The sequence below is a fragment of the Micromonospora aurantiaca ATCC 27029 genome, from assembly GCF_000145235.1.
In the GTDB taxonomy this organism is placed as follows: domain Bacteria; phylum Actinomycetota; class Actinomycetes; order Mycobacteriales; family Micromonosporaceae; genus Micromonospora; species Micromonospora aurantiaca.
Window position 1 is genome coordinate 6328494 of the sequence record NC_014391.1, and the last position, 111106, is coordinate 6439599.

112 protein-coding genes, 2 pseudogenes and 2 riboswitches (2 of these 116 only partly in view) are annotated in these 111106 nt (G+C 73.4%); of the genes and pseudogenes, 53 read left to right on the top strand and 61 right to left on the bottom strand.

The window, feature by feature from the left end; genetic code table 11:
* The 6 genes from MICAU_RS28230 to MICAU_RS28250 form a co-directional block, all read right to left on the bottom strand.
* Positions 1-441 carry the 5' end (the start) of an efflux RND transporter periplasmic adaptor subunit gene (locus MICAU_RS28230; RefSeq protein WP_013288762.1) on the bottom strand. It extends 957 nt beyond the left edge of the window, so 441 of the gene's 1398 nt are visible here — the first part of the coding sequence; the start codon lies at positions 439-441; the stop codon falls past the left edge of the window.
* A 28-nt stretch (positions 442-469) separates the two neighbouring features.
* Complete coding sequence (locus tag MICAU_RS28235; protein ID WP_013288763.1) at positions 470-2023, bottom strand: hypothetical protein; 1554 nt, start codon at positions 2021-2023, stop codon at positions 470-472.
* Positions 2024-2139: 116 nt separating this feature from the next.
* Positions 2140-2475 (bottom strand): YrdB family protein, encoded by a 336-nt coding sequence (locus tag MICAU_RS28240; RefSeq protein ID WP_013288764.1) that lies wholly within the window; start codon positions 2473-2475, stop codon positions 2140-2142.
* Complete coding sequence (locus MICAU_RS28245) at positions 2472-3041, bottom strand: TetR/AcrR family transcriptional regulator (protein WP_013288765.1); 570 nt, start codon at positions 3039-3041, stop codon at positions 2472-2474. Before MICAU_RS28245 ends, MICAU_RS28240 begins: the two co-directional genes overlap by 4 nt.
* Positions 3034-3282, bottom strand: coding sequence for an alpha/beta fold hydrolase (locus tag MICAU_RS33295; protein ID WP_244879685.1), 249 nt, complete (start codon positions 3280-3282; stop codon positions 3034-3036). The genes MICAU_RS28245 and MICAU_RS33295 overlap by 8 nt, the downstream gene beginning before the upstream one ends.
* Positions 3279-3827, bottom strand: coding sequence for an alpha/beta fold hydrolase (locus MICAU_RS28250; RefSeq protein WP_244879686.1), 549 nt, complete (start codon positions 3825-3827; stop codon positions 3279-3281). The genes MICAU_RS33295 and MICAU_RS28250 overlap by 4 nt, the downstream gene beginning before the upstream one ends.
* 77 nt (positions 3828-3904) lie before the next feature.
* On the opposite strand from MICAU_RS28250, the gene MICAU_RS28255 reads away from it, so the two are divergent.
* The gene (locus tag MICAU_RS28255; protein WP_013288766.1) at positions 3905-4309 is read left to right on the top strand and encodes a VOC family protein; all 405 of its coding nucleotides are present in this window, start codon (positions 3905-3907) and stop codon (positions 4307-4309) included.
* A gap of 1 nt (position 4310) precedes the next feature.
* Here the strand turns inward: MICAU_RS28255 and MICAU_RS28260 are convergent, their stop codons facing one another.
* Entirely contained in the window at positions 4311-5231 is a 921-nt protein-coding gene (locus MICAU_RS28260; RefSeq protein ID WP_013288767.1) for a proline dehydrogenase family protein, read from the bottom strand.
* A gap of 117 nt (positions 5232-5348) precedes the next feature.
* Here MICAU_RS28260 and MICAU_RS28265 point away from each other — a divergent pair, with 117 nt between their 5' ends.
* Genes MICAU_RS28265 through MICAU_RS28275 form a run of 3 tightly spaced genes read left to right on the top strand, consistent with a single transcriptional unit; the run spans position 5349 to position 7378 of the window.
* On the top strand, positions 5349-5624 hold the full coding sequence (locus MICAU_RS28265; protein WP_244879687.1) for a hypothetical protein: 276 nt from the start codon (positions 5349-5351) through the stop codon (positions 5622-5624).
* Position 5625: 1 nt separating this feature from the next.
* Positions 5626-6792 carry a glutathionylspermidine synthase family protein gene (locus MICAU_RS28270; protein WP_013288769.1) on the top strand — a complete coding sequence of 389 codons (1167 nt, stop codon included), beginning with the start codon at positions 5626-5628 and terminating at the stop codon, positions 6790-6792.
* A 19-nt stretch (positions 6793-6811) separates the two neighbouring features.
* Positions 6812-7378, top strand: a complete 567-nt coding sequence (locus MICAU_RS28275; RefSeq protein ID WP_013288770.1) for a CGNR zinc finger domain-containing protein — start codon at positions 6812-6814, stop codon at positions 7376-7378.
* Between the two features lie 55 nt (positions 7379-7433).
* Here the strand turns inward: MICAU_RS28275 and MICAU_RS28280 are convergent, their stop codons facing one another.
* Together MICAU_RS28280 and MICAU_RS28285 are read right to left on the bottom strand one after the other, a co-directional pair.
* A complete protein-coding gene (locus MICAU_RS28280) occupies positions 7434-8240 on the bottom strand; it encodes a sugar phosphate isomerase/epimerase family protein (protein WP_013288771.1) in 807 nt (268 codons plus the stop codon).
* A gap of 75 nt (positions 8241-8315) precedes the next feature.
* A complete protein-coding gene (locus MICAU_RS28285; RefSeq protein ID WP_013288772.1) occupies positions 8316-9260 on the bottom strand; it encodes a Ppx/GppA phosphatase family protein in 945 nt (314 codons plus the stop codon).
* A gap of 74 nt (positions 9261-9334) precedes the next feature.
* Here MICAU_RS28285 and MICAU_RS28290 point away from each other — a divergent pair, with 74 nt between their 5' ends.
* Positions 9335-10141 carry a DUF3109 family protein gene (locus MICAU_RS28290; protein ID WP_041799125.1) on the top strand — a complete coding sequence of 269 codons (807 nt, stop codon included), beginning with the start codon at positions 9335-9337 and terminating at the stop codon, positions 10139-10141.
* Between the two features lie 57 nt (positions 10142-10198).
* Here MICAU_RS28290 and MICAU_RS28295 read toward each other — a convergent pair whose 3' ends face one another.
* The 3 genes from MICAU_RS28295 to MICAU_RS28305 all read right to left on the bottom strand — a co-directional run bounded on the left by MICAU_RS28295 (position 10199) and on the right by MICAU_RS28305 (position 13808).
* Positions 10199-10771, bottom strand: coding sequence for a hypothetical protein (locus MICAU_RS28295; protein WP_013288774.1), 573 nt, complete (start codon positions 10769-10771; stop codon positions 10199-10201).
* A gap of 1039 nt (positions 10772-11810) precedes the next feature.
* Positions 11811-12494 carry a response regulator transcription factor gene (locus MICAU_RS28300; RefSeq protein ID WP_030272198.1) on the bottom strand — a complete coding sequence of 228 codons (684 nt, stop codon included), beginning with the start codon at positions 12492-12494 and terminating at the stop codon, positions 11811-11813.
* 21 nt (positions 12495-12515) lie between these two features.
* Positions 12516-13808, bottom strand: coding sequence for a sensor histidine kinase (locus tag MICAU_RS28305; protein ID WP_244879688.1), 1293 nt, complete (start codon positions 13806-13808; stop codon positions 12516-12518).
* 201 nt (positions 13809-14009) lie between these two features.
* Here MICAU_RS28305 and phoU point away from each other — a divergent pair, with 201 nt between their 5' ends.
* Entirely contained in the window at positions 14010-14654 is a 645-nt protein-coding gene (gene phoU / locus MICAU_RS28310) for a phosphate signaling complex protein PhoU (RefSeq protein ID WP_013288777.1), read from the top strand.
* Between the two features lie 98 nt (positions 14655-14752).
* On the opposite strand, the gene MICAU_RS28315 is transcribed toward phoU, so the two are convergent.
* Positions 14753-15520: a phosphoglyceromutase gene (locus MICAU_RS28315; protein WP_013288778.1), complete on the bottom strand. Its 768-nt coding sequence runs from the start codon at positions 15518-15520 to the stop codon at positions 14753-14755.
* Between the two features lie 151 nt (positions 15521-15671).
* On the opposite strand from MICAU_RS28315, the gene MICAU_RS28320 reads away from it, so the two are divergent.
* Both MICAU_RS28320 and MICAU_RS28325 read left to right on the top strand, forming a co-directional pair.
* A complete protein-coding gene (locus MICAU_RS28320; RefSeq protein ID WP_013288779.1) occupies positions 15672-16997 on the top strand; it encodes an MDR family MFS transporter in 1326 nt (441 codons plus the stop codon).
* An 80-nt stretch (positions 16998-17077) separates the two neighbouring features.
* Positions 17078-18328: an MFS transporter gene (locus tag MICAU_RS28325; protein WP_013288780.1), complete on the top strand. Its 1251-nt coding sequence runs from the start codon at positions 17078-17080 to the stop codon at positions 18326-18328.
* A gap of 390 nt (positions 18329-18718) precedes the next feature.
* On the opposite strand, the gene MICAU_RS33595 is transcribed toward MICAU_RS28325, so the two are convergent.
* The 3 genes from MICAU_RS33595 to mshA form a co-directional block, all read right to left on the bottom strand.
* On the bottom strand, positions 18719-19585 hold the full coding sequence (locus tag MICAU_RS33595; RefSeq protein WP_425311451.1) for a hypothetical protein: 867 nt from the start codon (positions 19583-19585) through the stop codon (positions 18719-18721).
* A 287-nt stretch (positions 19586-19872) separates the two neighbouring features.
* Positions 19873-20406: a type III secretion system chaperone family protein gene (locus MICAU_RS28335; RefSeq protein ID WP_013288782.1), complete on the bottom strand. Its 534-nt coding sequence runs from the start codon at positions 20404-20406 to the stop codon at positions 19873-19875.
* Positions 20407-20451: 45 nt separating this feature from the next.
* Complete coding sequence (gene mshA, locus MICAU_RS28340; protein ID WP_013288783.1) at positions 20452-21813, bottom strand: D-inositol-3-phosphate glycosyltransferase; 1362 nt, start codon at positions 21811-21813, stop codon at positions 20452-20454.
* A 171-nt stretch (positions 21814-21984) separates the two neighbouring features.
* On the opposite strand from mshA, the gene MICAU_RS28345 reads away from it, so the two are divergent.
* Together MICAU_RS28345 and MICAU_RS28350 are read left to right on the top strand one after the other, a co-directional pair.
* Positions 21985-22749, top strand: a complete 765-nt coding sequence (locus MICAU_RS28345) for an SDR family NAD(P)-dependent oxidoreductase (RefSeq protein ID WP_013288784.1) — start codon at positions 21985-21987, stop codon at positions 22747-22749.
* Between the two features lie 56 nt (positions 22750-22805).
* Positions 22806-23588 carry a hypothetical protein gene (locus tag MICAU_RS28350; RefSeq protein ID WP_013288785.1) on the top strand — a complete coding sequence of 261 codons (783 nt, stop codon included), beginning with the start codon at positions 22806-22808 and terminating at the stop codon, positions 23586-23588.
* A gap of 197 nt (positions 23589-23785) precedes the next feature.
* Here the strand turns inward: MICAU_RS28350 and MICAU_RS28355 are convergent, their stop codons facing one another.
* Positions 23786-24877 carry a UDP-N-acetylmuramate dehydrogenase gene (locus tag MICAU_RS28355; protein WP_013288786.1) on the bottom strand — a complete coding sequence of 364 codons (1092 nt, stop codon included), beginning with the start codon at positions 24875-24877 and terminating at the stop codon, positions 23786-23788.
* Positions 24878-24947: 70 nt separating this feature from the next.
* Here MICAU_RS28355 and MICAU_RS28360 point away from each other — a divergent pair, with 70 nt between their 5' ends.
* The 7 genes from MICAU_RS28360 (at position 24948) to MICAU_RS28390 (ending at position 32497) form a co-directional block, all read left to right on the top strand.
* A complete protein-coding gene (locus MICAU_RS28360; protein ID WP_013288787.1) occupies positions 24948-25703 on the top strand; it encodes a maleylpyruvate isomerase family mycothiol-dependent enzyme in 756 nt (251 codons plus the stop codon).
* 176 nt (positions 25704-25879) lie between these two features.
* Positions 25880-27187, top strand: coding sequence for an extracellular solute-binding protein (locus MICAU_RS28365; RefSeq protein WP_013288788.1), 1308 nt, complete (start codon positions 25880-25882; stop codon positions 27185-27187).
* 70 nt (positions 27188-27257) lie between these two features.
* On the top strand, positions 27258-28247 hold the full coding sequence (locus MICAU_RS28370; protein ID WP_013288789.1) for a carbohydrate ABC transporter permease: 990 nt from the start codon (positions 27258-27260) through the stop codon (positions 28245-28247).
* A complete protein-coding gene (locus MICAU_RS28375) occupies positions 28244-29077 on the top strand; it encodes a carbohydrate ABC transporter permease (RefSeq protein ID WP_013288790.1) in 834 nt (277 codons plus the stop codon). The genes MICAU_RS28370 and MICAU_RS28375 overlap by 4 nt, the downstream gene beginning before the upstream one ends.
* Positions 29074-30441 carry a GH1 family beta-glucosidase gene (locus tag MICAU_RS28380; RefSeq protein WP_013288791.1) on the top strand — a complete coding sequence of 456 codons (1368 nt, stop codon included), beginning with the start codon at positions 29074-29076 and terminating at the stop codon, positions 30439-30441. Before MICAU_RS28375 ends, MICAU_RS28380 begins: the two co-directional genes overlap by 4 nt.
* A gap of 19 nt (positions 30442-30460) precedes the next feature.
* The gene (locus MICAU_RS28385; RefSeq protein ID WP_013288792.1) at positions 30461-31468 is read left to right on the top strand and encodes a LacI family DNA-binding transcriptional regulator; all 1008 of its coding nucleotides are present in this window, start codon (positions 30461-30463) and stop codon (positions 31466-31468) included.
* A 123-nt stretch (positions 31469-31591) separates the two neighbouring features.
* Positions 31592-32497: a GNAT family N-acetyltransferase gene (locus MICAU_RS28390; RefSeq protein ID WP_013288793.1), complete on the top strand. Its 906-nt coding sequence runs from the start codon at positions 31592-31594 to the stop codon at positions 32495-32497.
* Here MICAU_RS28390 and MICAU_RS28395 read toward each other — a convergent pair.
* Positions 32490-33008, bottom strand: a complete 519-nt coding sequence (locus tag MICAU_RS28395) for an O-acetyl-ADP-ribose deacetylase (RefSeq protein WP_013288794.1) — start codon at positions 33006-33008, stop codon at positions 32490-32492. The two genes, MICAU_RS28390 and MICAU_RS28395, sit on opposite strands and share 8 nt — an antisense overlap.
* Before the next feature lies 1 nt (position 33009).
* Positions 33010-33801 (bottom strand): EI24 domain-containing protein, encoded by a 792-nt coding sequence (locus MICAU_RS28400; RefSeq protein WP_013288795.1) that lies wholly within the window; start codon positions 33799-33801, stop codon positions 33010-33012.
* A 40-nt stretch (positions 33802-33841) separates the two neighbouring features.
* Here MICAU_RS28400 and MICAU_RS28405 point away from each other — a divergent pair, with 40 nt between their 5' ends.
* Positions 33842-34834, top strand: coding sequence for a helix-turn-helix transcriptional regulator (locus MICAU_RS28405; RefSeq protein WP_013288796.1), 993 nt, complete (start codon positions 33842-33844; stop codon positions 34832-34834).
* On the opposite strand, the gene MICAU_RS28410 is transcribed toward MICAU_RS28405, so the two are convergent.
* Positions 34825-35739, bottom strand: a complete 915-nt coding sequence (locus tag MICAU_RS28410; RefSeq protein ID WP_013288797.1) for an SDR family oxidoreductase — start codon at positions 35737-35739, stop codon at positions 34825-34827. The two genes, MICAU_RS28405 and MICAU_RS28410, sit on opposite strands and share 10 nt — an antisense overlap.
* Before the next feature lie 76 nt (positions 35740-35815).
* On the opposite strand from MICAU_RS28410, the gene MICAU_RS28415 reads away from it, so the two are divergent.
* Positions 35816-36487 (top strand): nucleotidyltransferase domain-containing protein, encoded by a 672-nt coding sequence (locus tag MICAU_RS28415; protein WP_030272171.1) that lies wholly within the window; start codon positions 35816-35818, stop codon positions 36485-36487.
* 4 nt (positions 36488-36491) lie between these two features.
* Here the strand turns inward: MICAU_RS28415 and MICAU_RS28420 are convergent, their stop codons facing one another.
* Positions 36492-36941, bottom strand: a complete 450-nt coding sequence (locus tag MICAU_RS28420) for a VOC family protein (protein WP_013288799.1) — start codon at positions 36939-36941, stop codon at positions 36492-36494.
* 43 nt (positions 36942-36984) lie between these two features.
* On the opposite strand from MICAU_RS28420, the gene MICAU_RS28425 reads away from it, so the two are divergent.
* Positions 36985-37584 (top strand): CGNR zinc finger domain-containing protein, encoded by a 600-nt coding sequence (locus MICAU_RS28425; RefSeq protein ID WP_013288800.1) that lies wholly within the window; start codon positions 36985-36987, stop codon positions 37582-37584.
* 1 nt (position 37585) lies between these two features.
* Here the strand turns inward: MICAU_RS28425 and MICAU_RS28430 are convergent, their stop codons facing one another.
* The 5 genes from MICAU_RS28430 to MICAU_RS28450 form a co-directional block, all read right to left on the bottom strand.
* Positions 37586-38323, bottom strand: a complete 738-nt coding sequence (locus MICAU_RS28430) for an alanyl-tRNA editing protein (protein ID WP_013288801.1) — start codon at positions 38321-38323, stop codon at positions 37586-37588.
* Positions 38324-38334: 11 nt separating this feature from the next.
* Complete coding sequence (locus MICAU_RS28435; RefSeq protein WP_013288802.1) at positions 38335-39222, bottom strand: alpha/beta fold hydrolase; 888 nt, start codon at positions 39220-39222, stop codon at positions 38335-38337.
* Entirely contained in the window at positions 39219-39533 is a 315-nt protein-coding gene (locus MICAU_RS28440; protein ID WP_013288803.1) for a DUF2516 family protein, read from the bottom strand. Before MICAU_RS28440 ends, MICAU_RS28435 begins: the two co-directional genes overlap by 4 nt.
* Before the next feature lie 71 nt (positions 39534-39604).
* A complete protein-coding gene (locus MICAU_RS28445) occupies positions 39605-40384 on the bottom strand; it encodes a hypothetical protein (RefSeq protein ID WP_013288804.1) in 780 nt (259 codons plus the stop codon).
* Positions 40381-41031, bottom strand: a complete 651-nt coding sequence (locus MICAU_RS28450; protein WP_013288805.1) for a helix-turn-helix domain-containing protein — start codon at positions 41029-41031, stop codon at positions 40381-40383. The genes MICAU_RS28445 and MICAU_RS28450 overlap by 4 nt, the downstream gene beginning before the upstream one ends.
* Positions 41032-41144: 113 nt before the next feature.
* On the opposite strand from MICAU_RS28450, the gene MICAU_RS28455 reads away from it, so the two are divergent.
* Positions 41145-41942 carry an alpha/beta fold hydrolase gene (locus MICAU_RS28455; RefSeq protein WP_225319748.1) on the top strand — a complete coding sequence of 266 codons (798 nt, stop codon included), beginning with the start codon at positions 41145-41147 and terminating at the stop codon, positions 41940-41942.
* A gap of 121 nt (positions 41943-42063) precedes the next feature.
* Here the strand turns inward: MICAU_RS28455 and MICAU_RS28460 are convergent, their stop codons facing one another.
* The 4 genes from MICAU_RS28460 to MICAU_RS28475 form a co-directional block, all read right to left on the bottom strand.
* Complete coding sequence (locus tag MICAU_RS28460) at positions 42064-43023, bottom strand: asparaginase (RefSeq protein WP_013288807.1); 960 nt, start codon at positions 43021-43023, stop codon at positions 42064-42066.
* Positions 43024-43117: 94 nt separating this feature from the next.
* On the bottom strand, positions 43118-43960 hold the full coding sequence (locus MICAU_RS28465; protein WP_013288808.1) for a beta-keto acid cleavage family enzyme: 843 nt from the start codon (positions 43958-43960) through the stop codon (positions 43118-43120).
* A 112-nt stretch (positions 43961-44072) separates the two neighbouring features.
* Entirely contained in the window at positions 44073-45182 is a 1110-nt protein-coding gene (gene ygfZ / locus MICAU_RS28470; RefSeq protein WP_013288809.1) for a CAF17-like 4Fe-4S cluster assembly/insertion protein YgfZ, read from the bottom strand.
* Entirely contained in the window at positions 45179-45586 is a 408-nt protein-coding gene (locus tag MICAU_RS28475; protein ID WP_082171454.1) for a Fur family transcriptional regulator, read from the bottom strand. Before MICAU_RS28475 ends, ygfZ begins: the two co-directional genes overlap by 4 nt.
* A 92-nt stretch (positions 45587-45678) precedes the next feature.
* Here MICAU_RS28475 and MICAU_RS28480 point away from each other — a divergent pair, with 92 nt between their 5' ends.
* On the top strand, positions 45679-46536 hold the full coding sequence (locus MICAU_RS28480) for an aminotransferase class IV (RefSeq protein ID WP_041799126.1): 858 nt from the start codon (positions 45679-45681) through the stop codon (positions 46534-46536).
* Positions 46537-46609: 73 nt separating this feature from the next.
* Here MICAU_RS28480 and MICAU_RS28485 read toward each other — a convergent pair whose 3' ends face one another.
* On the bottom strand, positions 46610-47236 hold the full coding sequence (locus MICAU_RS28485; protein WP_049794848.1) for a heme-binding beta-barrel domain-containing protein: 627 nt from the start codon (positions 47234-47236) through the stop codon (positions 46610-46612).
* Positions 47202-47306, bottom strand: a complete 105-nt coding sequence (mtfM, locus tag MICAU_RS33505; protein ID WP_013288813.1) for a small membrane protein MtfM — start codon at positions 47304-47306, stop codon at positions 47202-47204. Before mtfM ends, MICAU_RS28485 begins: the two co-directional genes overlap by 35 nt.
* A gap of 23 nt (positions 47307-47329) precedes the next feature.
* On the opposite strand from mtfM, the gene MICAU_RS28495 reads away from it, so the two are divergent.
* The 3 genes from MICAU_RS28495 (at position 47330) to MICAU_RS28505 (ending at position 50230) form a co-directional block, all read left to right on the top strand.
* Entirely contained in the window at positions 47330-47692 is a 363-nt protein-coding gene (locus tag MICAU_RS28495) for a DsrE family protein (RefSeq protein WP_013288814.1), read from the top strand.
* Positions 47693-47765: 73 nt separating this feature from the next.
* Positions 47766-48155, top strand: coding sequence for an SCP2 sterol-binding domain-containing protein (locus tag MICAU_RS28500; protein ID WP_013288815.1), 390 nt, complete (start codon positions 47766-47768; stop codon positions 48153-48155).
* Positions 48152-50230, top strand: coding sequence for an amylo-alpha-1,6-glucosidase (locus tag MICAU_RS28505; RefSeq protein WP_013288816.1), 2079 nt, complete (start codon positions 48152-48154; stop codon positions 50228-50230). The genes MICAU_RS28500 and MICAU_RS28505 overlap by 4 nt, the downstream gene beginning before the upstream one ends.
* A gap of 2 nt (positions 50231-50232) precedes the next feature.
* On the opposite strand, the gene MICAU_RS28510 is transcribed toward MICAU_RS28505, so the two are convergent.
* From MICAU_RS28510 to MICAU_RS28535, 7 genes are all read right to left on the bottom strand, one after another.
* The gene (locus MICAU_RS28510; protein ID WP_013288817.1) at positions 50233-51084 is read right to left on the bottom strand and encodes a hypothetical protein; all 852 of its coding nucleotides are present in this window, start codon (positions 51082-51084) and stop codon (positions 50233-50235) included.
* A 54-nt stretch (positions 51085-51138) separates the two neighbouring features.
* Entirely contained in the window at positions 51139-52191 is a 1053-nt protein-coding gene (locus MICAU_RS28515; protein WP_013288818.1) for a hypothetical protein, read from the bottom strand.
* A gap of 129 nt (positions 52192-52320) precedes the next feature.
* Positions 52321-52659, bottom strand: a complete 339-nt coding sequence (locus tag MICAU_RS28520; protein ID WP_013288819.1) for a DUF1416 domain-containing protein — start codon at positions 52657-52659, stop codon at positions 52321-52323.
* Positions 52659-53507 carry a sulfurtransferase gene (locus MICAU_RS28525; protein WP_013288820.1) on the bottom strand — a complete coding sequence of 283 codons (849 nt, stop codon included), beginning with the start codon at positions 53505-53507 and terminating at the stop codon, positions 52659-52661. The genes MICAU_RS28520 and MICAU_RS28525 overlap by 1 nt, the downstream gene beginning before the upstream one ends.
* Before the next feature lie 206 nt (positions 53508-53713).
* Positions 53714-53791, bottom strand: a complete 78-nt coding sequence (locus MICAU_RS33600) for an Ms5788A family Cys-rich leader peptide (protein WP_311202345.1) — start codon at positions 53789-53791, stop codon at positions 53714-53716.
* A gap of 95 nt (positions 53792-53886) precedes the next feature.
* Positions 53887-54669: an LmeA family phospholipid-binding protein gene (locus MICAU_RS28530; protein WP_013288821.1), complete on the bottom strand. Its 783-nt coding sequence runs from the start codon at positions 54667-54669 to the stop codon at positions 53887-53889.
* A 79-nt stretch (positions 54670-54748) separates the two neighbouring features.
* Entirely contained in the window at positions 54749-55798 is a 1050-nt protein-coding gene (locus MICAU_RS28535; RefSeq protein ID WP_013288822.1) for a hypothetical protein, read from the bottom strand.
* Positions 55799-56043: 245 nt separating this feature from the next.
* On the opposite strand from MICAU_RS28535, the gene MICAU_RS28540 reads away from it, so the two are divergent.
* From MICAU_RS28540 to pstB, 7 genes are all read left to right on the top strand, one after another.
* Complete coding sequence (locus MICAU_RS28540) at positions 56044-56763, top strand: winged helix-turn-helix transcriptional regulator (RefSeq protein WP_176739763.1); 720 nt, start codon at positions 56044-56046, stop codon at positions 56761-56763.
* Between the two features lie 150 nt (positions 56764-56913).
* On the top strand, positions 56914-57768 hold the full coding sequence (locus MICAU_RS28545) for a polysaccharide deacetylase family protein (RefSeq protein WP_013288824.1): 855 nt from the start codon (positions 56914-56916) through the stop codon (positions 57766-57768).
* 67 nt (positions 57769-57835) lie between these two features.
* A complete protein-coding gene (gene mshD / locus MICAU_RS28550) occupies positions 57836-58774 on the top strand; it encodes a mycothiol synthase (RefSeq protein ID WP_013288825.1) in 939 nt (312 codons plus the stop codon).
* Positions 58775-59007: 233 nt separating this feature from the next.
* A complete protein-coding gene (gene pstS, locus MICAU_RS28555) occupies positions 59008-60111 on the top strand; it encodes a phosphate ABC transporter substrate-binding protein PstS (RefSeq protein ID WP_013288826.1) in 1104 nt (367 codons plus the stop codon).
* A 41-nt stretch (positions 60112-60152) separates the two neighbouring features.
* Positions 60153-61238, top strand: coding sequence for a phosphate ABC transporter permease subunit PstC (gene pstC / locus MICAU_RS28560; protein WP_013288827.1), 1086 nt, complete (start codon positions 60153-60155; stop codon positions 61236-61238).
* The gene (gene pstA, locus MICAU_RS28565; protein WP_013288828.1) at positions 61235-62323 is read left to right on the top strand and encodes a phosphate ABC transporter permease PstA; all 1089 of its coding nucleotides are present in this window, start codon (positions 61235-61237) and stop codon (positions 62321-62323) included. Before pstC ends, pstA begins: the two co-directional genes overlap by 4 nt.
* Before the next feature lie 20 nt (positions 62324-62343).
* The gene (gene pstB, locus MICAU_RS28570) at positions 62344-63120 is read left to right on the top strand and encodes a phosphate ABC transporter ATP-binding protein PstB (RefSeq protein WP_013288829.1); all 777 of its coding nucleotides are present in this window, start codon (positions 62344-62346) and stop codon (positions 63118-63120) included.
* 71 nt (positions 63121-63191) lie between these two features.
* Here the strand turns inward: pstB and MICAU_RS28575 are convergent, their stop codons facing one another.
* On the bottom strand, positions 63192-64019 hold the full coding sequence (locus tag MICAU_RS28575) for an NUDIX hydrolase (protein ID WP_013288830.1): 828 nt from the start codon (positions 64017-64019) through the stop codon (positions 63192-63194).
* Positions 64020-64475: 456 nt separating this feature from the next.
* Between MICAU_RS28575 and MICAU_RS28580 the strand changes: the two genes are divergently transcribed.
* Together MICAU_RS28580 and MICAU_RS28585 are read left to right on the top strand one after the other, a co-directional pair.
* The gene (locus MICAU_RS28580) at positions 64476-65063 is read left to right on the top strand and encodes a DinB family protein (protein WP_013288831.1); all 588 of its coding nucleotides are present in this window, start codon (positions 64476-64478) and stop codon (positions 65061-65063) included.
* A 61-nt stretch (positions 65064-65124) separates the two neighbouring features.
* The gene (locus MICAU_RS28585) at positions 65125-66093 is read left to right on the top strand and encodes a Gfo/Idh/MocA family protein (RefSeq protein WP_030272139.1); all 969 of its coding nucleotides are present in this window, start codon (positions 65125-65127) and stop codon (positions 66091-66093) included.
* A 43-nt stretch (positions 66094-66136) separates the two neighbouring features.
* Here the strand turns inward: MICAU_RS28585 and MICAU_RS28590 are convergent, their stop codons facing one another.
* The 3 genes from MICAU_RS28590 to MICAU_RS28600 all read right to left on the bottom strand — a co-directional run bounded on the left by MICAU_RS28590 (position 66137) and on the right by MICAU_RS28600 (position 68873).
* Positions 66137-67141, bottom strand: a complete 1005-nt coding sequence (locus tag MICAU_RS28590) for an inorganic phosphate transporter (RefSeq protein ID WP_013288833.1) — start codon at positions 67139-67141, stop codon at positions 66137-66139.
* Positions 67142-67145: 4 nt separating this feature from the next.
* Complete coding sequence (locus MICAU_RS28595; RefSeq protein ID WP_013288834.1) at positions 67146-67772, bottom strand: DUF47 domain-containing protein; 627 nt, start codon at positions 67770-67772, stop codon at positions 67146-67148.
* A gap of 150 nt (positions 67773-67922) precedes the next feature.
* Complete coding sequence (locus tag MICAU_RS28600) at positions 67923-68873, bottom strand: PPK2 family polyphosphate kinase (protein WP_013288835.1); 951 nt, start codon at positions 68871-68873, stop codon at positions 67923-67925.
* Positions 68874-69060: 187 nt separating this feature from the next.
* Here MICAU_RS28600 and sigJ point away from each other — a divergent pair, with 187 nt between their 5' ends.
* Positions 69061-70014, top strand: coding sequence for an RNA polymerase sigma factor SigJ (gene sigJ / locus MICAU_RS28605; protein ID WP_013288836.1), 954 nt, complete (start codon positions 69061-69063; stop codon positions 70012-70014).
* Between the two features lie 6 nt (positions 70015-70020).
* Here the strand turns inward: sigJ and MICAU_RS28610 are convergent, their stop codons facing one another.
* Positions 70021-70527, bottom strand: coding sequence for a DUF402 domain-containing protein (locus MICAU_RS28610; RefSeq protein ID WP_013288837.1), 507 nt, complete (start codon positions 70525-70527; stop codon positions 70021-70023).
* A 124-nt stretch (positions 70528-70651) separates the two neighbouring features.
* Here MICAU_RS28610 and MICAU_RS28615 point away from each other — a divergent pair, with 124 nt between their 5' ends.
* A complete protein-coding gene (locus MICAU_RS28615) occupies positions 70652-72793 on the top strand; it encodes an ATP-dependent DNA helicase (RefSeq protein ID WP_013288838.1) in 2142 nt (713 codons plus the stop codon).
* A gap of 52 nt (positions 72794-72845) precedes the next feature.
* On the opposite strand, the gene MICAU_RS28620 is transcribed toward MICAU_RS28615, so the two are convergent.
* Positions 72846-74129 (bottom strand): AI-2E family transporter, encoded by a 1284-nt coding sequence (locus MICAU_RS28620; protein ID WP_041799127.1) that lies wholly within the window; start codon positions 74127-74129, stop codon positions 72846-72848.
* 172 nt (positions 74130-74301) lie between these two features.
* On the opposite strand from MICAU_RS28620, the gene MICAU_RS28625 reads away from it, so the two are divergent.
* Positions 74302-74649 (top strand): GroES family chaperonin, encoded by a 348-nt coding sequence (locus MICAU_RS28625; RefSeq protein WP_013288840.1) that lies wholly within the window; start codon positions 74302-74304, stop codon positions 74647-74649.
* 118 nt (positions 74650-74767) lie between these two features.
* Complete coding sequence (locus MICAU_RS32795) at positions 74768-74926, top strand: hypothetical protein (RefSeq protein WP_162881441.1); 159 nt, start codon at positions 74768-74770, stop codon at positions 74924-74926.
* Positions 74927-74953: 27 nt separating this feature from the next.
* Here MICAU_RS32795 and MICAU_RS28630 read toward each other — a convergent pair whose 3' ends face one another.
* Positions 74954-76504 carry a PrsW family intramembrane metalloprotease gene (locus MICAU_RS28630; protein WP_030272133.1) on the bottom strand — a complete coding sequence of 517 codons (1551 nt, stop codon included), beginning with the start codon at positions 76502-76504 and terminating at the stop codon, positions 74954-74956.
* 23 nt (positions 76505-76527) lie between these two features.
* Positions 76528-76650, top strand: a riboswitch (SAM riboswitch).
* Between the two features lie 45 nt (positions 76651-76695).
* Here MICAU_RS28630 and MICAU_RS28635 point away from each other — a divergent pair.
* Entirely contained in the window at positions 76696-77958 is a 1263-nt protein-coding gene (locus tag MICAU_RS28635) for an aminotransferase class V-fold PLP-dependent enzyme (protein ID WP_013288843.1), read from the top strand.
* A gap of 144 nt (positions 77959-78102) precedes the next feature.
* On the opposite strand, the gene MICAU_RS28640 is transcribed toward MICAU_RS28635, so the two are convergent.
* The gene (locus MICAU_RS28640; RefSeq protein WP_013288844.1) at positions 78103-79356 is read right to left on the bottom strand and encodes an FUSC family protein; all 1254 of its coding nucleotides are present in this window, start codon (positions 79354-79356) and stop codon (positions 78103-78105) included.
* Between the two features lie 69 nt (positions 79357-79425).
* Between MICAU_RS28640 and MICAU_RS28645 the strand changes: the two genes are divergently transcribed.
* Entirely contained in the window at positions 79426-80061 is a 636-nt protein-coding gene (locus MICAU_RS28645; protein ID WP_013288845.1) for an HD domain-containing protein, read from the top strand.
* Here the strand turns inward: MICAU_RS28645 and MICAU_RS28650 are convergent.
* On the bottom strand, positions 79987-80319 hold the full coding sequence (locus MICAU_RS28650; RefSeq protein WP_013288846.1) for a DUF4031 domain-containing protein: 333 nt from the start codon (positions 80317-80319) through the stop codon (positions 79987-79989). The genes MICAU_RS28645 and MICAU_RS28650 overlap by 75 nt on opposite strands.
* A 33-nt stretch (positions 80320-80352) precedes the next feature.
* Between MICAU_RS28650 and MICAU_RS28655 the strand changes: the two genes are divergently transcribed.
* Positions 80353-81753 carry an FAD-binding oxidoreductase gene (locus tag MICAU_RS28655; RefSeq protein WP_013288847.1) on the top strand — a complete coding sequence of 467 codons (1401 nt, stop codon included), beginning with the start codon at positions 80353-80355 and terminating at the stop codon, positions 81751-81753.
* Here the strand turns inward: MICAU_RS28655 and MICAU_RS28660 are convergent.
* Both MICAU_RS28660 and MICAU_RS28665 read right to left on the bottom strand, forming a co-directional pair.
* Positions 81750-82253, bottom strand: coding sequence for a hypothetical protein (locus tag MICAU_RS28660; protein ID WP_013288848.1), 504 nt, complete (start codon positions 82251-82253; stop codon positions 81750-81752). The genes MICAU_RS28655 and MICAU_RS28660 overlap by 4 nt on opposite strands.
* A gap of 66 nt (positions 82254-82319) precedes the next feature.
* Complete coding sequence (locus MICAU_RS28665; protein ID WP_041799128.1) at positions 82320-84137, bottom strand: glycerol-3-phosphate dehydrogenase/oxidase; 1818 nt, start codon at positions 84135-84137, stop codon at positions 82320-82322.
* A 68-nt stretch (positions 84138-84205) separates the two neighbouring features.
* On the opposite strand from MICAU_RS28665, the gene MICAU_RS28670 reads away from it, so the two are divergent.
* From MICAU_RS28670 to MICAU_RS28680, 3 genes are all read left to right on the top strand, one after another.
* A complete protein-coding gene (locus MICAU_RS28670; RefSeq protein WP_013288850.1) occupies positions 84206-86617 on the top strand; it encodes a S8 family serine peptidase in 2412 nt (803 codons plus the stop codon).
* Positions 86618-86660: 43 nt separating this feature from the next.
* Positions 86661-87587 carry a GNAT family N-acetyltransferase gene (locus tag MICAU_RS28675; RefSeq protein WP_013288851.1) on the top strand — a complete coding sequence of 309 codons (927 nt, stop codon included), beginning with the start codon at positions 86661-86663 and terminating at the stop codon, positions 87585-87587.
* A gap of 70 nt (positions 87588-87657) precedes the next feature.
* A complete protein-coding gene (locus tag MICAU_RS28680) occupies positions 87658-87900 on the top strand; it encodes a hypothetical protein (RefSeq protein ID WP_013288852.1) in 243 nt (80 codons plus the stop codon).
* A gap of 71 nt (positions 87901-87971) precedes the next feature.
* On the opposite strand, the gene groL is transcribed toward MICAU_RS28680, so the two are convergent.
* From groL to MICAU_RS28695, 3 genes are all read right to left on the bottom strand, one after another.
* The gene (gene groL / locus MICAU_RS28685; protein WP_013288853.1) at positions 87972-89594 is read right to left on the bottom strand and encodes a chaperonin GroEL; all 1623 of its coding nucleotides are present in this window, start codon (positions 89592-89594) and stop codon (positions 87972-87974) included.
* A gap of 274 nt (positions 89595-89868) precedes the next feature.
* Positions 89869-91251, bottom strand: a complete 1383-nt coding sequence (locus MICAU_RS28690; RefSeq protein ID WP_013288854.1) for a hypothetical protein — start codon at positions 91249-91251, stop codon at positions 89869-89871.
* 110 nt (positions 91252-91361) lie between these two features.
* The gene (locus MICAU_RS28695; RefSeq protein WP_013288855.1) at positions 91362-91565 is read right to left on the bottom strand and encodes a cold-shock protein; all 204 of its coding nucleotides are present in this window, start codon (positions 91563-91565) and stop codon (positions 91362-91364) included.
* Positions 91566-91783: 218 nt separating this feature from the next.
* Between MICAU_RS28695 and MICAU_RS28700 the strand changes: the two genes are divergently transcribed.
* Entirely contained in the window at positions 91784-92299 is a 516-nt protein-coding gene (locus tag MICAU_RS28700; RefSeq protein WP_013288856.1) for a GNAT family N-acetyltransferase, read from the top strand.
* Between the two features lie 63 nt (positions 92300-92362).
* Here the strand turns inward: MICAU_RS28700 and paaN are convergent, their stop codons facing one another.
* The 3 genes from paaN to thrC form a co-directional block, all read right to left on the bottom strand.
* Complete coding sequence (gene paaN / locus MICAU_RS28705; RefSeq protein WP_174361745.1) at positions 92363-94036, bottom strand: phenylacetic acid degradation protein PaaN; 1674 nt, start codon at positions 94034-94036, stop codon at positions 92363-92365.
* A 52-nt stretch (positions 94037-94088) separates the two neighbouring features.
* Positions 94089-95108, bottom strand: a complete 1020-nt coding sequence (locus MICAU_RS28710; protein ID WP_013288858.1) for a GNAT family N-acetyltransferase — start codon at positions 95106-95108, stop codon at positions 94089-94091.
* A gap of 383 nt (positions 95109-95491) precedes the next feature.
* On the bottom strand, positions 95492-96781 hold the full coding sequence (gene thrC / locus MICAU_RS28715) for a threonine synthase (protein ID WP_013288859.1): 1290 nt from the start codon (positions 96779-96781) through the stop codon (positions 95492-95494).
* Positions 96782-96793: 12 nt separating this feature from the next.
* Positions 96794-96926, bottom strand: a riboswitch (SAM riboswitch).
* Between the two features lie 170 nt (positions 96927-97096).
* Between thrC and MICAU_RS28720 the strand changes: the two genes are divergently transcribed.
* Entirely contained in the window at positions 97097-97750 is a 654-nt protein-coding gene (locus MICAU_RS28720; protein WP_013288860.1) for a DUF4232 domain-containing protein, read from the top strand.
* A gap of 55 nt (positions 97751-97805) precedes the next feature.
* On the opposite strand, the gene MICAU_RS28725 is transcribed toward MICAU_RS28720, so the two are convergent.
* The 4 genes and pseudogenes from MICAU_RS28725 to MICAU_RS33720 all read right to left on the bottom strand — a co-directional run.
* Positions 97806-98252: a DoxX family protein gene (locus MICAU_RS28725; protein WP_013288861.1), complete on the bottom strand. Its 447-nt coding sequence runs from the start codon at positions 98250-98252 to the stop codon at positions 97806-97808.
* 152 nt (positions 98253-98404) lie between these two features.
* Positions 98405-99322, bottom strand: coding sequence for a DUF2705 family protein (locus MICAU_RS28730; RefSeq protein WP_013288862.1), 918 nt, complete (start codon positions 99320-99322; stop codon positions 98405-98407).
* A pseudogene (locus tag MICAU_RS28735) lies at positions 99322-101379 on the bottom strand (ATP-binding cassette domain-containing protein); the annotation flags it as partial. The pseudogene MICAU_RS28735 and the gene MICAU_RS28730, both read right to left, overlap by 1 nt.
* Positions 101380-101483: 104 nt before the next feature.
* A pseudogene (locus MICAU_RS33720) lies at positions 101484-102186 on the bottom strand (alpha/beta hydrolase); the annotation flags it as partial.
* 374 nt (positions 102187-102560) lie between these two features.
* Here MICAU_RS33720 and MICAU_RS28740 point away from each other — a divergent pair.
* Genes MICAU_RS28740 through MICAU_RS28770 form a run of 7 tightly spaced genes read left to right on the top strand, consistent with a single transcriptional unit; the run spans position 102561 to position 110886 of the window.
* Positions 102561-103739 (top strand): hypothetical protein, encoded by a 1179-nt coding sequence (locus tag MICAU_RS28740; protein WP_013288864.1) that lies wholly within the window; start codon positions 102561-102563, stop codon positions 103737-103739.
* On the top strand, positions 103726-106422 hold the full coding sequence (locus MICAU_RS28745; protein ID WP_013288865.1) for a sensor histidine kinase: 2697 nt from the start codon (positions 103726-103728) through the stop codon (positions 106420-106422). Before MICAU_RS28740 ends, MICAU_RS28745 begins: the two co-directional genes overlap by 14 nt.
* Positions 106419-106883, top strand: a complete 465-nt coding sequence (locus MICAU_RS28750) for a roadblock/LC7 domain-containing protein (RefSeq protein WP_013288866.1) — start codon at positions 106419-106421, stop codon at positions 106881-106883. Before MICAU_RS28745 ends, MICAU_RS28750 begins: the two co-directional genes overlap by 4 nt.
* Positions 106880-107329: a DUF742 domain-containing protein gene (locus MICAU_RS28755; RefSeq protein ID WP_013288867.1), complete on the top strand. Its 450-nt coding sequence runs from the start codon at positions 106880-106882 to the stop codon at positions 107327-107329. Before MICAU_RS28750 ends, MICAU_RS28755 begins: the two co-directional genes overlap by 4 nt.
* Positions 107307-108068 carry a GTP-binding protein gene (locus tag MICAU_RS28760; protein ID WP_013288868.1) on the top strand — a complete coding sequence of 254 codons (762 nt, stop codon included), beginning with the start codon at positions 107307-107309 and terminating at the stop codon, positions 108066-108068. Before MICAU_RS28755 ends, MICAU_RS28760 begins: the two co-directional genes overlap by 23 nt.
* 45 nt (positions 108069-108113) lie before the next feature.
* Complete coding sequence (locus MICAU_RS28765; protein ID WP_013288869.1) at positions 108114-108608, top strand: hypothetical protein; 495 nt, start codon at positions 108114-108116, stop codon at positions 108606-108608.
* Between the two features lie 37 nt (positions 108609-108645).
* Positions 108646-110886: an AAA family ATPase gene (locus tag MICAU_RS28770; RefSeq protein WP_013288870.1), complete on the top strand. Its 2241-nt coding sequence runs from the start codon at positions 108646-108648 to the stop codon at positions 110884-110886.
* A gap of 19 nt (positions 110887-110905) precedes the next feature.
* Here MICAU_RS28770 and MICAU_RS28775 read toward each other — a convergent pair whose 3' ends face one another.
* Positions 110906-111106, bottom strand: the end of a protein-coding gene (locus MICAU_RS28775; protein WP_013288871.1) for an SRPBCC family protein. Its footprint extends 831 nt past the window's final position; only the last 201 of its 1032 coding nucleotides appear in the window; the start codon falls outside the window, past its right edge; it ends in the stop codon at positions 110906-110908.

Here is a 111106-nt window from a genome sequence, read left to right on the forward strand (position 1 = left end):
GAACGCCTCGTCGGCAGCCCGGTCGGTGCCGCGCCGGCTGCCACCCAGGTCGCCGGTGCCGGTGCCCCGCCCGGCCCGCTTCGCCGCACGCAGCGCGTCCCGCGCCTTCGCCAGGCGGTCCCGGGCCGACGGCGAGTCGATCACCGCGAGCACCTGCCCCCGGGTCACCCGCTGCCCCGGCTGCACCTGCAGACGTGCGAGCGTGCCGTCGGCGGGTGCGGTGAGGGTGGCGGCGGCTCGCGCGGTGACTGTGGCCGGGGCGTCGATCACCTCGCTGACCGGCGCGCGGCCCACCTCGGCGACTGTGACCGCCGGGGCGTCGTCGCCGCAGGACGCGGCGGTCGTGCCGGTCAGCGCGACGACGGCGAGCACCGCTGTGACGAGACGGGGGCGGCGGGCCGCGGGCAGCCGCGGCGAGGGAGTGCGGGCCACCCGGCCCATGCTACGACCCGTCGACAGGCGTCGACGTTCAGCCGATGACGGCCCGCACGTAGGCCACGCAGTCGTCGTGCAGCATCGACCACGGGTCGCCGAACACCTCGTCGGCGGCCTGCTCCGGGGTCCGTCCCTGGTGCACCACGGCCCGGTAGAAGTCCAGCATCCGCTGCTCGCCGTACCTGTCGACCAGATGGCGTACGGCCAGGTAGCCGACGCCGTACGCGCCGCCGACCCGGTCGTCGCTCGCGTCGTCGGCGGGCGCCACCGCCTCCAGCCGCCCGGACCAGCCGCCGCGCAGCAGGTCCCGCACCTCGGTCAGGCCGTCGTAGCGGTGTACGGGCTGGCCGTCGGCACCGGCGTACTCGGCCAGCCCCTCCACCAGCCACCAGTCCGCGCGGTCGGCGTAGCCCCGGTCGGGCAGCGAGGCGGCGTGGGTCAGCTCGTGCCGGAGCAGGTCGTCGAGGCCGGCCGGGGTGACGATCTGGGCGTTGAGCACCACGTCGTGGCGTCCACCGCCGACGCCCACCGCGTAACCGGCTGTCCACTTCGGCCGCCCGCCTCCGTACCAGCGCTGCCACTCGCCCTTCCCGGCGTAGTAGACGAGGTACCGGTCCGGCGGCCGGCCGCCGATCGCGTACCGGTCCGCGGCCCGGGCGGCGGTCTCGGCCTGGGCGAGCAGGCCGGGCAACTTGCGCCGCTGGGCCGGCGTGGTGGCCACCACGACCCGCTTGCCGACCGTCACGGCCAGGTCGTTCATCTGCCACGGCCGTACACCGGCCAGGTCCGCCTCGGACGGTTCCAGCGCGGTCAGCCGGGGTTCCTCCCCGGCCAGCCGCCAGCGCGCACCCAGCTCCACAGTGCTCGGCTCACATTCCGGCACCACGAAGCAGTAGCCCACTGTCACCGTCTGCCGCCACTCCCCCGGCCGCCCCTCGACAGCCTCCGGCACACCGTCCGCAGCCGGCCGCCAGGCGGTGACCCGCAGCGCCCGCAGCGCCGCGTACCGGCGGCTCAGCGCCGGCCGGGCCGCCGGCTCGGCGACCGCGAGGAAGCCGGCCCGGTCCGCGCCGACGAGGGCGGCGGCCTGCCGGTCCAGCAGCGCGAGCATCCGCTCGCCGAGCCGCCGCTGCGCCGCCGTGCCCGGGTCGGCGTTCGCGGCCGACCGCCCGGCCGCATCAGGCGCCGACTCCCGCAGGAGCACGCCGGGCACGGCGCCCGCCACCAGGCCGAGCGCCAGCCCGAGCGCGGTCCAGAGCGGCCACCGCCGTCGTTGCCGCACCGTCCGCGTCGGGTCCGGCTGCGCCAGGGGTACGGGGTACGACGCCGGACCAGCGGCGGGGTGCGGCAATGACGCCGCATCCGGTGCCGGTGCCGGTGCCGGTGCCGGTGCGATGGTGTCGACGGCGGCGTCCACGCCGGCGGAGGTGGCGGCGTTTTCGACGCGGGCGTCGTCAGCGCGCGTGTCGTCAGCGCTGGCGGCGGCGCTGACGTTGGCGGCGCCTGCGTCGGCGGCGGCGTCGGCGGTGGGGCGAGGCTCGTCGCCGTCCGTCGTCCGGCCGGGAGGCTGCTCGTCGCCGTCGGTCACCGGCGAAGGGTACGACCAATCGGGCGTTCCGGGAAAGAGTCCCGCCGCTGTTCCGCCCCGCCGAGAGATCTTGGTACGAAAGCGCCCTGATGGGGGCCGTTTCGTACCAAGATCTCTCAGATCGGGGTGCCGGTCAGCGTCAAGGCCGTCTTGTCGGCTGCCCAGAGGGCCACCAGGGCGACCGCCGGCACCGTGTGGCCGGCCAGGGTCAGCAGGACGCCGCCGGTCAGGAAGCAGGCGGCCTGGACGGCGAGCTTGGCCGGGTCGGGCAGCGTAACGGCTGCACGCGGCGAGCAGAACAGACCCCACACCACGGCGATCACCAGCGGCGTGCCGAGCCCGGCCAGCAGGCGTACCGGCCAGCCGGTGCCGAGCGTGAAGCCCCAGTATCCGGCCGAGCCCAGAAGGGCCAGTTCCAGCAGGAAGATCACGCCGAGCAGCAGGGCCTTCATCGGTTCTCCCAGGAGAGGTAGGCGCGGTCCAGGCCGGCGATCATCTCGTCGAAGGAACGGTCGGTGTCGCGGGGCAGCCCGAATCCGCCCGCCGCCTCCAGGGCGACGAAGCCGTGCACGGCGGCCCGGAACATCCGGATGGCGTCGGTGGCGGCGTCGCCGTCGAGGCCGTACCCGAGCAGGATGGCGCGGACCGCGCCGACCGCGCGCTGCCCGGCGGCGAGGTGTTCGGGGTCGGCCGGGTCGGGCGCCCGCTGGGCGGCCGGGTAGCGGCCGGGGTGCTGCCGCGCGTACTCCCGGTAGGCGGCGGCGACGGCGCGCAACGCGTCGCCGCCGGAGCGACCCGCGGCGGCGGCCGTGAGCACGTCGGCGATCTCGGCGGTGGCGAGCACCGCGAGCTTCTGGTGCAGCGCGTCCGCGCCCCGGACGTGCTTGTAGAGGCTCGGCAGCGCGACGCCGAGCCGGGCGGCGAGCGCGGCCAGGGTCAGCTTCTCGTAGCCGACCTCGTCGGCGAGCGCGGCGGCCTCCCGCACGACAGTCGCCGGGGTCAGACCGGCCCTAGGCACGTGCGGTCACCGCCAGGAACTCGACCAGGTCGGCGGCGGTGGCGTCGGGCTGGTCGGCGTGCGGGTAGTGCCCGGACTCGGCGACCATCCGGGCCTCGGCCACGGCGAACAGCCGGCGCGCGGCCCGCGCCTCAGCGCCCGGGTCGGGGAAGTCCGGGTCCTTCGTACCCATCAGAACCAGCACCGGCCGGCGTACCTCGGGCGCGCGGGCGGTCCAGTGCGGGTCGGCCGGTGCGATCACGCCGCGCACCGCGGCCATCCGGCCGCGCAGCTTGGCGACCAGCTCCTTGCGGTACGCGGCGTCGTCGGCCGGCCGCCCGCAGGGGAACAGCGTGCGGTGGAACAGCCCGAACAGCCGCGGCTGCGCAGCACTGCCGCCTGCGCCACACGCATCAGCGGGTTCGGCTTCGGCGTGCCGACGAACGGGCTGACCTGCACGATGCCGCTCACCAGGTCCGGTGCCTCGGCGGCGGCGAAGACCACGGCGGCGGCGCTGGAGGAGCTGCCGACCAGGGTGGCGGGCTCGCCGCCGAGCGCCCGCACCACGGCGAGCAGGTCGCCGCCGACCTGCTCGGGGGCGTACGTGGGCCAGTGCGCGCTGGAGTCGCCGTGCCCGCGTACGTCGACCGAGGCGACCCGGTAACCGGCCGCGACCAGCCGGGGCGTCAGGTGGCGGAAGGCCGCCCGGTTCTCCCCCATGCCGTGCGAGAGGACCACGAGCGGTCCCGACCCGTGCACCTCGTACGCGATCGTGCCGCCGTCCCGCGCCACTTGGCTAACCGTCATAGCCGTAAAGCTAATAGCATTAGCCAACCACCGTCAAGCTTGACCTCAACCCGGGATGAGGTCGCACGATCCCGGGCATGCCGATCACCGCCGACACCCACGTACGCCTCGCCCGCCCGAGCCGCGACCTCGCCGCCGCCGAACGGTTCTGGACGCAGGGGCTGGGCCTGGACGTGCTCTACCGGAGCGAGGGCGGCCACGCGGACGAGCACGACCTGGTGATGCTCGGCCTGCCCGGGGCCGGCTGGCACCTGGAGCTGGTCGGTGGCGCGACGCTCGCGGTCGAGCCGCGTCCCACCGGGGAGGACCTGTTAGTGCTCTATCTCGACGGCCCGGCCGACGACGAGCTGGTCCCGAGACTGGAACGGGCCGGCGGGACCAGGGTCTCCGCCGGCCCGTACTGGGACAGGTGGGGTGTCACGTTCGCCGACCCGGACGGCTACCGCCTCGTGCTGTGCACCCGGGCCTGGTCGAACGACTGACTCACTTCTTCGACAGCACCGCGCGGCCGAAGAACGCCAGGTTGGCCGGGCGCTCCGCGAGCCGGCGCATCAGGTAGCCGTACCACTGGTCGCCGTAGGGGACGTACGTCCGCACCGTGTAGCCCTCGCCGACCAGGCGCTGCTGCTCCTCCGGGCGGATGCCGTAGAGCATCTGGAACTCGAACCGGCCCGGGTCGCGGTCGAACCAGCGCGCCCGGTCCTCGCCGATCGCGATCAGGCGCGGGTCGTGCGTGGCCAGCATCGGGTAGCCGTCGCCGGACATCAGCACGTTCATGCAGCGCACGTACGACTTGTCCACCTCGCGGGCGGACTGGTACGCCACCGACTCCGGCTCCTTGTACGCGCCCTTGCACAGCCGCACCCGCGACCCGGCCGAGGCCAGCTCCCGGCAGTCCGACTCGGTCCGCCGCAGGTACGCCTGGAGCACCGCGCCCGTCCCCGGGTGGTCCTTGCGGAGCTTCGCCAGGATGTCCAGCGTCGAGTCGGTGGTGGTGTGGTCCTCCATGTCGAGCGTGACAGTGGTGCCCGCCGCGTCGGCCGCCGCGCAGATCGCCCGCGCGTTGTCGTACGCGAGCTGCTCGTCGAACATCTGGCCCAGCGCGGACAGCTTCACGCTGACCTCGGCGGCCGGGGTGAGCCCGGCGGCGGCGAGGCGGCTCAGCAGCGTGAGGTACTCGTCCCGGGTGGCGTTCGCCTGTTCCGGGGTGGTGGTGTCCTCGCCCAGGTAGTCGAGGGTGACCGCTTGGCCGTCGGCGACCAGCTCGCGGGTTGCGCGCAGCGCGTCGTCGGTGGCGGCGCCGGCGACGAACCGGCGGACGACGTCCCGGGTGAACGGGGCCGTCGCGACGAGCCGCTCCACCTGGGTAGACCGGGAGGCGGCGAGGATGACGGAACGGAGCATGAGCCGAGCGTAACGCTCACCACCGGGCCCTCGCCGGGTGCGTCCGAGGCCCGTTCCCTCCCGCCCTCCGACCGGCCCGGGCACCCCCGGCTGGCGGGGATCGGCTACAACGTTCACGTGGATCGACGACACCCCCGGCGCCGGCTCCGCTCGGCCTCCGTGCAGCTCGGCGCGCTGACCGCGCTGGCCCTCGCGCTCTCCGGCTGCAACAACGGTTACGACGACGACGATGACGACTGCGCGCTCGGGCCGGCCGGCGGAGGCGGCGACACCGTCGCCGTCGCCCTGCTCGTGCCCGCGCCGGCCACCGCCGCGCGCGGCGAAGCCGCCCCGACCGCCGCGCTGCCCGAGCGCGGCGGCTTCGGCACCCACCTCGCCTCCTGCGGCGGCTGACGTGCGCCGCGAGGCGAGCACGCCGCGCCCCGGCTGGGACGAGACCATCCGGGCCCAGGGCCTGGTGTACGTGGACACCGAGCTGCCCGACGGCGAGATCATGTCGTACTGGGACGAGACTGCGGCGTACTCCTTCACGCTCGACGAGGTGCTCCGGCTGGAGGAGGCCACGGAGGAGCTGCACCGGATGTCGGTGGCCGCCGCCGAGCACGTGGTGGCCCGCCGCCGGTACGCCGAGTTCGGCATCCCCGAGTGGGCCGCCGAGGCGGTCGCCCGCTCGCTGCGGGAGTCCCCGCCGACGCTCTACGGCCGGTTCGACCTCTGGTACGACGGCAGCGGACCGCCGAAGATGCTGGAGTACAACGCCGACACCCCGACCGCGCTGGTCGAGGCGAGCATCGTGCAGTGGTACTGGCTGGAGCACACCCGCCCGGACGCGGACCAGTGGAACAGCCTGCACGAACGGCTGGTCGGCGCGTGGGCCAAGATCGGCGCCGGCCTGCACGAGCCGAGGGCACACGTGCTCTGGTCCTCCGAGGAGGAGTCGGGCGAGGACCAGATCACCGCCGGTTACCTGGCCGAGACGGCCCGCCAGGCCGGGCTGGACGTGACGCTCATGCCGATCCAGCGGGTCGGCTGGGACGGGCGACGTTTCGTCGACGCCGACGACCGGCCGATCACCACCTGCTTCAAGCTCTACCCCTGGGAGTGGATGCTGGCCGAGCCGTACGGGCGGCCCGCGCTCGACCCGGGCACGCCCACCACCTGGATCGAGCCGGCCTGGAAGCTGCTGCTGTCGAACAAGGCGCTGCTGGCGGTGCTCTGGGAGATGTACCCGGGGCACGACTACCTGCTGCCCGCGTACCTGGACTCGCCGCGCGGCATGACCGAGTACGTGGCCAAGCCGCTGCTCGGTCGGGAGGGCGGCTCGGTACGCATCGTGACCGGCGACACGGAGATCACCAACCCGGGGATCTACGGCGACGAGGGCTTCTGCTTCCAGGAGTTCCGCGCGTTGCCCGAGTTCGAGGGCAACCGGACGGTGCTCGGGAGCTGGATCGTGGACGGCGAGTCGGCGGGCGCCGGGGTCCGTGAGAGCGAGAGCCTCATCACTGACGGTTACGCGCGGTTCCTGCCCCACTACATCGACGCACCGCGTGTGCTCTGAGTCGTCTACCGTTGGTGTCGTGAACTTCGACGCGTACGCCCGGACCGGGGTCGAGCTCGTCAACGCCCGGCTGGACGACCTGGACGGCCTGCGGGCCGTCTTCTCGGACGAGCAGGGCTGGATGCGCGACGAGGTCGCGGAACGGGACCTGGCGATCTTCCGGCGGGCGCAGAAGCGCCTCCGGGACGTCTTCGAGTACGGCACCTCGGGCCGGGACGCCGACGCGGTCTCCGAACTGAACGCGATGCTGGAGGCGTTCCCGGTGCAGCCGCGCATCTCCGGGCACGACTCCTCCGACTGGCACATGCACGTGACCAGCCGGGGCGCGTCGGTCTCCTCCGAATACCTGGCCGGCGCAGTCTGGGGCCTGTCGGTGTGGCTCTGCGAGTACGGCAGCGCCCGCTTCGGGGTCTGCGCCGACGACCGCTGCGGCAACGTCTACCTGGACACCTCGTCCAACTGCTGCCGGCGGTTCTGCTCCGAGCGCTGCGCCACCCGCTCCCACGTGGCAGCGCACCGGGCCCGCAAGCGGGCCGCGGTCGGCGAGCAGGCCGTCCCGGCGCAGCCGCTGTCCCCGGTGAGCTGACCTCCGGCGCTCCGGCCGCCCTTGCTCGAACGGCGGCCGGGGCGGCGCGTGCCGGTCAGACGTCGACCGGCGACGGCGCGGTCAGGTTGGCCCGGGCGAACTCCAGCGACTCCCGCAGGTCCGCCTCGCGGACCGCGCGGCTCTTCGCGCCCCGGGTGGTCACCTCCACCGCCACCGAGCCGGTGAACCCCCGCCCGGCCAGCGAGCGGAGCATCTCCGCGCAGGGCTGACCGCCGCGACCGGGCACCAGGTGCTCGTCGCGCCCCTCGCCGGTGCCGTCGCCCAGGTGCACGTGCGCCAGCCCGGAACCCATCCGGTCGGCCATCGCCATCGCGTCGGTGTGCGAGGCCGCGCAGTGCGACAGGTCCAGCGTGTAGGAGGCGTACCCGATCTCGGTCGGATCCCAGCCCGGCGCGTACGGGACGAACTGCCGCCCGGCCATCCGCACCGGATACATGTTCTCCACCCCGAAGTGCAGGCCGCCGAACTGCCCGGCGATCGTGTCGAGCCCGTCGGCGAAGGTGCGCGCGTAGTCACGCTGCCAGGTGAACGGCGGATGCACCACGACAGTGGGCGCCTCCAGCGTCTCGGCCAGCTCGGCGGCCTTGCGCAGCCGCTCCCACGGGTCGGGGCTCCACACCCGCTGGGTGACGAGAAGGCACGGGGCGTGGACCGACAGCACCGGGACGCCGTAGTGCTCGGCGAGGCCGCGCAGCGCGCCCGCGTCCTGGCTGACCGGGTCGGTCCAGACCATCACCTCGATGCCGTCGTAGCCGAGCTCGGCGGCGAGCTGGAACGCCGCCGCGGTCCGTTCGGGAAAGACCGAGGACGTGGACAGGAGCACCGGAACGCGGTAAGTCACACCTCCGAGGGTAGCTCCAACCGCCAGCGAGCATCGGGACGAGCAACCGCAAAGCAACCCAGAGCGCTCGTACTGTCACATCGGCGCGAGCTGATCCAGCCGGCGCAGGATGACGCCCTCCCGCAGCGCCCACGGGCAGATGTCCACGCAGTCCACGTCGAGGCGCCGCATCACCGCCTCCGCCACCACCGCGCCCGCGAGGAGCTGGTGGGCCCGCTGCGCGCTCACCCCCTCCAGCTCGGGCAACTGGGCCGGCGGGATGTGCCTGATGAACCCCAGCACCTGCCGCAGGCCGGTACGGGTCAGGCTGCGGCGCGCCCACAGACCCGCACCCGAAGGCGCGGCGCCGGCCAGCCGGGCCAGCGTGCGGAACGTCTTCGAGGTGGCCACCGGACGCTCCCAGCCCACCGCTGTCAACTGCTCCACCACCGGGTCGAGCTGCGCGTTCACGTACGCCCGCAGTTCCTCCACGGCCTCGGCCGACGGCGGCGCCGTGCCGGCCGGATCGACGGCGAGCCGCTCCCGGCTGAGCCGTCCCGCGCCGAGCGGCAGCGAGATCGCCACGTCCGGGTGCTCGTCGATGCCGGCGGCCAGTTCCAGCGAGCCGCCGCCGATGTCCATCGCCAGCAGCCGCCCTGCGGACCAGCCGAACCACCGCCGCACCGCCAGGAACGTCATCCGCGCCTCGTCCGCGCCGGAGAGCACCTCCAGGCGTACGCCCGTCTCGTCGCGGACGCGCGCCAGCACGTCGGCGGCGTTCGTGGCGTCGCGGACCGCACTCGTCGCGAACGCCAGCAGATCCTCGGCGCCCAGCCCGTCAGCCGCCGCCCGGGCCATGCCGACCGCCTTGACCAGGCCGTCCGCGCCGCCGCCGGTGAGCGCGCCGTCCGGCCCGATCTGCTCGGCCAGCCGCAGCACCACCTTCTCCGAGTGCGCCGGCCAGGGATGCGCGCCGTGGTGGGCGTCGACCACCAGCAGGTGCACCGTGTTGGAACCGACGTCGAGGACACCCAGTCGCATGGGGAAGACCCTAGGGCCAACACGTTTCGTCGGCTCGGCGGCCGGGCGGGGTCACCGCGCGTACGCTGGTCCGAGTGACAGGGCAGATCGAGCTTCACGTGCTGGTGGACGACCCCGAGGACCCGCGCAGCCGCGAGGTCGGGCTGGACTTCCCACGGGAGTGGATCGAGTTCGTCGACCCGGCCGACGCGAAGCACGTCGTCCGCGCCGACCTGACCTGGTTGCTGTCCCGCTGGACGTGCATCTTCGGTCAGGGCTGCCACGGCATCATCGCCGGGCGCGCCGCCGACGGGTGCTGCTCGCACGGCGCGTTCTTCACCGACTCCGACGACGAGAAGCGGGTCCGGGCAGCGGTGAAGCGGCTGACGCCGGAGACGTGGCAGCACTTCCGGCGCGGGTTCAAGAACTGGACCGAGAACGACACCGTCGACGGCAAGACGCCGGCCCGGCGTACCGCCACCCGCGACGTCGACGCCCCCTGCGTGTTCCTCAACGACGCCGACTTCCCCGGTGGGGGCGGCTGCGCGCTGCACGCCCAGGCGCTGCGCGACGGCGTGCACCCGCTGGAGTACAAGCCGGACGTCTGCTGGCAGTTGCCGGTACGCCGCGACCAGGAGTGGCACAAGCGGCCGGACAACACCAAGGTGCTGATCTCCACGCTGGCCGAGTTCGACAGGCGCGGCTGGGGCGCCGGCGGGCACGACCTCGACTGGTGGTGCACGTCCTCCACCGACGCGCACGTCGGCGCCGAGCCGATGTACGTCTCGTACGGGCCGGAGCTGACCGCGCTGATCGGCGCGCCCGCGTACGCGAAGCTGGCCGAACTCTGCGCCGCCCGGCAGCGCCAGGGTCAGATCGCCCCGCACCCCGCAAGCGACTGAAGGCCGGCACCCCGTTGGTTCGGGGTGCCGGCCTTCAGCTTGGTCTCACTTGTTCTCTTAGCTGTTCCAGTGCTGGGCGACGAGGTCGGCGGCCTGCTGCTCCCACTGGGCGTAGTGGTCCGGGTAGGCCGACACCTGGACGGTCTGGGCGGCCTTGGTCAGCGGCATGTCCTGCCAGCCGTCGACCTGCTTCAGACCCTTCAGGAACGCCGTCGTGGAGTACTCCGGGTCGGTGATCTGCTCCACCGTGCCCCAACCACTGGACGGGCGCTGCTGGAACAGGCCCTGCGAGTCATGATCGTTACGGTCACCGAGGTGGCCGAGGTTCTCCAGCTTCGACTCCTGCAACGCCGTCGCGATCGACACGACAGCGGCACGCTCGTCCATGCCAGCCTTCTTGGTGGCGGCGATGATCGCCTTGACGTTGGCGGTCTGCTCGTCGTTCAGGTCGATACGCGACTGATTGCCCTGCACACCGTGCGGGATCAGCTTGTCACCCTGCACCGTCACCGCAACCGGCTTGGTGTGGGTGGTGTCCGCCGCGTGCGCAGCCACCGGGCCGGCGAACACGCCACCGGTGAAAGCCAGACCAGCAACACCCAGAATGCTCTTACGCAGAATCGTGTTCATGGGGGGCTCCATTCGGGGGATCGACGCCCACACCGACAGGGGGGCCGGCGCGGGTGCGAGCACCGTCAGGCGCTCAAGAAAGTCTTCGGGGGATCCGGGGCAGGGGGGGCCTCGTCGCGGCGCCGGAACACTGTTCAACGACCCGCCACCCGCCACCATTCCCGGGGGGCGCCACACGCCACCAGAAAGCGGCGGGGGTTCACGTCGTCGGAACCGTGTTCAACGACCAGCCGGCCAGGATGATTCCCCGCGGCTCACGTCGCCGGAACCGTACTCAACGACCAGCGGCCCCGGGGTGATTCCCAAGGCCTTGCAGATACCACCCCACTCGCGGGGCGAGCCTCGCTCGGTCGTTCACCCGGCTACAACGCCACCCACCCGCCCGCGATTCCACCCCCAGAGTGCCACCCACCACCCCCGAACCGGACACCCCCGCCCACACCGGCACGACACTCCCGCGCCCCGCACCTCGCCGCACCCCCCGGACCCTCCCACCAGCACCACCTGCACCCCCAGCACCACTCCACCGGGAGTCGGGATCAGGCGCCGAGCCCAGCGCGATGATCGCCCGGTGGGGGCACCCCGCACGGCAGCCGCCACCCTGCCGCCCGACACGACGCGAGGTTCACGCGCTCGGCCCCACCGTCGATCATGAGGTTAGCGGCGACAAAACGGACACCGACCGCCGCCAAGTTCATGATCGACGCGACCCCGAGACCGGCTCGGGGGCGGGGGTGAAGCGCCGCGCGGCTCGCCTGCGCGATCTTGCAGTTCGAGCCCTTCAGGTGTCCCATTCACGCGGTTTGCCGGGTACCTAAGTGCAAGATCGGCGGGTGGGGCCGGGGGGCTTGGGCAGGTCCTGCCCGGGGGTCGGCGGGAGCTGATCACCGTCCCGCGCCGACCCGGCGATCTTGGAGTTGTGGTGCCTCGCGAAGCGCGCCAAAGCGGGCATGTCGTGGCGCCACAACTCCAAGATCGGCGAGGGTGGGGCGGCGGGATAGGGCGACCCGGGGGGGGGGGGGGGGGGGGGGAAGGGGGATCAGGGCTCGAACTTGTAGCCCAGGCCCCGGACCGTGACGATGTAGCGCGGGGCGGACGGCTCCGGCTCGATCTTGGAGCGCAGCCGCTTCACGTGCACGTCCAGCGTCTTGGTGTCGCCCACGTAGTCGGCGCCCCAGACCCGGTCGATCAACTGCCCCCGGGTGAGCACCCGCCCGGCGTTGCGCAGCAGCAGCTCCAGCAGCTCGAACTCCTTGAGCGGGAGCTGCACGCCGGCGCCGCCGACGGTCACCACGTGCCGTTCGATGTCCATCCGGACCGGGCCGGCGGCGAGCGTCGGCGCGCCCGTCTCGTTCGACTCGGCGCTCTGCCGGCGCAGCACCGCCCGGATGCGGGCGACCAGTTCGCGCGGCGAGTACGGCTTGGTCACGTAGTCGTCGGCGCCGATCTCCAGGCCGACCACCTTGTCGATCTCGCTGTCCCGCGCGGTGACCATGATGATCGGCACGTGCGAGCGCTGGCGGAGCTGCCGGCAGACCTCGGTACCGGACATCTCCGGCAGCATCAGGTCGAGCAGCACGATGTCGGCGCCGGTCCGGTCGAACTCGGTGAGGGCGGCGGGGCCCGTCGCGGCGACGGAGACCTCGAACCCCTCCTTGCGGAGCATGTAGGACAGGGCGTCGGAGAACGACTCCTCGTCCTCGACCACCAGTACGCGGCTCAACGGGTGTTTCCTTTCCTGTGGTCAGACCTGCCGGAGCTCGGCCGGGCCGGCCTCGATCCCAGCGGAGGCGAGTGTCGCCTCCAGGTCGTCCGGGGGGCGTGCGGGCAGCCGGAGAGTGAACGTCGACCCCCCACCAAGGGTGCTCGACACGTCCACCCGGCCGCCATGGTTGCTGGCGATGTGTTTGACGATGGCCAGGCCCAGGCCGGTGCCACCGGTGGACCGGGAGCGGGCCTGGTCGGCCCGGTAGAAGCGCTCGAAGATCCGGTCGACCTCGTTCGGGGCGATGCCGATGCCCTGGTCAGCCACGGCGATCTCGACGTGTTCCTCGGTGCCGGTGACTGTCACCCGGACCGTGGTGTCCTCGCCGGAGTAGTTGATCGCGTTCTCCACCAGGTTCGCCACAGCGGTGGCGAGTTGGCTGTCACTCCCGTACACGGTCAGGCCCCGCTGCCCACCCACGGCGATCTCCACCCGGCGCGCGGTGGCCGCGGTGCGGGTCCGGTCGACGACCTCGGCGAGCACCCAGTCCACCGAGACCGGCTCGGGCGCGGGCTGCGGTTCGGCGCCCTGGAGGCGGGTCAGTTCCAGCAGCTCCTGCACGAGGCGGCCGAGCCGGGTCGACTCGTGCTGGATCCGCTCGGCGAACCGCCGCGCGGCGACCAGGTCCTCGGACAGGTCGGGCGCGCCGTCGGCGGCCGGTTCGGTGGCGTCGACGAGCGCCTCGGCGAGCAGTTGCAGCGCACCGATCGGCGTCTTCAGCTCGTGGCTGACGTTCGCGACGAAGTCCCGGCGTACCCGCGCGAGACGGTGCGACTCGGTGACGTCGACCGCCTCGATCGAGATGTAGCCGGAGCCCAGTCCCATCGCCCGCAGGTGCACACCGAGCGGGTTGTCCCCGCCGCTGTCGCGGCCCCGGGGCAGGTCCAGCTCTATCTCGCGCCGCACGCCCGTGCGGCGGACCTGCCCGGCGAGGGTACGGATCAACGGGTGCGCCGCGATCGACCCCGGCGTCGCCCCGGTACGGAGCAGTCCCATCGCCCGGGCGGCGGGGTTCACCAGCACCGGAACGTCGTCCGGGCCGAGCACCACCACGCCTGCGCGCAGCGAGTCGATCGTCTTGCGGCCGAGCCCGGATAGGCCCCCCTGCTGGTCGTCCGGAATGGTCGTCCTCCCTGCGTCACGACGGAGGAGCCCGCCGCCCCGCGACGCCCGGCGGCGCCGCCATTCGTCAACGGGTCCGGACAGCAGCGCCCCGGCGACCAGTCCGGTCACCAGTGCTCCGGCCACCACGACGGCCACCGCCCATTCCACCCGGCGATCGTAGGGTCATTGTTAACCCGGGTATCGGGCACAAAGGGACGAACCACTCTCGCTTTCGGCAAAGTTCACCTGTGGGCCCCGCGTCGTTCATCCGCGTTCACCCTGGTGCCGACCGTTCGGCCTAGCGTGGGGCGCGCACCTGCTCCTGCCGTACCCCATGGGGGTGGCGGCCACCGACCCCAGGAAGTGACGATGCGCGACGAGTTCCGGGCCGACCTGCAGATTGTCAGCCAGTTGCTGGTGGACATGGCCGAGGCGGTACGCGCGGCCATGCGGCAGGCCACCAAGGCGCTGCTCACCGCCGACCGGACGGCCGCCGAGACGGTGATCGCGCGGGACGCCGAGATCGACGACCTCTACCGGCACGTGGAGGAGCGGGTCTGTGACCTGCTGGCCCGGCAGGCGCCGGTCGCCTCCGACCTGCGGGCGATGATCACCGCGTTGCACGTGGCAGCCGATCTGGAACGGATGGGCGACCTGGCCGACCACGTGGCGAAGACGGCGCTGCGCCGCCACCCGTCCCCGGCGGTGCCGGCCGAGTTGCGGCCGGTCTTCACCGACATGGCCGGGATCGCCGACCGGATGGCCGAGAAGATCGGCTCGGTGCTGGCCAAGCCGGACGCCGACGTGGCCGCCGAACTGGACAGCGACGACGACGCGATGGACGACCTGCACAAGAGCCTGTTCGGCGTGCTGCTCGGCGACGACTGGCCGTACGGGGTGGAGACGGCGATCGACGCGACGCTGCTGGGTCGCTTCTACGAGCGTTTCGCCGACCACGCGGTGAACGCGGGCGAGCACGTCGTCTACCTGATCACCGGTTCCACGTCCGCCTGACCCTGTGCAAGGAAGGGCCCCTTATTAACACTCAGTGTTAATAAGGGGCCCTTCCTCTACCGCAGACGTTAAAAAGGGGCCCTTCCTTACACCCAGGCTCAGCGGCCCTGGTTGGCGACCGCGGCGGCGGCAGCCTTCGCCGCGTCCGGGTCCAGGTACGTCCCGCCGAGCACCTGCGGGCGCAGGTCGGCGTCCAGGTCGTAGCGCAGCGGGATGCCGGTGGGGATGTTCAGCTTGGCGATCGCCTCGTCGGAGATCTGGTCGAGGTGCTTGACCAGGGCGCGCAGCGAGTTGCCGTGCGCGGCCACCAGCACCGTCCGGCCGGCCAGGATGTCCGGCACGATCGAGTCGTACCAGTAGGGCAGCATCCGTTCGACGACGTCCTTCAGGCACTCGGTGCGCGGCATCAGCTCGGTCGGCAGCAGCGCGTACCGGGGGTCGCCGACCTGCGACCACTCGTCCGCGTCGTCGATCGGCGGCGGCGGCGTGTCGTACGAGCGGCGCCAGAGCATGAACTGCTCCTCGCCGTACTCGTCGAGGGTCTGCTTCTTGTCCTTGCCCTGCAGGGCGCCGTAGTGGCGTTCGTTGAGCCGCCACGACCGGCGTACCGCGATCCAGTGCCGGTCGGCGGCGTTCAGCGCCAGCTCGGCGGTGCGGATGGCTCGGCGCATCAGGCTCGTGTGCACCACGTCCGGCAGCAGGTCGTGCTCGCGCAGCAGCTCGCCGCCGCGCCGCGCCTCGGTCTCCCCCTTGGCGGTCAGGTCGACGTCGACCCAGCCGGTGAAGAGGTTCTTGGCGTTCCAGTCGCTCTCGCCGTGCCGCAGCAGGACCAGCGTCCCGACGGTGGGCCCCTCGCTCGCAGTCATGCCGATCATCCTGCCGTACGGCGCCGGCGGACACGCGGCGACCTGTGGTGACGACCACCACGTGGAAAACCTGATGACCACGGCTCCGGCCCGGCACTAGGTTGTAAGGCGTCTTAAAGAGGTCGGTCATTACCAAGCAGGGGGCGTCGGGATGCGGACGGTACGGGGCTGGTTCCAGGACACAGCCGGTGGCCTGCCACGGACGTTCTGGTACCTCTGGGCCGGCACGCTGATCAACCGGCTCGGCTCGTTCGTCCTGATCTTCCTGGCCATCTACCTGACCCAGGAACGCGGCTTCTCCGCCTCCCAGGCCGGACTGGTGATCGGCCTCTGGGGCGCCGGCGGCGCGGTCGGCACCACCATCGGCGGCACCCTGACCGACCGCTGGGGACGGCGGCCCACGCTGCTCACCGCGCACGTCGGCGCGGCGGGCATGATGATCGCGCTCGGCTTCGCCCGCCCGCTCTGGGCGGTCGCCGTCGGCGCGTTGCTGCTCGGCGCATTCGCCGAGGCGGCCCGCCCCGCCTTCGGCGCCATGATGGTCGACGTCGTGCCGGACAAGGACCGGCTGCGGGCCTTCTCGCTGAACTACTGGGCCATCAACCTCGGCTTCGCCTGCGCCGCCGTGCTCGCCGGCTTCGCCGCCCAGGGCAGCTACCTGCTGCTGTTCCTGGTGAACGCGACCACCACACTCGTGACCGCGCTGATCATCTTCGCCAAGGTCGGCGAGACCCGCGGCCCGGTCACCGCGCTCCCGGTCAAGGGGATGCCGGCGCCGGCGGGGGCACTCCGCACCATCCTCGCCGACCGGGTGTTCCTCGGCTTCGTCGCGCTCAACCTGCTCGCCGCGCTGGTGTTCCTCCAGCACATCTCGATGCTGCCGATCGCGATGGGCGACTCCGGGCTCAGCCCGGCCACGTACGGCTCGGTGATCGCACTGAACGGCGTGCTCATCGTGGTCGGCCAGCTGTTCGTACCCCGGCTCATCAAGGGCCGCAGCCGCTCGCACGTGCTGGCCCTCGCGGCGCTGGTGATGGGCGCCGGGTTCGGGCTCACCGCGTTCGCCGACACGGTCTGGCTCTACGGCCTGACCGTGCTGATCTGGACCGTCGGCGAGATGCTCAACTCGCCGTCGAACGCCACCCTGATCGCGGAGCTGTCCCCGGCCGCGCTGCGCGGGCGCTACCAGGGCGTCTTCTCGCTGTCCTGGCAGCTCGCCGGCGCCGCCGCGCCGATCCTGGGCGGCCTGGTCCGGGAGAACGCCGGCAACAGCACGCTCTGGCTCGGCTGCGCGGGCATCGGCGTCGTGGCGGCGGTCGCCCACCTGATCTCCGGCCCGGCCCGGGAGCGCCGCGCGGTCGCGCTGCGCGCCGTGGGCACGCCGGTCACGCCGGTCACCGTCACCGCCTCCCCGGCGCCCGAGTCGGGCGAGGCCGCTGCGACCGCACCCGCCGCGCCGGTTCGGGCCGGTTCCTGAGTACGCCCCGACGCAGCCGCCCCGAGGCGGGTGGATACGGTACGGGACGGAATCGGTAAGGAAACCTTCCTGGAGGACGGGTGCGCGGCCTGCGGCGCTGGTGGGACGACACGGCCGGCGGACTACCGGCCACGTTCTGGTACCTCTGGTCCGGTCTGCTGATCAACCGGGCGGGCGCGTTCGCGCTGCTGTTCCTGTCGCTCTACCTGACCGCCGCGCGGGGCGCACCGCCGTCGCTGGCCGGGCTGGTGGTCGGCGCGTACGGGATCGGCGGCGCGGCCGGGACGCTGCTCGGCGGCGTACTGGCCGACCGGTGGGGACGGCGGGCCACGCTGCTCGCCGCCCACCTCGCCGCCGCCGGGCTGATGGCGGCGCTGGCGTTCAGCACGCACCTGGCGGTGATCGCCGCACTCGCCACGCTGGTCGGAGTGGCGCACTCGATGCCCAGCCCGGCGTTCGTGGCCGCCATCGTGGACGTGGTGCCCGAGGCGCGCCGCTCCCGCGCGTTCAACCTGCAGTTCTGGGCGTTCAACCTGGGCATGGCGGTGGCCTCGCTGCTGGCCGGCATCCTCGCCGAGGCGAGCTTCACCGCGCTGTTCCTGGTCGACGCCGGAGCCACGCTGGCCGCGGCGGTGGTGATCGCGCTGAAGGTGCCGGAGACGCTCACCCGGCGGCCGGCGCTCACACCACGGGCGGTGGTGGGACGCCGTCCCGGGCTGCACACCGCGCTGACCGACCGCACGTTCCTGGTGTTCGTCGGGCTGACGTTCCTGCTGGCCGTGCTGACCATGCAGACCTCCACGATCATGCCGCTGGCGATGCGCGAGGACGGCCTGCGCCCGTCGGCGTACGGGCTGGTGGTGGCGCTCGGCGGGGCGCTCATCGTGGCCGGGCAGTTGTTCGTGCCCCGGCTCATCGAGCCGTACCGGAAGTCGAGCGTGCTGGCCGTCTCCACCGGCCTGATGGCGCTCGGGTTCGGCGCGCTCACAGTGGCCGACGGGCTGCCGCTCTACCTCGGCGCGGCGGTGGTCTGGACGGTCGGGCAGATGCTCGCCGCGCCGCCGAACGCGCAGATCAATGCGGACCTCGCGCCACCCGACCTGCGCGCCCGTTACCAGTCGGTGTTCTACCTGACGTTCCCGGCCGCGTCGTTCGTGGCGCCGGCGCTCGGCGGGCTCAGCCTGGAACACCTGGGCGAGCGGCACTGGCTGGTGGTGGGCGCGCTCGGCCTGCTGGCCGCCGCCGGGCACCTGCTCGCCGGACCGCGCCGGGAACGGCGGGTCGCCGCGCTGCGGGCAGCGGCGGCGAAACCGGTCGAATCCGTTCGCTGAGGGCTGCTGAGGGCTCGGGGAGACAACGGCAGAGCGCCCACCTCGACCCCCGTCGAGATGGGCGCTCGTACCGTACGCCCGGCGGCGGCGGGCGACACTCACCCCCGTAAGCGTCGCCCGCTCGCGCCGCCGGTTCCACGGGTGGCACCGTCCCCCAACGGCGTGCTCCACCCGATCTTCGCGTCTCGCCTGCGCGGATCTGATCGATCCACCGCTCCCCCGAACGTAAACAAGCGTGACGCGGTGCAATAAAGTTAGTTCGCCCGGATTCCGGATTCAACCCAGATCGCTGTCTTGCCCGTCACAGCGCCCGTGTCGGAAACCCGGCTGTCCGTGTTGTCGTCCCTGGAATGGCAAACACCGGGTTCCCGTCGGCCATTCCCGCAAACCTCAGCCGTCCTCGCGATTCGGGTTCTCGGTCCGGAAGAAGTTGCTCTGCCGGCCGTCCCGCATCTGCTCCTGGTAGATCAGGTTCAGCCGCCGCAGGTCGAACGTGCGGAACCAGTCGTTCCAGGTGATCTCGCGGATCCGGCTGCTCTCCCGGTACCCGGGGATGTTGAACGTCAGCACCCCGGGCCGGCCCTCGCGCTCGGTACCCGCGATGGTGGCGGGCTTCGCACCCCGCGCCCTCGCCCAGCGCTGGATCACCTCGTGGTTACGGGTGACCAGGCTCCGGCCCGGACGCTCCGGCCGGTCCGCGAGGGACGTGATGAGCTGCGACGATCCGATCGACCGGCTGGACGCCGGCCCACGGGTCGGCGCCGCCTGCGCCCGGGCGGACGACGTCTTCCGAGCCGGCGCCGCCTTGGCACGCGACGGGGCCGCCTTGGCGCGCGCCGGAGCGGCCTTCGCCCGAGCCGGAGCGGCCTTCGCCCGAGCCGGAGCCGCCTTCGCCCGAGCCGGAGCCGCCTTCGCCCGAGCCGGAGCCGCCTTCGCCCGAGCCGGAGCCGCCTTCGCCCGAGCCGGAGCCGCCTTGGCCCGAGCCGGCGTCGCCTTCGCGCGGGACGAGGTCGCCTTCGCGCGGGACGAGGTCGCCTTCGCTCGGGCGGGCGCCGCCTTGCGCGTACCCGTCGCCTTGGCCCTGGCGCCGGTGGCGCGTGCGGCCGGCGCGGCCTTCGCCGGCGACGTGGCGCTGCGGCGGGCCGACGTGGTCCGCTTCGCCGCCGTGGTCTTCTTGGCGGCGGTGCTCTTGCGGGTCGCCGACGGCCGGCCGGCCGGGCCGGTGCTCCGCCGGGCGGCGCCGCCCTCCCCGCGCATGGTCCGCGCCAGGGTCTTCACCAGTTCCGGCTTCCGCAGCGCGGAGATCCCCGAGACCCCGCGCCGCTTGAGCTGGCTGCGGAGGTCGTCGACCTTCATCCGGGAGATCGCCGACTCCGACACCCTCGGGGTGTTCGGCGTCTGATTGCCGGTTTGCCGCTTGGTCCGGGTCGCAGTCGTGCCGCGACCTGAGCTGTTGCGCTGAGCCATGGGACACGCTCCTCGACAGTCCGTCCTCGGCCCGCGGTGGGTCCCAGTGCTCCGCACCGCGCGGGGCGGCATACCCGTCAGGAGGGCTCCGAACCTCCGGCGGACGATCCGGCAGTGGCGGAGGGCTCGAAGAGGTGCGCGAACGCGGCCAGGTTGGCTGTCGACTCACCGCGCTTGACCCGCCACTCCCACTCCCGGCGGATGGCGGTGCCGAAGCCGATCTCCAGCATGCTGTCGAACGACTCGTCGGCGTACGTCAGCACGGAACCGAGCAGCCGGTCCAGCTCGTCGGCGTCGATCCCGGCCAGGTTGACCCGCCCGGTCAGGTAGACGTCGCCGACCGAGTCGATGGAGAACGAGACGCCGTACATGCGGGCGTTGCGCTGGAGCAGCCAGGCCCACAGCTCCTCGCGGCGCTCGTCGGGCTGCCGCATCACGAACGCCTCGACCCGCAGCGCGTGCTCACCCACGATCAGGTTGCAGATCGTCTTGAGCTTGTGCGTGCCGGGCAGCGTCACCGCGTACGACGCCTCGCCGGTGGACTCCCACTCCAGCTCACGCTCCGCGCAGACGGACTCGATCAGCGCGGCGACCTCACTCCTGCGGCTCATCGCACCCACTCTACGACCGGCGTACCGGGGCCGCCGGGTGGCGGATCACCAGGAGCACAGCAGGGCCGGGTCGCCGCACCGCCGCGCCAGCCGGGCCCGGTGCTCGGTGATCGCCTCCCCGTAGACCGCGAGCAGGCCGGAGGCGGTGCGGTGCCAGGAGAAGTCCCGGGCGTGCCGCTCGGCGCCGCGGCCCAGCGCGGCACGGCGTACCGGATCGGGCAGCAGGCGGGCCAGCGCGCGGGCCCAGTCGACCGGGTCGTGCCCGTCGATGAGCATGCCGCTGACGCCGTCGCGTACCGCGGTCACCAGGCCGCCCACGGCGGCGGCCAGCACCGGCGTGCCGCACGCCTGGGCCTCCAGCGCGACCAGCCCGAACGACTCGTTGTGCGACGGCACCGCGACCAGGTCCGCGGCCCGGTAGAGGGCGGGCAGGTCGGCGCCGGTCTGCGGCGGGAGGAAACGCACCCGGTCGGCGATGCCGAGCGCGTGCGCGAGTTCGATCAGCGCGGTGGGCCGGTCCAGGCCGGTGCCGCTCGGACCGCCGCAGATCACCACGGTCAGCTCGCCGGCCAGCGCCGGATCCCGTTCGCGCAGCGCGGCGGCGGCGCGGACCAGCACGTCCGGCGCCTTCAGCGGCTGGATCCGGCCGACGAACGCGACCACGTACCCGTCGGTCGGCAGGCCGAGCCGGCGGCGAGCGGCCCGGGTCGCGGCGTCCCGGTCGCCCGCGGCGGGACGGAACCGGTCCAGGTCGACGCCGGGCTCCACGACCGCCACCCGGTCCGGCTCGGCCGCGTACCGGTCGAGCAGGTCGCGGGCCTCGACCCGGGTGTTGGCGACCAGCCGGTCCGCCTCGGTGACCACCTGCTCCTCGCCGATCACCCGGGCCTTCGGCTCGGGACGGTCTCCGACGGCGAGGCGGGCGTTCTTGACCTTGGCGAGCGTGTGCGCGGTGTGCACCAGCGGTACGCCCCAGCGCTCCTTGGCCAGCCAGCCGACCTGACCGGAGAGCCAGTAGTGCGAGTGGATCAGGTCGTAGTGGCCCGGCGGGCGGGCCGCCTCGGCACGCAGCACCCCGGCGGTGAAGGCGCAGAGCTGACCCGGCAGTTCCTCCTTGGTCAGCCCTTCCAGCGGTCCGGCGGTGACGTGCCGGACGGACACGCCGGGCGCCACCTCGACCACCGGGGGCAGGTCACCGGCGGTGGCACGGGTGAAGATCTCCACCTCGACGTCGGCCTCGGCCAGCCGCCGGGCAACCTCCAGGATGTAGACGTTCATGCCGCCCGCGTCACCCGTGCCGGGCTGGTGCAGCGGCGACGTGTGCACCGACAGGGTGGCGATACGGCGGGGCCGCGGCCACGGAAGGGCACCTCGCTGACGACCGACACCGGTGTGCAAATCCGCCACGTCCGCTCCCTCTGTCACGGTTGATGCCGTCCCGCACGACCGGCGCTTCTCGGTCAACCCGTGTGCCGGATGTCATCTTCCCCATCGGGGTACGGAAATGCTTTCCGCCGGGTCCCGGGCGTGACGGACCTCATCCCGCCGCCCGGCCCGGCGACGGGAGACAATGACCGGATGACTTCAGTCGCCATCGTCACCGGGGCGTCCAGCGGGATCGGTGCGGCCACCGCCCGCCGGCTCGCCGCCGAGGGATTCCACGTGCTGGCCGCCGCCCGGCGTACCGACCGGCTGGCCGCACTCGTGGCGGAGATCGAGGCGGCCGGCGGCGCGGCGACAGCGGTGGCCTGCGACGTGACCTCGGACGAGTCGGTGGCCGGCCTGGCCGCCGCCGCCGAGGCCGCACCCGGGCCGGTCACGCTGCTGGTGAACAACGCCGGCGGCGCCCGCGGCCTGGACCCGGTCGAGACGGCCGACGTGGGCGACTGGCAATGGATGTACGACGTCAACGTGCTCGGCACGCTACGCGTCACGAAGGCGCTGCTCCCGGCGCTGGAGCGCTCCGGCGCCGGAACGATAGTGATCGTCAGCTCCACCGCCGGGCACGTGGTCTACGAGGGCGGCGGCGGCTACACGGCCGCCAAGCACGCGCAGACCGCCATCGCCGGCACGCTCCGGCTCGAACTGTGCGGCCGTCCGGTCCGGGTGATCGAGATCGACCCCGGCATGGTGAAGACCGAGGAGTTCGGCCTGGTGCGCTTCGGCGGTGACACCGACCGGGCCGAGGCGGTCTACGCCGGAGTCGCCGAACCGCTCGTTGCGGACGACGTGGCCGACTGCGTCGCCTGGTGCGCGACCCGCCCGCACCACGTCAACATCGACCAGCTCGTGGTCCGCCCGCTGGCCCAGGCCGCGCAGCACAAGGTGCACCGGACGTCGTGAAGCGCGAGGAGTGAGCCGGTCTTGCGAGCCCCGCAGTCGCTGACCCGGAGGCACTGATGGAGCGTCCGCTCGGCGTGGCCACCCGGGGCACGACGAACCCCAACCGGCTCCGGCGGGTGGACAACTGGATCGTCGAGACCTGCGGCGACGCGCTGCGAGCCGCCGCCGACCCGCTCGTGGTGGACCTGGGCTACGGCGCCACCCCGGTCACACCCGTCGAACTGCGGGCCCGTCTCGCGGCCGGGGTCCGCGCCGACGTGCGGGTGGTCGGCCTGGAGATCGATCCGGTACGCGTCGCCGCCGCCCGCCCCGCCGCCGACCCGCCCGGGCTGACGTTCGCCAGGGGCGGCTTCGAGCTGGCCGGACTGCGTCCCGCGCTGGTGCGGGCGTTCAACGTGCTCCGCCAGTACGACGAGAGCGAGGTGGCCGACGCCTGGCACACGGTCACCGGGCGGCTCGCGCCGGGCGGGCTGCTGGTCGAGGGCACCTGCGACGAGCTGGGGCGGCTCGGCTCCTGGGTGCTGCTCGACGCCACCGGCCCACGCACGCTCACGCTGTCGACGAAGCTGACCACGCTGGAGAGCCCTGCCACGCTCGCCGAACGGCTGCCGAAGGCGCTGATCCACCGCAACGTTCCGGGTGAACGCGTCCACGACCTGATCGAGGCGCTGGAACAGGCGTGGCGCTCGGCCGCCGGCTACGCCCCGTTCGGCCCTCGGCAACGATGGCTGCGGACGGTCGAGGCGGTGAAGGAGTCAGGCTGGCCGGTCCAGGACACCCCCCGCACGTGGCGCCACGGCTACCTGACGCTCCCTTGGCCCGCCGTAGCCCCCCGCTGACCGCACCGCACCCGCGCTCGTCGCCCGCCGCGCCCGCTGGCCGCTGGCAGTCAGCCGCCCTTCCGCGAAGCCCCGCTCTCGGCGAGCCCCGCCGCGCCCCCTTCCGGCGCGTTGATCTTGCACTTGCCGCCCGGGTAAACGGGTCAAAACGCCTGCTTCGAGGGCCGGGAGTGCAAGATCGCGGGGGTGAGGCGGGGTCAGATGGTGCAGTTGATGAGGACTGGCTCGGGGTGGAGGGTCACGCCGAAGCGAGACTGGACGCCGTCGCGGATCTCGCGGGCCAGCGCCACCAGCGCGGCCGTACTGGCGGTGCCGGAACGGTTCGTGAGCGCCAGCGTGTGCTTGCTGGAGATGGCGACGCCCTCCGGGCCCGCGTACCCCTTGCCGAACCCGGCCTTGTCGATCAGCCACGCCGCGCTGACCTTCACCGCCCCGTCGGTGCCCGGCCAGTTCGGCGGCTCCCCCAGGTCGGCAGCGCGTTCCCGTACCTGCTCGAACACCTCGCCCGGCAGCACCGGGTTGGTGAAGAACGAGCCCACCGACCAGGTGTCCGGGTCGGCCGCGTCCAGCACCATGCCCTTGCCGGCGCGCAGTTTCCGTACGGTGGCGCGGGCGTCGGCGAGCGGCACCCGGTCGCCCACCTCGACGCCGAGCGCCCGGGCCAGTTCGGCGTAGCGGACCGGGCCGGACAGCGGGGACCGGGTGAGCCGGAAGTCGACGGTGAGCACCACCCAGCGGTCGCTGTACTTGAAGATGCTGCCCCGGTAGACGAACCCGCAGTCGGCCGCCGGGATCCGGACCACCCGGCGCTCCGTCCGGTCGTACGCCTCGACTGCGACGATCGTCTCGGCGACCTCCTGGCCGTACGCGCCGACGTTCTGGATCGGGGTCGCGCCGGCCGACCCGGGGATGCCGGAGAGGCACTCCAGCCCGGACCAGCCGCGCTCGACGGTGGCGGCGACGAGGTCGTCCCACGGCTCGCCGGCTTCGACACGTACCGTGACGGTGTCGCCGTCCTCGGCGACGGTCCGGAACCCCCGGGAGCGGACGAGCACGACGGTGCCGGGGAAGCCCTGGTCGCCGATCACGACGTTGCTACCGCCCGCCAGCACCAGCACGGCCTGCTCCCGGGCTTCCGCTTCCTGCACCTTCAGTACGATCTGGGCGGCGTCGCCGGCGATCTCCAGCCGCCCGGCGGGGCCACCGAGCCGGAGCGTGGTGTAGCGCGCCAGGGTGGCCGGATCGGTCGGGTCACCGGCAGTCGCCGGTTCGGCGTAGACGTCTGACACGCCTTTCACCCTAGGCTGAGGGGTAGCCGGAGCACCCACTGGTGGCCCGGTCACCCCCGGGAGGATGGCGATGAGCAGACTGCACCACACGAAGGACTTCTGGATCGGCGCGCTGCGCACGGAGGGCCCCGCCTTCGCCGCGGCGGTGGCTGAGGCGCCGCCCGAGACACCCGTGCTGTCCTGTCCCGGCTGGACCGTCACCGATCTCGCTCATCACCTGACCCGCGCGTACGCCTGGGCGGGCACCGTGCTGACCGCGGGCATCGCGACCCGCCCGGAGCGGCACGACCCGGAGCCGCCGGCGGGCCTGACCGCGGCGCAGTGGTTCACGCAGGAGTACGAGCGGATCAGCGCACTGCTGGAGGCGACGGACCCGGAGGCGCCGGCCTGGAACTTCGCGCCGCAGCCGAAGAAGGCGGTCTTCTGGCCACGTCGGCTGGCGCACGAGACGGCTGTGCACCGCTGGGACGCCCAGCTCGCGATCGGTGCGGGTGATCCGATCGAGGCGAAGCTCGCGGCCGACGGGGTGAGCGAGGTGCTGGACACCTGGCTGCCGGCGGGACGGCGGGTGCATGCCGGGCAGTGGCGCGGCGTGGTTCAGCTGAACGCGACCGATGCCGCGCAGGAGTGGTACCTGCGGTTGCGGGGTGAGGGGGTCGCGCTGCTGGACACCGCGACGATCCTCGACCACGACGACCACCGCGCGCGGGCGCAGGTGGCCGGCACGGCGAGCGATCTGCTGCTGGCGCTGATGGGCCGGATCAGCTTCGACGCGCTGGACGTGGCGGGCGACCGTTCCCTGCTGGGCGGCCTGCGGGTCGGCTGACGACGGGCACCGGACGGAGAGGGGCGACGGTCGCCCCTCTCCTTCTTTTCGGACACCTCTGAGAGCGCTCTCTTGACAAGGTCCACGACCCTCCACCACGCTGTCGTGAGAGCGCTCTCTAAGTTCCGGAACCGCCTTCCACCACCCGTTTCGACGACCCGAGAGGTCAGGACAGCATGCTCACCTTCACGCGCCGCCGCCTGGCGGCGGTGGCCCTGGTGGCCGCCACCGCACTGCTCGGCACCACCGCCTGCGGCGGCGGCGACGATGCCGCCGCCGACGGGCCGATAACGCTCACCGTCGACGTCTTCGGCCAGTTCGGTTACGCCGACCTCTACCAGGAGTACATGGCCAGCCACCCCGGCGTGAAGATCGTCGAGCGGGGCACCGGAGGCAACCTCGACGAGTACTCCCCGAAGCTCACCCAGTGGCTCGCCGCGGGCAAGGGCGCCGGTGACGTGGTGGCCATCGAGGAGGGCCTGCTCGTCGAGTACAAGGCCAACCCGCAGAACTTCGTCAACCTGCTCGACCACGGCGCGGCCGACCTGAAGGGCAACTTCCTCGACTGGAAGTGGAACCAGGGGCTCACCGCCGACGGCAAGCAGCTCATCGGCCTCGGCACCGACGTCGGCGGCATGGCGATGTGCTACCGCAAGGACCTGTTCGCCAAGGCCGGCCTGCCCACCGACCGCGACGCGGTGTCCAAGCTCTGGCCCACCTGGCAGGACTACATCAAGGTCGGCGAGCAGTTCACCGCGAAGAAGACGGGCGCCTCGTTCCTGGACGCCGCGACGAACACGTTCAACACGATCCTGCTCCAGACCGCCGGCAACAGCAGCGGCTACAGCTACTACGACACCGGCAACAACCTCGTCGTGGGCAGCAACCCGGCGGTGAAGCAGGCGTACGACACCACGATGGACATCATCGACTCGGGGCTGTCCGGCAAGTACGGCTCCTGGTCCGAGGAGTGGGTGTCGGCGTTCAAGCAGTCGAAGTTCGCCACCATCGCCTGCCCGGCCTGGATGACCGGCGTGATCGAGGGCAACGCCGGCGCCGCCGCCAAGGGCAAGTGGGACATCGCCCAGATCCCCGGCAACGGCGGCAACTGGGGCGGCTCGTTCCTCGCCGTGCCGAAGCAGAGCAAGCACCAGGCCGAGGCGATCGAACTGGCCAAGTTCCTGACCAGCGCCAAGGGTCAGATCGGCGCGTTCAAGGCGAAGGGCCCGCTGCCCTCGTCCCCGCAGGCGCTGGAGGATCCGGCGATCATCGACTCGAAGAACGCCTACTTCTCCGAGGCACCGGTCGGGAAGATCTTCGCCGAGGGCGCCAAGAGCCTGAAGCCGGTCTACATGGGACCGAAGAACCAGGCCGTACGCACCGAGGTCGAGAACGCCGTCCGCAGCGTGGAGCTGGGCAAGCGCTCCCCGGAGCAGGGCTGGACCGACGCGGTCGCCAACGCCGAGAAGGCCGCCGCCAAGTAACCCGAGCAGCGCGTGCGGGCGGCCACCCGGCCACGGGGGCCGCCCGCACGGCGGAAAGGAGTCCCGGGTCATGGCCGTCCAGCTCGACGCCCGCCCGCCGGTCGCACCGGCACCCCGCCCCACCCGTCCCGGCCTGGGCAACCGGCTCAGCCGGATCGACACCAAGTACTCGCCGTACCTGTTCATCGCCCCGTTCTTCCTGCTGTTCGGCGTCTTCGGGGCGTACCCGCTGGCGTACACGTTCTGGGTCTCGCTGCACGACTGGGACCTGCTCGGCGCCGAGCACCCGTTCATCGGCTTCGACAACTACACCCAGCTGCTCGCCGACTCGGACTTCTGGCACTCGGTCGTCAACACGCTGGGCATCTTCGTGATCTCCACGGTCCCCCAGCTGCTCGCAGCGCTCTGGCTGGCCAACCTGCTCAACCGGCAGCTGCGCGCCCGTACCACCTGGCGGATGGCGGTGCTGATCCCGAACGTCACGTCGACCGCCGCCGTGGCGATCGTGTTCGCGGTGCTGTTCGGCCGCGAGTTCGGCATGATCAACTGGCTGCTCGACCACGTCGGGATCAACGCGATCGACTGGAAGGCGAACCGGTTCGCCGCCTGGGTCGCCATCTCCACCATGGTCGACTGGCGCTGGACCGGCTACAACGCGCTGATCTTCCTGGCCGCCATGCAGGCCATCCCCCGCGACCTGTACGAGTCGGCGGCGATCGACGGCGCCGGCCGGGCCCGGCAGTTCTGGTCAATCACGGTGCCGCTGCTCAAGCCGACGATCATCTTCGCGGTCATCATCTCCACCATCGGCGGCCTCCAGCTCTTCACCGAGCCGCGGATGTTCAACTCCGGCACCAACGCGATCCGCGGCGGGCCGCTGCGGGAGTCGCAGACGGTGACCATGTACATGTTCGAGAACGCCTTCGCGCCGCACTACAACTTCGGCTACGGCTCGGCAGTCGCCTGGCTGCTGTTCGCGCTCATCGCTGTGGTCGCGGCGATCAACGTCCTGCTCCTGCGCCGGCTCGGCGGCGGCTCCCGCAAGGAGGTCTCCCGATGACCCGCCTCTGGTCGGCAAGCCGGCTCACCTACCTGGCGCTGACGCTCTCGGCCATCCTGTCGATCTTTCCGATCTACTGGATGTTCGTGGTGGCCAGCCGGACCAGCGACACGATGGGGCAGGTGCCGCCGCCGCTCACGCCCGGCGGCAACCTCGGCGCCAACATCGCCCGGCTGTTCGACAACACCGACGCGTACTTCCTGACCGGCCTGATCAACTCGGCGATCGTGGCCACCACCGTCACGATCTCGGTGGTGTTCTTCTCCACGCTGGCCGGGTTCGCGTTCGCCAAGCTGCGCTTCCGCGGGCGCAACGCGCTGCTGCTGGTCATCGTCGCCACCATGATGGTCCCCACCCAGCTCGGCGTGATCCCGCTCTACCTGCTGATGACGAAACTGAACTGGAACGACCGGCTGCCCGCCGTGATCGTGCCGGCGCTGGTGACCGGCTTCGGCGTGTTCATGATGCGCCAGTACGCGGGCCAGGCGGTCAGCACCGAGCTGATCGAGGCGGCGCGGATGGACGGCTGCAACACCGCGCGGATCTACTGGAACGTGGTGCTGCCCGCGCTGCGCCCGGCCGCCGCCGTCCTCGGCCTGCTCACGTTCATGACCACCTGGAACGACTTCCTGTGGCCGTACGCGGTGCTGAACGACCCGGAGAACCCGACGGTGCAGCTGTCGCTGCGGGCCCTCTCCGACGGGTACTACCAGGACATGTCGCAGGTGTTCACCGGCACGGCGATCGCCACGCTGCCGCTGCTGCTGGTGTTCGTCGTCTTCGGCCGCCAGATCATCGGCGGCATCATGGAAGGTGCGGTCAAGGCATGAGCAACGTCCGATTCCCGGAGGGCTTCGTCTGGGGCGGGGCCACCGCCGCGTACCAGATCGAGGGCGCCGCACGCGAGGACGGTCGCGGCCCGTCGATCTGGGACACCTTCAGCCGTACGCCGGGCGCGGTGTTTCAGGGCCACACCGGCGACGTGGCCTGCGACCACTACCACCGGTACGCCGAGGACGTCGCGCTGATGGCCGACCTGGGGCTGCGGGCGTACCGGTTCTCGGTGTCCTGGCCCCGCGTGCGGCCGGACGGCACCGGCCCGGTCGAGCCGCGCGGGCTCGACTTCTACGACCGGCTGACCGACGCGCTGCTGGACGCCGGCCTCGACCCGATCGTCACGCTCTACCACTGGGACCTGCCGCAGGCGCTGGAGGACCGGGGCGGCTGGACCGTCCGGGAGACCGCCGAGCACTTCGCCGAGTACGCGCTCGCCGTGCACGGCCGTCTCGGCGACCGGGTGCGCACCTGGACCACGCTCAACGAGCCGTGGTGCTCGGCCTACCTGGGGTACGGCTCGGGCGTGCACGCGCCGGGGCGCCGCGACGCCGGTGACGCGTTCCGGGCCGTACACCATCTGCTGCTCGGCCACGGCCTGGCGGCGCGGGCGCTGCGCGCGGCAGGCGCGGAGACGCTCGGGATCACGCTCAACCTGGCCGACGTGCAACCGGCGGACGCGGGCAGCGCCGCTGACGCCGAGGCGGTCCGGCTGGTCGACGGCCTGCACAACCGGATCTTCCTGGACCCGCTCACCGGCGGCGGCTACCCGGCGGACGTGCTGGCCCACGTCAGCCGGATCGTCGCGCCGGACTTCGTCCGGGACGGGGACGAGAAGCTGATCGCCGCGCCGCTGGACCTGCTCGGCCTGAACTACTACGCGCCCACCTACGTGGCCGGGCGGGCGGACGGCACGGGAGGTGCCGCGTACCCGGGCACCGCCGGGGCGGTCGAGTTCCTGCCGCCGGCCGGGCCGCTGACCGAGATGGGCTGGTCGATCGAGCCGGCCGGGCTGGCCCGGCTGCTGGAACGCGTCGCGGCCGACTATCCCGGGCTACCGTTGATGATCACCGAGAACGGCGGGGCGTTCCCCGACACCGACCTCGACGAGCAGGGCGGGGTGGCCGACGCCGACCGGGTCGCCTACCTCGACGGGCACCTGCGCGCGGCGCACGAAGCCATCGCCCGCGGCGTGGACCTGCGTGGTTATCTCGTATGGTCGGTGCTGGACAACTTCGAATGGGCCGAGGGTTACCGGAAGCGGTTCGGGATCGTCCACGTCGACTACCTGACCCAGCGGCGCACACCCAAGCGCAGTGCCCGCTGGTACCAGGAGGTGATCGCCCGGAACGGGCTGTGACGAGGTGGTGGTTACGGGGATGACGACGGCACAGCGACCGACCCTGGAGGCGGTGGCCCGGCTGGCCGGCGTGTCCCGGGCCACCGTCTCCCGGGTGGTGAACGGCTCGACCACAGTCGCCGAGCCGATCCGGCAGGCGGTACGCCGGGCGGTCGAGGAACTCGGGTACGTCCCGAACCTCGCCGCCCGCAGCCTGGTCACCCAGCGGACCGACTCGGTCGCGCTGGTGATGCCCGAGGCGGCCACCCGGGTCTTCTCCGACGACCAGGTGTTCCCGGGCATCATCCGGGGCGCGGCACAGGAGCTGGAGGCGGCGGACAAGCAGCTCGTGCTGATGCTCGCCGGTTCGCCGGCCGGGCACGAACGGGTCGAGCGGTACACCACCGGGCGGCACGTCGACGGGGTGCTGTTCGCCTCGCTGCACGGCGAGGACCCGCTGCCCGGCCGGCTGGCCCGCCTCGGCATCCCGGTGGTGTGCAGCGGCCGGCCGCTCGACGGCGCCGACGTGCCGTACGTGGACGTGGACCACGAGGGCGGCGTGAGCACCGCGGTCCGGCACCTGATCGCGAGCGGTCGGCGGCGGATCGCCACCATCGCCGGCCCGCAGGACATGGTCGCCGGGATCGAACGGCTGATCGGCTACCGCACCGCGATCACCGAGGCCGGGCTGCCGGAGCTGGTCGCGTACGGCGACTTCACCCGGGAGTCCGGCACCGCCGCGATGCGCGAGCTGCTCGCCGCCGACCCGGAACTGGACGCCGTGTTCGCCGCCTCCGACCTGATGGCGCACGCCGCCCTGCGCACGCTGCGGGAGGCCGGGCGGCGGGTGCCCGAGGACGTGGCGGTGATCGGGTTCGACGACATCGAGACGGCCGCCTACACCGAGCCGCCGCTGACCACCGTGCGGCAGCCGATAGTGGAGCTGGGCCGGTCGATGACCCGGCAACTGCTGCGCATCGCCGCGGGCGAGGAGGTCGAGCAGGCGCTGGTGCTGCCGACCGAGCTGGTGCTACGCGAGTCCGCGTAAGGAAGGGCCCCCTCTTAACGCCTCAGGTAGAGGAGGGGGCCCTTCTTAACAGCCCGCCGGGCGACCGCCCACCGCGCGTTAACCGGTCGCGGCGCGGGCGTCGGCGGGGCTAGGGTCCGCCGGATGAGTGGAGCCCTGATCCGTCCCGCCCGTGCCGAGGACGCGCCCGCCGTGGTGGCGTTGCGCGCGCTCGTCTACCCGTACCTGGTGCGGGGCGTCGAGTCGACCCGCCGCATGATCGCCGAACCACCGCCCGGCGAGGACTGGGCGGCCTGGGTCGCCGAGGCGGACGGGCAGGTCGTGGGCTGGGTGTCGGCGTACCGCAACACGCAGACGTCGACGCCCGGCGTGGGCGAGATCGCCACGCTGCACGTGCACCCGGAGCATCGCCGCCGGGGCACCGGCACCGCGTTGTTCGACACCGCGCTCGGTCATCTGCGGACGCTCGGGTCCACCCGGGTGCTCACCCACGCGCGTACCGAGTCGCTGCCGTTCGCGCAGCGGCACGGCTTCACACCCAGCCGGGAGTTGCGCTACTCGGCACTGGACCTGAGCACCGCCCCGCCGATGCCGCAGGCGCCGCCGGGCGTACGGCTGGTGTCCGCCGCCGGGCTCGACCCCCGCCTGGTGCACCGGGTGGATGCCGAGTCGTCCCGGGACGAGCCGGGGGACGTGCCGACGGACTCGCTCGACTTCGACCTGTGGCGGCACGAGTGCTGGGACAACCCGGGGCTGGACCGGGAGGCGAGCATGCTCGCCGAGGTGGACGGCGAACTGGTCGCACTCAGCCTGGTGAAGCGGGACGGCGACCGGATGTGGTCGGACTTCACCGGCACGCTGCCCGCGTACCGGGGGCGCGGGCTGGCCCGGCTGGCCAAGCAGGCCGCGCTGCACGCCGCCGCGGCGCGCGGGGTACGCACCGCGTACACCTCGAACGACGAGGCGAACGCGCCGATGCTGGCGGTGAACGAGCGGCTCGGCTACCGGCCGGTGGACAGCCAGTGGTCATGCCGGCGCAAACTCAGCTGAGCCCGGCGGCCACCCGCACCGCTGTGGCGTACGTGTCGGCGCCGAACAGCACCAGCCGCGCCTCGGCGACGTGCTCCGGGGTGGCCGCGTGCAGCACGCTGAGCGCCTGTGCCACCGCGTCCTCGACCGGCCAGCCGTAGATCCCGGCGGAGATCAGCGGGAACGCGATCCGGGTCGCGCCCAGCCCGTCGGCGACACGCAGGCTGTTGGCGTAGCAGTCGCGCAGCAGCGGCGAGCGGTCCTCGCGCGGCGAGAAGACCGGGCCGACAGTGTGCACCACCCAGCGCGCGGGCAGATTGCCGGCGGTGGTGGCGACCGCCTGGCCGGTGGGCAGCCCGCGCCCGTAGCGGGAGGCGCGCAACGCCCGGCACTCCTCCAGGATCGCCGGCCCGCCGCGCCGGTGGATCGCGCCGTCCACTCCCCCGCCGCCGAGCAGCGACGAGTTGGCGGCGTTGACTATCGCGTCGACCTGCTGGGCGGTGATGTCCCCCTCGATCAGGACGGTGTCCATCTCAGCTCTCCTCGACTGCCTGGCCCAGCGAGCGGCGGGCCAGCAGCGCGGCCCCGGCGACGGCGGCCGGCATGACGAGCACCGCGCCGAGCGGGATCAGGAAGCACAGGAAGACCGCCACCCCGAAACCGAGCGCTGTCGGCCGGTCGGCCCGCAGCCGCGCCCGCCGGTCCGGCAGCCGCATCCCCCGCCGGTAGAACGGCGCGCCCACCAGCTCCAGCGCCAGGAACCAGCCACCCACCAGGGCGCCGACCACCGGGACCACCGTCTGTCCCACCACCGGGATGAAACCGGCCGCGAACAGGGGTACGCCGATCAGCGCGGACAGCGCCACCAGGCGCAGCGAGTCGGCGAGGCTGCGTCGCAGCGAGGACCAGAACGGCACGTCCACCGCACCGGGGGCGCCGCCGAGGCGGTCCTCGACCCGCTCGGAGATCGCCTCGTAGAAAGGGTCGCCGATGACGAGCGTGACGGCGGTGAACGTGAGCACCCCGACCAGCCCGGCGACCCCGACCACCGCCAGCCCGGCGGCGACCCGCAGCAGCCCGCGCCAGGGCGACGACCAGTCGTCGGCGAACGGGGTGAGCCAGCCCGCCAGGTCGTCGACGAAGTAGAGCAGCGTGGCGAACAGGGCCACGTAGAGCGCGCCGGTGATCAGCGCCGGGATCACGCCGAGCAGCATCAGCTTCGGGCTGCGGACGTACATGCCGAAGCCGCGCAGCAGCAGCCCGGCGCCGCCGAGGAAGCGGGTGGCCGCGCCGGTGACGGGCGCGATCGTACGGGAGGCGTTCACGACGGCACAGCCTAATCTGCCGGTGCACCACAATGGGCCTGTGCGTGCGTCCCGGCTGATCTCGCTTGTGCTGCTGCTCCAGTCCCGGGAGACGATGACCGCCGCCGAGCTGGCCCGCGAGCTGGAGGTGTCCGAGCGGACCGTCTACCGGGACGTGCTGGCGCTCTCCGCCGCCGGTGTCCCGGTGTACGCGGACCGGGGCCGGGCCGGCGGCTACCGGCTGCTCGGCGGCTACCGGACCCGGCTGACCGGGTTGAGCCGGGACGAGGCCGAGGCGCTGTTCCTGGCCGGGCTGCCCGGACCGGCCGGGGACATGGGACTGGCCGACTCGGTGGCCGCCGCCGAGCTGAAGGTGCTCGCCGCGTTGCCGCCGAGCCTGCGGGACGCGCCCGCGCGTACCGGGCAGCGGTTCCACCTGGACGTGCCGGGCTGGTTCCGGGAGACCACGCCGCCGCCGGCCCTCGCCGAGCTGGCCCGGGCGGTCTGGCGGGACCTGATGGTGGAGCTGCGCTACCGGCGCGGGGACCGGGAGGTGGCCCGCACGCTGGCTCCGTACGGGCTGGTGCTGAAGAACGGGGTCTGGTACCTGGTCGGCCGGGTCGGTGACGGCTGGCGGACGTACCGGGTGGACCGGGTGGTGGCGGTCGAGGTGGGCGCCGACGGGTTCGACCGGGACGAGGACTTCGACCTCGGGGCGTACTGGCGGGAGCAGGCCGGCGCGTTCCTGCGCGAGCTGCTGCGGGAGCGGGTGACGGTGCGGCTCGGCCCGGCCGGGTTGCGGGCGCTGCGGCACCTGGTGGACGCGCCGTTCGTCTACACCGAGGCGGTGGACGCGGCCGGGCCGCCGGACGAGCAGGGGCGGCTGGTGCTGCGGCTGCCTGTCGAGTCGGTCGACGTCGCGTACGGCCAGTTGCTGGCGCTCGGCCCGGAGGTGGAGGTGCTGGCGCCGCCGCAGCTGCGGGCGCGCTTCGCCGAGGCGGCCCGCCGCGCGGCGGCGCTCTACACCGATCCGCCGCCCGACGGTCAGCGGTAGCCGTCCGGGTCGGCCGGCTTACCAGGCTTGACCACCTCCTCGTAGTAGCGGGCCCAGTGCGGGCGGCTGCCGTCGACGTCGGTGAAGCCGTACACCTGGGACAGGCCGCCGCTGTCCAGCGACCGGCCGTTCCAGCGGGCCCGGTCCGGGTCGGCGGCCAGTGCGGCCACCGCGCGCCCGACGAACGCCGGCGTCTCCGACATGACGAAGTGCGGTTCGGTAGTCGCGGCGTCGCGCCAGTTCGCCTCGGTGACGCCGTAGTGTTCGAGCATCGCCTCCGAGCGCAGCCAGCCGGGTGTGAGCGCGACGGCGGTGCAGCCGTGCAGGGCCAGCTCGTGCGCCTGGCTGAAGCCGAGCCGGTTCACCGACACCTTCGCCAGGTCGTAGAAGACCGACAGGCGGTACTCGCTGTCGTTGTGCTCCTTGGTGCCGTCGCCGACCTCGACGACCAGGCCGCCCGGGTTGCGGATCAGCAGCGGCAGCGCGAAGTGGCTGGTGATGATGTGCGTGTCGACAGCCAGCCGCAGCGTGCGGAACCCGGCGTCGAGCGGCTGCTCCCAGACCGGCTTCTCCCAGGTGATCAGCGGGTCCGCGCCCCAGACGTCGTTCACGAGCACGTCCAGGCGGCCCTGCTCGGCGTCGATCCGCTCGACCAGGCCGCGTACCTGCTCGGGGTCCAGGTGGTCGACTGCGACGGCGATCCCGGTGCCCCCGGCGGCGGTGACCAGCTCGGCGGTCTCCTCGATGGTCTCCGGCCGGTCCATCTCGGAGCGGCGCTCGCGGGTGGTGCGGCCGGTGGCGTAGACGGTGGCCCCGGCGGCGCCGAGCTGCACGGCGATCTGCCGCCCGGCGCCCCGGGTCGCGCCCGCGACGAGCGCGACAGTTCCGGTCAGTGGTGAGTTCATGGGACCACCGTGCAACAGATACCTGACAGCGGAAGTCCGGTTTCCCGGACGATCCGGATGGGCGATGATCACCGGTATGCACCTGCTGCTGTCCGGGATCGTCGGCTCGGTCGCGTACGGGCTGGCCGGTCCCGGCTCGGACACCGACCGGATCGGCGTGTTCGCCGCGCCCACAGTCGCGTTCCACGGTCTGCGCCCGCCCCGCGAGTCGGTGGTCACCACCGACCCGGACGTCACGCTGCACGAGGCGCGGAAGTACGCGCTGCTGGCGCTGAGCGGCAACCCGACCGCCACCGAGCTGATGTGGCTGCCCGAGGACTGCTACGAGACCCGTACCGGGTTCGGCGAGGAGCTGATCGCGATCCGGTCGGCGTTCCTGAGCGCGCCGCGCGTCCGCGACGCCTACCTCGGGTACGCCTCGCAGCAGTTCCGCAAGCTCGCCACCGCCCCGGCGGACAGCGGCGGGCGGCGGCGCTCGGCGAAGCACGCCCGGCACCTGGCCCGGCTGCTGCACCAGGGCCGGACGCTGTACGCGACAGGCGTGCTGGAGATCCGCCTCGCCGACCCGGAGTGGTTCCGCGCGTTCGGCGAACGGGTCGCCGGTGGCGCGCTGGGCGAGGCACAGGCCCTGGTGGCGGCCGCCGAGGCGGAGTTCGACCGGGTCCGCTCGCCGCTGCCGGAGCGCCCGGACGAGGAGACAGTGGAACGGTGGCTGCTCGCCGTCCGGGCGGCGTACCTGCCGCGCTGAGCGGTCACTGCACGTCGAACTCGTTGCCCTCCGGGTCGGCCATCGTGGTGTGCTCGCTGCCCCGGTCGGCGACCTCGGCCAGCACCGTCGCGCCGAGCGCGGTCAGCCGCTTCACCTCGGCCGCCCGCCCCTCCGGCCCGACGTGCAGGTCGACGTGGAGGCGGTTCTTCACCCGCTTGGGTTCGGGGACGGCCTGGAACAGGAACCGTCGGCCCAGCCCGGTGCCGCTGGCCGGGTCGACCGGGTCGTCCGGGTGGCGTACCGCCGCCAGCTCGCGCCACGCCTTGCGGCCGTCCACCTCGACGTACGCCTCCGGCGGCACCGCACCGGCGGCGGCCAGCCGCTCGATCAGCACGCTGTTGTCCTCGACCTGGTAGCCGAGCGCCTCGGCCCAGAAGCGGGCCAGCCCGATCGGGTCGGCACAGTCGATGACGAGTTTCCAGTCCCGGGCCATGTGTCCTCCGTGGTCAGCTGGTGTAACCAGTTATAGTGGTTACGTGACGGACGGCGCAAGCGGACTCACCCTGATCAGTCCCGAAGGCACTCGATACCGCTTCGACCCGGGCGCGCTCTGCCTGGAGCTGCTGACCACCGGCGGTCCGGGCGCGTTCGCCCGCTACGAGGTGCTGCACCGGCCGGACGACCTCGCGGGCTGGCTGGCCGTGTCCCGCCTGCGCCTGGACCCCGCCACCGTCACCGTCGACGCGGACGACCTGGCCGCCGCCCGTCGGCTGCGCGACGCGCTCTGGCGAGTGACGCAGGCGCGTACCCGCGACGAGACCCCGCCCGCCGCGGACCTGGCCGTGGTGAACGACGCGGCGGCCGGGCTGCCGCTGAGCCCGCAGGCCGGTCCCGACGGCAGCCGGTCCTGGCGTACGCCGCTGACCGGCGCGCAAGTGGTCGCGACATTCGCCCGGGACGCGGTCGACCTGCTCACCGGCCCGTACGCGGCCCGGATCCGGGAGTGCGGCGCACACGACTGCCAACTGGTCTTCGTGGACACCTCCCGGCCGGGGCAGCGCCGCTGGTGCGCGATGGAACGCTGCGGCAACCGGCAGAAGGCGCGCGCCCTGCGGTCCCGGCGTGCGCCCGGGTGACTCAGTCCGCCAGGCGCACGCGTACCCGGCGGTTGGCCCGTCCCTTGCTCTCCACCTTGACCACCTGGACCTTGCCGATCTGGGCGGTGGAGGCCACGTGCGTGCCGCCGTCGGCCTGCACGTCCAGCCCGACGATGTCGACGATCCGCACCTCCTGCTCCTCCGGCGGGATCAGGTTCGACTGGGTACGGATGATGTCCGGCAGGGCCAGCGCCTCGGCGCGCGGCAGCACCCGCACCGCCACCGACCGGTCGGCGGCCACCTCGGCGTTCACCAGCTCCTCGATGCGGGCCTTGAAGTCCGGCGGCACCTCGGGGAGGTTGAAGTCCATCCGCGCCTCACCCGGCTCCATGTTGCCGCCCGTGACGAGCGCGCCGAAGTCGCGGAACACCACGCCGCAGAGCACGTGCAGCCCGGAGTGGGTACGCATCAGCATGGTCCGGCGCGTGTCCTCGACCGCGCCGGCGACCTCGGTGCCGACCGGCGGCACCGGGTCACCCTCGGCCGGGATCAGCCAGAGGTCGTCGCCCTTGCGGGTGCCGACGATCCGGGTCTGTACGCCCTGCCAGAGAAGCACCCCGTGATCCGGCGGCTGCCCGCCGCCGCCCGGGTAGAACGCGGACCGGTCCAGCACGATGCCCTGCTCGGGATCGGCCGCCAGCACCCGGCAGGTCCACTCCCGCAGAGTCGGGTCGGCGAGGTCGAGCCGGTGCGTACGGCCGTGGTGTGTGACGCCCATGGACGGCGACGTTACCCGTTCAGGAACTCCGAGACGCGCTCCCGCAGGTCGGCGCGCTCGGTCCAGAGCACGCCGGGCCGGTCGTACACGTGCAGTGTGGCGTTGGGGAGCGCGGCGGCGAGCCGTTCGGCGACGGCGACCGGGTGCAGGTCGTCCTCGGCGGCGGCGATGACCAGCGCCGGCGCGGTGACCGCGGCGAGCGACCCGGCGTCGTCGAGCGGGGCCTGGGCGGGCAGGTCGGCCAGCCCCGGCGCGAGCCCGTCGCGCAGCAGCTGGTCGAGCCGTTGCCGCAGGTACGCCCAGCCGGCCGGGGTGTTGCGCACCGACGGCGGCAGTTCCAGCGACACCGCGTCGGCCAGTGCCGAGGCGTCGCCCTCGGCCACCGCGTCGAGCAGGCCGGTGAGCCGGGCGCGTGCCACCTCGCCGCGCGGCGTGTCCAGCACGGCGGGCAGGAAGAAGACGAGTCTCTCGAAGCGTTCCGGGCTCTCGGCGAGCAGCCGGCAGAGCGCGCCCGCGCCGAGGCTGGCGCCGAACGCCCGGGTCGCGCCGCCCAGGTCGGCGACGGCCCGCAGGTCACGGGCGAGGTCCAGGTAGCTCCACGGCCCGGGCGGCGAGTCGGAGCGGCCGTGCCCGCGGAACTGGAAGAAGATGCGCCGCCCGGTGACGCCGCTGCCGAACGGGCGGGTGGTGGCGATGCCGCTGCCCAGCCCGTGCGCGAACACGGTGACCGGGTCACCGGTGCCGGTGACCAGCCGTTCCAGGCTCACCCCGTGCGGGGTGGCGACCAGTTCCGTCTCCGGCTCGGGCAGCGCGGGGCGCCCGGTCCGGGGCGCGCCGGGGCCGGGCCCCCAGGTGCGGGGACCGCCGTCCGGCGGCGGAGGCCAGCGGAAACCTCTCACCAGGACCCTCGGCCGTCGTGCAGGTCCCGCAGGCCGGGCCGCACGTCGAGCAGGTAGATGAGACCCGCGGCGATGCCGATCAGTCCGAACAGGCTGATCGGGCCGAAGCCGAGCAGGGTCAGCAGCAGACAGACCGCCAGGATGGCGACCCAGCCGCCCTTGGGCAGCGTGCCGAGCGCGGCGAATCCGTCGCCGCGCTGGGTGACCGCGTGCACCAGCGCCACTCCCTGTACGACCAGGGCGAAGACGAGCAGGATCAGCTGGATCACGTCTTGGACTGCGAACGCGAAGATCGGCGCGGCGATGGCCATGGGGGCAAGCTTATGCCGAGACCCCGGAAACGTCCGACAAGACGTTGTCCGGGGTCCGGTGGAGCATCAGGTCACTCGGCGGCCGGGCGGGTCCGCTTCGTGGCCTTCGGCAGCTTCGCCGACGGGGTGGCCGGCTTGGTCGCCTTGGTGGCGGTCGTCTTGGCGACGGCCTTGGTCGCGGTCGCCTTGGTGGCGCGGGTGCGCTTCACCGCGGCCGGCTTGGCGGCCACCGCCTCGGCCACCTCGGCCGGGCTGGGCACCTCGGTCGTCGCGGCGGCCTTCGGCGCGGTCTCCGGCTTCGGGGTGATCTCGGCCTTCGGGGTCACTTCGGTGCCGGTGGCCTCGGTGGCCTCGATGTCGGCGTTCACCGTGTCGGCGGCCTCCAGCACGCCGGCGCCGACGACGCGCTCACCCCGGGCGACCAGCTCGGCGTACGCGGCCAGCGCGCGCTCCTGCGCGGCGTGCGCCCCGGCCACCACGACGGCGGCGTTGCGGGTGGCGGCCTCGCGGAGCTTGTCCAGGTTGGCGGCCTCGCGCAGCTTCTCCAGGTTCGCCGCCTCGCGCAGCTTCTCCAGGTTGGCGGCCTCGCGGAGCTGGTCGAGGTCGGTGGCGACGGCGCGCTCGCGCAGCCCGGTGGCGGTCTGGTTGGCGGTCTTCAGCGTCTCGGTGGCCTTCTGGCGCAGCTCGAAGCCGGTGACGACGGCCTTGCCGCCGAGGTCGGCGACGACCCGGGTGCCGAGGCCGCTGACCACCGTCGGCAGCTTGCGGAGCTGCTCCAGGGCCAGCTCACCGGCGCCGGCGGCGGCGTAGAGGGGTGCGGGGATGCGGTTGGTCTTCGGCTGGGTGGTCATGACTGCTCCTCTTCGGCCGCACCGGCGGCCTTCCGGGCCGCCCGGCGGGCGGTCGTGTCCTGCGGGGCGGCGGTGGTCGGGGCGGGCGCGGTGGTCGGGGCGGGCGCGGCACCCGCTTCGGTGACGGCTACCGATTCGAGGACCGCCTCGGTCGGCGTGCCCTCCGGCGTGACCGGACCGGTCGCGGCCGCGGCCACCGTCGCCGGGGCCTCCGGCGCGGAGGCCGGCTCGGTCGCGACCGTTTCCGTCGTGGCGGCCTTCTCGGCCGCCTCCGCCGTCGTGGCCGCCTCGGTCGCCTCGGCCAGGCGGGCGTTCTCGCGCCGGAACGTCTCGTAGATCTGGGTGAGCGACTGCTTCTGGGCCATGGTCAGCTCGGGGTCGACGGCGATCGCCGCGAGCACGCCCTGGCCCTCCTTGTCGTCCAGCAGCCCGGCACGCAGGTACATCGCCGGGGTGGAGACACGAAGTGCGCTGGCGAGCTGCTGGAGCACCTCGGCACTCGGCTTGCGCAGCCCACGCTCGATCTGGCTCAGGTAGGGATTGCTGACGCCCGCCTGCTCGGCGAGCTGGCGCAGTGAGATCTTCGCGTTGCGCCGCAGGTCGCGAATGAACCCGCCGACATCGGGAAGGTCCTTGCTGGTGGCCATGACTCAACGCTAGCTCGGCCCGCTAACTCCTGCAAGCAAAACGCTAGCCAGAGTTAGCAGGGTCACCGAAGGTGGGTTGCGGAGGCCATGTCCGGTCCGTACCGTTCTCCCCCGTGACCAAGATCGATATCAACGGCGCCCAGCTCGCGTACGACGAGAGCGGCACCGGAACCGCCGTGGTGCTGCTGCACGCCGGCATCGCCGACCGGCGGATGTGGCGCGGGCAGGTCCCGGCGCTCGCGCAGCGCCACCGGGTGATCGCGCTGGACCTGCGCGGCTACGGCGAGTCGGAGCTGCCGACCACGCCGTTCGCCCACCACGACGACGTGGTCGGGCTGCTCGACGCGCTGGGCGTCGAGCGGGCCGCGCTCGTCGGCTGCTCGTTCGGCGGCCGGGTCGCGGTGGACACCGCGCTCGCCCACCCGGAGCGGGTCTCGGCGCTGGCGCTCTTCGGCGCTCCGGTCTCCGGCAACGAGTGGTCCGAGGAGACCGAGCAGCTCTGGGAGGAGCTGGTCGGCGACGTGGACCCGGAGGACTTCGCCGCCACCGCCGCCGGCGAGGTGCGTTTCTGGGTGGTCGGCCCGACCCGCCGCCCGGAGGACGTCGACCCGGAGCTGATCCGGTTCGCCGAGGAGATGGACCGCCGGGCACTCGCCGCCGAGCAGGCGCTGAGCGCGATCGAGGTGGGCGAGCTGGACCCGCCGGCGATCGACCGGCTGGGCGAGCTGCGCGTACCGGTACTGGTCGGCACCGGCGCGGACGACCTGGCCGACATCCGCCGCCTGGCCGACCGCATCGCCGACGAGGCCCCCCACGGCGTGCGCATGCCGGACGTGACGAACGCGGCCCACCTGCTCCCCCTGGAGCGCCCCACCGAGACCAACGCCACCCTCCTGCCGTTCCTCCCCTGACCACCCCGACTCCCTCCCTTCGCCGCGTTGATCTTGCACTTGCAGCCCTCGGCACGCCTGGAATGCGCATTTCGCCGGGGCAGCAAGTGCAAGATCGCCGGGGGTAGAGGGCGGGGAAGGGTTACCAGGTGGGGCGGATGGCTCCTACCGGGAGGCCGCCGCCCAGCAGGGGCGGTTCGGCGTACTCGGTGAGGATGGGGGCGCGCACGTCCAGGCGTGCCAGGGCCGACACCAGGACGGGTGTGCGGGCCCTCGCGGCGCCGTCGTCGATCTTCAGAGCGACGGCGCCGACCTCCGGGATCGCCGCCGCGATCACACCCTCCGCGCCGATCTTGGCGAGCAGGCCGGGTACGCCGCGCATCAGCCGCGTGTCCTCCGCCTGGGTGCCGCCGACAAGTTCCGGGTACGCCCGCATCGCGTCCGCCACCGTCCGCTCGACGGTGCCCGGCTCGGCCTCGACCAGCCGCAGGAACGCCCGCGCCAGCCCGGTCAGCGAGACGGCCAGCACCGGTGCGCCGCAGCCGTCCACCCCGACCGCCGCCGCCCGCTCGCCGGTGAACTCCTCGATCGTGGCGGTCAGGCACTGCTGGAGCGGGTGCTCGGGCCGCCAGTAGCCGTCCAGCGGCCAGCCCGCGGCCAGGCAGGTGCGCACCATGCCGGCGTGCTTGCCGGAACAGTTCATCAGCACCCGGGCCGGGCCGCCGCCGGCCCGCAGCACCGCCTCCCGGGCGGCCTCGCCGAACGGCAGGTCCGGCGGGCAGTGCAACGCGTCCTCGGTCAGGCCGGCGTCGCGCAGCAGCGCTGTCACCCGCTCGACGTGGAACTCCTCGCCCGCGTGGCTGGCCGCGACGAGCGCGATGTCGGCCGGGTCGGTGAGCGGCAGGCCGGCCCGGAGCATGCCGATCGCCTGCATCGGCTTGCTCGACGAGCGGGGGAAGATCGGCGAGGTGACGTCACCGGCCCCGGCGACCGGCTCACCGGCGGCGTCGAGCACCACCACGGAACCCCGGTGGACTCCCTCCACGAAGCCGGACCGGACCACCTCGGCGAGCGGCACGCCGCCCTCGTACGTTTTTCCCACGGTATGGACCGTACCGAGGGGACGGACCCGGTCGGCGGCGGGGTGACCTGCGACGTCGACCGGGGCGGTACGGGGTCGGAGCGGGGTGCGCCGCTTACCGGACGGTAGCCGGGACGCCGAGCAGCGTACGGGCCTCGGCGGTGGTCAGCGGGGGCCGCTGGGCGAGCTGGGCGAAGCCGACCGCCCGCGCGACGAGCTGCATGTTGGACTCCACCGGACGCCCCTTGGCGTACGTGACCGTGTCCTCCATGCCGACCCGCAGGTGACCACCGGCCGACAGCGAGGCCAGCATCACCGGGATGGTGCTGCGCCCGATGCCGGTGGCCGCGAACGTGGTGCCCTCGGGCAGGTCGCGCACCATCTGCTGGGCCGCGACAAGGGTCGCCGTGGTGCCGGGCATGCCACCCGGCACTCCCATCACGAAGTCGACGTGCACGTGCCCGCCGTGCGGCAGGCCGTACTTGCCGAGCAGCCGCTGCAGGGCGGTGAGGTGGCCCAGGTCGAAGATCTCGTACTCGGGGACGACGCCCCGCTCCTGCATCCGGGTGTGCAGGTCGACGATGAACTCCCACCGGTTGAGGAACACGTCGTCGCCGAAGTTGACGGTGCCCATGGTGCAGGAGGCCATGTCGGGTGCGGCGTCGAGCACCGCCAGCCGGGCCGACTCCGGGTCGGTCACCGCGCCGCCGGAGGAGAGCTGCACGATCAGGTCGGTGCTCTCCCGCAGCGCCGCCACCGTGTCGCGCAGCCGCCCCTGGTCGAGCGTGGGCCGCGCGTCGTCGTCACGGATGTGGACGTGGATCACGGCGGCGCCGAGCGCCTCGCACTCCTTGGCCGTCAGCAGCAGCTCGTCGAGCGTCACCGGTAGCGCCGGCACCTCCGCCTTCGCCGACTCCGCGCCGGTGGGGGCAACCGTGATCAACGTCCCTGTCGTCATGCCCCGGATCCTAGACCGGTGCCCGGCGCCGGGTCGACCGGAGGATTTCCGGTTCAGGCGGCGTTAAGAAGGGACCCTTCCTCTACCGGAGGCGTTAATAGGGGGCCCTTCCTTACACGTCGATGGCGGCGGCGCTCTCGCCCACGAGCAGTCGGGCGTCGTCGGGCGTGTTGCGCTTCAGCACGGCGAGCGCCACCTGACCCAACTCGTAGTGCTGCACGGCGGTGCCCACGAAGCCGACGGTCCGGCCGTCGAGCGTCACCGGCGTACCGGCGACGGGCGGCTGGTCGCTCGCCACGCCGTCCAGGTGCAGCAGGACGAGCCGGCGGGGCGGCTTGCCCAGGTTGTGCACCCGGGCGACCGTCTCCTGCCCCCGGTAGCAGCCCTTGTCCAGGTGCACGGCCGGAGCGATCAGGTCCACCTCGGCCGGGATCGTCCGGTGGTCGGTGTCCACGCCGGCCCGGGCCTGCTTGGCGGCCACCCGGATCGCCTCGTACGCCCACAGCCCGGCCACCGGCACCCCGGCGCCGCGCAGCTCCGCCACCATTTCGTCCATGGCCGCCCGTGGCACGAGCAGGTCGACGCCGAGCGCCACCCGCCGGGCCCAGCCGCCGACCGGCAGCGGCTTGACGTCGTACACCGCTGACGGCCGCGCGGGCAGCTCGCCGGAACGGAACTTCGGACCCGGCACCGCTGCCACGTCGGGAGCGGCCAGCCCGGTGACGCCGAGCGTGTCGAGCGCGCCGGGCGCCTCCGGCCCGACGAGCGACAGCAGCGCGTGGTCGGCGGTGGCGTCGCGCGGGTCGACCTTGCTGAAGAACCGCATCTTCTCCAGGTATGACAGGAGGCCCTCGGTCATCCCCGGCTCGGTGTCGAGCCAGGTGGTCTCGCCGTCGTCGGCGACCATCGCGTGCTGCTCGACGTGCCCGTGCGGGGAGAGCACCAGCAGCTCGGTGCCCTGCCACGGCGCCAGCGCGGCCAGGTGCTGGCTGGTGAGCGTGTGCAGCCAGCCGATCCGCTCCTCGCCGGGCACCGCGACCACGCCCCGGTGCGAGCGGTCGACCAGGCCCACGCCGGTGGCCAGGAGCCGCTGCTCGCGCATCGGGTCGCCGTAGTGGGCGGCCACCGGGCCGACACCCGCCGCCCGGTGGGCCGGTTCCGGCTGGTCCCGGGTCTGGTCGTCGATGGCGTCGGTGGTCACCGCGCCCGCGATGTCGATCATGTGCGTTCCCCGTTCTGTGCGCAGCGGCCGCAGACCCCGAAGAGCGCGACATGCCCGATGTCGACCTTGAACCCGCGCTGCTCGTCCAGCTGGTCGGCGAGCGGGCGGAGCATCTCCGGGGAGATCTCGTCGATCGCCCCGCACTCCCGGCACACCAGGTGCACGTGCTGGTGCTCACCCGCCGCGTGGTAGGTCGGCGAACCGTGCGACAGGTGCGTGTGCGTCACCAGGCCGAGCCGTTCCAGCAGCTCCAGCGTGCGGTAGATGGTGGTGATGTTGACTCCGGCCGCGACCTCGCGGACCGCTGTGTGCACCTGCTCCGGGGTGGCGTGCCCCAGATCCAGGACGGCCTGGAGCACCAGCTGCCGCTGCGCCGTCAGCCGCAGCCCGCGCGAGCGGAGCATTTCCGCGAGGGAGGATTCGGACACCCTTCGATCATAGTTCGGCCGCCGCGCCGGCCGGTCCACCGCCGGGGGTACGCCACTACGCTGCGCCAGTGGGTACGACACGGGTGGCGGTGCTCGGCCGGGGGCTCGTACCGGCGGGTGAGCCGGTGCTGCGCGGCGACGACCGGGGCGTCCTGCACGGCGACGGCCTGTTCGAGACGCTGCACCTGCGCGACGGCCGCCCCTGGCTGCGCGACGCCCACCTGGCCCGGCTGCGGGCCGGTGCGGCGGCGATCGACCTGCCGCTGCCCCCTGATGCCGCGCTCGTCGAGCTGCTGGACGCGGTGTGCGCCGGCTGGCCCGCCCGGACCGAGGGCGCGTTGCGGCTGGTCTGCACGCGGGGACCGGAGGGCGGTGGGCCGCCCACGGTGTACGCGACGCTCGGAGAGGTGCCTGCGTCCGCCCGACTGGCCCGGCGGGACGGGGTGACTGTGGCCACGCTGCCGCTCGGGGTGGCCGCCCGGTCCCGCCCGGAACTGGGGTGGCTGCCGAGCGGCGTGAAGTCCACCTCGTACGCGCTCAGCACCGCCGCCCGGCGGTGGGCGCAGCGGACGGGCGTGGACGACGTGCTCTGGGTCTCGACCGACGGCTACGTGTTGGAGGGGCCCACCGCGAACGTGGTGTGGCTGAGTGGCGGCCGTCTCCTCACGGTGCCGGCGGCACCGACCGGAATCCTGCCCGGCGTGACCGCCGGCCATCTGCTGGAACGCGCCGGAGAGCTGGGCCTGACCGCAGACGAGCACCTGCCCACCGTGGCCGACCTGCACGAGGCCGAGGCGATCTGGCTGACCAGCTCGCTGCGCGGCCCGGCAGAGGTCACGGCCTTGAACGGAATCCCCCGCCCGAGTTCTCCCCTGACCCCCCGCATCCAGACCCTCCTGGACTTCCCCCCACCCCCACCCCGTTGATCATGAAGTTGGCGGCGACAAATCGGGCAAGGATCGCCGCCAACTTCATGATCGCCGGAGCGAGAAGGGAACGTCAGCCGGCCACCCGGGTCAGGCGGGCGGAGAGGTGCGGGCTCAGAGGGTGGCCCACGGCGGCCATCTCCTGCGCGTAGAGCAGGGCGCCCTCGACGATGCCGAACAGCCGGGCACCGGCGGTGACCTCCTTCGCCGTGGCGGTACGCACGACCGCGTCGGTGGCGAACTCGATCTGGGTGCCCTTGCGCTTGCCGATGTGCAGCTCCATCACGCCGGTCGGCGTGGTCATCAGCGCCTCCAGCTCGTCGGTCACCCGCTCACCGTCGAGCACCGGACGCCACCAGCCCACCTCACGGCCGGCGGGACGAACCGGGCGGCTCTGCTCGTCCAGGATCCACGCCCGGGACTCGTAGAACAGGAACGGCCGGCCGTCGTGGCTGATCCGGATCTCCTGCGCGTAGTCGAAGTCCTCGATCGTCGGGAACCCACCCCGGCCCCGGCCGCGCCAGACCCCGATGTACGGCAGCAGGCCGTCCAGGCTCGGGTGCAGCTTCGGGCCGACGCGCAGGTCGTGGCTCTCCTCGTACGGGTACGGGTCGACCGGCGGCGCGTTCAACCACGGCGGCTGAAGCGGATTCTCACTCACAGATTCACCACTTACCTCTAGCGATTCGCACTGCGACATAGACCAGGCCACCGGCGAGCGCGCCCAGGCCGGCGACCAGCAGGCTGACGAACCCGATCTCGGTAACCATCCGGGCCATCCTATGCTGGCGTCATGGCGCGCACTCTCGTCGTCAAGGCCACCGCCGGCGCGGACTCCCCGGAACGCTGCGCCCAGGCGTTCACAGTCGCCTCCACCGCAGCCGCGGCCGGGGTGGACGTGTCGCTCTGGCTCACCGGCGAGTCCACCTGGTTCGCGCTCCCCGGGCGGGCGGAGACGTTCGAGCTGCCGCACTCCGCGCCGCTCGGCGAACTGCTGCACGTGGTCCTGACCACGGGCCGGGTGACCGCCTGCACCCAGTGCGCGGCCCGGCGGGACATCGGCCCGGGCGACGTCATCCCCGGCGTACGCATCGCGGGCGCCGCGGTGTTCGTCGAGGAGGCGATGACCGAGGGCGCGCAGGCGCTCGTCTACTGAGCGACCCGCCCGGGTCGTCCACTCTGACCGGTGAGCCGATCCTGACCCGACATGTCCGGATTACGCCTACCATGTGAACGTGAGTGAGGCGATCCAACAGTTCTTCGCGTCGCTACCGGCGCGCGCCGCGGCGGTGCTGAACAGCCCGATCGGCGGCACGCTCCAGATCGACCTGGCCGACGGCAACCGGACCGAGCACTGGTACGTGACGCTGGCCCCCGGATCGGCCCAGGTGAGCCGGGAGGAGCAACGGCAGGCGGACGGCGTGCTGACCCTCTCCACCGAACTGTTCGAGAAGCTGGTCACCGGCCGCGAGGCCGGCATGGCCGCGGTGCTGCGCAACGAGGCCACGTTCAGCGGGCACGTCGTGCTGTTCCTGGCGTTCCGCCGGTTCCTGCCGACCCGGCCCGACGTACGGGATCCGCGGGACGCCGCCCGCGACCACGTCCGGCGGGTGGCGTGAAGGAGCGGGTCAGCATCCTCGACGGCAACACGTTCCTGGTCAGCGACGATCGCGGCAACATCCAGCCGTCGTACGACTTCCCCACCGGGCTGTTCTCCTTCGACACCCGGTTCCTCTCCACCTGGATCCTCACCCTCGACGGGGAACCCCTGCACGCGCTCTCCATCGACGACTCACTGTCGTACAAGACGCGGTTCTTCCTGGTCCCCGGCGAGCCGACGCACTACCTGGACGCGAAGGTCTCGGTGATCCGCAGCCGCGCGATCGGCGGCAGCATGGACGAGGAACTGACCCTGCTCAACCACTCCGAGCAGGAGATGGAGTTCCGGCTCCGGCTGGAGATCGGCTCCGACTTCGCCGACCTGTTCGAGATCAAGCACAAGCGGGACAAGAAGGGCACCACCACGCCCAGCGTGGAGACGAACGCGCTGCGGCTGACCTACCGCCGGCAGGCGTTCCACCGCGAGACGATGGTGACCAGCAGCGCGCCGGCCGAGGTCGACGAGAGCGGGATGACGTTCCGGATCCGGGTCGGCCCGCACGGCGAGTGGACCACCCGGCTGCACATCGACACAGTCATCTACGGCGCCCGGGGCGAGGACATCCGGGCCATCCTGCCGCTGGGCGGCCAGCGGACGGCGGCCGACATCGAGGCGGAACAGAGCGCCCTGATCAGCCGGGCGCCGAAGCTCGGCTGCGACTGCGAGCCGCTGGCCGGGGCGTACCGGCGCAGCCTCAACGACCTGGCCGCGCTCCGGTACGAGTCGATCACGCTCGGCGTCCGGTTGCTCGCCGCCGGCCTGCCCTGGTTCATGACGCTGTTCGGCCGGGACAGCATCTTCACCTCGCTGCAGGTGCTGCCGTTCCTGCCCGAGATGGTCAAGCCCACGATCGTCATGCTCGCCGGACTCCAGGGCAGCCGGGTCGACGACTTCCGGGACGAGGAGCCCGGCAAGATCCTGCACGAGCTGCGCTACGGCGAGACCGCCGGCTTCGAGGAGCAGCCGCACTCGCCGTACTACGGCGCCGCCGACACCACGGCGCTGTTCGTGATCCTGCTCGACGAGTACGAGCGGTGGACCGGCGACGCCGACCTGGTGCGCAAGCTGGAGCACGAGACGCGGGCGGCGCTGACCTGGCTGGACACGTACGGCGACCTGCTCGGCACCGGTTACGTCTGGTACATGTCGCGGAACCCGGAGACCGGCCTGCCGAACCAGTGCTGGAAGGACTCGCCGGACGCCATCTCCTACGCCGACGGGCGGATGCCCGAGTTCCCCCGGGCCACGTGCGAACTCCAGGGGTACGCGTACGACGCGAAGCTGCGCGGCGCCCGCCTGGCCCGCACGTACTGGAACGACCCGACGTACGCCGACCGGCTGGAACACGAGGCGGCGGCGCTGAAGGAACGGTTCAACCGCGACTTCTGGATCGCGGACCGCGAGTACTACGCGCTGGCGCTCGACCCGCTGGGCCGCCAGGTGGACGCGCTCACCTCCAACATCGGTCACCTGCTGTGGAGCGGCATCGTCGACGAGGCCCGCGCCCCCGCCGTCGCCGCCCATCTGCTCGGCCCACGCCTGTTCTCCGGGTGGGGTGTGCGGACGCTCGCCGACGACCAGGGCCGGTACAACCCGGTCGGCTACCACGTGGGCACGGTGTGGCCGTTCGACAACTCGATCATCGCCTGGGGCCTGTGGCGGTACGGCTTCCGCCAGCAGGCCGGCCGGATCTGCGACGCTCTGCTCAGCGCGTCGCACTACTTCGACGGGCGGCTGCCCGAGGTGTTCGCCGGCTACGAGCGCGGCCTCACCGACTACCCGGTGGAGTACCCCACGGCGTGCAGCCCGCAGGCGTGGTCCGCCGGCACGCCGCTGCTGCTGCTACGGGTGATCCTGGGACTGGAACCGCAGGGCGATCACCTGATCATCGACCCGGCCGTGCCGCCCGGGATGGGCCGGGTGGAACTGCTCGACATCCCGGGCCGCTGGGGCCGGGTGGACGCGCTGGGCCGCAGCCGGGAGCCGCACGAGGAACAGCCGTCGCCACCGGCGCTGACCCTGCCCGGCGGCTGACGTCAGGCCCGGCAGGGCGTGGTGACCGCCACCCGGACCCGCTCACCGGCCCGCAGCGCCAGCACCGCCGGGTCGCCCGGGCGTGCGTACGCGTCGGCCGAGTCCACCACCGGCGCGGCGCCGACGCCGAACGCGGCGGCCAGCGACTGGTCGGCCGGCACTGCGGCCTCGGACCGGGCCGTGCGGGCGGTCCCGCCACCCGGGCAGGGCGCGGTCAGCACCTGGACCGGCCCGGTCGCGCCGCCCCACCGGCCCAGCGCCGACGCCAGCACGGCCGACTCGGCGGCGGCGTCGGCGGACGGAACCCGGTAGCCGGAGCCCGCCGGGCGGCAACCGGTGTCGGCGGTGAGCAGCACCCGGCCCGGGCCACCGGCCCGGCCCTCGACCGCGACGAACTCGCCCGCGTCGGCGCGCAGCAGCGGTTCGCCGTCGAGCGTCGACACGCCGGCCCGCCAGCCCGACGGCAGCCGGTCGGCGATGCCGCGCAGCACCTCGCGTACGTCGTCGCCGCCGATCGCCACCTCGACGCCGCGCTCCAGCGTCGCGCCGTCGTCCATCGGCGTGATCCGGCAGCCGCGCTCCAGCCGGTCCGGCAGGAGCGCCGGTACGCCCGCGGCGCCGACCGCGGCGGTCAGCTCGCCGATCGCCCGGTCCACCACCGGGCCGGCCTGGTCCAGCGACCGCTGCTCCTTCACCGTCGGCGCGTCCGTGCGCACCGACCACCAGGTCAGACTCGCGAGCAGCACGGCCCACACCACGGTGGCGACCGTCAGCCAGCGCAGCCGGCGTCGGCCGCCGGGGCCGGGCCGGCCGGGCGGGGTGGGCGGGGCGTAGCCCGTCTCGACGGCAGTCACCCGGCCATGGTGTCACGGACGGGCGAGACGCCCGGCCGCGCCTCGGCACCTCGCTCAGACCGGCTCCGACCGGCGGGACAGCAGCCACAGCAGGTAGAAGGGGCGCTGTCGCAGCTCGCCGCGACGGTCGGCGTACTGGTCGGCGGCGAGCACGGCGGAGAAGAACCCGCCAGCGCCCAGCATGCCGAGCACCGGCGCCAGATGGGTGCCCTCGACCGCCACCAGCGTCGCCGCGACAGTCGCCACCGCCGCCCCTGCGGCCTGCACGGCCGAGCGCCGGGCCACCCGGGCCACCTCAGCCCGGGCCGCCCGCACCCCCTCCTGGATCTCCGCGTCGAGCTTCACGAGTTGTACCAGCGCGCGGTCCGGGTCGGTGTCGACCTCCAGCATCCGGCCTCGCAGGTACGCCTGGGTCGCGGCGAGCGCGTCGCCCTCCTGGGTCAGGATGGCGCAGTAGTCCCGCAGCGACGTGCCCTCCAGCATCGGCAGTTCGAGCTGGAGCAGCGGGGTGACCAGCCGCGCCTTCACCGGATCCCCGCTCGGCACGTCGACGACCCGATGCCCCTTGACGATCAGGTCGAGCGTGCGGTCCGGGTTGTCGCCCAGCTCGATCCGGCCTGATGTGTCGAACAGCGACGAGGTGGACTGTGCGTCCGGCGCGCGCGACTCCAGGTGGCTGCGGCGGAAGGTCTGCGGGAAGTAGACGAGCTGGCCCAGCTCGAGCAGCGGCGCGCAGTCCCGCAGGTACGCGCCGAGGCGGCCCAGGTCGTCGCACTCGGCGAAGAGCTGGTCGATCCGGATGTCCTCGTACCGGCAGCGCGGCCCGCAGTGGTCCGGGTCCTCGCCGCACCTCTTGCAGATCTCCCGGTTGACCAGATAGCGGTGCTCGCCGCCCGGCTGGGACAGGACCAGCTTGGCCGTGACGAGCGTGGCCCGCTTGGTGAGGAACGACAGATCGGTGTCGAGGCTGGCCACCGAGACGTCGAACGGGCGCCGCCGGCCGGACGCGTCGGTGCGCTGGAGTTCGCGGACGACCTCCTCGCCCCGGTTGCCGTCGATGAAGTCGATCAGATAGCGGCGGGCGTGGGCAGCGGCGTCGTCGAGCACCTGATCCCCCTCCGGCGCGTCCGGGGCGCACCGCCGTCCAGCCTGCCAGCCACGGGCGAGCCGCACAGTCGCCGGAACGGCTCGTGGCCCGCCACCCGGGTGGGCGGCGGGCCACGATCAGAGCGTGGGTCAGGCGGCGACCGAGACGGTCACCTCGTTGATCCCGCGGGCCGCGGACACGGCGGTGTCGCCGTTGCCGTGGCGGGACAGCGCGCGCAGCGTCCAGGAGCCCGGCGCGGCGAAGAACCGGAACTGCCCGGCCGCCGACGTCACCACCTCGGCGGTGAACTCGCCCGTCGAGTCGAGCAGGCGCACGTACGCGCCCGGCACGACCTCACCGGACTCGGCCAGCACGCGGCCGGTGATGACGGTCTCCTTCTCCAGGTCCAGGCTCGCCGGGAGGGGGGCGGACTGGTCCGGCGCGGCGCAGCCGGCGGCAGCCGTCGAGGCGGCGGAGGCGGCGGTCATCAGGCCTCCCCGGGCTCGTCGCCGAGCGCCACCGGCACGCCGACGAGCGAGCCGTACTCGGTCCAGGAACCGTCGTAGTTCTTCACGTTGCGGTGCCCGAGCAGCTCCTGGAGCACGAACCAGCTGTGCGAGGAGCGCTCGCCGATCCGGCAGTACGCGATCGTCTCCTTGCCGTCGTCCAGCCCGGCGTCGGCGTAGATCTTGCGCAGCTCGTCGTCGGACTTGAACGTGCCGTCCTCGTTGGCCGCCTTGGACCACGGGACGCTGATCGCGGTCGGGATGTGGCCGGCCCGCTGCGCCTGCTCCTGCGGCAGGTGGGCGGGGGCGAGCAGCCGGCCGGCGAACTCGTCGGGGCTGCGCACGTCGACCAGGTTCTTGGTGCCGATCGCGGCGACCACCTCGTCGCGGAACGCGCGGATCGAGGTGTCCGGCTCCTGCGCGACGTACTGCGTCTTCGGCCGCTCCACCACGTCGGTGACGAGCGGACGGGCGTCCAGCTCCCACTTCTTGCGGCCGCCGTCGAGCAGCTTCACGTCGCCGTGGCCGTAGAGCTTGAAGTACCAGTACGCGTACGCGGCGAACCAGTTGTTGTTGCCGCCGTACAGGATCACGGTGTCGTCGTTGGCGATGCCCCGGTCGGACAGCAGCGCCTCGAACTGACTCTTGTTGACGAAGTCCCGGCGGACCTGGTCCTGCAGGTCGGTGCGCCAGTCGAGCTTGACGGCGCCGGCGATGTGCCCGGTGTCGTAGGCCGAGGTGTCCTCGTCGACCTCGACGAAGACGACGCCCGGGGCGCCGAGGTTCTTCTCGGCCCACTCGGCCGAGACGAGTGCGGTGTCGCGACTCATCAGATCACTCCCTGGTGAGGATGGTTTGGTGAGCCTGCGCGTGGAGATCGATGTCGATGGTTGTCGCACCACACGCGGACCCTGAGCTAGGAACGGATCACGGGTACGTGCGACGGCGCCGCTGCCGGGCGTTGAGGAGGGGGAACCGGGAAAGGTTCGTGGACCCTGGGTGGCCGCCGTTCAGGCGGCCGGAGACAGCCCCGCCGTCAGATGACGGGGCGACACAGGCAGGTGGCCACGCGGCACAGGTCGACCGCGCGCCGTTTGGTGAGGAGGGTCCCCATGGGCAGGGAGATTACCAGCCGAGGCGACAGCTGCCACCAGGCCGACCAGCATCCGGGACGGCAGGCCCGTTCCCCGGACCGGCCGTGTGCGGCTTTCAGCCGGCTGAATTGATGGGCACGTTCGCCGCGTCCGCCGTGACCACCAGGCCCTCCGGCTTCGGCTCCACCTTGCGCAGGTTGAGCTGGAACGGCAGCTCCGGCAGCGGCACGTCGATCGAGATGCCCTGCGCGTACCGGGTCAGCGCGGCCCGCGCCAGCGGCACGTTCGGCAGGCCCTCGGCGGTGAGGTCGTTGAAGCGCAGCGCCACCTTGTTGCCGGCCACCGTGACGTCGGCGGTGCCGTTGACGGTGAGCTTGATGCCGAGGACGTCCACCGGCGCGGTGACGGCGAGCTTGCCGTTGCGCTCGCCCAGCGTCAGCCCGGGCCGGTCCAGCAGCTTGGCCAGGCTCTCGTAGGTGACGGTGCCCCGCCCGTCGACGCTCTCGGCCACCACGTCGCCCCGGCCGGAGCGCAGCGTGTCCAGCGAGGCGGTCACGTTGCGCGCGTCCACGTCGAGCTTCGGCACCTCGACCGCGTCGCCCTGCACGTCGCCGCGCACGTCGGTGAGCTGGATCGAGATGCGCTCGTACCGGCCGTCGAGCACCTGGGTGAGGAACGGGAAGCCACCCACCTCGACCTGCGGCGCGGCGGACTGCGCGTCCTGCTTGGCGATCTCCTGCCGGACCTGGTCGGCGATGGCGCGCTCGGCCACGCCGGCGGCCACCCGGTCGGCGACCACGAGCAGCCCGGCCAGCACCAGCAGCAGGACGAGGAAGCCGATCAGCACCTTCCGGCCCCGTCGCCGGGGTCGGCCCTCCGCCGGATACGCCTCTGCCACGCCGCCTCCAGTCCTCGCCGCCGTCACCGCGCCTCGCGGCGCAACCGTACTTACCCGAGGCGAATCCTCCCCAACCGCGTCACAGGAACAGCACGCACATGGCGTACGCGGCGGGCGCGGCCAGCGCGAACCCGCCCAGCGGTCCCTGCATGTGCCGGGCCACCCACATCGTCGGCGGTTCACCGGCCATCAGGCGGCCCGCCTCGGCGTACCCCACCGCGAGGTCGGCCAGGACGGCGGTGGCCGCGCTGACCACCCCGACCAGGGCGGCGCTGGTCGGGGTGAAACCGACCAGGTAGCTGCCGAGCACGGCACTGGTGAGGGTGCCGATCATGGCGCCGGCGACCACGCCCGTCGCGCCGCGCGGCACCTGCGGGGCGAGCCGTGGCCACGGCGCGACCGCGTCGGTGAGCCGGGCGACGAGCAGCGCCACCCCGGCGGCGGTGAGGCAGACAGTGATCGCCTGGGTGCCCTTGGGGATCCGGCTGAGCACGATGAGCGTGGCGAAGGCGACCACGCCCACGACGATCAGCAGGGTGCCGCCGAGCGAGTCGGTCACCCGGACCCGGTCCACCCGCCGCACGAGCTGCCCCAGCACGGCCAGCAGGAGCCCGGCTGCGGCGGCGTAGCCGAGCGGGGCCAGGCCGGCGATGTCCGACTGCACGGCGGCGACGTCGGCGATCACCGCCGTCGCGGCGCTGACGAGCGCGACGACGAGCAGTGCGGGCGGTCGCATGGCCATCGTCCAGGCCAGCACGAACAGGAGCTGGACGCCGAAGATGATCGCCGCGAACGGAAGCCGGTGCCCGGGGCCCGAGGTCTGCGCGCCGAGCACCAGGCCGACGCCGAGCAGCGCGGCGAAGCCGGCGACGGTGAGCGCCAGGGGGCGGCGGACCGGGACCGGAGGCACCTCCTCCTCGGGCTCCTCGTCGGATTCGTCGTCGGGACGCCGGCCGGGACCGCCCTTGCGCAGCCGGCGCGGGCCCTTGCGCTCCGGCCGCTCGCCCTCCTCGTCGGCGGGGCCGGTACGCGGGGCGGGCGGGTAGCCACGGGCGGGGCCGGACGGCCCGGCGGACGGGTCGTCGGCCCACGGTTCACGACCGGTGTCGCGCGAGGTGGAGGGAAACACGCCCCGATCGTGCCAGACCCGGGCGGCTCGGCGGAGGTCCCGGTTTCGACGACGTTAAAACCTGCGCCGCGATCGAGGGCAGAAAGGGCAAACGGTAAATCGCGCGAAGGTGACGGCCGGTCCATCGGTTACGCTCAGGCCGTTACCCGCCCGTCGACGACGCCGGGACCCACGCAAGTTCACAGTGCCGCCCGCACCCGGGCGTGTCGCTGGTCGCGCGCGGCCGGAAGGCCGCCGGGACGGAGGTGATCGTGGAGCTCCTGCTGCTCGTGACCGCGCGGGCCGGTGAGCCGTCGGCGGTGTTGCCGGCACTCGACCTGCTGCCGCACTCGGTTCGCACCGCACCCCGCGACGTCCGCACGCTGGTCTCCGGCCCGACCCCGGACGCCGTCCTGGTGGACGCCCGCTCCGAGCTGAGCGAGGCGCGGGCCACCTGCCGGATGCTGCACGCCACCGGGCTCGGCGTACCGCTCGTCGCGGTCGTCACCGAGGCCGGGCTGATCGCGCTCAACGCGGACTGGGGCGTCGACGACGTGATCCTGGCCGGCGCCGGGCCGGCCGAGGTGGAGGCCCGGCTGCGGCTCGCGGTCGGCCGGCTCAGCAACGCCACCGCCGGCGCCGGCGGCTCGATCCGGGCCGGCGAGCTGAACATCGACCCCGACACGTACGCCGCCAAGCTGAAGGGCCGGCCGCTCGACCTCACGTACAAGGAGTTCGAGCTGTTGAAGTTCCTGGCCCAGCACCCGGGGCGGGTGTTCACCCGGGACCAGTTGCTGCGCGAGGTCTGGGGCTACGACTACTTCGGCGGCACCCGGACGGTGGACGTGCACGTGCGGCGGCTACGCGCCAAGCTCGGCTCGGAGTACGAGTCGATGATCGGAACCGTCCGCCAGGTGGGCTACAAGTTCGTCGTCCCGCCGTCGCGCTCGCTGCCGGAGCCGGAGCCCGCCCCGCTGCCGGTCTGACCGCCCACGCCCCACCCCGCTAGAGGGCACTTTTCTTATATGCCCTTTTTGCCCGATCAGTCAGCCATATCCTGGCTGCCGGAATTGTCGGGCTAAGGGGGCGACGGTGCGTGCGGTGACCACGGGGGCGACGAACGGCCGGTGCCGCTGATGCGGGGCTCTACGCTGCGCGCCGCCGGGCTCGTGACAGTCGTACTGGCCGGCCTGCTCGGATCCGCGTTCGCGCTGGGCCGCAGCCTGGTGCCCGACCCGCATCCGTCGGCCGCCGGAGTCGCCACCACGCTCAACGGGCCGCGCTACGGCGAGCAGCCACCCAGCACCGACTTCCCGGGCGGCACGGCCAGCCCCCGGCCGAGCCCCGACGCCGCGCCGGACGCCGCACCGGTCGAGCCCGGCGGCGACGGCCCGTACGGCGCCCTGGTCGCCACCGGCTCGTCCCAGGTCGCGCTCACCTTCGACGACGGCCCCGACCCCCGCTGGACACCGCAGGTGCTCGCACTGCTGGCCCAGTACGGCGTACGGGCGACCTTCTGCGTCGTCGGCGAGAACGTCGAGGCCCACCCGGACCTGGTCCGGTCGATCGTGGCCGAGGGCCACACGCTGTGCAACCACTCCTGGAACCACGACGTCAACCTGGGCAAGCGAGCCCCGGCGACGATCCGGGCCGACCTGCTGCGCACGAACGACGCGATCCTGGCCGCCGCGCCCGACGCGCGGATCGCGTACTACCGCCAGCCCGGCGGGGCCTGGACGCCGTCCGTCATGTCGGCCTGCGCCGACCTGAGTCTCACCCCGCTGCACTGGAGTGTGGACCCGTCGGACTGGAAGGCGCCGGGCGCCACCACCATCGAGGCGATGGTCCGCTCGCAGATGGGGCCCGGCGCGATCGTGCTCATGCACGACGCGGGCGGGGACCGGTCCGGCACCGTCAGCGCGTTGCAGCAACTCCTGCCCGAACTGCTGGCCCGGTTCGAGCTGGAGGCGCTGCCCGTCGGCAGCCCGTGACGAGCGCCACCGATCGCCGTCGTCGTCCGACGGGAACCGCGGCCCGCCTGCCGCTACCGTGACTCAGATGAGCAGCACCGAGCCGACGAGTGGTCCCGGGGCCGACCGGATCGACCGGGCGGACCGGCTGACGCCGGACGAGGTCGCCGAGGTGCTGGCGCTGGCCCGCGCCGCCGGTGACGCCGACGGCGCCGACCCGCTCGACGAGCACGTGCTGCTGCGGCTGCGCGACCCCGAGGCGCCCGCCGTGCACCTCACCGCCCGGACCACCGAGGGCACCCTCACCGGGTACGCGCACCTCGACACCACCGCCCCGGCCGAGGGAGTCGGCGTGGAGATGGTCGTGCACCCGGCGTACCGGCGGCGTGGCTCCGGCCGGGCGCTGGCCCGTGGCGTGGTGGCCGCCGCGTCCGGACCGCTGCGCGCCTGGGCGCACGGCGACCACCCGTCGGCCGCCGCACTGGCCGTCGACCTGGGCTTCTCCCGGGCGCGGGTGCTCTGGCAGATGCGCCGTCCGCTCACCGCCGAGCTGCCGGCACCGGTCGTACCGGAGGGCGTGAGGCTGCGCGCGTTCCGCCCCGGCGAGGACGACGAGGCCTGGCTGGCGGTGAACAACGCCGCCTTCGCCCAGCACCCGGAGCAGGGCAAGTGGACGCTCGACGACCTGCGCGTACGCATCGCCGAGCCGTGGTTCGACAGGGCCGGATTCCTGCTCGCCGTCGACTCCGCCACCGGGCGGCTGCTCGGCTTCCACTGGACCAAGGTGCACGAGCAGCAGGGCTCGGCCCGCATCGGCGAGGTCTACGTGCTCGGCGTCGACCCGTCCGCGCACCGGGGCGGGCTGGGCCGGGTGCTCACCGCCGCGGGCCTGACCCACCTGCGCGACGAACGCGGGCTGGACCGGGTGATGCTCTACGTAGACGAGAGCAACACCGCCGCTGTGGCGCTCTACGAGCGGCTGGGCTTCGCGCACTGGTCCGCGCACGTCAACTACCAGCTCGGCTGAGCGCTCGCCGACCCCGGAAATTCGCCACAAAGGCGATAGCGGGCTGCTAGTTCACGAAATGGACAACCCCTCCTCAGCGTACGGCCACCTCGTCGGCTGAACGTGTTCACCGCGCGTTCACTTACGTCCGGCGAACCGTCCACCTGGCCCTCCTACCTTTCGTGTCAGCCGGTCAGCGCCGGCCCCCGGCACTCCGGGCGACCTGACCAAAGACGTGAAGGGAAACCCCTCAAGTGAAGCTCCAGCGGCACGGCGCCATCGCCTGTCTCGCTCTTACCGCGGTTCTCGGTCTCAGCGCCTGCGGCTCGGACAACAACGAGCCGGCCGGTGCCTCCGCCTCCGGTTCCGCCGCCGCGGTGGACTGCGCGACGGGCACGCTGAACGCGCAGGGCTCCTCCGCCCAGAAGAACGCCATGGCCGAGTGGATCAAGGCTTACCAGCAGAAGTGCGCCGGCACCACGATCAACTACGAGCCGAGCGGCTCGGGCGCCGGCATCCAGGCCTTCATCGCCGGCACCGCCGACTTCGCCGGCTCGGACTCCGCCCTCAAGCCGGAGGAGCAGCCGCAGGCCGACGCCAAGTGCACCGGCGGCCAGGCGCTCAACCTGCCGATGGTCATCGGCCCGGTCGCCGTCGTCTACAACGTCAGCGGCGCGGACAACCTCCAGTTCAGCCCGGCCACCCTGGCGAAGATCTTCGCCGGCAAGGTGACCAAGTGGGACGACGCGGCGATCAAGGCCGACAACCCGGACGCCAAGCTGCCGTCGACCGCGATCCAGGCGGTGCACCGCTCGGACGAGTCGGGCACCACCGACAACTTCACCAAGTACCTCTCCAAGACCGCCGAGGCGGACTGGACGCTCGGTAACTCCAAGGCGTGGAAGGCCCCGGGCGGCGTCGGCGCGGCCAAGTCCGACGGTGTGGCCAGCAAGGTCAAGAGCACCGACGGCACCATCAGCTACGTCGAGTGGTCGTACGCCGAGAACTCCGACCTGAAGATGGCGAAGATCAAGAACGGCAACGGCGAGTTCGTCGAGCTGACCGGCGACTCGGCCGGCAAGACCATCGCGGGCGCCAAGTTCGAGGGTCAGGGCAACGACCTGAAGATGTCGATCGACTACAACACCAAGGAGGCCGGGGCGTACCCGATCGTCCTGGCGACCTACGAGATCGTCTGCAGCAAGGGCCTCGCCGCCGACAAGCTGCCGCTGGTCAAGGGCCTGCTCGGCCACGCCGCCAGCGCCGAGGGGCAGAAGGAGCTCGTCGAGCTGGGCTACGCGCCGCTGCCCGAGACCGTCCGCACCAAGGTCGAGGCCGCGGTCAAGAGCCTCTCCTGACGCTCTGACCGACACCTCCTCAACACGAAGCGAGCGAGCAGATGGGTGACACCCCTCACCGCTCGGCCCACGCCGGCACCGGCGGGAACCCCGTGACCACGAGTCACGAGCGACCCGCCGGTGCCTCGGCGCGTGTGGCCGAGCGCCCCGGTAACCCGGGCCGCCCCGACGGTGGCCTCGGCGGCGGCGGCGCCCTCCCCCGGGCCCGCGCCTTCGGCGCGGAACGGGCGTTCCGCGGCCTGACCCTGGCCGCCGGCACCACGGTCCTGGTGGTCATCGCGGCCATCGCGATCTTCCTGATCGCCAAGGCCGTCCCGGCGCTGCGGGCCAACACCGAGTCGTTCTGGACGTTCGAGGGCTGGTTCCCGAACGACGACCCGCCGCAGTTCGGCATCGGCGCGCTCGCCTTCGGTACGGTCCTGAGCTCGCTGCTGGCGCTGCTCATGGCGGTGCCGGTCGCGCTGGGCATCGCCCTGTACCTGTCGCACTACGCGCCCCGGCGGCTCGGCAACGCCCTGGGCTTCCTGATCGACCTGCTGGCCGCCGTGCCGAGCGTCGTGTTCGGCCTCTGGGGCCGGGACTACTTCGCCCAGCCGGTCGCCGACCTGTCCGCGTGGCTGAACAGGTACTTCGGCTGGATCCCGATCTTCGGCGACGGCCCGTACGGCAACTCGATCCTGCTCGGCTCGGTGGTGCTCGCCATCATGGTGCTGCCGATCGTCACCTCGCTGTCCCGCGAGGTGTTCCGGCAGACCCCGACCGCCAACGAGGAGGCCGCGCTCGCGCTCGGCGCCACCCGCTGGGAGATGATCCGCACCGCGGTCCTCCCGTACGGGCGGCCCGGCGTCATCGCCGCGGTGATGCTCGGCCTGGGCCGGGCGCTCGGCGAGACCATCGCGCTGGCGCTCACGCTCGGCTCCACGTACGCCATCTCGTTCAACATCCTGCAGAGCGGCGGCAACTCGATCGCCGCGAACATCGCCAACCGGTTCGCCGAGGCGAACGACACCGGCCGGGGCGCACTCATCGCCTCCGGCCTGGTGCTGTTCGCGATCACGCTGATCGTCAACATCACCGCGCGGGCGATCATCCACCGGCGGCGCGAGTTCACGGAGTCGGCCGCATGACCACTACCCTCACCCCCCGCCGCCCGCGCCCGCCGGCCCAGCCGGCCACGCTGCGGGCGAGGCGGCTTCCCGCGTACGCCGCTCCGGCCATCGCCGTCGCGGCGCTGCTGCTCGCGGCGGCCCTGGTGTACGGCGCCGGCATCGGCGGCCCGGTCCTGGTCGTGGTGGTCGGCGCGCTGTTCTACCTGGCCGGTCTGTTCGCCGCGGCCAACGCGGTGGAGGGACGCCGGTCGGCCCGCAACCGCACCTGGAGCGCGCTGATCCACTCCGCGTTCGTGCTGGCGGTGCTGCCGCTGGCCTCGGTGGTCTGGACGCTTGTCAGCAAGGGCTCCGAGCGGCTGGACGCCAACTTCTTCGGCACCTCGATGAACAACATCGGGTCGCGGGACGCCAACGGCGGCGCGTACCACGCGATCGTCGGCACGTTGCAGCAGGTGGGCATCGCCACCCTGATCACGGTGCCGCTCGGCGTGCTCTGCGCGATCTACATCGTCGAGTACGGCCGGGGCCGGTTCGCGTTCACCATCCGCTTCTTCGTGGACGTGATGACCGGCATCCCGTCGATCGTCACCGGCCTGTTCGTGCTGGCCTTCTGGGTGCTGGTCGTCTCGCCGTGGTTCAACGACGGCCGGCCGGGCTTCTCCGGCTTCGCCGCCGCGCTGGCGCTGAGCGTGCTGATGCTGCCCACAGTGGTCCGCTCCACCGAGGAGATGCTCCGGCTGGTGCCGGCGCCGCTGCGCGAGGGCGCGTACGCCCTGGGCGTACCGAAGTGGAAGACCATCCTGCGGGTCGTGCTGCCGACCGCGCTGCCCGGCATCGTCACCGGCATCATGCTCGCCATCGCGCGGGCCGCCGGTGAGACCGCCCCGGTGCTGCTCGTCGCCGGCGGCGGCGCGGCGATCAACTTCAACCCGTTCGAGAACAACCAGTCGTCGCTGGCCCTCTTCGTATACCAGCAGGCCGGCGAGGCGTCGAAGTACTCGCCGGCACGGGCGTGGACCGCGGCGCTGACCCTGGTCGCCCTCGTCCTCGTCCTCACCGTCGCGGCGAAGTTGCTGGCCCGTCGTAACCGGCTCGGCCGATGAACCCCGGAGGTACCGCCACCATGGCCAAGCGCATCGAAGCCACGAACGTGACCGCCTACTACGGCGGGTTCAAGGCGATCGAGAACATCAACCTGACCGTCGAGCCGAAGACCGTCACCGCCCTGATCGGGCCGTCCGGCTGCGGCAAGTCCACGTTCCTGCGGTCGATCAACCGGATGCACGAGGTGCTGCCCGGCGCCCGGGTCGAGGGCAGCCTCACCATCGACGACCAGGACATCTACGACCGCGACGTGGACGTCACGGCGGTCCGCCGGATGATCGGCATGGTCTTCCAGCGGCCGAACCCGTTCCCCACCATGAGCATCTTCGAGAACGTGGTGGCGGGCCTGCGGCTCAACGGCGTGCGGCGCAAGTCGATCCTGGAGGAGGCGGCCGAGCGGGCGCTCCGCTCGGCGAACCTGTGGGACGAGGTGAAGGACCGCCTCGCCAAGCCCGGCGCGGGCCTGTCCGGCGGTCAGCAGCAGCGGCTCTGCATCGCCCGCACCATCGCTGTCGAGCCGCAGGTGGTGCTGATGGACGAGCCCTGCTCGGCGCTGGACCCGATCTCCACGCTGGCCATCGAGGACCTGATGTTCCAGCTCAAGGACAAGTTCACCATCATCATCGTCACGCACAACATGCAGCAGGCCGCGCGGGTGTCGGACCGGACCGCCTTCTTCTCGATCGAGAAGACCGGCGACCCGGGGCGCCTGATCGAGTACGACAACACCCAGAAGATCTTCAGCAACCCGAGCCAGAAGAAGACCGAGGACTACATCACCGGCCGCTTCGGCTGAGGTGTAAGGAGGGGGCCCCTGTTAACGCCTCCGGTAGAGGAAGGGGCCCCTCTTAACACCGCCGGCCGAGGTCAGCTCAGGCGGAAGCGGGGCTCGGCACCGTCCAGGCCGTCGATGTGGGGCAGGATCGGCGTACCCGGCTCTCGCTCTGCCGCAGCGCGGGCCACGCCGGCGAGGTCGCCCGCGGCGGCGACCTCGGCGAGCGTGACCATGGTGGGCGGCAGCATGGTCAGCTCGCCGGCCTCGGTCCGGGCCAGGGCGTCCGCCGGGCGCAGCCACAGCGTGTGGTCGGCCTCGCCGGAGACGTCCCGGGTCCGCTGCCCCTCGGGCAGCAGGGCCACGAAGAAGTACGTGTCGAAGCGGCGCGGCTCGAACTCCGGGGTGATCCACCGGCTCCACGGCAGCAGCAGGTCGGACCGGAGCGTCAGGCCCCGACCGGCCAGCAGGTCCGCGAAGCCGACCCGCCGTCCCTCCAGATCCTGCCGGGCCGTCTCCCAGTCGTCGCCGCTCACGTCGCCGACCACGGTGTCCGGGTCCGGCCCGGCGAGCAGCACGCCCGCCTCCTCGAAGACCTCGCGGGCGGCGGCGCACACCACTGCCTGCGCGGCGGCCGGGTCGAGCCGGAGGCGCTCACCCCACGCCGCCGGGTCCGGGCCGGCCCAGCCGAGGTGCGCCTCCGAGTCGGAGCGGTCCACCCCGCCGCCGGGGAAGGCGTACATGCCGCCGAACGTCATCGCCGCCACCCGGCGGATCATGTAGACCTCGAAGCCGTCGCCGGCCGGGCGGAGCAGCAGCACGGTGGCGGCGACCCGGGGTACGGCTGGTACGGCGCCCTCGGCCTGGAACCGGCGGGCGTGCTCCACCAGGGCGGGGGGTGCGGCGAAGCCGTCGATCGTCATGCGCCGAGCCTAGTTCGCGACGGGCGGCCCGGCCCGGCGGCGGCCGGGCGGAGACGCACGCCGCCTCACCCACACTCCCCGACCGCGCCGTCTGGTCACGATGCGTAGTTTTCGGCCCCGGAGCAACAGACACCCCTCTGCCGCCTTTGCTCTGCAGCCAGATCCGCAGCGGCAACCGTCCGTGAGCGGTGCGGATGAGGCTGCAGAGCAAAGTGGGCGCGAGGTGGTCAGCCCAACTCGCGCCAAGGCCGCCTTATGTCCGGATGATCGCCTTTGGACGTCTGACTTCGACGAGGAGGCGGGCGGCAGCCGTCACTCTGCGCGTTCTTCACGCTACGTGTTCGCCGCGAAGCGGCATCAGCTCGCCGCGCCCGGTCGTGCGGGCCGGCCGGACCAGCCGGACCGTCGCCGGCACTGGGCAGCGGCCGCCGGTCGCGACTGGCAGGGTGGTGACCTATGATCGACGACTTCGCGAAGCAGTATCTGCACAACGACCTGCGCCAGATCCGCGAGGCGATGCTGTGGAAGCTCGACGGGCTGTCCGAGTACGACGTGCGCCGTCCCCTGACCGCGTCCGGCACCAACCTGCTCGGCCTGGTCAAGCACCTGTCCTTCGGGGAGGCCCGGTACTTCGGCGAGGTGTTCGGCAGGCCGTTCCCGGAGCCGCTGCCCCGGTGGGACGACCCGGATCCGGACGGCACCGACATGTGGGCGACCGAGCACGAGACCCGCGAGGAGGTGATCGGCCGCTACCGGCGGGCGGCCGAGCACGCGGACGCGACGATCGACGCCCTCGCCGTCGACGCTCCCGGCCACGTGCCGTGGTGGCCCCGCCCGGACGTCAAGTTGTTCAACATCCTGGTCCACGTGGTGGCCGAGACCAATCGGCACGCGGGGCACGCCGACATCCTGCGCGAGCAGCTCGACGGCTCGACCGGAGCATGGGCAGAGTACGCGCACCTGGAACCCGACCAGCCGACGCTGACGGCACGTCGGGCGATGATCGAACGGGCCGCCCGGGCCGCCGCCGACGCCCGCGGCTGATCCGTCCCGACGGGTGGATCACCTTGCCAGCCCCGGAGCAGGAAGGGATAGCGTGCCGGGCATGACGCGTTGGGGAATCCTGGCCACCGGAAACATCGCCGCCCGCTTCGCCGAGGATCTGCGGCTGGTGCCGGACGCCGAGCTGGTCGCGGTCGGCTCGCGTACCCGGGAGAGCGCCGAACTGTTCGCGCGCCGGCACGACGTGCCGCGGGCGTACGCCTCGTGGGCGGAACTGGCCGCGGACCCGGACCTGGACGCGATCTACGTGGCGACGCCGCACGCCGCGCACCACGAGGCGGCGCTCGCCTGCCTGGCCGGCGGCAGGGCCGTGCTGGTGGAGAAGCCGTGCACGCTGGACCTGCCGACCACCACCGAGCTGGTGGAGACGGCCCGCGCCCGAGGGCTGTTCCTCATGGAGGCCATGTGGATGCGGACGAACCCGCTGATCCTGCGGGTGCTGGAGCTGATCCGGGACGGCGCGATCGGTGAGGTGACGCACGTACGGGCGGACTTCGGCGTGGCCGGCCCGTTCCCGCCGGAGCACCGGATGCGGGCCCGCACGCTCGGCGGCGGCGCGCTGCTGGACCTCGGCGTCTACCCGCTGAGCCTGGCCCACCTGGTGCTCGGCGTGCCGCAGCACGTGCAGGCGTGGGCCAAGCTGACCCCGGAGGCGGTGGACGAGAACACCGGCATGGTGCTCGGCTGGGACTCCGGCGCGGTGGCGACGCTCAGCTGCGGCATGGTCGGCGCGACCGAGATCTCCGCGTCGATCACCGGTACGACCGGCCGGATCGACCTGCCCGAGCTGTTCTTCCGGCCCGCGCACGTGGTGCTGCACCGGGCCGGCGCCGAGCCGGAGACGATCCCGGCGGACCTGACCGGCGGCGGTTACCAGTACGAGGCGATCGAGGTGCAGCGCTGCCTGGCGGCCGGGCTGACCGAGAGCCCGCTGGTCCCGCACTCCGCCACGCTCGAGGTGATGGGCCTGATCGACGACATCAAGGCCCGGATCGGCGTCTCCTACGCGTGAGGGGTCCCCCGCCACGGCGGGGAACCCCTCGGCGTCAGGTCACTCAGAACAAGGGCCGGACCAGCAGGTACGCGAGGCAGGCGATCGCGGCGGCGGCCGGGAACGTGATGATCCAGGCGATCACGATGTTGCCCGCCACGTTCCAGCGCACCGCGGAGAGCCGTTTCGTCGCGCCCACACCCATGATCGCCGAGGTGATCGTGTGCGTGGTGGAGATCGGCGCCTTCAGCACCAGCGCGTTGAAGTAGAGCACCGCGCTGGCCACGGTCTCGGCTGCGAAGCCCTCGGCCGGGCCGAGGTCGATGATCTTCCGGCCGAGCGTCCGGATGATCCGCCAGCCGCCCGCGTACGTGCCGGCGGCCAGCATCGCGGCGGAGGTCCAGAAGACCCAGCCCGGGATGTGCGTCTTGCTCTCCTGGAAACCGCCGGTGTAGAGCGCGAGCACGATGATGCCCATGGTCTTGGCGGCGTCCTGCATGCCGTGGCCGACCGACATGGCGGCGGCGGACGCGGTCTGCGCCCACCGGAAGCCACGGCTGAGCTTGCCGGGCTGGCCCTTCCGGAACAGCCACATGATCGCCAGCATCATCAGGAAGCCGAGGATCAGGCCGACCACCGGCGAGAGCACCATCGGGATGAGGACCTTCTCGATGATGGTGCCCCACTGGACGATGCCGTCGGCGGCGAACAGGGTGGCGCCGACCAGGCCGCCGAAGAGGGCGTGCGAGGACGAGGACGGCAGGCCGAAGTACCAGGTGATCAGGTTCCAGATGATCGCGCCGAGCACGCCGGCGAAGACCACGCCGAGGCTCTCCACCCCGGTCGGCAACGTCACCAGCCCGTCGCCGACCGTCTTGGCCACCCCGGCGCCGAAGTGCGCACCGACGAAGTTGCCGACGGCGGCCAGCGCGAGCGCGATCCGGGGGGTCAGCGCCCGGGTCGAGATGCTGGTGGCGATCGCGTTGGCCGCGTCATGGAAGCCGTTCGTGTAGTCGAACGCCATGGCGACCGCGATCACCGCCAGCACGGCGATGAGTTCGGGTGTCACTGGATCAGGACTCCTTGACCGCGATGGTCTCGACGGTGTTGGCGACGTGCTCGAAGGCGTCGCAGGCGGCCTCCAGCTCGTCGGCCACCTCCTTCATCTTCAGCACCGTGAGTGCGTCGTACTCACCGGAGAAGAGGCGGACCAGCAGCATCCGGTACGCCTGGTCGCCGTCGTTCTCGAGCCGGTTGCACTCGATCCAGTAGTCCTCGAGATCCTTCATCGACTTCAGCCGGGGCATCGCCTCGGCGGTGAGCTTGGCCTGCAGGTCGAGCACGTTGACCAGCTCGTGCAGCTCGCGCGGGAGCGACGGGAGCTTGGTCAGGCCGTACAGGTAGAGCAGGTTGCCGACCGCCTCCAGGTGGTCCATCACGTCGTCGAGCAGCGAGCCCAGCCGGTAGATGTCCTCCCGGTCGAACGGCGTGATGAACGTGGAGTTGATCTTCTTGTACAGCTCGTGCGTGATCTGGTCGCTGTCGTGCTCGATGTCGGTCAGCCGCTCGCTGATCGACTGCACGTCGGCACCGGGCAGACCCAGCTCGTTGAGCAGTTCGGTCCCCTTCACCAGGTTCTGCGCGGCCCTGGTGAAGAGCTCGTAGAAGGCGCCCTCGGTGGGACGGAAGGAAAACTTCACAGCACGGACCTCGTCGTGTCGGTGGAAGGGTGGCCGTCGCCCCCCCGGGCGTCTGCTCTGCGCATGCTAGGGACCGCGCCGAACCCACTTTCGATCGGCCCACCCCTGGTCAGGCCCGATTCACCGCTCGTTCACCTTCCGTTCACCTGATCACGGACGGCGCTGGCTCCGTAACCGGTCACGCTCCCGTTCGACGTCGAAATCGGCAGGCGGATACCCCAGATCCAACCCGCCGAACGTCTCCCGCAGCAGGTGGGCGACCGCCCAGTCCCGATACCACTTGCGGTCCGCCGGCACCACGAACCAGGGCGCGGCGTCCGTGCCGCAACGCTCCAGAGCCTCGGCGTACGCGTCCTGGTAGTCGCCCCAGCGTGCCCGGGTGTCCAGGTCGCTGGGGTTGAACTTCCAGAACTTCGTCGGGTCGGTGAGCCGCTCCATCAGTCGCTCGCCCTGCTCGGCGTACGAGATGTGCAGCATGACCTTCACCACTGTGACCGCCTGCTCGGTCAGTTCCCGCTCGAAATCGTTGATGATCGCGTACCGGGACCGCCAGGTCGCCTCGTCGACCAGCCCTTCGACCCGGGCGATGAGCACGTCCTCGTAGTGGGAGCGGTTGAACACGCCCACGTACCCGGGTGGCGGCAGCGCCCGGCGTACCCGCCACAGGAAGTCGTGCCGCAACTCCTCCTCGGTCGGCGGCCCGAACGAGCGGATGTGCAACCCGAGCGGGTTCATCGCGCCCGCCACCCGCTTGACCGTGCCGTCCTTGCCACCGCAGTCCATCGCCTGGAGCACCAGCAGCACCCGGCGCGGCCGGTCGCCGTCCAGCCCGGCGTCCGCCTGCGCCGGCGCGCTGGTGGCGCTGCCCGGCCCGGCGGCGCCCTGCGCGGAGGCGTACAGCATCTCCTGCTGCCGCCCCAGTTCCGCGCCGATCAGCTCGACCTGGGCCCGCGCCCACTCCTTGCGCGCCGGCCCGTGCCCGGCCGCCACCGGAAGCCCCGGCGTCGACCGGGGATCGACAGCCGCCAGATCGACAGTGCCCGGCCCCACCCGAAGCAGTTCCCGCATAGGCCCGCCGTCGGGCCCCACCACCTCACTCATCCCCCGATCCTCACCCCCGGAGCCGTTCCCCGCCCGCCCCGCCCCGTCGATCTTGCAGTTGCGGCCCCTGGTACGCCCGGAAAGCACCGTTTGCCGGGGCGGCAAGTGCAAGATCGGCGAGGGTGGGCGGGGTGCCGGCGAGGGTGGGCGGGTGCCGTGACGGGCGGTGGGGCGGGAGAATGAGGGGGTGGACGAGCTTGCGGGGGAGTTCGAGGCGGAACGAGGGCGTCTCCTGGCGGTCGCGCAACGGATGCTGGGCAGCCGCAGCGAGGCCGAGGACGCGGTGCAGGAGACCTGGCTTCGCTTCTCCGGCGCGCTGAGCGACCCGGGGGAGCGCGCCCGCGTACGCGATCTGCGGGGCTGGCTCATCACCACCTGTTCCCGGATCTGCCTGGACGTGCTCCGCTCCGCCCGGGTGCGCCGGGAGGCGTACCCGGGTCAGTGGCTCCCCGAGCCGATGGTGACAGCGGCGCCGGCGGCGGACGGGTTCGCGCCCGACCCGGCCGAGCGGGCGGTACGGGCCGACCAGCTCGGCACCGCGCTGCTGGTGGTGCTGGAACGGCTGACGCCGGAGCAGCGGGTGGCGTTCGTGCTGCACGACGTGTTCGCGGTGCCGTTCTCCGACGTGGCGGACGTGCTCGCGGTGACACCGGAGGCGGCCCGTCAGCTGGCGTCGCGCGCCCGCCGGGCGGTGCACGGGCCGGACGCGCCCCGGCACAGCGCCGACCTGGCCGAGCAGCGGCGGGTGCTCGCCGCGTTCGCCGCTGCGGTGGAGTCGGGTGAGCTGGAGCAGCTGGTCCGCGTGCTCGCCCCGGACGTGGTGTCGATCGGCGACGCCGGCGGCCACTTCCCGGCCGGTCGCCGGCCGGTGGTCGGTGTGGAGTCGGTCGGCCGCCTGCTGCTCGGCCTCTACGGCCAGGCCCGGCAGCGGGGTGGCCTGCGCGGACGCCCGGTGCTGGTGGACGGCACGCTGGGATGGCAGACGGAGTTCTTCCACCGGGACGGGCGAACCATTCGGATGGTCACCTCGTTCGCGATCCACGAGGGGCGGGTCACCGGCGTGTTCAACCAGCTCAACCCGGCCAAGGTCGGCGAGCTGCCGCCGCTGGGGCCGGACGCCGCCTGGCCGCCGCGCTGGTGAGCCGGCTCAGACCACCAGTGCGAGCCATTTCCGGTACGACGTGGCGAACGGCTCGGTGCCGTCACCGAGCGCGCCGAGCAGCCAGCGGGACGCGGCCTCGGCCTCGGTGACCACGTCGTCCGGGTAGCCCCAGCGGGCCCGGTGCACGGCGAACTCGTCCTCGTCGCGCAGCTCGACCAGGCCGGTCTCACGGCGGCGCACCACGTCCAGGTCGAGGTCGATCAGGTGGACCGTCTCCTCACCCTCCCAGCGGGCCGGGGTGGCGATGTCGCAGTAGACCTCGCTGGTGCGCGGCGGCGGGTTGAACATGCCGGTCCACCACCCGTGGTGCGGCACCAGCAGGACGAACGGGATCTGCTCGACCGACGGGCGGCCGTGGTAGACGGACTCGGTGCCGGCGGGCACGCCGAGCCAGACGCCGAGATCGTCCTCGGCGAGCCGGCGGGCCGGGTAGTCGCGGTGTGCGCTGCCGTCGTACTTGCGGTAGATCACGCGGACCACATCGCTCGGCATGCCTGGCACCCTAACCGATTCCGGCCACGCCACGCGATCGGGAGGTAACCGGACGCGACCCGCCGTCCCGCCACGCCGTCGGAGCGGCCGGACCCCCGTCGGTGCCGGCGGGTACGGTCGCACGGTGACCCCGTCCCGCACCGCCACCGGCCCGGCCGTCCCGAAGAAGCGCCGCAAGGGCCGCGCCGGTGCCGGGGAGTTGCTGACCGCCGCGGTGGGCGCGGTTCCGGGTGGCGCGGCCCGGCCGGGTCAGCAGCAGATGGCCGAGGCGATCGAGCGCAGCATCGCCTCCGGCGAGCATCTGCTGGTGCAGGCCGGGACCGGCACCGGCAAGTCCCTGGCGTACCTCGCTCCGGCGCTCACAGTGGACGGGCCGGTGGTGGTCTCCACCGCCACACTGGCGTTGCAGTCCCAGCTCGTCGAGCACGACCTGCCGAGGCTGGCCGACGCGGTCGAGCCGGTGCTGGGCCGCCGCCCGACCTTCGCCGTGCTGAAGGGGCGTCACCACTACCTGTGCCTGGCCCGGCTGGACAGCTCGGTCGAGGACGAGCCGGACGACGCGCTGTTCGACGCGCCGCACTCCGGCAACGGCGGCACCAAGTGGCTCGGTGAGGCGGGCCGGCTGGGCAAGCAGGTGCAGCGGCTGCGCGACTGGGCCGAGGAGACCGCCACCGGCGACCGCGACGAGCTGGATCCGGGCGTGGACGACCAGGTGTGGCGCAGCGTCTCCATGCCGGCCCGGGAGTGCGTGGGCGCCAGCCGCTGCCCGTTCGGGCAGGAGTGCTTCGCGGAGGCGTCCCGGGCGCGCGCCCGCGAGGCCGACATCGTGGTCACCAACCACAGCCTGCTCGCCGTCGACATGCTCGCCGGGCGGCACATCGTGCCGCCGCACAGGCTGCTCGTGGTGGACGAGGCGCACGAACTGGCCGACCGGGTCTCGTCGGCCGCCCAGGCGGAGCTGGTGCCGGAGCTGATCGACAGGTCCACCCGGCGGGCGCGGCCGCTGCTGCGCCCCGACGTGGCCGAACGGCTCACCGAGGCCGGTGACGCGCTCGCGGTGGGGCTGGCCGAGGCGCCGGCCGGGCGGCTCACCGCCGGTCTGCCGCCCGCGCTGCGCGAGGCGTGCACCTTGCTGGACTCGGCGACCCGGGCCGCGCTGGAGGGGATCGGCGACGTGAAGGCCGACGACCCCGATCCGGTACGCAAGCAGCAGGCCAAGGCCGTGCTGGACGAGCTGTCCACCACCGCCCAGCGGCTGCTGGAGGAGGCCGACCACGACGTCGCCTGGGTCGAGAAGCCGGACAACGGCAGCCGCCGGGCGCTCGTCGTGGCGCCGCTGTCGGTGGCGGGCACGCTCGCCACCCACCTGTACGACGAGCGCACTGTGGTCGCCACCTCGGCGACACTGGCGCTGGGCGGCCGCTTCGACACCGTGGCCCGGGCGCTGGGGCTGGACGCGCCTCCGCCCGCCCCGCCGTCACCGGCCGCCGCCGCGATCGCCACCGCCGCCGCCGCGGGCCGTTCCCCGGTCACGCCGGTGGCCGCCGCCGAGGGCAGCCGCGCGTCGGTCGGCACCGTCCCCGCGACCGAAGGGCCGGGCTGGAGTTCGCTCGACGTCGGCTCGCCGTTCGACTACGCCCGGCAGGGCATCCTGTACGTCGCCGCGCATCTGCCCCGCCCCAGCGTCTCCGGGTTGCCCGGACCGGCAGGTGAGGAGCTGCTGGCGCTGGTCGAGGCGCTCGGTGGTCGTACCCTCGGGCTCTTCTCGTCGCGACGGGCCGCGCAGCAGGCCGCGGAGCTGGTCCGCGCGCGGACCGACCTGCCGGTGCTGCTCCAGGGCGAGGAGGCGCTGCCGCTGCTGGTGCGCCGGTTCCGCGAGGTGCGGGAGAGCTGCCTGTTCGGGGTGATGTCGCTCTGGCAGGGGGTGGACGTGCCGGGCGACGCCTGCCAGCTCGTGGTGATCGACAGGTTGCCGTTCCCCCGTCCGGACGAGCCGCTCGCGGCGGCGCGGGCGGCGGCTGTGGACGCCGGTGGCGGGTCCGGTTTCGCGGCGGTGAGCGTGCCGATCGCGGCGGTCCGGCTGGCCCAGGGTGTCGGCCGGCTGATCCGGGCCACCGGCGACCGGGGCGTGGTGGCGGTGCTCGACTCGCGGCTGGAGACGGCACGCGGGTACGGCCCGTTCCTGCGCCGGTCGCTGCCGCCGTTCTGGTACACCACCCGGCCGGAGGTGGCCCGGGGCGCGTTGGAACGGCTCGCCAAGAGCTGACGCCCGCGCCTCCCCGGGCGGGGTGACGCGGGCGTCGGCAGGTCTTGCCGGGTCAGGGCGCCTGGGAGGCGACCACCACCGCGTCCGGTGGGGTGTCCGGCACGGTACGCGCGGCGAGCCGGCGCACCGCGGTGTTGAGGACGGCGATCAGCGGCACCGCGACCAGCGCGCCGGCGATGCCGGCGAGCACCACACCGGCGGCGATGCCGATGATCACGGCGAGCGGGTGGATGGCCACCGCGCGGCCCATGATCAGCGGCTGGAGCACGTGGCCCTCGACCTGCTGCACGCCGATCACCGCGCCCAGGATGATCAGGGCGGTCACCGGGCCGCTGTCGACGAGCGCCACCAGCACGGCCACCACGCCGGACAGGAACGCGCCGACGATCGGGATGAACGCGCCCAGGAAGACCAGCGCGGCCAGCGGGAACGCGAACGGGATGTCGAACAGCACCAGGAAGATGCCGATGCCGACCGCGTCGATGAACGCCACGAGGACGGTGGCCCGCACGTACGCGCCGAGCGTCGCCCAGGACGCGCGACCGGCGTCGTCGACCTTCCAGCGGGCGGCCACCGGCAGCAGCCGGACCAGGAACCGCCAGATGTTGTTGCCGTCGCGCAGGAAGAAGAACGTGGCGAACAGGACCAGGACGGTGCCGGTGAGCACCTCGGCGAGCGTGGCGGCGGTGCTTATCGCACCGCTGGTGAACCGCTCGGTGTTGCCGTTGATCCAGTTCTGCGCCTCGTCGATGTAGCGGTTGAGCTGGCTGTCGGACAGGTGCAGCGGGCCGGTCTTGAACCAGTCCTGGATCTGGCGTACGCCCTCGGAGGACTTCTGGCTCAGCTCCGGTACGCCCTTGATGAACTCGTTGACCACGAGCGTGAGCGTGCCGACGACAGCAGCCAGGCCGCCGACCAGCACCACTGCTGTCGCCAGCGAGCGGGGCAGCCGGGCCCGGAGCAGCCAGCCGACCGCCGGGGCGAGCAGCGCGGAGAGCAGCAGCGCGACGGTCAACGGGATGATCACGATGCTGATGGTGCCGACGATCCTGAGCAGGGCCCAGGTCACGATGCCGATCACGATCAGGCGCCAGCACCACGCGGCGGCGATGCGCAGCGCGTGCGGCACCTCCGTGTCGTCCCGGCTCACAGTCGAGGAGTGCAACGCCGCCGGCGACGCCGCGCCCACGACCACCGCCTCCGGCGCGGCGGGTGGCCCCGGCGCGGCGGGCGAGGCCACTCCGGCGTCCCCGGCGTCCCCGGTGTCCGCGGCGGCCCGCCGGGTCCGGGCCGCCTCCCGGCCCGACTCGTACGCGCGGCGGAGCCGTCCGCGCATCCGCTCGAAGCGGCTCAAGCGCACCTCCGGCAAAATCAGCCCCACCAGGTCGCAGGGGGCACAGGATACGTCCGTACGCCCCACCCTAGGGCGACTCGGCCACACATTGCCCGCCCGGCGCTCTCGCCAACCACGCCGGGATCGACCGACGGGCACGCGGTAGCGTCTTCGCGTGACCGCCGACCAGAGTCTCGACGCCGGGCTGCCGATCCGCCTGCTGCACGACCGCGTGCTGGTGCGTACCGAGGGTGCGGAGGGGGAACGCCGCTCCACCGCCGGCATCGTGATCCCCGCGACGGCAGCCGTGGGCAAGCGGCTGGCCTGGGCCACGGCGGTCGGCGTGGGGCCGAACGTCCGCGCGATAGTGGCCGGTGACCGGGTGCTGTTCGACCCGGACGACCGCTCCGAGGTCGAGCTGCACGGACGGGCGTACGTGCTGCTGCGCGAGCGGGACGTGCACGCCGTGGCGGCCGAGCGGGTGGAGAGCACCGCCGCCGGCTCCACCGGTCTCTACCTGTAGGTCCTTACCTGTTGCCGCGCTCCGGTGCCGGTCGCTCTGCGGCGGTGCTGTTTGCGGCGCTGCCCGGCGGGAAGCCCAGGCACCTCAGCGCGCCCTGGGGAGGGACACCATGCCGGTAGTGATCAAAAAGATCCTCGCCTGGGGATTCCTCGCGTTCCTGATCTACTTCATGGCGTTCCGGCCGGACGGCGCGGCGCAGGTGTTCAAGGGCATCGGCGGCGCGCTGATGGCCATCGCCCAGGGGCTCGGCGACTTCCTGACCGGCCTGATGAGCTGACCGGCGCCCCCGACTAGCCGGCCGGCCTCAGCGCCCGGGGTGCCAGGGCGCGCCGGGGTCGTGCCAGCCGCCCGGTCCGTGCCCGGCACCCGGGCCGCCGTGCCAGCCGGCCGGGCCGTGACCGCCCGGGCCGCCGTGCCAGCCGCCCGGACCGTAGCCGCCCTGCGGGAATGCGGGCGGCTGGGCCAGCACCACCGGGATCGGCACCACCGGGTCGTCCGGCGCCTCGACCGGGCGCTGCGAACCGTCCGGGAACCGCAGGTGGTAGCGCTGACCGTCCCAGACCCCGACCGGCGCCTGCGGGTCGCGACCGACGAAGAACGACCGGTACGCGGTGATCGCGTCCAGCAGCTCCCGTTCCTCCCGTGCCGTCCGCTCCCGCTCCTCCGGCTTGCGGTCCAGTCCCCGGCGCATCCCGTCGCGCAGCAGCGCCAGGCGGGTCGCGGCGAACTGGTAGCCGCGCATCGCGCGTACCCCGCCGTCACCGGCGACCCGCCGTGCCCAGGTGCGCGCCGCGTGCCGCCGGCCCAGGCTGCCCAGCGCCGCCACCTCGGGCGGGGTGAGCCAGCCCGCACGGACGTAGTCGGGCAGCGTGCGCTCGGTCAGCCGGCCCTCCCAGGCGCGCAGCCAGACCGCCAGCCCGACCATCGCGAAGAAGATCGGCACCATCACGCCGATGTAGCCGTAGAGCACGATCACCACCTCCCCGGTGGCCTGAGCCAGCGAGGGCAGCAGGTTCCAGGTGCCGTGCAGGATCATCGCCAGCAGCAGCCCGGCGAGCGGCGCGAGCACCCGCACGCGCCGGTCGGCGGTACGCGCGGCGACGCCCAGCCCGACGCCGGTCATCGACGTGAACAGCGGGTGGGCGAAGCCGAACAGCAGGATCCGGACGATGAAGATCGCGATCACCTGCTGCGCGCCGGTGGCCGGGCCGTACTCGTCGGCGCCGGCGCGGTAGCCGTGCCCGCCCAGGTAGAGGATGTTCTCCACCATGGCGAAGCCGACCGCGGAGAGCCCGCAGTAGACCAGGCCGTCGGTGATCCCGGAGAACTCCCGCCGCCGGAAGATCAGCACCAGGAGCGGACCGGCCGCCTTGGTCAGCTCCTCGATGAACGGCGCGACCAGCACCGCGGTCAGCGCGACCGGCAGCCCTCGGTCCTCGAACAGCCCCGCGCTGGCCGTGTTCACCAGCAGCGAGATCGCGGTGGAGACGAAGGCGCCCCAGGCGAAGCAGAAGATCAGATACTTCAGCGGCTCCGGCTCGTAACGGTCGAGCCAGAGGAAGCAGAAGACCAGCACCGGCACCGGCAGGATCGCCGCGATCACGCCGATCAGCAGCGCCTCGGCGCCCAGGCTCTCGCCGAGCGTGAACACCATGAACAGCGCACCGGCCGCGATCAGCAGCACCACACCGGCCAGCACCAGGAAGCGCCGCCAGCCGAGCCGGCGCAGCGGCATCCGGGGCGTCGGCGCCCCCGGCGGGGCGGCGGGCGCATGCGGTGGCGGCGGGGCTGCGCCGGGCGGGGTGTCGGCCATGCGGTCAGCGTAGTCACCTGCGACCCACTGGTCCGGTCGCATCGTGAGGGCTATGCTCCCGGACAGGTCACGAGCGCCAGCGTCAAGCCCCGGCTTGCTGGCCGGCAACCCTCGTCGAGGTTCGCGGTGGGGTGCCCCGGGTGATGACCGGGCCCGGTGCCGCTCCGCGCGCCGGGCAAGCGCGGACCCCGTCCCGGCACCACCTGGGGTCCTGTGACCCGGGAGGCTCCGGCATGACCGTCACCCTCGTACCCTCGCTGCCCGTGCTGCCCGCGCCGGTCCGGCCCGACCCGCTCGGCGTGCTCGGCGTACCCGGGGAGATCAACCTGGACCACGCCGCCAGCGCGCCGTGCGCGCGGGCCGCTGCCGACGCGGTGGCCGGGCTTCTTCCCTGGTACGCGAGCGTGCACCGCGGCGCGGGCGCGCTGTCGCGACGCTGCACGCTGGCGTACGAGCGGGCCCGGCAGACGGTCGGCGACTTCCTCGGCGCCCGCCCCAACGACCACGTGATCTTCACCCGGAACACCACCGACGCGCTGAACCTGCTGGCCCGGGCGCTGCCCGCCGGCACCACCGTGATCACGTTCGGCGCCGAGCACCACGCCAACCTGCTGCCCTGGCCGCGCGGCTCGGTACGGCTGCCGGTCCCGGACAGCCCGGCCGGAGCGGTCCGGTCCCTCGCGGCGGCGCTCGGCGAACTCGCCCGCGACGCCCGGCCCGGCCTGCCCGTGCTGGTCGCGGTCACCGGCGCCGGCAACGTCACCGGCGAGTGCTGGCCGGTCGCCGAGCTGGCTCGGGTGGCGCACCGGCACGGCGCCCGCATCCTGGTCGACGCCGCGCAGCTCGCCCCGCACGCCCCGGTCGATCTGGCCGCGCTGGACGTGGACTATGTGGCCCTGTCCGGGCACAAGCTGTACGCCCCGTTCGGCGCGGGCGTGCTGGCCGGGCGCGCGGACTGGCTGGACGCGGCCCCGCCGTACCTGGCCGGAGGCGGCGCCACCAGCCACGTCGGCGCCGCTACGCACGAGGTGCGCTGGACGACCGGCCCGGCCCGGCACGAGGCCGGCACCCCGAACCTGCTGGGTGCGGTGGCGCTCGCCGCTGTCTGCGAGGCGCTCGGCGCGGCCGACCGGGACGCGCTGCACGCCCGGGAACAGGCGCTGCTGGCCCGTCTGCGTACCGGCCTGGCCGCGCTGCCGGACGTGGTGGAGCTGCGCATGTTCTCCCCCGAAGCGCCGCGGGTGGGCATCGTCAGCTTCGTGGTCGCCGGACGGGACTCCGCCGAGGTGGCCGCCCACCTGGCGAGCCGGCACCGGATCGGGGTACGCGACGGCCTGTTCTGCGCGCACCCGCTGACCCGGCGTCTGCTGGCCGAGGCCGCCGCCCGTACCGGCCGCACCGACCTGCCCCCGACCGCCCTGCGCGCCAGCCTCGGCCTGGGCACCACAGAGCCGGAGGTAGACACCCTCCTGACGGCCCTGACCCACCTCCCCTAGCCCTCTCCCCACCGCACCTCGAGCGGTGATCAAGGAGTTTGTGCACTGGTTGATCTCCTCGGAGTCCGGTAACTCCTTGATCAACGCGGCAGGGCGCCGGGGCGGGAGCGCGGGAGCCAGGGCGGGAGCGCGACCGGGCGGGGGTCAGCCGACGGGTGGGGCTGTGGGGGGATGAGCGGCGGGGTTCCGGGCTGCGGGTTCGCCCTGGCGGTTCTCGCCGAACGCCTGCCGCACCAGCCGGTTCGCCTCCTCCTGTTCGATCCCGGAGGCCACCATCAGGTCGCTCGCCGTGGTACGCACCTGGGCGATCACCACGCTGCCGGAGAAGCCGACCCCCTCGGCGTACGCCCGCCCGGCCTCGCTCACCGCGCGCAGCGACCGCTCGCGAGCCTCCTGCGGCTCCTGCCCGGCGGCGAACTCCTGGCGGAGCAGGCGCACCGACTCGGCCAGGTGACCGATCGCGTCCGGCATCGGCTCGGGGACCGGTTCGGAGTCCTCGATCATGGTGACCGCGCGGCGGATCAGCGTGCCGGTGTTGCGCATGGCCCGGTCGATCGGGTCGGCCGCCTCGGCGTAGTGGGTCAGCTCGCTGCGCCGGTGCCAGCGGGCCGGGGACAGCGTGCTGGTCTCCTTCGCGCCCTCGATCGCCTCGGAGAGGGCGGCCAGTTCCTCCTTGTTCTCCCGCAGCCGGAACAGCGCCTGCTGGGCCGCGTCCCGGTCCCGGCTGCGCACCGCGTCGGCGCAGGCGTCGAGCTGGCCGGCGAGCAGGTCCAGCGCGGGCCGGGCGGCCCGGTTGATCACCCGTAGCGGGTTGAGCGGCAGCAGGATGGCGGTGACCAGCAGCGCGATGCCGCCACCGAGCAACGCGTCGATGAAACGGGGGAACTCCAGGTTCTCGGTGGACGGGCTGAGCGTCACGATCAGCACCGCGGTGGCCGCGGCCTGGATCACGATGGCCACGCTCGCCCCGGCGAAGATGCTCAGCAGGATCGCCGAGGTCACCACGAGCGCGAGCTGCCAGGCGCCGGTACCGACGAAGTAGATGAGCGCGTCGCCGACGAGCACGCCCACCGCGACCCCGACGATCAGCTCGACGGTGCGCCGGAACCGCTGCCCCACCGAGGCGGCGAGCGTTCCGACAGCGGAGATCGGGGCGAAGACCGGCTGCGGGTTCTTCAGCAGCCGGTGCGAGATCAGGTACGCCAGGCCGGCGGCGAGCCCGGCCTGCACGGCGAGGCCGAACGCGGTACGGACCCGGTGCAGCCGGTCGTGCAGCGTCGCCTTGCCCCGGTGCCGCAGTTCCTCCATCGCGGAGGCGATCCGCTGCCCGTCACGGTCCGCCAGCCCTTCACGCAGGTTGCCACGACGCAGGAACCGCAGTCGTCCTTCCCGGGCCATGGCCGGTACTACCCGTACCGCCCCGGCTGAATCCCTCCGACCGGGCCGGACTGGGGCAGACTGCACCCGATGGACGAACTGACGGCACGGTGGCGGGCGACGGTACTGGCGGCGGGCGCGACCGATCCGGCGGGAGCCGACCGGGCCGGTGCCCGGCTGCTGGCGGGCTGGCGGGAGCCGCACCGGCGCTACCACGACGAGGAGCACCTGCGGGCGGTGCTCGACGTGGTCGACGCGTACGCCGATCTGGCCCGCGACCCCGACCTGGTCCGGCTGGCGGCGTGGTGCCACGACGCCGTCTACGACCCGCGCGCGGCGGGCGACGCCAACGAGCGGGCCAGCGCCGACCTGGCCGGCGAGCTGCTGGCCGCCGCCGGGCTCCCGGCCGCGACAGTGACCGGGGTACGCCGCCTGGTGCTGCTCACCGTCGGCCACGCGGTCGGGCCGGACGACCCGGACGGCGCGCTGCTGTGCGACGCGGACCTGGCGGTGCTCGCCGCCCCTCCGGCGCGCTACGACAGGTATGCCGCGGCGATCCGCGCCGAGTACGCGCACGTGCCCGATCCGGACTTCCGCACCGGCCGGGCCGCGGTGCTGCGGCACCTGCTCGCCCTGCCGGCGCTCTACCGCCTACCCGAGCCGCACACCCGCTGGGAGGCCCCGGCCCGGGCCAACCTGTCCCGGGAGCTGGCCGCGCTCACCTGAGACGCGGTGCTTCGGGCGGCGCAGACCGGAGTCCCGCAGCAGGCGGACGATCTCCCGCGACGGCACGACCGTGGCACCCAGCCAGACCGCCGCCCGGAACCGCTCGGCCGGCACGTCGTAGTGGTCGCGGTCGAAGCCCCGCCGGGGCGCGCCGAGCATCTCGGCGAACGCGTGCAGTTCGGCGTACGAGACGTCGCTGATCAGGTGCGACCAGAGCCGGCCGCGCCAGGGCACGGCGGGCGGGTCCAGGTAGAGCACGGCAACAGACGGTACGCCGGTAGCCTTCCCGGCATGGCCGCCCATCCCCTCCTCGACGACCTGCGGGCCGCGCTCGGCGACGCCGCCGTGCTGACCGACCCGGATCTGCTGGCCGGGCACGAGCGCGACGAGGCCGACCTGTGCGACTCGGGTACCCCGCTGGCGGTGGTGCGCCCCCGCGGCACGGATGAGGTGGTGGCTGTGGTCCGGGCGGCCGGGCGGCACGGCGTACCGGTGGTGCCGCAGGGTGCGCGGACCGGGCTGGCCGGCGCGGCGAACGCGGTCGCCGGCGCGGTGGTGGTGAGCACCGTGGCGATGGACGCGGTGCGGGAGATCGACCCGGTCGGCCGGATCGCCGTGGTGCAGCCGGGCGTGGTGAACGCGGCGCTCGCCCGTGCGGTACGGGAGCACGGCCTCTGGTATCCGCCGGACCCCGGCTCGTGGGAGTCGTCCACCATCGGCGGCAACGTGGCCACGAACGCCGGTGGCATGTGCTGCGTGAAGTACGGCGTGACCAGTGAGTACGTGCTGGGCCTGGAGGTGGTGCTCGCCTCCGGCGAGGTGCTGCGGACCGGGCGGCGTACCGCCAAGGGGGTCGCCGGGTACGACCTGACCCGCCTCTTCGTCGGCTCGGAGGGCACGCTCGGCGTGATCACCGAGGTGACTGTGGCGTTGCGCCCGGCCCCGGAGGAGTCACTGACCCTGGTCGCGGTCTTTCCCACTGTGGCGACGGCAGGTGGCGCGGTCGCCGGGATCGCCGAGCGGGGACTCACCCCGAGCCTGCTGGAACTGCTGGACCGGACGCATCTGCGGGCGATCGAGGCGTACCGGCCGATGGGTCTGCGCACCGATGCCGAGGCGCTGCTGCTCGCGGCGGTGGACACCGGCCCGCGTGCCGCCGACGACCTGGCCCGGCTGGCCGAGGTGTGCACGGCGGCGGGTGCCGACGAGGTCTACGCGGCCACCGACGCGACCGAGGCGGCGGCCCTGCTCCAGGCGCGGCGGCTGGCCCATCCGGCGATGGAGCGGTTCGCGGCGGAGACGTTCCCGGGCGGCAACGGCGGCCTGGTCATCGACGACGTGGCGGTGCCGCGCGGCCGGCTCGCGGAGCTGCTCGACGGGGTGGCCCGGATCGCCGAGGCGTGCCGGGTGCCGATCGGGGTGGTCGGTCACGCGGGCGACGGCAACATGCACCCGAACATCGTGGTCGACCGGGCCGATCCGGCGAGCCTGGCCCGGGGACGGCGGGCCTTCGACGAGATCATGCGGCTGGGGCTGGAACTGGGCGGCACCTGCACCGGGGAGCACGGCGTCGGGCTGCTCAAGCGGGACTGGCTGGCCCGCGAGATCGGGCCGGTGGGCGTACGCGTGCACCAGGCGATCAAGGCGGCGCTGGACCCGGCCGGCCTGCTCAACCCCGGCAAGGTCTTCTAGCCCTTGTCCTCGGCCGGCGTGGCCTGGGTGACGAGCAGCAGCACGTCGTAGGCCACCTTCGGCTTCGGCTCGCCCGGGCAGTCCTGGATGGTGACTGTCAGGTCCGGCGGCACGAGCAGCGTCGACGTCAGCACTCCGATGCAGCCCTGCTTGTAGCTGCGGGCCTGGTCGGTCTCCTTCGCGATCGCCGGGTCCGCGAGCATCCGCTGGAGCCGCGTGGTCTGCTCCAGGCTGAGCGTGCCGGTGGCGTCCACGCCGTCACCGGCGCAGTCGCGGCACTGCCAGCGGCCGGACGGGTCCACGTCGAGGTTGCGGACCGGGCCGTCGCCGAGCCGCTGCACCAGGGAGACGCGTCTGCCGTCCGGTGTCGGGCCGGCCGTGCCCGCCGCCCCGGGTGCGGTGGCGCCCTCGGCCCGTCCGAAGGAGCAGCCGGTCAGAGCGGCCGCCAGCAGGACGACGGCGGACAGAGCGGGGACGCGCGACCAGGATGGGCGAACCACGCGGGGAAACCTACACTTCCGTAGGTAGCGCGCACTACCGGCCGAGCGGCCCGGGTAGGGGATCCCCTACCTGGGGGAGGCCGGAAGTTCAACGCCCGGACCGTCGGTCCCCCGGTCGGCCGCGAATCCGCGGACGTCGGGCGCGCCGAGGCGGGCCGCGTCGGCAGCGATGTCGTCCGGCATGAGCTGCGACTCCCGCTCGGCCAGCACCCGCGCCCGGTAGTGGGCGACCTCCCGGTCCCGGGTCGCCGCGTCCCAGCCGAGCACCGCACCCATCAGCTCCGCGGCGTGCTCCGCCGACTCCAGGCCGCGGTGGCTGGTCTCGATCGAGATCCGGGTACGCCGGGTGAGCACGTCCTCCAGGTGCAGCGCGCCCTCAGCACGGGCGGCGTACGTCACCTCGGCGGCCAGGTATTCCGGTGCGCCCGCGAGCGGCGAGCCGAGCAGCGGGTCGGCGTCGACCAGGGCGAGCAGGTCGAGCGTGAGGGTGCCGTAGCGCTCCAGCAGGTGCTCGACCACGCCGACCGCCACCCCGTGCCGGCGGGCCAGGTCGGCCCGGTCCCGCCACATGGCGGCGTACCCGTCGGCGCCGAGCAGCGGCAGGTCGGCGGTACGCGAGGAGCGGGTCCGGCCGAGCCGGTGCATCGCGCGGTCGACCACGTCGGAGGCCATCACCCGGTAGGTGGTGTACTTCCCGCCCGCGACCAGCAGCAGGCCGAGCATCGGCTCCACCACGGCGTGCTCGCGGGACAGCTTGGAGGTGGAGTCCGCCTCGCCGGCCAGCAGCGGGCGCAGCCCGGCGTAGACGCCCTCGATGTCGGCGGTGGTCAGCGGCCGGTCCAGCACCATGTTGACCTGCGACAGCAGGTAGTCGATGTCGCTGGCGGTCGCGGCCGGGTGGGACCTGTCGAGTTGCCAGTCCGTGTCGGTGGTGCCGATGATCCAGTGCCCGCCCCAGGGGATCACGAACAGCACGCTCGTCGCGGTACGCAGGATCAGGCCGGTCTCGCCGACGATCGCCGAGCGGGGCACCACGAGGTGCACCCCCTTGGAGGCGCGGACCCGCAGCTTCGGGCGCAGCCCGACGTCGTTGAGCATCCGCGACATGTCGTCGCTCCACACGCCGGTGGCGGCGATCACGGTGCGGGCGCGTACCTCGAACTCGGCGTCCGGCGAACCGGCGGGCGCCTCCAGGTCGCGGACCCGCACGCCGGTGACCTCCCGGGCCTGCCGGGTCAGGCCGACCGCGCGGGCGCTCGTCACCACAGTCGCGCCGAGGCTCGCCGCGGTACGCGCCAGCGTCACCACCAGGCGGGCGTCGTCGACCTGGCCGTCGTAGTAGCGGATCGCGCCGGCCAGCTTGTCCGGCCGGAGGCTGGGGAAGATCCGGCGGGTGCCCTCGCGGGTGAGGTGCCGGTGCAGCGGCATGCCGCGGCCGCCGCCGAAGATCCCGGCGAACGCGTCGTACGCGGCCACGCCGAGGCCGTAGTAGGAGCGGCGGAAGAACCGCCGGGGCAGGTCGCCCGCGCCGCCCTCGGCGGGCAACGGCACCAGGATCGGCACCGGCCGGACCAGGTGCGGCGCGAGCCGGGTGGCGAGCAGACCGCGCTCGGTCAGCGCCTCGTGGACCAGGTGGAACTCCAGCTGCTCCAGGTAGCGCAGGCCGCCGTGGATCAGCTTGCTGGACCGGCTGGACGTGCCGGCGGCGTAGTCGCGCGCCTCCACCAGGGCGACCTTCAGCCCTCGGGAGGCGGCGTCGAGCGCGGCGCCCGCTCCGGTGACGCCACCGCCGATGACCAGCACGTCGAACCGCTCGGCCCGGAGGCGGCGCAGGTCGTCGGCGCGGCGCTCGGCGGACAGCCGGCCGGCCGTGGATCGGGACACACTCGGGTCACGCACCAGTCAACGGTAACCGTCCCGGGCGCGCGGCGACACGGCCCGGCCGTACCGTGATGACCATGCTGACCGGTCCGCCGCTCGCCCCCGTACCGCCGCCACCGCGCGAGACCGGTCCGTGGCCGGTCGTGGCGGCGGTGGCGACCGGGGTGTGGATCGTGCTGGTCACCGTGCCGGGCCAGATCACCGGCTGGCTGGTCGACCAGGTGGCGCTGGTCATCGGCGCGGACCGGCCGGTGGCGGCCTGGCCGGTGGTCGCGGTGGCCACGGTGCTGCTGGCCGGCGCCCCGGCGCTGGCGCTCGCGCTCGCGCCCCGCTCCCCCGCGCTGCGGGCGACCGGCCGGGCCTGGACCGCCGCCGTGGTCGCGCTCGGCGCGACCACGCTGCTGCGGACGGTGCCGCCGGTGCACCACGAGGCGTACCTGGCCGCGCTCGCGGTGACCGCCGCGGCGCTCGCGCTCGTCGCCGTCCGTCTCGGCCGGGTCCGGCCACCGGTGGTGGTGGACGCGACCCCGGAGGGCCGGTTCGGGTCGGTGTCGCTGCTGGCGATCGCGGCCGGGCTGGCCGTACTCCTGCCGTGGGCCTGGGTGGGCGCGCTCGGCGGAGCGCTGGAGACGCTGCTGGCCGGCCTGGCCGCCGCCGCGCTGGGCGCGCTCGCCGGGGCACTGCTCGGCGCCGGTTTCTGGGCCGCGTTCGGGCCGGGTCCGGTCCGGCTGGTGCTCGTCGGCGGTCTGGTCGCGGGGGTCGCATTGACGCCGCTCGCGGCCGGCGCCGGGCAGTCGGGCGTGCAGTTGCCGGCGCTGGTGCTGCTGCCGCCGCTCGGTTTCGTGCTGGCCGCGCTGGAGGCGGCGGCCCGCCACGCGGGTCGTCCGGCCGGGCCCGCGCCGGTGCGCCGGCTGGTCGGGCTCGCCCTGCTGGGGCCGCTCGCGTTCACCGACCCGGAGGAGATCAGCCTCCTGCTGTCCGCCACCCGCGACGCGCCGTTCTGGGTCGCGGTGGGCACCGGCGTGGCGTTCGCCGTCGCGGGCCTGCTCGCAGTCGGGTACGGCGTGCTGCTCGCCCGGTCCCGCACCCGCGCGCCCCGGCGCGGTCCGGCCGCGCTGGTCGCCGCCGCGCTGCTCGCCGCCGTCGCCGTGGTGTACGTGGTCCCCGGCCGGCCGGGACTGTACGGCGAGCGGCTGCTCGTGGTGCTGCGCGAGCAGGCCGACCTGACCGGCCTGCCGGCCGGGACGCCGGGCCGGGCCGGACGGGACGTCCGGGCGACCGAGGTCTACCGGCGGCTGGTGGCCACAGCCGACAGCACGCAGGGCGACCTGCGCCGCACGCTGGCCGGGATGCGGCTGAACCCGACGCCGTACTACCTGGTGAACGCGATCGAGACGGACGGCGGGCCGGCGGTGCGGGCCTGGTTGTCGAGTCGTCCCGAGGTGGCCCGGGTGCTGGTGAGCCAGCGGCTGCGCCCGCTGCCCGCGCTCGCCCCGCAGGCGCGCGGCGACGCCCCGGCGCCGGCCGGCCCGGCCTGGAACGTCTCGCTGATCGGCGCGGACCGGGTCTGGTCGGACCTGGGCGTCACCGGGTCCGGCGTGGTGGTCGGCAGCTCAGACTCCGGGGTGGACGGCCGGCACCCGGCGCTCGCGGGCGGCTTCCGGGGCGGCGACGACTCGTGGTACGACCCGTGGGAGGGCCGCCGCGCCCCGGCCGACCGGGGTGGCCACGGGACGCACACGCTCGGCAGCGCGGTGGGCCGGGACGGGATCGGCGTGGCGCCGGGTGCGAGCTGGGTCGGCTGCGTCAACCTGGAGCGCAACATGGGCAGCCCGGCCCGCTACCTCGACTGCCTCCAGTTCATGCTGGCCCCGTTCCCCGAGGGCGGGAACCCGCTCACCGACGGCCGTCCCTCACGCGCCCCGGACGTGCTCACCAACTCGTGGGGCTGCCCGCCGGTGGAGGGGTGCGACCCGGGGGCGCTGCGACCGGCGACCGCCGCGCTGACCGCGGCCGGCATCCTGGTGGTGGCCGCGGCCGGGAACACCGGCCCGTCGTGCGGCTCGATCAACGATGCGCCCGCGCCGTACCCGGACGTGCTGACCGTCGGGGCGGTGGACCGGCAGCGGCGCGTCACCGAGTTCTCCAGCCGCGGTCCGGCGCCGGACGGTCGGGCCAAGCCGGACCTGGTCGCCCCGGGCGCCGCGGTGCTGTCCGCGATGCCGGGCGGCGGGTACGCCACCCTGGACGGCACCTCGATGGCCACGCCGCAGGTCGCGGGCGTGGTGGCGCTGATGTGGTCGGCGAACCCGGCGCTGGTCGGAGACCTGGAGCGGACCCGGGCGATCCTGCGCGACACCGCGCAGCCGGTCACCCAGCCCGCCGGGGCGGACACCTGCGGTGGACCGCAGGACGTCTCCGGCGCCGGGCTGGTGGACGCGTACGCGGCGGTCCGCGCGGCCCGGTCGGTGGCGACCGGTTAACAACCCTGTCCATTGGTCTGCCGATGCCCTAGGGTCGGCGTCCATGGACGTGGAGATCATCGAGCTGGGCCGGGACCGGCTGCCCGAGGTGGTCGAGCTGTGCCGGCTGTCGTTCGATCTGCCGGAGGACGCGGCCGAGGCGTCAGCCGTGGTGGTCACCGTGGCGGAGCGGGCCGCAGCCGACCGTCCGGTGCTGCGCCTCGGTGCGGTACGCGACGGCGCGCTGGTCGGCGTACTCGTCGGGTCGCTGTCGGCGGCCGATCCGCGCCTCGGCCACGTCGACCTGGTCGCTGTCGCGCCCACTGAGCGCCGCCAGGGCGTGGGCGGGGCGCTGCTGACCGAGGCGGAGAGCCGGCTCGGCGCGCTCGGCGCGGCCGAGGTGCTGCTCGCCGGCAACCCGCCGCACTACGCCTGGCCGGGCGTCGACGTGCGCTACACCCCGGCGGTCTGCGCCGCGCAGCGGCTCGGCTACCGGCAGGACCGTACCGCCTGGAACATGACCGCCGAGCTGTCCGAGGGGTCGGCGGCGCTGCGCCCCACCGAGGCCGCCGAGCAGCGGCTGGCCGGGCGGGGCGTGACGGTACGCCGTGCCGCCTCCGACGACCTGCCGGCGCTCGCCGCGTTCGCCAGGTCCACGTTCGGCGGCGCCTGGGACGGTGAGCTGGCCGGTTCGGTGGGGCGGCCGGACGCGGGTGTGCACCTGGCCGAGCGGGACGGCGAGATCCTCGGGTTCGCCGCGTACGGTTCGGCGCGGCCGAGCTGGTTCGGGCCGATGGGCACCGCACCGGCGGCGGAGGGCTCCGGGATCGGCGGCGTGCTGCTGCGCCGGTGCCTGCGCGACCAGGCGGCGGCCGGGATCACCGCGGCGCAGATCGGCTGGGTGGGGCCGGTGCCGTTCTACTCGAACGCGGCGGGCGCCCGGATCGAGCGGGTGTTCTTCCTCTACCGGAAAGCCATCAAAGGGGCATAGACGTCAATAGTGCCATTCAGCCTCCTTCGCCATCGACCGGGCTCTACGGTCGGAGCAGAGGAGGCGGTGCATGACCACGAATGACGAACGGGCCGAGGATCCGGCGGCGGCCCGGCGCCCGGCCGACGAGCTTCCCGGCCAGCTCCCGTTCGACCGGCTCGACGTCGGCGACGCCGAGCAGCTCGCCGAGCTGACCGGCGCAGACGCACCACCGGTGGAGGAGCCACGGCAGCCGGTGGACGAGCCGAGGCGGCCGCCACCGCCGTACGACAGGGCGCACAAGCGGCGCAACCAGCGCCGGCTGCCCACCTGAGCCGGATACGCGGAAAGGGGGCGGACCGCTGACGCGGCCCGCCCCCTTCGGCGTACTGGGTGGAGCTGGACTCAGAAGTCCATCTCCCCGCCACCCGGGCCCGCCGGGGCGGCCGGGGTCTTCTCCGGCTTGTCCGCCACGACGGCCTCGGTGGTGAGGAACAGCGCGGCGATCGAGGCGGCGTTCTGCAGCGCGGAACGCGTCACCTTGGCCGGGTCGATGATGCCCGCGGCCAGCAGGTCCACGTACTCGCCGGTCGCGGCGTTGAGGCCGTGACCCGGGTCGAGGTTGCGGACCCGCTCGACGACGACGCCACCCTCCATACCGGCGTTGACGGCGATCTGCCGCAGCGGGGCGTCCAGCGCGATCTTGACGATCTGCGCGCCGGTCGCCTCGTCGCCGGCCAGGTCCAGCTTGTCGAAGGCGGTCTTGCCGGCCTGCACCAGCGCGACGCCACCACCCGGGACGATGCCCTCCTCGACGGCGGCCTTCGCGTTGCGGACGGCGTCCTCGATGCGGTGCTTGCGCTCCTTCAGCTCGACCTCGGTGGCCGCGCCGACCTTGATCACCGCAACACCGCCGGCCAGCTTGGCCAGACGCTCCTGCAGCTTCTCCCGGTCGTAGTCGGAGTCGCTCTTGTCGATCTCGGCCCGGATCTGGTTCACCCGGCCCTGGATCTGCTCGGCGTCGCCGGCACCGTCGACGATGGTGGTCTCGTCCTTGGTCACCACGACCTTGCGGGCGCGGCCCAGCATCTCGAGGCCGGTCGCGTCCAGCTTGAGGCCGACCTCCTCGCTGATGACCTGGCCACCGGTGAGGATGGCGATGTCGGTCAGCATGGCCTTGCGGCGGTCACCGAAGCCCGGCGCCTTGACGGCGACCGACTTGAAGGTGCCACGGACCTTGTTGACCACCAGGGTGGCGAGGGCCTCGCCCTCCAGGTCCTCGGCGATGATCAGCAGCGGCTTGCCCGACTGCATGACCTTCTCCAGGATCGGGAGCAGGTCCTTCACCGACGAGATCTTGCTGTTGACGATCAGGATGTACGGGTCGTCGAAGACGGCCTCCATACGCTCCGGGTCGGTCATGAAGTAGGCGGAGATGTAGCCCTTGTCGAAGCGCATGCCCTCGGTGAGCTCGAGCTCCAGGCCGAAGGTGTTGCTCTCCTCGACGGTGATGACACCTTCCTTGCCCACCTTGTCCATCGCCTCGGCGATGATCTCGCCGACGCTGGGGTCGGCGGCGGAGATGGAGGCGGTGGAAGCGATCTGCTCCTTGGTCTCCACGTCCTTGGCGAGCTTGAGCAGCTCCTCCGAGACGCTGGCCACGGCGGCCTCGATGCCCCGCTTCAGGGCCATCGGGTTGGCGCCGGCGGCCACGTTGCGCAGACCCTCACGGACCAGGGCCTGGGCCAGGACGGTCGCCGTCGTCGTGCCGTCACCGGCGACGTCGTCGGTCTTCTTCGCGACCTCCTTGACCAGCTCGGCGCCGATCTTCTCGTACGGGTCCTCGAGCTCGATCTCCTTGGCGATGCTCACACCATCGTTGGTGATGGTGGGAGCACCCCACTTCTTCTCGAGCACGACGTTGCGGCCCTTGGGGCCGAGGGTCACCTTCACGGCGTCGGCGAGCTGGTTCATGCCCCGCTCGAGGCCGCGGCGCGCCTCTTCGTCGAACGCGATCATCTTGGCCATACGGCGTTGTCCTCCTGGACACTCACGGGCCACCCGGATGCCCGGATGGGCCGTCTGGTGTACGCACCTTGGGGACGTCGCCACCTGGCGACGACGACGTCTCCTCGGTCGGGCCGGACAGCCCGCGACGACCGGCCTCGTACCGCTCCGGCGCCCCTTCGGACACCGGCGCGGCCGTGGCCCTACCGCCCCGACCTTCTGGCACTCACCGTACGCGAGTGCCAATGACTTGTTTAGCACTCTCCCTAGCCGAGTGCAAGCACGACAGCCCCGCTCAGCCGAGTTCCGCCGCCAGCCGGGCCGCGTTCACCGGGCCTTCCTGAGCCCGCTGTTCGGCGTACGTGACGACCAGCCCGACCTGCTGCGCCAGGTAGGCCGGGGCAGCCAGCAGGGCGCCGAACACGGCGAGCGCCACGGCGCCGATCGCGGTGCCGACGGCCTTCATCGGCTCCACGCCGAACACCGCCCCGCTGATCCCGCCCACGACCGCGTCCAGCACCGTCGCCGCGAGGAGGACAGCCATCACCAGCGCGACCCGGCCCAGCACCATGCCGAACCGGCTGTGGAACATCCGCCACGCCCGCCCGATCGGCTCCCGCCGCTCGAACAGGTAGACCGGACCGAACAGGGCCAGCGCGAACGCGGCGTAGAGGCCGGGCAGCAGGCAGAAGCAACTGCCGATCATGACCAGCAGCGAGACCAGGAGCGTCCAGCCCCACAGGCCGAGGGCACGGCGCAGCCCGTACCGGAAGGCGGCGCCGAGTCCGGTCGGTTCGCCGGCCGCCTGGCGGGCGACCACCCAGGTGCCGGCGGCCCAGCCCGCCGCCTGGAGCAGGCCGAACACCAGCCCGGCGGACAGGAGCACGCCGTAGAAGGCGAACATCTGCCCCCAGAAGCCGGCCGGCAGCACCGGCGCACCGTCCGGGGCGGTCGCCATCTCGCCCTCGGGGCTGAAGACGAGCGTGAGGACGCCGATCACCGCCGCCGGGACGACCTGGGTGAGCAGCACGATGGGCAGCAGTTGGCGCCAGCCGCGCCGCAGCGCGGCGGTACAGCGGGCGAACCAGGGACCGATGCCCGCGTGCGGCGGGTTGACGAGCGGATCCTGCGGGTCGATGCCCGGGAACCAGCCGACGTACGCCCCGGGACCGGCCGGCACCGGGTACGCCGCACCGGGGACCGGGTAGGCCGCACCGGGCATCGGATAGCCCGGGTACACCGGACCACCCAAGCCCGGCGGCGGGGTGCCCGGCGGCGCGTTCCAACCGTGCGGAGGAGTGCCCGGCGCGTTCCAACCGTGCGGAGGAGTGCCCGGCGCGTTCCAACCGTGCGGAGGAGTGCCCGGCGGCGCGGTCCAGCCCTGCGAGGTGTGGCCGGGTGAGGTGTCATCCGGCGCGGTCCATCCGGGCGGGTTGGCCGGGACCGGGCCGCCGGGCTGCGGGGTGTCGTACCCCTGCTCGGCCGGGACGATCGGCACGGGGCCGGTGTGACCGGCCCACGGGTCGGCGCCGGACGCGCCGGAGGCGGGCGTGGCCCCTCCGGTGGTCCCCGGCGGTCCCGGTGCCGGCTCGGCGGCGGGCGGCGGGGGCGCGGTCGGGTCGGCCGGAGGGCCGGACGCCGCCGGCTCGGTGGAACCCGACGGGGGCAGATCGGACATGGGCCCTCCTCAGCGACTACGGCTGGAACGGCTCATGATCTTCCATGGTGGTCGGCCGCAACGCAGCCCCCGGGCCGGGGTCCGGTCGCGGGAGCACCGCCCGCCGCAGGTCAGGCGATGACGCGGACCCGCTCGGCCTGCGGACCCTTCTGCCCCTGCGCGATCTCGAACTCGACGCGCTGGCCGTCGTCGAGCGCCTTGTAGCCGTCCATCTCGATCGCGGAGAAGTGGACGAAGACGTCCTGCCCGCCGTCGACGGCGATGAAGCCGTAGCCCTTTTCGGCGTTGAACCACTTCACGGTGCCCTGTGCCACGGTGCACTTCCTCACTCTGCGCGGCGTTCCAACACCCGGAAACCGGCGGACCGGCACCGGTGGCGCACCGGTCCAGCGATCGGCGACGCTGAATTCGGTGACCGAAATCGCACGCTACACGAGGCGTGACGACGGCGCACGACCACAAATCGGGCATATTCCGGGGCGTACCCGGGCCTGTCGCACACCCGCCGCGGACCGTCCGGTATGCATGCGGCATGACCAGCGTGAGCACCACGACCACCGTCCGCCGGGTCCGGCCGGAGGACGCCGGCCGGATGCGGGCGCTCCGGCTGGAGATGCTGGCCGACTCCCCGCTGGCCTTCCTGGAGACGGTGGCCGAGGCCGCCGCCCGGCCGCACGCGGAGTTCGCGGCCCGGGTCGCGGCCGTCTCCCGGGGCGACCACACCGCGCAGTTCGTGGCCGACCCGGGCGGCCGTCTGGTCGGCCACGCCGGCGGCATCGCCGCGCCGGACGAGCCGGGCCTGACGCTCGTCTACGCGGTCTACGTGACGCCGGCCCGGCGGGGCAGCGGCCTGCTGGCGGCGCTCGTCGACGAGGTGGCGGCCTGGTCGCGCGCCTGCGGACGGCCCGAGCTGATGATGGAGGTGGTGGTCGGCAACGACCGCGCCTACCGGGCCTATCAGAAGCTGGGCTTCGTGGACACCGGCGTACGCGTGCCGCACCCCCGGATCGCCGGTCTGCACGAGCTGCAGATGCGCCGCCCGGCCTGAGCCGGCGCGGCGTTAATAAGGGGCCCCTCCTCTACCGGAGGCGTTAAGAAGGGGCCCCTCCTTTCAGACGTGCCGGCGGCTCTGCACGATGCGGAACCGGTTGGCCACGTACGCGCCGTCGGTCAGCGCCGAGTTGGCCGCCGCGTTCGCGCCCGAACCGTGGAAGTCGGAGAACGCCGCCGACTGGTTGACGAACACCCCGCCGGTCAGGTTGCAGGACAGGTGCACCCCGGCGTCGATCGCCGCCGCCTCGGCCGCGTCCAGCACCGCCTCGTTCGTGGAGTAGACGCCCGCGGTCAGCGCGCCCTTCTCCCCCACCGTCTCGCGCAGGATGCGCAGGCTGTGCTCGGTGGAGTCGGTGGCGATGGCGAACGAGATCGGCCCGAACCACTCCCGCGAGTAGGTGGCGGTGTCGGACGCGTCGAGCTTCACCACAGTCGGCGTACGCACCACCGCGCCGGGGAAGGACGGGTGCTCGACGGTGCGCGACTCCAGCACCGGCTCGCCGACCTTGGTGACCTCCTCCAGCCGCTCCAGCACGCCGTCGTTGACGATCGCGCCGGTCAGCTCGACGCCCCGGGCCGGGTCGGCGGTCAGCTTGGCGACCGCGCCGGCGATCCCGGCCGCCACCTCGTCGAAGCTCTTGTGACCCTGGTCGGTCTCGATACCGTCGCGCGGGATCAGCAGGTTCTGCGAGGTGGTGCACATCTGGCCGCTGTACAGCGTCAGCGTGAAGCCGAGGTTGCGGCAGAGCCCGGCGAAGTCGTCGGTGGAGTCGATCACCACCGTGTTCAGGCCGGCCTTCTCGGTGTAGACGGCGGCCTGCCGGGCGTTCGCCTCCAGCCAGTCGCCGTACTCGGTGGAGCCGGTGAAGTCGACGATCTTCACGGCCGGGTGCAGGGCCAGCGTGGTGGCGAGCTTCTCGCCGTCGGTCTCGGGGGCGAGCTGCACCAGGTTCGGGTCGAAGCCGGCCTCGGCGAGCACCTGCCGGGCGTACTTGACGGTGATCGCCAGCGGCAGCACCGCGCGCGGGTGCGGCTTCACCACGACCGGGTTGCCGGTGGCGAGCGAGGCGAACAGACCGGGGTACGAGTTCCAGGTCGGGAACGTGTTGCAGCCGATGACCAGCGCGACACCGCGCGGCACCACGTGGAACGTCTTGGTCATCCGCAGCGGGTCGCCCTTGCCCGCGGCCTTCTCCCAGCCGGCGGTGCCCGGGTGGCGGGTCATCTCGGCGTACGCGTAGGCGACCGCCTCCAGCGCGCGGTCCAGCGCGTGCGCGCCACCGGCCTGGAACGCCATCACGAACGCCTGGCCGCTGGTGAACTGCACCGCGTTGGCCAGCTCGAACACGTTGCGGTGCAGCCGGTCCAGGATCTCCAGGCAGACACCGGCCCGGGCCTGCGGGCCCGCGTCGCGCCAGGCGGGCAGCGCGGCGCTCGCGGCGGACACCAGCTGGTCGGCGCCCGCGTGCGGGTAGCGCACGTCCAGCGCCACCCCGAACGGGCTGGCCTCGGTGGCCACCGTGGTGCCGTCACCGGCCTGGTCGAGCGGGAAGTCCCCGCCCAGGTACGCCTCGAAGGCGGCCTTGCCGTCGGCGGCGGCGGTCTCGCCGTACACCCGGGGGCTGGGCGACTCGGGATAGGCCGACCAGTACCCGCGCTCCGCGATGGCGGTCAGCGCCCGGTCGAGGGTCTCGCGGTGCCTGTCGTACAGGGGGTGCGGGGTCTCCGTCATGCCCGCCATCATGCAACAGAAAGGCACCAGATCAGTAGGGGCGTGTCACAACTCAGATCGTCAACTGCCAGTCGACCGAACCGGCGGCGGGGCGGAACCCGAGTTGCTCGTTGATCGCGATCATGTGGCGGTTCGCGGCCGCGTTCCAGGTGTCGACGGCCCGCAACGCCGGTTCGTGCGCCAGCGCGTACGCCAGGTTCCCGGCCTTGCAGAGCAGGCCCAGCCGGTGGCCGCGGTGGCCGGGGTCGACGAGGGTGATCTGCTGCCAGGCGTGGTCGGTGCTGCTCGCGTCCAGGCTGAGCTGGGTCCACCCGACCAGGCGGCCGGTCGCCTCGTGCACCGCGCCGGTGTTGTACCGGCGTACGCCCCGGGCGTCCAGTGCCCGCTCCGCGTCCCGCACCCGCGCGGCGTCCACCTGCTCCGGCTCCCAGTCCAGCTCGCCCATCGGCGCGTCGAGCAGTAGCCGGCCCTCCAGGTAGGCGACGTCCGCGACGTACTCCTCGGGGGTGTGGTCGCGCCACCGCACCGGCCGGTAGCCGGTCGCCGCGGCGCGCGCGTCGGCCAGCAGCGCGGCGAGCCGGTCACGGTCGAGCCCGGCCACGTCGAGGCGGCGGCGGACGTCGGCCAGCGCCGGCTTGGCGCCCACGGCGGCGGCGAACGCGGCACCGGGGAAGACCCGCCCCTCCTCGCCGGGCAGCGCGGCGACGGTAGCGCCGACCAGTCGTTTGCCACCGTGCTCCCGCAGCAGCCGGACGCCGTGGTCGTGCAGCGTGCGCCCGATGCCCTGCCGCCGGTACGCCGGGTCCACGGTCAGCTCGACGCTCGCGTTCTCGGTGTTGTCGATCGTGTGCAGGTAGAGCCGGAGCCAGCCGACGGGCCGCCCGTCCAACCGGGCCACCAGCCAGCGCGTGTCGATGCCGGGCATCGGGTGCCGCAGCGGCGCCTCGAACCGCCGCCGGCAGAGGTCGGGCAGGTCCGGCTCGTCGACGGCCTGCGCGCCGCAGGCGATCCGGTAGACCGCGTCGAGCGTCGGCCGGTCGGTCGGATCCAGCGGCGTCACCGTGAGCGTCATGCCACCGAGGGTGCGCCGGACACAGCGAAGAGGCCAGCGGTTTTCCGCTGGCCTCTTCGGACGTTGGTCGGGAGGGACGTCCGCACAACGCCTCCGGCGTTGGGTCGCAAGAACTTGAAAAGTCTCCGGCGGATGCCCTCCCGCACGAAGCATCTTGCGCCGTCCGGTTCCTGCCGTCAAGTCCTTGAGGGCGGTTTTCTGGCACTCACCGCACATCACCGGTTACCCACCGGTCTCACCCGATCCCCCACCCGGGCGAGCCCCACCTCCCCCACCCGGCCACCCCCGCCGACGGCGGTGACCAAGGAGTTCGTGTCACGAAACGGCCCGGCCGGCGACACATACTCCTTGATCACCGCGCAGGTGGCGGAGGACCGGAGGGGTCAGGCCAGGAGGCCGGCGTCGCGGGCGGCGCGGAGGCTGGGCTTGATGCGGTGGGTGGGGCCGACCTGGGTGGCCACCGCGTCGAGCGTCTTCAGGCCCTCGCCGGTGTTGAACACCACCGTCTCGGCGGCCGGGTCGAGCCGGCCCGACTCGACCAGCTTGCGCAGCACCGCGACCGTCACGCCGCCGGCCGTCTCGGCGAACACCCCTGTGGTACGGGCGAGCAGCCGGATGCCCGCGCGGATCTCGTCGTCGTCGGCGTAGTCCATCCAGCCGCCGGTACGCCGCACCGCTTCCAGCGCGTACAGCCCGGCCGCCGGGTCGCCGATGTTCAGCGACTTGGCGATGCCGGCCGGCTTGACCGGCACGATCGTGTCGGTGTCGCCGTGCAGCGCGGTGGCGATCGGGTTGCAGCCGGCCGACTGCGCGCCGAACACCTTCCAGCCGCCGGCCGGTGCCTCGACCAGCCCGATCTCGACCAGCTCGGCGAACGCCTTGTCGATCTTGGTGAGCAGCTCGCCGCTGGCCATCGGGATGACCACCTGGGCCGGGATCCGCCAGCCGAGCTGCTCGGCCACCTCGTAGCCGAGCGTCTTGGAGCCCTCCGCGTAGTAGGGCCGGACGTTCACGTTGACGAACGCGGTGTCCTCGAACTCGTCGGTCTCCACCAGCTCGCCGCAGAGCCGGTTCACGTCGTCGTACGAGCCGTCGATGGCGACCAGGTCGCCGCCGTACACAGCGGTGGTGACGACCTTGCCCTGCTCCAGGTCGCCGGGGATGAAGACGATCGACGGCACGCCGGCCCGGGCCGCGTGCGCGGCGACGGAGTTGGCGAGGTTGCCGGTGGAGGCGCAGGCGTAGCGGGCGAAGCCGAGCGCGCGGGCCGCGGTGAGCGCCACCGAGACGACCCGGTCCTTGAACGAGTGGGTGGGGTTCGCGCTGTCGTCCTTGACCCAGAGCGGCGCGGTGAGCCCCAGCTCGGCCGCGAGGTGCGGGGCGGCGACGAGCGGGGTCAGCCCCGGGTCGAGCGTGACCCGGGTGGCCGGGTCCTGACCGGCCGGCAGCAGCGCCGCGTACCGCCAGATGTTGTCCGGACCGGCCTCGATCTGCTCACGGGTGACGGTGGCGAGCGCGGCGGTGTCGTAGTCGACCTCCAGCGGCCCGAAACACTCGTAGCAGGCGTGCTGCGCGGCGAGCGGGTACCGCGCCGAACAGGCACGGCAGACCAGGGCGCGGGCCGGGCTGAGGGTGGTGTCGATACCGGTGGCGACGGGAAGCGTCGACGTCATGTCGAGGAGTTCCTCTCATCTTTCCCCGCATCGCCGGGTGCGGCGGGGACGGAATTGGCACCTGCCCGCTGTCGCTCGTCGTCGAGCGTGCGGGTGGTTGCCGGGGCGTCGTCGGGCCGTATCCCTCAGCCCCTCTGGATGAGGTATTCAGTTGTGCCGCCGAGTCTAGGCGCTGCTCACGGCCGCGCCACCTCGGGATCCCACGCTGTGGGCCGGCTCGGCGTCCGACCACCGCGACCGGCTCCACCACAGCGGGCTACCCGGGCCTGCTCGATGCGGTCCTCGCCGAGCGCGGCCGAGTGGCATGATCACCCGATGCGGAGATCGGTGCGCCTGATCGGCGCCCTCACCGGCGTGACGCTGATGGCAGCCTGCGCCCCGGCGCAGGGGCCCGCGGAAGGAGTGTCCGATCCGATGCCCACGGCGCCGCCGCGGCCGGGTGCCGCCACGGCCGAGCCGACGCCCGCCGCCACCTGCTCGCCGGAGGGCGTCGCGATCACCGAGCTGGGGGTGAGCGCCGCGATGGGGCTGCGGGCGATGGGCCTGGACCTGCTCAACTGCGGCGACCGGCCGTACGAGCTGCGCGGCTATCCGGCGGTCGCGCTCCGGGACGCCGACGGCGACCCGATCGAGGTGCGGATCATCCCGGGCGCCAAGCCGATCACCTCCGGCTTCGACCACCCGCCCACCCGGATCGTGCTGGCCCCCGGCGAGCGGGCCGGCGCGGCGCTGATCTGGCGGAACCTGGTCACCGACGCGACGGTGCCGGCGACGAACGGCACCGGACTCGACGTCGCGCCGGTGGCCGGCCGGCCGGCGCACCCGGTCGCCCTGGACGGGCCGATCGACCTCGGCAACACCGGCCGGCTGGGCGTCAGCGCGTGGGAGCGCCGCAAGCCCGGCCCGGCCGACACGCCCACGCCGGCTGCCCCGCCCCCGCCCACGACTCCGCCGGTCAATCCGCTGTAGGAACCAGAGCCCGGCACGGGAGCACCCCGACCGGGATCTGGTTCGGTGCGAACGCTCAGACCGGGACCGAGGCCGGCGCGGCGGCGGGCTCGGTCGCGGTGGACCGGCGGCGGGCCAGCAGCGCGTCGAGCGCCCAGTTTCCCGGGCCGAGCACCGCGACCAGCAGGAACGACCAGCAGAAGAGCGCGGCCAGCTCGCCGCCGTTCTGCATCGGCATCAGGTGGTGCGGCTGGTGCACCACGAAGTACGCGTACGCCATCGAGCCGGAGGCGAGCAGTGCGGCCGGCCGGGTGAACAGGCCGACGAGGACCAGCGCGCCGCACACGAGCTGGATCAGCGCCGCCCACCAGCTGGGCCAGGTGGCGAACGGGACGGCACCGCCGGTGGCCGGGTTGCCGCCGAACAGGCCGAAGATCGAGGCGGCGCCGTGGCAGAGGAAGAGCAGGCCGGTGACGATGCGGAACAGGGACAGCACGGGGTCTTTCAGCTGCGCCGGGATCATAGGGAACCTCCTGGTACGGGTGCCGGACGCCGTCCAGGATGGCGGGAGTATCGATCGATGTTAATCGATATCTTTGCAGGCGGGACAATCGCATGGGAACGCTCCCATGATATGGGCCGAGGCGCTCCCGTGGTGACCCCGTCCGGGTCACCTCAGCTCGTGACGTCCTTGCGGGTGAAGCGCCAGAAGGCCAGGCCCCAGAAAAGCGTGGCGTAGACGACCGCCGAGAACGCGCCCTTGACCACGTCGTCGGTCTGCATCGGCGTCGACAGCAACCCCAGCCAGGCGCTGCTGTAGTGGGTCGGCAGCAGGTTCCGCAGCCCGCCCAGCGCGGTGATCTGGTCCAGGATGCTGGACAGGATCCACAGCAGCACCGCGCCGCCGACCGCGCCGAGCGCGGCATCGGTGGTCACCGACAGCAGGAACGCCAGTCCGGCCACCACCAGCAGCACGACCGCGAGATAGCCGAGCACGCCGAGCAGCCGCAGCAACCCGTCCGCCGGCGCCAGCTCGGCCGAGACCTGGCTGCTCAGCGGCTTCCAGCCGTACCGGAGCGTGCCGGCGAGCAGCGCGGTACCGGCCAGCAACAGCAGGGCCAGCCCGGAGTACGCGAGCGCGACGACCAGCTTCACCGCGAGCAGCCGGGCCCGGGGCACCGGCACCGCCAGCAGGTAGCGCAGGCTGCCCCAGCTCGCCTCGCTCGCCACCGTGTCGCCGCAGAACAGCGCCACCACCACGACCAGCAGGAACGACGCGGACACCAGGATCGAGAACAGGGTGAAGTTGAGCCCGCCTGACGTGGCCAGGTCGGCCAGGCTGGAGAACTCGCCCCGCCCGCCGCCGTCGTCGTCCCCGGCGTCGAACTGGAACGCCACCAGGATGATCAGCGGCAGCAGCACCATGAACCCCAGCGCGAGCTGGGTACGCCGGCGCGACGCCTGCCGCCGGAACTCCGCGCCGAACGGGAGCGTGGCCGAGGGCCGGTAACCGGCCGCCGCCCCGCCCGCGCCCGGCGCCGCCGTACCGGACGTGCCGCCACCAGGCGACGATGCCACAGACGAACCCGCCATCACCGGTCCCCGCTTCCCCGAGAGTTCTCGCCCACCAGGGCGAGGAACGCGTCCTCCAGGCGGCGCCGGGGCACCACCCGGTCCACCCCGATGCCGGCGCGGACCAGTTCGGCCACCACCTCGCTGCGGGCGGTGCCGTTGGTGTCGACCACCAGGCCGCCGTCGGCGTCGGGCAGCACCCGTACGCCGTCGAGTCGGTCGAGCACCGTACGCGCCGCGTCCGGGTCGCTCACCTCGAACAGCACGCTCGGCGACTCGCCGACGATCTCCTCCACCGGGCCGGACGCCACGATCCGCCCCTTGTTCACCACCACCGCGTGCGTACAGGTCTGCTCCACCTCGGCCAGCAGGTGGCTGGAGACCAGCACCGCCCGGCCGTCGGTGGCGTAACGCTGGAGCACCCGGCGCATCTCGGCGATCTGCGGCGGGTCCAGCCCGTCCGTCGGCTCGTCCAGCACCAGCAGCTCGGGCAGGCCGAGCATGGCCTGGGCGATGGCCAGCCGCTGCCGCATGCCGTGGCTGTACTTCTTCGTCCGCCGGTGCACCGAGTCGCCCAGGCCGGCGATCTCCAGCGCCTCGTCGAAGTGCGCGTCCTCCCACGGCCGGCCGGTGGCCCGCCAGTACGCCTTGAGGTTGTCCAGGCCGGACAGGTGCGGCAGGAAGCCCGGCCCCTCGACCAGCGCGCCGATCCGGGACAGCACCGGCGAGCCCGGCACCAGCCGGTGACCGAAGACGTAGATCTCCCCGGCGGTGGGCTGGGTCAGTCCCATCAGCACCCGCAGCGTGGTGGTCTTGCCCGCGCCGTTGGGCCCGAGCAGGCCGACCACCTGGCCGGGGTGCACCTCGAAGTCCACGTCGGAGACCGCGACGAAGCCGTCCGCGTACTCCTTGCGCAGGTTGCGCACGGCGAGCGGGACGCCCGCGTACTCCGGGTGCACGGAGTCGTCCTGGCGACGGTGCCGGCGGCGGGTGAGCAGCACGACCACGACGAGCCCGGCCACGATCGCGACGAGCAGGCCGGCCAGCGCCCAGCGCCAGATCGCGGCGGTGGTGGGGATCGGCGTGGCGTCGACGGTGGGCAGCGTCAGCGGCCCGTCGGCGAGCGCCACCGTGTGCACGGCCGGTTCGGCGGGCGAGGCGTACGCCTGGTCCGACGTCGCCACCACGAGCCGCAGCCGGTGCCCGGCCTCGACCCGCCGGACGATCCCCGGCAGCGTCACGGTGACCGGCGTGGCCGCGTCGACGGTGGCCGGCAGGCCGGTCAGGCGCACCGGCGCGACCAGGCCGGACGGCAGCGTGGCAGCGCCCTGCGGGTCGACGTCGTAGAGCTTCACGAACAGCACCGCCTCGCCGGTCGGGGAGGCGGCCCTGATCCGCACGGTGGGCGCGCCCACCACGTCGACCGGCTCGTCCAGCGGCGCCGACTCGAAACGGGCGTGCTGGCCGGGGATGTCACCGGCGACGCCGTCCAGCAGCGAGCCGAGCGCGCCCGCGAACGGCACCGAGGAGATCGCCGCCGGGTTGCCGTTCGGCGGTACGGCGACCGGCTGGGGCGGACCGGCGAGCGTCACCTCGCGGCGGTCCTGCCCGGTCAGCCCCGGGTAGTCGGCGGTACGGAAGCCGGTCGCCACCAGGCCCCGGTCGAGCGCGTCGAACCCGGCGATCCGGGAGAACGTGAACGTGTCGCCGGGCGCCGCCCCGTCGCCCTTGACGTAGTGGTCGAGCCACTGTGCGGTCAGGAACTTCACCCGGTCGGAGTCGGAGGTGGGTCCGGAGCCGCCGTCGTGGCCGCCGGTGAACCAGGCGACCCGTACCGGGGTGCCGGCGGCGGCGATGCCCCGGGCGTTGGCGTCCGCCTCGGCCAGCGGGAACAGCGTGTCCGCCTCGCCCTGCACCAGCAGCGTCGGCGACTTGATCCGGTCCAGCACGCCGGCCGGCGACGACCGGCGCAGCAGTTCGACCGCCGCCGCGTCGGCCCGGCCGGTGGTGGCGATGCGCAGGTACGCGGCGCAGACGTCGGCCGCGAAGCGCCCGCAGGACGGGTCGGCGGCGCCGGCCGGCGCGCGACCGGCACCGGTGCCCGGCCCGGCGCCCGGCTGCGGGCTCGGCGGGCCGGCCGACTCGGGTGCGCCCTCCGGTGCGGCGGCGGTGGCCCCGGAGAGCCCGGCCGGGCCGGATCCGGCGTTCCCGCCGCCGCCGAAGAAGATGCCGGCCCAGCCCTTCTTGAACACGCCGTCGGTGGGCTGCCGGCCGCTGCTCTCCGGCAGGAATGCGCGGGACAGGTCGTTCCAGGTGATCATCGGGACGATCGCGTCGATCCGCTGGTCCTGCGCGGCGAGCAGCAGGGCCAGGCCGCCGCCGTACGAGCCGCCGACCACACCGACCCGGGGGTCGCCGGCCGCGTCGAGGCGGATGTCCGGCCGCTGCGCGAGCCGGTCGAGCAGCCGCTGCGCGTCCCGCACCTCGTAGTCGGGGTTGTCCAGGTGGATCTGGCCGCCGCTGCGCCCGAACCCGCGGGCGGTCCAGGTGAGCACCGCGTACCCGCGGGCGACCAGGTCCTCGGCGTCGGAGCGGACCGAGTCCTTGGTCCCGCCGAAGCCGTGCGCCAGCAGCACCGCCGGCACCCGGTTCGACGACGAGGCGTCCTCCGGCAGGTAGAGCGTGGTGTCCAGGTCGACCGGCTCGTCGCCGGAGGGCCCGGAACGCACTGTCACCAGGGCCGGCTCGGTCCGGAAGTCCGCGCCCCGCGGCCGGGCCACCCAGACCAGCGCGGCGGCGACGAGGACGACCACCACCACTGCGGCGACGATGCGGCGCGGATGGCCGGCCAGGGCGCGCCGGAGCCGCGCGGCGGTTGATCTCATGCGCCACACGGTACGGGCCGACGGCTGAGCATTCGCTGAGATCCGCCGTACGTCTGTCCGGTTGCACCGATCGTCGCGTAGCGTCCGTCATCCGCCAAAGGTCCAGAGCATCCCAGCGGGACGTATTCGGATCATGTGAATTCACATCTACAGGCGCAAACCATCGTCGATGTCATTTCTCGGCAACACGATCACACGCTACGTACCTTTCGCCCTGACGCAGGGTCACCCAAAATGGACTGACGCGAAGCCGACTCATCGGCCGAGGTCTCACGCGCGTCCGGTTCGGCTACTTTTCCGGTCCGGTGCACGGGACTGCGTACGGCGACCTCCCGGGGCACCGATCGCCCCGCCGTCGCCGGAGGAGACACACCATGACAGTCCCCGCGTCGCGGGTTCGCCGGCGGCCCGCCGTACCGGGCCGCACGCTCGCCCTGGTGCTGGTGCTGGCGCTGCTGGCCCCGCTCGGGCTGATCTTCGTCCAGGCCGAACGCGACTTCGCCGACGACCACGACCTGGTGAGCCGGGAGCGGCTCGGCGTCCGCTATCTGCGCGCCCTCGGGCCGGTCACCGACACGCTGGTGGAGGCCCAGGCCATCGCCGTCGCCGAAGGGGCCGTCTCCCGGGCCTCGCTCGCCGCCGCCATCGAGGGCGTCGCGGAGGTGGACAACGCCGTCGGCGACGAGCTGCGCACCCACGAACGCTGGGCCGGGCTGCGGGCCAAGCTGGAGGCGCTGCCGGACCGCGGGATCGGTGACCCCGAGGCCGCGTACCGGGCCTACGGCGAGGCGTCCGACCTGCTCCTGGCCCTCTACCGGAAGGTACGGGAGAGCTCCGGCCTGATCCGCGACCCGCGCTCCGACTCGTTCTTCCTCCAGGACGGCATCGGCGGGGACCTGCCCACCGCGACGGTGCTGGCCGGGCGGCTCGTCGACCTGGCCCGGCTGTCCGCCAAGCGCCCCGCCGCCGAACGCGCGCGGGTCGGCGCGGAGCTGGCCGAGCTGCGCGTCTCCGCGCTCGGTCCCGCCACCGACCTGGTCGCCGACCTGCGCTCGGCGGTCGACAGCTCGGAGAGCACCGACCTGGGCGCCAACGTGCTCACGCCGCTGGACACCTACCAGCGCTCACTGGAGACGTTCGCTGTCTACTCGGCGCCCGGCGCCGGCCGCTCCGCGCCGAGCACCGACCAGCTCACCCGCGCCGGGATCAGCGCGCAGAACGCCGCCAAGCAGCTCCGCACGGTCATCCTCGACCAGCTCGACGCGCTGCTGCGGGAACGACTCGACGCCCTGGAGCGGGACCGGCTGCTGGGCCGGATCGCCGCCGGGGCGGCGGTGGTGCTGATCGCCGGGATCGTCGCGCTGCACGTGGCCGCGCTGCGCCGGGACCGGTCCCGGGCCACCCCGGCACGCCGGGAACCGGCCGAGGCCGGGCCGGCGCCGACTGTCCACCCGGAGCCACCGCTCTCCGCGCCCGGGGCCGACCGCCAGCCGGTCGCGGTGGGGCACGGTGGCGACGCCGACCGGTGGAGGCCGTTCGATGCTGCTCGGTAGGTTACGCATCCGGGGCAAGCTCGCCCTGCTGGTCATCATTCCGCTGCTCAGCATGGTCGGACTCGCCGTACCGGTCGTCATCGACCGGGTCACCGCCGCCCGGGAGGCAGCCGACACCGCCGAGACCGTCCGCGTCGCCAGCCGGGTCGGCAGCCTGGTCCAGGACCTCCAGCAGGAACGCCTGCTGTCGGTCGGGCTGCTGCTCGGGCGGGTGAGCCGGACCGAGCTGATCCAGAAGTCGGCCACCGTCGACGACCGGGTCGCGGACCTGCGCGCCGAGACGCTGCCGACGGCGGTCCGCAAGAGCCTCGACGGGGTACGCCGGCTGGAGGACGTCCGCAACGCCACGCTCGGCGGCCGGGCCACACCGCAGCAGATCCTGACCGTGTTCGGCGAGGTCGACACCGCCCTGATCGACGCGCTACGGCTGCCCTTCCAGGTGGACACCGACACCGCGGCCGGACGGCAGGTGCTCGCCCTGGACGCGCTGCTGCGCGTCGACGAGGCACTGAGCTCGTGCACCACGCAGATCGTGCTGGTGAAGGCGACGGGCGATCCGCAGGTGGCCCGGTCGTTCGTGGCCTGCATGGCGGGGCTCAACGTCGACAACCGGCGGTTCCGCAAGCTGATCACGCCGGAGCAGCTGAAGGTGGCCGAGCTGGACGACGCGGCGGTGGCCGCCCGGACCAGCCCGACGTTCCTGGTGGACAGCCTCCGGGATCCGGACAAGGCGATCGCGCCGGTGCCGCTGGACGTGCTGTTCCCGTCGGCCCGGTCGATGATCACGCTGGGCCAGTTCGTGGAGAAGAAGGTCGTCGCGGACGTCATCGCGGAGACCCGCGCCCGGGAACGGGAGGCCCTGACCGCGGCCTGGCTGGTCAGCCTGGCGGCGGCGGCGATCCTGCTCGTCGTGGTGCTGCTGAGCATGACGGTGGCGCGTACGGTGGCCCGGCCGCTGAGCCGGCTCACCCGCTCCGCCGAGCGCGTCGCCCGGGTCACCGAGGCCGAGCTGACCCGGGTCGCCGACGACGAGTCCGAGACGGTCCCCCCGGTACGCCTCGACCCGGTGGAGGTCAGCGCCCGGGACGAGATCGGCGACCTGGCCCGCGCGTTCGACCGGGTGCAGCACACCGCCGCCCGGCTGGTCGAGCGGCAGGTCGCCGGGCGGCGCAACGTGGCGCAGATGTTCGGCCACGTCGGCCGGCGTACGCAGAACCTCGTCGGCCGCCAGATCGCGCTCATCGACCGGCTGGAACGCCAGGAGACCGACCCGGGCCGCCTGGAGCACCTCTATCGACTGGACCACATCTCCAGCCGGCTGCGCCGCAACGCGGGCAGCCTGGTGGTGCTCTCCGGCGCCACCGGCTCGGACGGTCACGTGGCGCCGGTCCCGCTGGCCGACGTGGTCCGGCTCGCGCTCGGCGAGATCGAGGACTACACCCGCGTCGACGTGGAGGTACCGCCCGGCGTGGCGGCGGCCCCCGCCATCGCGGGCGACCTGGTGCTGACGCTCGCCGAGCTGATGGAGAACGCCACCTCGTTCTCGCCGCCGCACACCCGTGTGGTGGTGACCGGTGAGCTGACCGACGGCGGCGCACGACTTGTCGTGGTCGACCACGGCATCGGCCTGACCGAGGACCGGATGACCGAGGAGAACGCCCGGTTCACCCGGCGGGAACGCCTCGACCTCGCCCCGACCGAGGTGCTCGGCCTGTTCGTGGTCGGCCGGCTGGCCCGCCGGCACGGCTGGAACGTCCGGCTGAGCCACACCCCCGGTAGCGGCGTCACCGCCGCCCTGGAGATCCCGGGCGCCTCGCTCGTGATCCGCCGCCCCGAGCCGGTCGGCGCCGGCGCCGGCCGGGCCGCCGTGCCCGGCACCCGCGAGCCGGAGCCACCGGCCGTCGAGGTGCCGTCCGGCTTCGACGCCGAGCTGCTGACCCGGGCCACGCGCAGCATGTCCAGCGGCGACCCGTGGAACGCCTTCGGCCACCAGGCCGACACCGCGGAGCCGATCGAGGACCAGGGTCGGGCCACCGGCGGTCCGCCGCCGGCCTGGCCGCCGTCGGGCACCCGGCCGGCCGGACCGGCGGCGCGTCCCGGGCACGTCTCCCCGCCGACACCGGTCGTCGGCCCGGCCCCGGCCGCTCCCCCGGCCGCCGGGCCGGCGACCGGCCCGACCCTGACGCCGCCGGCCACCCGCCCGGCCCCGGCGCCCGCCGGGTCATCCCCGGTCATGCCGGCGCCGACCGGGCCGAACCCGGTCGGGCCGCCCGCCGGGCGGCCCGGTACCCGCTCGCCGATCCGGCAGCGGGTGCCCGGCGCGAACCTGCCGGCCACCCCGCCCGCCGGTCCGGCCGGACCGGCCACCGGCGGACCGCTGATCGGCGTACCGGCGGACCCGTCGAGCGTCCGGGCCCTGGTCGAGGCGTTCCAGGACGGGGTACGGCGGGCCGAGGGCGACGTCGACCACGCGCCCCCGGCTGCGGAACGGCCCCGGCTCAGCCGCCGGGTGCCCGGCGCGAACCTGTCCGTCTCCCCGGCGCAGTCCGTGCCCCCCACCAGCTCCGACCCCGGCGACCCCGTCGAGGTACGCAACCGGATCAGCGAGTTCGAGGCGGGCGTCGCCCGTGCTCTGCGCGAAGTCAGTACCGACCGCCGCTACGAAGAGGACCCATCACGGTGACCAGCCCCTTCCTCCACGAGAACGTCGAACAGAGCACCACCGGCGACCTCAGCCCCGAGGCACGCACCTTCAACTGGCTGCTCGACTCGTTCACCTCCAGCACCGCCGGGGTGATGGAGGCGATCGCGGTCTCCTCGGACGGGCTGCTGATGGCCATGTCCGCGATCAAGGACCGGTCCAACGCGGAACGGCTCGCCGCGGTGGTCTCCGGCATGACCAGTCTCGCCGGGGGCGCGGCGAGCTGGTACGCGCTCGGCGCGCTCAACCGGGTGATCGTCGACATGGCCGAGGGATACCTGCTGATCAGCGCGATCAGCAGCGGCTCGGTGCTCGGCGTCGTCGCCGACCGCACGGCGAACCTGGGCACCGTGGCGTACGAGATGACGCTGTTCGCCGGCCGCGCCGGCGGCGCCCTGAGTCCGCGCCTGATCGCCGAGCTGAAGAACGCCGTACAGCAATGATCCCAGGGGCCGCCGGCGCGGACCCGGAGCCGGAACCCGGCGTCCGGATCCGCCCCTTCCTGCACGCGTCCGCTCCGGTGCCGGAGCCGGACGCGGGCGACGGGGAGCCGACCGGCCCACGCCCCTTCGTGCTGACCTCCGGACGGGTGGACGGCGACCCGGCGATCGGCCTGGAGACCCAGGTCACCGCTCGTCCGGGCAGCACCTCGTGGGCGGTGACCGCCCGGTTGGCCCCGGAGCTGGCGGCGATCGTCGCGATCTGCGCCGAGCCCGTCTCGGTGGCCGAGATCTCCGCCCGGACCCGGATGCACTTCGGGGTGACCCGGGTGCTGGTCGGCGACCTTCGCGCCGCCGGCCATCTCGACGTGCACGTCGCGGACGTCGACGACGCCCTCGATCCCGACATCATCCTGCGAGTGATTGATGGACTTCGTGCGATCTCCTGAATGGCCGGCGGCCGCCACGGGTGGGCCGGCCGCCAACAGCGCCCCGAGCCGCTACGGCGGCCCGGCGCCGCTGATCGGCCGGGCCACGCCACCCCCGCCCACGCCGCCACTGCCGTACCTGCCGCCGGGTGTGCCGCCGGCCGAACCTGCCCCGATCGTCAGCCGGGTACCGGCGCCCCGGCCGCCGATCCCGGTCAAGATCCTCATAGCCGGCGGGTTCGGGGTCGGCAAGACCACCACTGTCGGCGCGATCTCCGAGATCGCGCCGCTGACCACCGAGGCGGAGATGACCACCGCCGGCATCGGCATCGACGACCCGGGCGGGGTCGCCGGCAAGACCACCACCACCGTCGCCATGGACTTCGGCTGCGTGACCATCGACCGCAGCCTGAAGCTCTACCTCTTCGGTACGCCCGGCCAGGCGCGCTTCGGGTTCATGTGGGACGACCTGGCCCGGGGCGCGCTCGGCGCGCTCGTGGTGGTGGACAGCGCCCGGCTCGACGACTGCTACCCGGCGATCGACTTCTTCGAGCGGTCCGGCCTGCCGTTCGCGGTGGGCGTCAACGCCTTCGACGGCCGGCTGGCCCTGGACCTGCCGTCGATCCGCTGGGCGCTGGCGATCGGCGAGCACGTGCCGCTGGTGCAGTTCGACGCCCGGGACCGCCTCTCGGTACGGGACGCCCTGCTCGTCGTCCTGGACCGTGCGCTGGACCGGGCCACCCGATCCCGGGCAGGCTGAACTCGCAGTCGTTTCGATCCGTTGTCTGGCGAAGGGGTGGACGCCATGAGAGGTGATCTGGACGAGACACTGGCCCGGATGGCACGGCGCGAGGAGGCGCTGCGCCGCCGGGCGCCGATGCCCGGCGAACCGGCCGGGACGCCCGAGCGGGACGTGCCCGTGGAGGCGGCGGACGAGCCGGGCGACGAGCGGGCGGGGCGCGGCGCGTACCGGCTGCGCGGTGGCGAGGCGCCGGTTCGGCGTGACCCGGTCGAGGAGGTCGCCGAGGCGGTCCGGAGGGTGGTGGCGGAGCACCCCGGGCTGGCCGTGACGCTGCGGGTGGAACTGGGCGAGCAGGCGTACCCGCTGCGGGTCTCCTGGTCCGGCGCGGCGGTGACGGTGGGCCCGGCGGCGCCGCCCGCGCCGCCGCCGGCGTGGCCCATGTCGGTGAAGACGGTGCCCGCGCCCGGCCACGACCCGCTGGAGTCCGACCCGGCGGCCCGGCTGGCCGAGATGATCCGGCGCGACCCGTCGCTCCTGGACGACCCGGGCCCGCGCTGACCCGGCACCCGATGATCGGGGCGGCTACTGTCGGCGGGTGGCCGAACCCGACCTGACCCTGACCGCGACGCTGCGGCCGGCCGCGCTCGACGCCCGCCGCGGCGTGGTGCGCCTGCATCCCGAGGTGCTCACCGCGCTGGCGCTGCGCCCCGGCGACCCGGTACGCCTGACCGGCCGCCGGGTCACCGCCGGCATCGCGGCCGCCGCCGAGCCGAGCACCAGCGGCGCCCTGCTGCACGCCGACGACCTGCTGCTGGGCAACCTCGGCCTGCGGGCCGGCGGCCAGGTCACTGTGAGCCCGCTACCGGCGACCCCGGCACGCCGGCTCACCCTCTCCGGCCCGGCCGCTGTGGTCGCCGCGGTCCCGCCGGAGATGCTGCGGCTCGCGCTGCTGGGCAAGGTGGTCACCGCCGGGGACGACGTCTCGCTGCTGCCGCAGGACGTGCTGCCGGACGCCGCCGTGCGCGGCCTGATCGAGGCCGCGCGGCGCAGTCTGGCCAGTTCCGTCGGGTACGCCTGGACGAGCACGCTGCTCACAGTCGTGTCGGCCGAACCGGCGGTCGGCGCGCTCGTCACCATGGACACGGTGGTGGGCTGGGAGCACGGCGCCGCCACCCGCGGCTCCGGCCCGGCGTCCTCGGCCTCCCCCGCGCGGTTCTCCGCCCCCGCCACGCCGCCCGGGACGGAGCCCGACGGGGACCTGCTCGGTCCGGAGGACGCGCCCGACGTGGACGAACTGCCCGGCCTGCGCGCCCAGGCCGAGGAGCTGACCGAACTGCTGGATCTGGGCTTCCACCACCGTGAGGTGCTGGGCCGGCTCGGCACCACGGTATCGCTCGGTGTGCTGGTGGAGGGCCCGGCGGGCTCGGGCAAGTCCGCGCTGGTGCGTGCCGTCGCCGCCAAGGTCGGCGCGGGCGTACGGCCGCTCTGGGCGCCCGAGCTGGCCGCGCTCAGCAATGACGCGGCGGCCCGCCGGCTGCGCGAGGCCGCCTCGGCGGTACGCGCCGGTGGTCCCGCCGTGCTGCTGGTCACCGACGTGGAGTCGATCGCCCCGGCCGACGAGCCGGGCCCCCTGGCCACGGTGTTCCGCCAGGTGGTGGCCGAGACGCTGCGGGCCGGTGCCGCTGTGGTGTGCACCAGCGGACGCCCCGAGGCGGTGGATCCGGCGCTGCGCGGCCCGGACCTGCTCGCGCTGCGGATCACCGTGCCGCTGCCCGACGCGGCGCTGCGCCGGGAGCAGTTGACGGTGCTGACCCGTGAGGTGCCGCTCGCAGGTGACGTCCGGCTGGACGAGGTGGCCGCCCGTACCCCCGGGTTCGTCGCGGCGGACCTGGCGGCGCTGGTACGCGAGGCAGGGGTACGCGCGGCGCTGCGCCAGAAGACGGCGGAGACGCCGACGGTGGCGATGGCCGACTTCACCGCCGCGCTGGAGGTGGTCCGGCCGACCACGATGTCCGCGTCCACGCTGGAGCTGGCGTCGGTGACGCTGGACGACGTGGGCGGGCTGCACGAGGTCAAGCAGACGCTCACCGAGTCGGTGCTGTGGCCGCTCACCTATCCGGACACGTTCGCCCGGCTGGGAGTGACGCCGCCGCGCGGGGTGCTGCTCTACGGTCCGCCCGGCTGCGGCAAGACCTACCTGGTGACCGCGCTGGCCGGGTCCGGGCGGGCGAACGTGCTGTCGGTGAAGGGCGCGGAGCTGCTCTCGAAGTGGGTGGGTGAGAGCGAGCGGGCGGTCCGGGAGCTGTTCCGCCGCGCCCGCCAGGCCGCACCCACGCTCGTCTTCCTCGACGAGGTGGACGCGCTGGCCCCGGTACGCGGGCAGGCCACCGACGGCGGTACGACCGACCGGGTGGTGGCGGCGCTGCTGACCGAACTGGACGGGGTGGAGGCACTGCGCAACGTGGTGGTGGTCGGCGCGACCAACCGCCCCGAACTGGTCGACCCGGCGCTGCTGCGTCCCGGCCGGCTGGAACGGCTGGTCTACGTGCCGCCGCCGGACGGCCCGGCGCGTACGGAGATCCTCCGCGCCTCGGCCCGGGACGTCCCGCTCGCGCCGGACGTGGACCTCGACGCGCTCGGCGGGGAGCTGGACGGCTTCTCCGCCGCCGACTGCGCCGCGCTGATCCGGGAGGCGGCGCTGGCAGCCATGCGGGAGTCGCTGAGCGCGAGCACCGTGACCGCCGCGCACGTCGAGGCGGCCCGGAACCGGGTCCGCCCCTCCCTGGACCCGATGCAGCTCGCGCACCTGGAGTCGTACGCCACGGGCCGGTCCTGACGAACCGGCCCGCCTCCGGTCAGCGCTCGTCGCGGCGGCGGGCGGCCGGGCGGCGAGGCCTCTCCGGGACACGGCGGCGGCGCTCGGGTTCGCGCTGCCCGCGTGCCGTCCGGCTGCGGGCACGCTCCGGCTCGGTCAGGACCGGCTCGTCGGCGTACTCGTCGTCGTCGAAGTCGTTGCCCTCGTCGTAGGCGGCGTACTCGTCGTCGGCTGGCCCGGC

Bases quoted from the DNA above. Each gene is read 5' to 3' on its own strand.
- MICAU_RS28240 (WP_013288764.1), bottom strand. From the start codon at position 2,475: ATGAAGGCCCTGCTGCTCGGCGTGATCTTCCTGCTGGAACTGGCCCTT.
- MICAU_RS28250 (WP_244879686.1), bottom strand. From the start codon at position 3,827: ATGACGGTTAGCCAAGTGGCGCGGGACGGCGGCACGATCGCGTACGAG.
- MICAU_RS28255 (WP_013288766.1), top strand. From the start codon at position 3,905: ATGCCGATCACCGCCGACACCCACGTACGCCTCGCCCGCCCGAGCCGC.
- MICAU_RS28260 (WP_013288767.1), bottom strand. From the start codon at position 5,231: ATGCTCCGTTCCGTCATCCTCGCCGCCTCCCGGTCTACCCAGGTGGAG.
- MICAU_RS28285 (WP_013288772.1), bottom strand. From the start codon at position 9,260: ATGCGACTGGGTGTCCTCGACGTCGGTTCCAACACGGTGCACCTGCTG.
- MICAU_RS28295 (WP_013288774.1), bottom strand. From the start codon at position 10,771: ATGAACACGATTCTGCGTAAGAGCATTCTGGGTGTTGCTGGTCTGGCT.
- phoU (WP_013288777.1), top strand. From the start codon at position 14,010: ATGCGCGACGAGTTCCGGGCCGACCTGCAGATTGTCAGCCAGTTGCTG.
- MICAU_RS28315 (WP_013288778.1), bottom strand. From the start codon at position 15,520: ATGACTGCGAGCGAGGGGCCCACCGTCGGGACGCTGGTCCTGCTGCGG.
- MICAU_RS28320 (WP_013288779.1), top strand. From the start codon at position 15,672: ATGCGGACGGTACGGGGCTGGTTCCAGGACACAGCCGGTGGCCTGCCA.
- MICAU_RS33595 (WP_425311451.1), bottom strand. From the start codon at position 19,585: ATGCGCGGGGAGGGCGGCGCCGCCCGGCGGAGCACCGGCCCGGCCGGC.
- MICAU_RS28335 (WP_013288782.1), bottom strand. From the start codon at position 20,406: ATGAGCCGCAGGAGTGAGGTCGCCGCGCTGATCGAGTCCGTCTGCGCG.
- MICAU_RS28345 (WP_013288784.1), top strand. From the start codon at position 21,985: ATGACTTCAGTCGCCATCGTCACCGGGGCGTCCAGCGGGATCGGTGCG.
- MICAU_RS28350 (WP_013288785.1), top strand. From the start codon at position 22,806: ATGGAGCGTCCGCTCGGCGTGGCCACCCGGGGCACGACGAACCCCAAC.
- MICAU_RS28360 (WP_013288787.1), top strand. From the start codon at position 24,948: ATGAGCAGACTGCACCACACGAAGGACTTCTGGATCGGCGCGCTGCGC.
- MICAU_RS28365 (WP_013288788.1), top strand. From the start codon at position 25,880: ATGCTCACCTTCACGCGCCGCCGCCTGGCGGCGGTGGCCCTGGTGGCC.
- MICAU_RS28370 (WP_013288789.1), top strand. From the start codon at position 27,258: ATGGCCGTCCAGCTCGACGCCCGCCCGCCGGTCGCACCGGCACCCCGC.
- MICAU_RS28375 (WP_013288790.1), top strand. From the start codon at position 28,244: ATGACCCGCCTCTGGTCGGCAAGCCGGCTCACCTACCTGGCGCTGACG.
- MICAU_RS28380 (WP_013288791.1), top strand. From the start codon at position 29,074: ATGAGCAACGTCCGATTCCCGGAGGGCTTCGTCTGGGGCGGGGCCACC.
- MICAU_RS28385 (WP_013288792.1), top strand. From the start codon at position 30,461: ATGACGACGGCACAGCGACCGACCCTGGAGGCGGTGGCCCGGCTGGCC.
- MICAU_RS28390 (WP_013288793.1), top strand. From the start codon at position 31,592: ATGAGTGGAGCCCTGATCCGTCCCGCCCGTGCCGAGGACGCGCCCGCC.
- MICAU_RS28395 (WP_013288794.1), bottom strand. From the start codon at position 33,008: ATGGACACCGTCCTGATCGAGGGGGACATCACCGCCCAGCAGGTCGAC.
- MICAU_RS28410 (WP_013288797.1), bottom strand. From the start codon at position 35,739: ATGAACTCACCACTGACCGGAACTGTCGCGCTCGTCGCGGGCGCGACC.
- MICAU_RS28415 (WP_030272171.1), top strand. From the start codon at position 35,816: ATGCACCTGCTGCTGTCCGGGATCGTCGGCTCGGTCGCGTACGGGCTG.
- MICAU_RS28420 (WP_013288799.1), bottom strand. From the start codon at position 36,941: ATGGCCCGGGACTGGAAACTCGTCATCGACTGTGCCGACCCGATCGGG.
- MICAU_RS28430 (WP_013288801.1), bottom strand. From the start codon at position 38,323: ATGGGCGTCACACACCACGGCCGTACGCACCGGCTCGACCTCGCCGAC.
- MICAU_RS28440 (WP_013288803.1), bottom strand. From the start codon at position 39,533: ATGGCCATCGCCGCGCCGATCTTCGCGTTCGCAGTCCAAGACGTGATC.
- MICAU_RS28445 (WP_013288804.1), bottom strand. From the start codon at position 40,384: ATGACCACCCAGCCGAAGACCAACCGCATCCCCGCACCCCTCTACGCC.
- MICAU_RS28450 (WP_013288805.1), bottom strand. From the start codon at position 41,031: ATGGCCACCAGCAAGGACCTTCCCGATGTCGGCGGGTTCATTCGCGAC.
- MICAU_RS28465 (WP_013288808.1), bottom strand. From the start codon at position 43,960: ATGACGACAGGGACGTTGATCACGGTTGCCCCCACCGGCGCGGAGTCG.
- ygfZ (WP_013288809.1), bottom strand. From the start codon at position 45,182: ATGATCGACATCGCGGGCGCGGTGACCACCGACGCCATCGACGACCAG.
- MICAU_RS28475 (WP_082171454.1), bottom strand. From the start codon at position 45,586: ATGCTCCGCTCGCGCGGGCTGCGGCTGACGGCGCAGCGGCAGCTGGTG.
- MICAU_RS28485 (WP_049794848.1), bottom strand. From the start codon at position 47,236: ATGTCGCAGTGCGAATCGCTAGAGGTAAGTGGTGAATCTGTGAGTGAG.
- mtfM (WP_013288813.1), bottom strand. From the start codon at position 47,306: ATGGTTACCGAGATCGGGTTCGTCAGCCTGCTGGTCGCCGGCCTGGGC.
- MICAU_RS28495 (WP_013288814.1), top strand. From the start codon at position 47,330: ATGGCGCGCACTCTCGTCGTCAAGGCCACCGCCGGCGCGGACTCCCCG.
- MICAU_RS28520 (WP_013288819.1), bottom strand. From the start codon at position 52,659: ATGACCGCCGCCTCCGCCGCCTCGACGGCTGCCGCCGGCTGCGCCGCG.
- MICAU_RS28525 (WP_013288820.1), bottom strand. From the start codon at position 53,507: ATGAGTCGCGACACCGCACTCGTCTCGGCCGAGTGGGCCGAGAAGAAC.
- MICAU_RS33600 (WP_311202345.1), bottom strand. From the start codon at position 53,791: ATGGGGACCCTCCTCACCAAACGGCGCGCGGTCGACCTGTGCCGCGTG.
- MICAU_RS28545 (WP_013288824.1), top strand. From the start codon at position 56,914: ATGCGGGGCTCTACGCTGCGCGCCGCCGGGCTCGTGACAGTCGTACTG.
- mshD (WP_013288825.1), top strand. From the start codon at position 57,836: ATGAGCAGCACCGAGCCGACGAGTGGTCCCGGGGCCGACCGGATCGAC.
- pstC (WP_013288827.1), top strand. From the start codon at position 60,153: ATGGGTGACACCCCTCACCGCTCGGCCCACGCCGGCACCGGCGGGAAC.
- pstA (WP_013288828.1), top strand. From the start codon at position 61,235: ATGACCACTACCCTCACCCCCCGCCGCCCGCGCCCGCCGGCCCAGCCG.
- pstB (WP_013288829.1), top strand. From the start codon at position 62,344: ATGGCCAAGCGCATCGAAGCCACGAACGTGACCGCCTACTACGGCGGG.
- MICAU_RS28575 (WP_013288830.1), bottom strand. From the start codon at position 64,019: ATGACGATCGACGGCTTCGCCGCACCCCCCGCCCTGGTGGAGCACGCC.
- MICAU_RS28580 (WP_013288831.1), top strand. From the start codon at position 64,476: ATGATCGACGACTTCGCGAAGCAGTATCTGCACAACGACCTGCGCCAG.
- MICAU_RS28585 (WP_030272139.1), top strand. From the start codon at position 65,125: ATGACGCGTTGGGGAATCCTGGCCACCGGAAACATCGCCGCCCGCTTC.
- MICAU_RS28600 (WP_013288835.1), bottom strand. From the start codon at position 68,873: ATGAGTGAGGTGGTGGGGCCCGACGGCGGGCCTATGCGGGAACTGCTT.
- MICAU_RS28610 (WP_013288837.1), bottom strand. From the start codon at position 70,527: ATGCCGAGCGATGTGGTCCGCGTGATCTACCGCAAGTACGACGGCAGC.
- MICAU_RS28620 (WP_041799127.1), bottom strand. From the start codon at position 74,129: ATGCGCGGACGGCTCCGCCGCGCGTACGAGTCGGGCCGGGAGGCGGCC.
- MICAU_RS28630 (WP_030272133.1), bottom strand. From the start codon at position 76,504: ATGCGACCGGACCAGTGGGTCGCAGGTGACTACGCTGACCGCATGGCC.
- MICAU_RS28635 (WP_013288843.1), top strand. From the start codon at position 76,696: ATGACCGTCACCCTCGTACCCTCGCTGCCCGTGCTGCCCGCGCCGGTC.
- MICAU_RS28640 (WP_013288844.1), bottom strand. From the start codon at position 79,356: ATGGCCCGGGAAGGACGACTGCGGTTCCTGCGTCGTGGCAACCTGCGT.
- MICAU_RS28645 (WP_013288845.1), top strand. From the start codon at position 79,426: ATGGACGAACTGACGGCACGGTGGCGGGCGACGGTACTGGCGGCGGGC.
- MICAU_RS28655 (WP_013288847.1), top strand. From the start codon at position 80,353: ATGGCCGCCCATCCCCTCCTCGACGACCTGCGGGCCGCGCTCGGCGAC.
- MICAU_RS28670 (WP_013288850.1), top strand. From the start codon at position 84,206: ATGACCATGCTGACCGGTCCGCCGCTCGCCCCCGTACCGCCGCCACCG.
- MICAU_RS28675 (WP_013288851.1), top strand. From the start codon at position 86,661: ATGGACGTGGAGATCATCGAGCTGGGCCGGGACCGGCTGCCCGAGGTG.
- MICAU_RS28680 (WP_013288852.1), top strand. From the start codon at position 87,658: ATGACCACGAATGACGAACGGGCCGAGGATCCGGCGGCGGCCCGGCGC.
- groL (WP_013288853.1), bottom strand. From the start codon at position 89,594: ATGGCCAAGATGATCGCGTTCGACGAAGAGGCGCGCCGCGGCCTCGAG.
- MICAU_RS28690 (WP_013288854.1), bottom strand. From the start codon at position 91,251: ATGTCCGATCTGCCCCCGTCGGGTTCCACCGAGCCGGCGGCGTCCGGC.
- MICAU_RS28700 (WP_013288856.1), top strand. From the start codon at position 91,784: ATGACCAGCGTGAGCACCACGACCACCGTCCGCCGGGTCCGGCCGGAG.
- paaN (WP_174361745.1), bottom strand. From the start codon at position 94,036: ATGACGGAGACCCCGCACCCCCTGTACGACAGGCACCGCGAGACCCTC.
- MICAU_RS28710 (WP_013288858.1), bottom strand. From the start codon at position 95,108: ATGACGCTCACGGTGACGCCGCTGGATCCGACCGACCGGCCGACGCTC.
- thrC (WP_013288859.1), bottom strand. From the start codon at position 96,781: ATGACGTCGACGCTTCCCGTCGCCACCGGTATCGACACCACCCTCAGC.
- MICAU_RS28720 (WP_013288860.1), top strand. From the start codon at position 97,097: ATGCGGAGATCGGTGCGCCTGATCGGCGCCCTCACCGGCGTGACGCTG.
- MICAU_RS28725 (WP_013288861.1), bottom strand. From the start codon at position 98,252: ATGATCCCGGCGCAGCTGAAAGACCCCGTGCTGTCCCTGTTCCGCATC.
- MICAU_RS28730 (WP_013288862.1), bottom strand. From the start codon at position 99,322: ATGGCGGGTTCGTCTGTGGCATCGTCGCCTGGTGGCGGCACGTCCGGT.
- MICAU_RS28740 (WP_013288864.1), top strand. From the start codon at position 102,561: ATGACAGTCCCCGCGTCGCGGGTTCGCCGGCGGCCCGCCGTACCGGGC.
- MICAU_RS28745 (WP_013288865.1), top strand. From the start codon at position 103,726: ATGCTGCTCGGTAGGTTACGCATCCGGGGCAAGCTCGCCCTGCTGGTC.
- MICAU_RS28755 (WP_013288867.1), top strand. From the start codon at position 106,880: ATGATCCCAGGGGCCGCCGGCGCGGACCCGGAGCCGGAACCCGGCGTC.
- MICAU_RS28760 (WP_013288868.1), top strand. From the start codon at position 107,307: ATGGACTTCGTGCGATCTCCTGAATGGCCGGCGGCCGCCACGGGTGGG.
- MICAU_RS28765 (WP_013288869.1), top strand. From the start codon at position 108,114: ATGAGAGGTGATCTGGACGAGACACTGGCCCGGATGGCACGGCGCGAG.